The following is a 115343-nucleotide window of genomic DNA, read 5'->3' on the forward strand; positions in this document are numbered from 1 at the left end:
TCATCATGATCGAAGGCGGGAAGATCGTGTTCAAAGACACGATGGATACGTTCAACAACTACATCGAGCCAGACAGCCTGGTAGCTACGATGGAAAACCCGCCATCCGCCGAAGAACTGCGGTCGATAGCGGGCATTAAGGAAGTGCAGTTCCTGTCTGACAAAACCGTCAGGCTGCGGTTTGAGCCGGCGGCAGACATTGCGGAGCATATCGTGGAAACGAGCGTGCTGCGGAAGTGGCGCCTCCGGGAGATCACGCTGGAGAAAAGCTCGCTCGACGCCATTTTCGCCCAGTTATCCAACAAAACATTTAAATCCGCCGTACCATCATGAAAGTCATAACCAGAATAGCCCGCCAGGAGCTGAGCCTCCTGTTCCATTCGCCGGTGGCCTGGCTCATCCTCATCGTTTTTCCCATCCAGATCGGGGTCAATTTCATTTACTACCTGCAGATGATCGGAAGGGCGCAGCGGATGGGCAACCATTTCAACGACGTCACCTCCATGGTATTCGCCGGCCTGCAGGAAGGGTTTTATCCCGGTGTGAAAGGCACGCTCTACTTCTACATCCCCCTGCTCACGATGGGGCTTATCAGCCGGGAAATGCACAGCGGTTCTATCAAACTGCTGCTGTCGTCGCCCATTAAAGTAAAAGACATCGTACTCGGGAAATATATGGCGATGATGGGATACGGCGCCCTGTTGCTGCTCATCATCTGCGCCTACGCCGTTGCCGGTTCGTTTTTCATCACGAACATCGACTGGTCTTTGCTCGCGTCCGGCGCCATCGGCCTGTACCTGCTCATCTGCGCCTATTCCGCCATCGGTCTTTTCATGTCGTCCCTCACCACTTACCAGGTGGTGGCGGCCATCAGTACCCTGGCGGTGCTGGCGGGGCTCAACTTCGTAGGCGGCCTCTTCCAGGGCAACGATACCGTTAGGCATATCACGTATTTCATGTCGATCGCCGGAAGAACGGAAAAGTTCATTTTCGGGTTGATCAGCACGCAGGACATCGTGTATTTCTGCATCGTCATCGGGTTCTTCCTGGCCATTACGGGCATGCGGCTGCAAGACCAGCGGGAGGCAAGGCCCGCCATGGCACGCGCCGCGAGGTACCTCGGGCTGGTGTGCATCTGCTTCGTAACCGGCTATCTCAGCTCCCTGCCGGCTTTGACGGGGTATCTGGACATGACGGCCACCAAGAACCATACCCTCGGGCCGCAAAGCCGCGAACTGATCGCGAAGATGGAACATCCGCTGAAGATCACCACCTACGTCAACATCCTCGATCAGAATTATTACCTCGGCGCCCCGGAAAAGAAGAGCGAAGACGAACGCATCCTCACGCCTTACCGCCGGTTCATGCCCGACATGCAAATGGAGTACGTGTATTATTACGATTTCTCCAACAACGAAGGGCTGTATAAAAATTATCCCGGTGAAAGCGACGCCGCCATCGCCAAAAAAGTAGCCGATATCCAGGACCTGGATTATAAAAAAGTGATGAAGCCGGAAGATGTGAAGAAGGTGGTGGATTTGAATTCTGAAGAAAACCGCCTCGTACGGTCGTTGCAATACGGCGACAGGCAAACCTTCCTCCGTTTCTACAACGATCTCCGCATCTATCCCGGCGAGCAGGAGTTCACCGCCGCGCTGAAGCGCCTGGTGACGCCGGAAGAGATCCCCGTGGTCACGTTCCTCCGCGGCAGTGGCGAGCGCAGTATCACCAAAGCCGGCGACGGGGCGTTCCGCACCTTCGTGAACGAGCTCACGTTCCGCGGCGCGCTCGTGAACCAGGGCTTTAACGTGGATACGGTAGACCTTACGAAGCAAGACATCGCCGCCACGACATCCGTGCTGGTGGTCGCAGATCCCAAAAGCGCATTCGAACCTGTTGTGCAGCAGAAGCTGGACGCGTACCTGGCCAGCGGCCGGAACCTCCTCGTGATCGCGGAGCCCGGCTCCCAGGAAGTGTTGCAACCCCTGTTGCAGCAGCTCGACGTGCACCCCGGCGATTCCGCCGTACTGGAAGAAAGCCGTGATTACGCCCCCGATTTCGTGCTGGCGCGGTTTGCAGACAGCGCAGGCGCTGTAGCGCCGCAGCTGGGCGGGTTCCAGGCGAGCGGCGGCATCGTATCGATGGCGGGCACCTTGCCGCTGCGGTTCGGTTCCGCAACGGGCTTCCGCACTATTCCGCTGCTGAAAGCGAAAAACAACGAAGCGCTGGCCGTGGCCGCCGAAAGAATGGTGAACGGGAAAGCACAGCGCATCATCGTTACGGGCGACGCGGATTTCATGAGCTCCGGCGAACTGGGGCGCCGCAAGCCCCTGGTTTGGAACCAGCCGCTCGTAACGGAAATGTTCCGCTGGTTCACTTATGGCGATTTCCCCGTCAACACGGGCGCCATCCGTTCGACAGACGCGATCGATACCACAGATAAAGGTATCATCACCATGAGAATAATTTTCATTGGCCTCATCCCCGGATCGCTCCTCGTATTCGCGGCGTTTTTGCTGCTGTACAGGAAGCGGAGGTAGTATTGCAGTGGATATAAAAACACGCAGCTGCAGGCCACCTCGCTTGCAGCTGCTAATCGAAAAGGAAGCAAAGCCCGCTCAGTTTGAGCGGGCTTTTTGTATGGGGCTGTTGTGTTAAAAAGAAATGATTATTCGTCTTTCAGGCAATGCAAAGGATTGGCCCTGGCCGCTTTCGCCGTCTGAACACCGATCGTGAACCATGCCGCCAGCAGCGCAATAATGGCCGCAGCCATGAAGTACAGCGGTGTGAGCGCAATGCGGTAGGCGAACCCGTTGAGCCAGTTTTTCATGAGGAGATAGCTGATGGGGATAGACACTGCGATGGAAAGGAGGACCACTTTCGTGAAACCGGCCGACAACACATAGAAAATATTCCCGTTGCTGGCGCCCAGCACTTTGCGGATACCGATTTCCTTCACCCGGCGCTCCACGCTGAACGCCGCCAGCCCCAGAAGCCCCAGGCAGGAAATGACGATCGCCAGCACGGTAAAGTACCTCGACAGCGTAGCCACCAGTTTTTCCAGGGTGTACTGCTGTTGGTAAGCCGTATCCATATAGTTGAAATTAAGCGTGTAGCCGGGATTGAAACGACCGTAAAATTCGCTCATCCGGCTGATGGTAGCGGGCTGGTCGTGTTTCTTCATCCGCACCATCACCAGCGCCGTAGCCTGCGGCTGTAGTGAGAACAGGAATGGCTGGACTTGTTCGTGCATCGAGTTGTAATGGAAGTCTTTGGTGACGCCGATGATCGTTCTCGGGTTATTGTCGAGGTAGATCGTTTTGCCGACGGGGTCTGTAATGCCCATCATTTTGATGGCCGCCTGGTTGAGGATCACGCCGGTGGAATCCGTTCCGAAGTTTTTGCTGAACGTTCTGCCCTGGGCCATCTCGATGCCGAGGGTTTCCAGCGCATCGTAATTTACCGGCATTTTGTGGAAACGGATTCGGTCGTCGGCGTTCTTGCCGTCCCACTGCACGCCCGGCCCCGGCAGGAAGGCGGGCATGATGATATTCTGCTGCACGGTGCTGGCGTTCACCACGCCGGGAATGGTTTTCAGCTCGCTGAGGAACGCGTCTGTCCGCTCGGCCACTCTTCCTTCCATCTCGAAATAAATGACATTGTCCTTATCGAAACCGGGCTGTTTGTTTTGCACGAATTGCAATTGCTGATACAGTACCATTGCCCCGACGATGAAAATGATGGAGACGGTGAACTGGAACGCGACCAATCCTTTCCTTACCCACGATTCTCCCTGTCCGCCGCCGGATTTGGCGCGCAGGATCGATGCCACGCCGAACCGCGACAGATAAAATGCCGGGTAACTGCCCGCCACGATCCCCACAGCCATGGTGATCCCCAGTACCGCCAGTACCAGTTGCCAGCTGAAGTGAATGGCCACGGCCCTGCCGGCGATGCGGTCGAACTGCGGGAGGAACAGCGCCACGAGCAATAATGCGATAAAAAGCGCGGCGAAGCTCATTACCAGCGATTCGCCGATGAACTGGAAGATGAGTTTATGCCGGCCGGCGCCCATGGCCTTTTTGATGCCGATCTCCTTCATCCGCCGCGAAGCTTTTGCGGTGGAAAGGTTCATGAAATTGATGCAGGCGATCAGGAGGATGAATGCCGCGATAATGGAAAACAGCCGTACATATTCGATCCTCCCGCCCGACTGTACCCCGTTTTCGTAATTCCCGTACAGGTAGCCGTCTGCATACTTGCTGAGGAACAACCGGGAGGGGAAAGGGGTGTTTTTATCCTTTTGCGCGATGAAATTCTCGATTTTTTGCTGGAACTGCGGGAGGTCGGTGCCCGGCTTCAGGACAACGAACGTCTGGAACGGCCCCGAGCGGAAATCTGCCGTTGCCGGAACGAAATCCTTCCAGGCGTCCAGCGGGAGCACGAAGTCGAATTGCTGGGTCGAAGATTCCGGCTGATCGGCGTACACGCCCGATACGGTGCAGGTTTTCATGAAACTCAGCCATTTCCATTCCAGCGTTTTCCCGACGGCGTTATCGGCCGACCGGAAGAGCTGCTCCGCCAGGCGCTTCGACAGCACTACCGAATTCTTGTCTGCCAGCACACTGGCCGCGTTCCCCCGGATGAGCGGGAAGCTGAACATCCGGAAGTAATCCTTCCCCACGAAATTGCCGCTCGCGCCCATCACCTCGTTCGTCCAGCCGATATTGAATTTTTTGAACCATTCCGGCGGTGTCATGCTCACGGCGTATTCGACTTCAGGCATGTCGGATTGCAGGGCATCGCCCAATCCGCCGCCCGTTCCGGTAACGGTGTTGATGCGGCCGTCCTGTTCGCGGTTGACCATCACCTGGTATAGCCGGTTGCCGTTTTCGTGGAAGCCGTCTACCCGCAACTCCCCGGAAATCCAGAGGTAGATCAGCAGTGCCACGGCCAGCCCGGTGGAAAGCCCTACCAGGTTGATGATGAACGTGGTTTTGAAGCGCCTGAAATTGCGGAGGGTGATCTGGAGATAGTGCCTGAACATGGAATTAGGTTTATGGATATATGAACGATGGAATTTTCCGGTTAAGGGAAGATGCAGGCCGGATGGTTTTCCATAAATATTTTTTTCCGCAGGGCTTTTCCGTTATTTGCTGCCGGGTGATTTTTGCGGCGATGTGGTAGGCCCTTCCACTACCAGGTTCCCGTTTTTCAGGATGCGCATCCGGTCGATGAAGACAACGCGTTTATCGCCAGTGGCCGAGGTGCGGGCATGGTACACGCAGAGCATTTCCTTACCGTCCGGCGAATAAGTAATGCTGTTGTGACCCGTTCCGGTAACGATGCCGCCTTTCTCCACGTTCTTTTGCAGCACGGGGTTGTTGGCCGCTTTGATGAACGGGCCCAGGGGGCTTTTCGCCGTCGCGTACCCGACGGCGTAGTTCTTGCCGCCGAAATAATTCGCGGAATACATCATATAGTAAGTATTGCCTTTTTTGAAAGTTACGGAGCCTTCGGTCCACCGGCGGTTCACTTCCTTCGACGTCACCGATCTGCTTTCCCATTCCGCCTGCTTATCGTCCATCTTTACGGGCGGGCGCAACAGCAGTACGGGTTCGCCGATCACGCCGCTGAAATCCGGTTTCAGTTCCACGCCATACACCCAGCTTTCCTCGATTTCCTGGTACCATCCCTGTTTGCGGGCCCAGTCGGCCACTTCGCTGTCTACCGCGTGTTTGTAGCAGCAGCGGGAATAATACAGGTAGATTTTCCCGTTATCGTCGAAGAAGACATTGGCGTCGATGATGGGGTATCCGGGATCAAAAACGGGCCTTTGCATGACGTCGGTGAACGGACCGGTGGGTGAATCGGCTACGGCCACGCCTATGCGGAAATGTTCGAGCTCCTTGCCGGGGTTCTCTTTCCACTGGGCGCTGTAGAACATCCAGTATTTCCCTTTATAGGCGTAGACTTCGGGCGCCCAGTAAGCCCCGCCCCATGCGGCGGTGGAATCGCTCCAGCCGTTGGGGTTGCTGGCATGGAAAACCTGTCCCTCGTTTTCCCAATGCACCAGGTCGGCCGACGACCAGGCCGCGAACCCGTTCCTGGCGCCGCCGGTGCCGTACATGTAGTATTTGCCGCCCGGTACTTGTAACACGTACGGGTCGCCGAACTCAACGGGCAATGGGTTCTGAAAGGTGCGCGCAGATTGGGCGAGGAGCGGAGAGCCGGCGGTAATGAGCGCCAGGATGAGGTTTCCGGTAAGAAAGATGCTTTTCATGGTCATTATGCTTGATAAATAGCGTGGAATCCATACAAATATAACCGCCAGTCCCTGCATTTTATACCCCCGGTCCGCTGAACAAACCCCATGAACTTTTAAACAAAGCAAATTCGGCCCGCAGAACAAAGTGCCCCGGCGGCGGGCGTCCTACTTTTGTTTCAACAAACAAAAACGAAACGAGCATGAAACAGTACAACAACCAGGGCGCCCTGCAGCACCCGCTCCGCTCGGGCTTCAACGCCCAATCTACTACGGCAGACGTGATCGCCGGTGTTGACCTTTCCGGGAAAATTGCGATCGTAACAGGCGGGAATGCCGGTATCGGCGTAGAAACCACCAGAACATTGGCGGCCGCCGGCGCTACGGTGATCGTTCCGGCGCGCGATGTGCAAAAAGCCCGTAAAAACCTCGAAGGCATCCCGCAGGTGGAAATCGAGGCCATGGATATGATGGACCCCGCGTCTATTGATGCTTTCGCTGAAAAGTTCCTGGCTTCGGAAAGGCCGTTGCACCTGCTGATCAACAACGCGGGTATCATGTGGGTGCCGCTGCGCAGGGATGCGCGCGGGATCGAATCTCAGCTGGCCACCAATTACATCGGGCAGTTCCACCTCACGGCGAGGCTCTGGCCAGCGCTGAAGGTGGCGAACGGGGCGAGGGTGGTAAATGTATCGTCGCTGGGTCATCAGATGGGTGGCGTCGATTTCGACGATCCGAATTTCCTGCACCGGCCGTATGAAACCCTCCAGGCCTACGGGCAATCGAAAACCGCCAGCAATCTGTTCGCCCTGGAGCTCGACAACCGGGCCGCCCGCTTCCAGGTACGGGCGTATTCCGTGCATCCGGGCTCGATCGGCGGCACGGAACTGGGCCGGGAAGCGCCGCTGGAACTTTTCCAGCAGATGGGCTTCGTGGATGAACAGGGGAATATGCGCCCGGAAGTGCTGGCGTCCCTCAAAACCGTCCCGCAGGGCGCGGCTACCACCGTGTGGGCCGCTACGAGCCCGCTGCTCAGCGAAATCGGCGGGGTTTATTGCGAAGACGGTGATGTGGCGGAACTCCTGGGCCCCGACAGCGCCAGACTCCACCAAAGCGGCGTATCGCCCGCCTCGCTGGATGCGCACAGCGCCCAACGCCTCTGGTCGCTCACCGAAACCATGACCGGCATCGAATTCGACATCCGCTGACCCAACCCGTTCTTCATCCCCTGAAAAATACATTCCCATGCGTACCTCCATCCTCCCGAAAAGAAATCCCGTGCATCGCAGTCATGGAACGCAAGCCCGAAAAGGCCTCGTGTTCATCCCCGATATGAGCGGGTTTACAGCGCTCGTTCGCAGTACGGACCTCATTACCGGACAAATCATCACCTGCGAGCTGCTGGCCGTTATCCTGCAGCACAACACCCTCGGGATGGAGATCGCGGAGATCGAAGGCGATGCCGTCTTTTTCTACAAATGGGATGCGATACCCGCTATGGAAGCACTGTACGCACAGTTTGAAGCGATGAAAGCCGCGTTCGACGCCAAGCTCCGCGAACTGGAAGCACAGTTCGGGCTGCAGCTGGATCTGCACCTCAAAGCCATCGCACATTACGGGGATATGACGGAATTCTCGGTTGGGGCATATCATAAACTGTACGGAGAAGTGGTGGTGGAAGCGCACCGCCTGCTGAAGAACAATGTGCCGGCACGGTCGTACCTGCTGGTGACGGATGCGCTGCAACCCTTGCAGACCGGGAGCCTCACCGCAGCCGGGCGCTCTAGCCAACTGTGCGAGCTGTACGGCGGACTGCGGGGCCTTTGCTTCACGTACATCCTTTTTAACAGGCGGCAACAAAAACGCCACTCAATTTGATCCATTCACCATTCCCGAAGTTCCCATTGCGGCCGATTATGCTTATTTTTATACAAGCGGCTGCGGCGGAGCGTAAAATTCAGCACATGGAATACCAGGCAAAATATATTACCGAAGATATCAAACTGTCTTGCTATCAAGACAAATTCTTCAAGTCGGACATCCTGTTCGAGCACCACATGCTCATCTGGTTCATTTCCGGTGAAACGAAGATCGTGCAGTCGGAAGGGACGTACATCTTCCAGCAGGGCGATATTTTCCTCATCCCGCGCAACCAGCTGGCTACGATCATCAATTATCCGAAAAACGGGCTTCCGCATCAAACGGTGGTCATGCATCTCACCACGCCCTGGCTGCGGGATTTTTATGAAAGGCTCGGCGTGAAACCGAAGCCCGCGGCAGCGCAGAAGATCCGCCACTTCAGGGACCATCCGCTGCTGCAAAGCTGCCTGTCGTCACTGGTGCCGTATTTCGATATGCAGGAACTGCCGAAAGACATCGCCCATCTGAAAATCATGGAAGCCGTCACCATCCTGCGTTCCCTCGATCCGGAGATAGACGGCATGCTCGCCAGTTTTGAAGAACCGGGAAAAATCGACCTGACGGATTACATGGAGAAAAATTTCATGTTCAATATGCCGCTGGAAAAATTCGGTTACCTTACGGGCCGGAGCCTCACTACTTTCAAGCGCGACTTCAAAAAAGCGTTCGACACTACGCCGCAGAAATGGCTCACGCAAAAGCGGCTGGAGCTGGCGCATTACCAGTTCGTGGAGAAAAAGAAGAAACCCATCGATGTCTGCTATGAAGTGGGATTCGAGAACCTGTCGCATTTTTCCTTCGCGTTCAAAAAACATTTCGGCTATGCGCCTACTTCGCTGCTGGCGGCCCGGGGGTAGGGGATTTTCCTTACATCATGTCAAACATTCACTCATCAAGTTGGGATTGCGAAATTGCAGGCGTATGGATATTATTGGATAAATACCGAGATATGAGATCAATACTGACCATTGCCATTTTATTCCTGAGCGTCGCCACATTCGCGCAAAGCCCCGTGAAGTGGAGTTACGCTTCCAAAAAAGTGTCGGAAGGTACGTACGAAGTACGTATTTCGGCCAGCGTATCGAATCCCTGGCACATCTACAGCCAGGCCAGCCCGGAAGATGCGGCCACGCCCACGAAGATCGTTTTCAAAAAGAGCCCGCTGCTTACCCTGCAGGGAACGGCGAAGGAAAACGGGAAGATGATCAGCAAATTCGAGGAGTCTTTCGGAAAAACCGTGAAGTTTTATGAAGGCCAGGTGGAATTTGTGCAGATCGTGAAAGTGAAGGGAAAGGCGAAGACGAAAATTTCGGGCACCATTGAATACATGGTCTGCAACGATCATGAATGCCAGCCGGGAGAACCGGTCGATTTTTCGGTGGCGTTGAACTGATACAACGGCGGCTCACGGGCCGCCGTTTCTTTTTAAGGGCGCGCGGTTGGCAAACGGGGTTTCCTTATCTTTAATGGATCATGTACGAACAGATAGACCAATTCGTAGACCGTTGCATCGCCCTCACACCGGAGGAGCGGGCGTATTTCCATTCACTCCTGAAGTTCAGAAGGGTACGGAAGCGGACGTATTTGCTGCAGGAAGGGGAGGTGTGCGATTTTGAAGCGTATATCGTGAAAGGGTGCATCCGTACGTACTATCTCAGCGACGATGGAACGGAAACCATTCTGACTTTCGCGATTGAAGACTGGTGGGTGAGCGACCTGTACAGTTTTACCGATCAGCAGCCTTCCAACATGTTCATCGAAGCGTTGGAGGATTGTGAAGTGCTGGTCATCGACCGGAAAAGCAAACGCGAGCTGTTCGAGAAAGTCCCCAAGTTCGAGATCCTGTTCCGGCTGCTGGTGCAGCGGGCCCTGTTCGCCCTGCAGCGCCGTTTCCACAGTATGGTCTCGCAAACGGCGGAGCAACGCTATCTCGCTTTCCTGGAAAAATACCCCCAGGTGGCGCAACGCGTTCCGCAGAACCAGATCGCGCGGTACCTGGGGGTATCGCCTGAATTCCTCAGTAAAGTGAGAAGCAGCCTGCAAAAGCGGAAATAATGCCTTAGCTGAAGATCAGCGAATTGGCCAGTTTGATTTCGTCTCCGCTGATGGTATGCCCCATGTTGTCGTAAATCTTTTCCGTTACCGTAGCGCCCATCTCCCGCAAAATCGCCGTCGAGGCTTGCACTCTTTCCACCGGAACATGAAAGTCGGGGTTGGAGCTGCCGATGAATATGGGCGTTCCGCCAAAATTCCCGTTGTAATTACTTTTGTCGATCGTGTCGCCGATGAGGCCACCCGTGAAGGCAACCGCCCCGCCATACCGTGCGGCGTTCCGCGCCAGGAATTCGAGCGTGAGGCAAGCGCCCTGCGAGAACCCGAGGAAATACGTGTTTTCCTGCGCAATACCCCGCCGTTCCAGGTGGTCGGTGATGTGTTTCAATTGATCGATGGCGGCCGATAACCAGGGCTCGTTTTGCGCCGGCGGCGCCAGGAACGACTGCGGGTACCAGGTATTGTTCGTGGCCTGGGGCGCCAGCAGGGCAAAGTCTTTCACGGAAAGGTGCGCCGCCAGCGAAAGGATGTCTTCCGCAGATCCCCCTCTTCCATGTACCATGATCAATGCCTTCGTGGCTTCAGACAGCGGTTTCCCGGCCGTGACTATATTTTCGGTGTGCATAGCTTTTTATTTTATGACGGGCAGTTCCCTTTCGATGGCAGCCCGGTATTGTTCGTACTGTTTCGGGAGTTTCAGGTTGGTTCCGAGCTGATCGAGCGGCTCGTCTACCGTGAAACCCGGATTGTCTGTCGCGATCTCGAACAGCACGCCGCCCGGTTCCCGGAAATACAGCGAATAGAAATAATCCCGGTCGATCTGCGGCGTGATCTGCAATCCACCGGCCAGCACTTTTTCCCGATATTCCATCTGGTCGGCGTTATTGGCGACCCTGAACGCTACGTGGTGGTTCGTACCGGCTGCCTGTTTGCCCGGCGCTCCGTCCGGCAGTTCCAGCAGGTCGATGGTCCCTGCATTGGCCACGGCATCGGTCACGAACCGGTAGCGGTTGCCTTCCTGCGACTGCAGGCGGTATCCGAAGATATCTGTCAGGACTTTCGCCGTGGCGTCGATCTGTTTCAGCGATAAAGTGGTGCTGTGGAAGCCCTTCGTCGCCATATCCGCCTTTACTTCCGCCGTTTCCCAGGGAATGCGCGCATCTTCCGCGGCGGGGATCACCAGCTGGAGCTGAAGCCCGTCGGGATCGGTGAACGAAAGGCCCGTTTCACCGAAGCGCGGAGCGGTTTCGGAAAAGGCGACGTTGTGCCGGGAGAAACGTTCCTTCCAGGCGTCGAGGCTGCCGGAGGGCACGGCGTAAGCGATTTCGGTGGCCATGCCGGTGCCGCTTTTTCCCTGGCCGATGTTTTTCCAGGGGAAGAAGGTGAGTATGGTGCCGGGGGTGCCGTGCTCGTTGCCGTAATAAAAGTGATAGGTGCCGGGATCGTCGAAATTCACGGTCTTTTTCACCATTCTCAATCCCAGGACTTTCGTATAGAAATCGTAGTTCTTTTGGGCATCGGCCGCAATGGCGGTGATGTGATGAAGGCCCAGTATCTGTTTTTCCATGATGGCAGGATTAAAGGTTATTGTGATCGAGTGCTGCGCGGAGCTCGTTTTCGAGCAATCCGCTGCCGCCTCCGTAATGTCTGATGATTTTTGTGGCCGGGTGATGGGCAGCTACCGCTTCGCGGAAGATGGCTTCGTCGGATGCGGAAACGCCCACGCAGAGGAGCACCGCGTTGAACGATGCAGCGCCGAGCCGGGCGAGCCCTTCTTCCCGCGACAGCGCGATCGTGCCGTTCCATCCTTCGTGACTGTTCAGCAGTCGTTCCACTACCTGCATGATAGCGGTATCATATCCAACTGCCAGCAGGTGTAATTGTGCGTTATGGTCCATGATGTTGGGGGATTAATGTTGAAAATCCATGGGAACGTCCATGATGAGCAATTGCGCGTCGGGGCTCAGCGCGCGGATATCGATCCCGGCGGTTTCCCAGATACCGAGCCCGTCTCGCGCGGCGAGTTCCTTCCCGTCGATGGAGAACCGGCCTTTCACCACGAACGCGTACATGCCATTTCCGGGTTTGCGGACATCGTAGCGATGGCTTGCCCCGTTTCGGAACGAACCGAAGCTGAACCAGGTATCACTGCGCACCGAAGCGGCGGTATCCGGGCCGATGAACGCATGCATCCGGTTTTTTTCGCCCGCCAGGGGCAAGGTGCCCAGCGCATAGCGGGGTGGTGTGTTCAGGTCTTCGGGGTAAACCCATATCTGGAGGAATTCCGCCGTTTCTTCGGTACTGTTGTTGTATTCGCTGTGGAAAAGCCCGCTCCCGGCGTGCATCAGCTGGATGTCGCCCACGCCCGCTACGGCCGAGTTGCCGGCAGAATCGTCGTGTTTGAGGCTGCCTTTCAGCGGGATGCTGATAATCTCCATATTATCGTGCGGGTGGCTGCCGAAGCCCTTGCCGCCGGGCAGCACATCGTCGTTGAGGACCCGCAGCGCGCCGAAGCCCATTCGCTTCGGGTTGTAATAACTGCCGAAACTGAAGGTTTTCTGACTGTCGAGCCAGTCGTGGCGGTCGTGGCCGCGGGTATCTGCTTTGTGATGGATGTATTGTGACATTGCTTCCTTTTTACATCACAAAGTTCCGTCGCGCTGCGTCCCCGGCCTATGAACCAGTTTAAGAAAGCGGCTTAATCTAGATTAAGATTTTTTGGGGCGGGAAGGCATATTTTAGGGGAAAACCGGCTAATTTGACGGCTATTACCGGGAAACCGGTATTCCCCGCTTTGGGAAACCATCGTATCATCAATCCCCTAAAACGCACGTTCATGAAAATCTATCTGTTTCTGTTACCGGCGGCGATGTTGTTCAGTTGCCAGCAAAATAAACCGGCCCAGGTGCCGGAAACGGTAAAGGAGGAAGCCGGGCCCGCCGATCTCCCCGAAACCCGGAAAGGCATGATCAAGGTAACGATCCTGTATCCCAACGGGGAAGGCATGCATTTCGATATGGACTATTACAAAACGAAACATATGCCGATGCTGCAACGGTTGATGGGCGATTCCCTGAAAGCCGTCAAAATCGACAAAGGCCTCGGTGGCCGGCCCGGCGAGCCGATCCCTTACCTGGCGATCGGGTACCTGTATTTCGAGCGGCTGTCGGCCTACGAAAGCACGTTTGGCCCCAACGCGAAGGAGATCCTGGCCGATATCCCGAAATATACCAACATCAAGCCGGTGGTCCAGGTGAGTGAAGTGCTGCAATAAAAACGGAAAAGCCGGTGAGCGATTACCGGCTTTTTTATTGGCGCAACGGGCGGCTATTTCGCCCGGTACACCGATTTTCCTTCCTTGAACGTCTCCATCACGCGGATGCTTCGGATGGCGAGGGGATCCACTTTCAAGGGGTTTTTATCGAGGATGATGATGTCTGCTTTCTTCCCCGTTTCCAGCGTGCCTTTTTCGTTTTCCTCGCCCCATTGCCACGCGGCGTTGATGGTAATGGCTTTCAGCGCTTCGTACGGACTAACCCGCTGTTCCGGCCCCAGGATCACGCCGGAGCGGGTTTTGCGGTTAACGGCCGCGTAAACCGCCGTCAGCAGATCGGGCGGGGTTACCGGCGCGTCGTGGTGTATCGTGAAGCGGATGCCGTGTTTCAGGCCATCTTGCAGTGGACTGATCCTTTCCGCCCTTTCCTTGCCCAATACGCTGTTCAGGTGCCAGTCGCCCCAGAGGTAGCAATGCGTCGGGAACCAGCTGGGCATAACGCCGATTTCCTTGAACCGCGGCACCTGGTCTGCGCGGCAAACCTGGCTGTGGATGAGCACGCAACGCATGTCGGGTGTTAAAAGCCCTTCTTTTTTGAGGCTGTCCATCAGCGAAAGCCCTTCATCGATCGCCGCATCGCCATTGCAATGGATATGCGCCTGCATGCCGTGGGAAAAGATGTTTTTCAGGCCTTTGTAGGCCGCTTCGTGGGAGTAGATCGGGTGGCCTTTATACCCGGCCTGCTCGCCATCCGGTGGAACGAGGTAGGGCTGCGTGAGCCAGGCGGATTTGCCTTGCGGTGAACCGTCGAACGTCATTTTGATGGCGCCGATCTTCACGCGGCGATGATATTTGTTGTAATACGGTTTGAAATTCCCGAGGCTGTCGGCATTGGTATCGTAATCGGGCAGGATGATGTAATCGCCTTTCAGCAGCCCGCGATCGTTGGCGGCCATGAGCAGGCGGATGTTCTCGGGAACGGCGCGCCCGTCGCAGATCGTCGTTTCCCCGTTCGCAAACCATTCGTTCTCGGCGGCCTTCAGCAATGTAAATGTTTCCTCGGGCGAAGTAGGCGGCATCTTTCCCATGAGGAACATCAGTGCGTTGATGTTGGCGTTTTCCTCCATTTTTCCGGTCAGCCGTTTTGCCGATTTGTCTTTACCGATAACGCCGCCGGAAGGATCGGGCGTGTCGTAACTGATTTGCATATCCTTCAGCAATACCGAATTCGCCACGCCCATATGCCCGGACGCATGCATGATGTACAGGGGATGATCGGTGGTAACGGCATCCAGTTCCTGCGCGGTAGGGTGGCGGTGTTCCTGCATGACGGCATCGTCGTACCCGTTACCGATGACGGGCGTTCCCGGCGGGATTTTGTTGGCGGCGATGTAATCTTTCAACGCTTTTTGCAGTTCGGGGATAGACATCACGGTGCCGTATGGCTGTGGCATGAGGTTGGCGGCAACCGACAGCGTGGCGTACTGCGTCACGTGCCCATGTGCATCAATGAACGCCGGCATTAATACCTGTCCGTGCAGGTCGATCACGGAAGTGGAATCCCCTTTCGCCGCCAGCACTTCCGCTTTATTACCGGCCATGGATATCTTCCCGTCCTGAATGGCGATGGCTTCCACGTACGCTGCGCTGTCGCCCGCCATGGTGAGCATATCGCCGTTCACGAAAATGATGTCGGGCCCTTTGGTTTTCGTGCCACAGGCCGTTGCGAAGGCGAAAAGCAGCACTAATAGCAACTGTACCGGGAAGGGGAATTTTGTTTGCATGGTGCAGGACGGTTTACAGTTAAACAACAACGCCGGCGCCATTGTTTGGCGCCGGCGTATTTTGTGGCCATGCGATGATGGTTATCGGATAAGTATCACCGTTCCTGTAAACGTTTCGATGCGGTCATCGTCCAGCAGCACCTGGACGAAATAAACGTAGGTGGCCGCACTGGCCGGGCCCTTGATCCCGGTGCCGTCCCAGCCGAATTGGCGGTCGTTGGCCGGGATGTTATGTCTTTCGAAGAACGATCTGCCCCATCGGTCGTAAATGATGAAATCCTTTACGGTTTTGATGTTCAGGCTGCCGATCACGTAGAATACATCGTTCACGCCGTCTTTGTTCGGCGAGAACGCGGTCGGCATTTCGACGGTTTTGCGGATGAAGGTTTTGAGGTCGAAAACGGCGGTGGAAGTACAGAAAAACTCATTGGTGGCCGTAACGCGGTATTGCATGGAAGAACCGGTGCGGTTGACGATGGGCTGTTCGCATGTTGTGCAGGACAGTCCCAGTGCGGGCTCCCACTGCCAGTTACGTGCGGGGCCGCCGGTGAGCAAGGGTTGCAGGCGAAGCGGGCCGGCCGGCCGGGGCGATATAAGGGAGCCTGGTTCCGGGAATCTGACGATAAATGGCAGGGGGCTCTCCGCATGTTCATTATTGGTAAAATCCGATTCGACGAGCGGAGCTGCCGCGCTTTGTCCGGGATCGTTTACCCGCGCCACTACTTCGCCGGAAGCCGGTGTGGGAATGATGTACTGCACCATCACGCAATTGGCGGTTTGAGACGCCGGAACGAACGTGGTGGCCAATGCGCGGGCAGTCGGCCCATCATAAAATGTAACCGGGATGCCGCCGTACACCACATCGTAACCGTTTTGCATGCACACCTGGAACTTAACGTAGGTGCGGTTGTTGTCGTAACATTTGACGTCGCGGATTTGGACGGTGAGATCTGCCGGGAATTGCTGCGCCTTCGCGGTGGCGGATGTGGTGCAGCCAAACCGGTTCGTGAGCACCAGTTTCACGACAGACGTGTCCAGCACCCTGATATCCGGCGCCAGACAGGTTTTGCAGCTCAGTTCGGAAGTTCCCGACTCGATACTCCACCGGTAGCTTGCCGGTGTGAAATGTTCCGTGGTGAAATGTAAGGGATAGCTGTGTTTGCGGATAACGGTCGTGTCTCCGGGATAAACCGTAGCGATCGGTCCGTGGTGCTGCGCCGAATGAAGGTTATTGGCGGGCCCTGTTTCCGCAACGGAAGCGGCGGGGTTCACGATCGCGAAGAGCTTGCCCGTGGCCGTTCCCGGGATCACCCGGTCGAAAGTTTCGCAGGCGCCGCCGCTGAACTGCCCGGTCTGGAAAGCATTTCCCAGTCGATGGGCCCCCGGCTGCGCGGGGTCCCCGTCATAAAATACAACTTCCAGGCCCGGGGGGATATTCCCTTTCGCGTACTGGTTGCAGATCGTGAAATCCACATGCACCTGGCCGCTGGCAGCGCATTCCGAGCCATCGATCTTCACCGTGTAATCGTCCACGATAGGGAGGTTCAGGGTAACGGTGGCCGTATCGTAACATTTGTATTTGCTTTCCGCAATGAAGGTTTTAATGAGTTGCGTCCCTTTCCGGTAAGGTGCGGTAAATACCGGCCCGATGCAATCGCTGCAGCTGAGGTATTCAGGAAGGTCCCATTTTCCTGCGGCGATATCGCCGCCGCGGTCGGGCTCCGGGGAAAAAGTCACCTGCTCGCCGGGCTGCAAAGTGAATTCGTCGGTGACGATCTTGACCTTGAACCGGAAGTTTTTGGTAAAATTGAAATTGTTGCCGTAGTTGGATTCATCGATCCCGGTATTGGGGAACGTCAGCGGCACGATGCTGCCCGTATCGTTGAGCACCGCCACCACGGTGTCGAAATCCGAACGGCCCGCGGCGATGATCGTGGTTTCGAGATAGGAGGGGCATTTGCCTTTCAATGCGTACGGGATAAGGTAAGGGCTCCCCAGCAGCCGGGCCCCCGGCAGGCGAGGGTCGCGGTCGTAGAAGGAGACAGGCGTTTTCGCCGGGATTTCCTTGTAGCCGAAGTTGTAGAAATACAGGGACACGCGGATTTTATCCTTGTCGTAACAGTCCACCGAGCGGACATAAATGGCGCCATCGGCCGTGGGGTCGTCTACCGTAAAAGTGAACGCGTTCGTAGTGTCGGTACAGCTGCCGTCGGTAGCTTCCAGCCGTACGGTGTAGGTGCCGGGCACTTTGAAAATATACCGGAGGTCTTTGTCCGTGCTCACTGACTGTTCCATCATCCCCTTATCATTCCGCATCAGCCACCGGAAAGCCGTCGCGTTTTCGGAGCGGTTGGTGAAAAGGATGCTGTCCAATTCCACATTTTCCTTCGAGGCGATTTTCCTTTTATCCGGGTAAAACCGTGCCACCACGCCGCAGCTCACCTGCACTGTTTGATGGTGTGTCGCGAAACATCCCACGGTAGCGGTATAGGCGCGCAGCGCCACGTGGTAGTTTTGTTTTTTATCCGTGAGCAGGCTGAAATCCGTCGTGGTAGCTTCGAGCTGGCCGTTCACCCACCACTCGTACCGCGTTGCGCCGGTGGATGTATTGGTAAATTGAACGGTGTTCCCCATCACCGGAAAATCGATATCCCGCGTAAATCCTGCCTTCACCGCGTCTGCACAGGGCTCGCTGCACAAGGTGCTGCCGATCATCCCGGGAAGCGACGTGGCAATGAAGTTGCGCATCCGTTCTGCCTGTCCTTCCGTGAAAGAAGAAACACAGCCGCTGCCGCCGCCATAATCCATGAAGTTGTCCGGGAGGTCGGGCACGTCCGTCGTGAAGCCGGAAAGCGTATCGGTGTGACAGCTATTCTCCGGATCGCTGCAGGCGAAACCGCCGTTGATGGATTTGTCTGGCGGCGTATCGCACACCATATCGCCATCCGTTGCACAATCGTTATTCTTGCAGTCCATCGCCGCGAAAGTGTGCAGCAAACTGAGGTAATGCCCCATTTCGTGGGCCATTACGCCCACGCCAAGGCCCGCCACTACGATATCTCCGCCGGCGCTGGCATATCCGCCCATTTTCAGTCGACGCCATTTCCCGCATTCGAAGTTTTGCATGAATTCGGACTTGATGTCTTCCACCACCCAGATATTGATGTACCGGCTGCCGTCCCAGCGCCCCATGGCGGTAACGTCGCCGCCTTCCATGTCGGCGTCGAAATCGCCGAGGTAGGTTTTGGCGCGGAGGATGCCGGTGGTTTTGCCACCGTCGGGGTCGGTTTTGGCGAGGCAGAACTGAATGCGCGTGTTGGTCCTGGCCCCGGCGAAAGCGCCCGTTTGGCCGTAGGCGTCGTTCAGTTGCTGGAGCGCCGCGGCCACGTCTGCGTCCGTTATGGACGAGGGGTCGGCGTTGAGGATATGAAAAACGACGGGCAGCACATAATCGGTTGCGGCTTTGCTTTGCGCGCTGGCCGTAAATTGACGGATGCGTTGGTTCATGCCCGTTTCGCGGGAACGGAAAGCGGGATTGTCGCGCAGTTTGGCCAGCAGGATGTCTGATCCGCAGGTGAAGGCCGGTTGCGTCGATTGTGCGTGTAAGGTGGTGATGCCGAATAAATACAGGAAACCGGTGAACAGGGTCTTCCGGATCGAAAATTTGCTCATAGGACGTTGTGCTTCAAATAGTACGGTTAAATTGCTGACAATAAAGAGTCTCGATACTGTGTGCTCATGCCTTGTTCACTGATCTGTGTTTCGCCGGGGCAAGTTAGGGATTCTTTGCGGTTTTCGGACAGGGTTTTCGGGAGGATATCGGCCCGCCCGCGCAACATTCGATTGCAAATTCCGGTGGCGGCTCCGTCAAAAAAACATGTAAATTGGTCAAAATGCATCTGGCAGGGTTGGCGGCTGCGGGGGTACATTTGGAGGGACTGATAAACGCATGAAACTGAAAAATTCCCGGGATGATATTTGAAAGGTTAATACTTGGCACTGCCGGCATCGGCGGCATCTGGGGACCGGTGGAGCCGGCGGCGTCCGTTGAAACGGTGCTGCTGGCGATGGAACTGGGCATCGGGGCGATAGATACCGCTCCCGCCTACGCGCAGGCCGAACAGTTCGTCGGCGAAGCGCTCCGGCAATGGCGGCGCCCGCTGCCAGCCATCAGCTCCAAGGTAGGCCGGCTGCCCGGGACCACAGCGTACGACGGGCATTACGATTACAGCCGCGACGCCATGTTCCGCAGCGCGGCGGCTTCGCTGGAAAAACTGGGTATCCCGGAGCTGGACGTTCTCTTCCTCCACGATCCCGCACAAATCCCGCAAAACGATTTCGAAAGGGTGGTGGAAGTGATGGTGGAACTGAAAGACCGTGGTTACGCCCGTCATATCGGGATCGGCGGCAACCCGCCCCTGTACGCCTGGCCATGGCTGGTAGATGATACCTTCAGCGTGCTGATGGAATACAACCGCCTCAACGCCTGCCACACCCCCGCGCTGGAAACCTCCCTGCCCGCGGCCCTCGCTGCCGGCAAACGTTATTACGCCGCCAGTCCGCTGAACATGGGCGCCCTCGGCCGCCCGTTCGCCGAATTCTCCCGCAATCCGCCCGCATGGCTGCCCGAAAGCGACATCACCGCCGCCCGGAGCCTCCACCTGCTGGCCGAAAGCGAAGGGCTCGCACTGCGCACCATGGCACATCGCTTCCTGCTGTCTTTTCCACCGGAATTCAACATCGTCATCGGCCCGTCTAACCCGGAAGAACTACGGGCAACCCTCGGCGACTTCACCGCCGGGCCGTTATCAGCCCCGCTATTCCAGAAAATTCTACAATCGAGCAAGGAGAAATCACTGACATGAACACGATCAACGACCAGATTTTCAATATCACCCGCGTAAAAGTTACCGTGCTGGAGCCCGTGCCGGCCGTTACGCCCTTCCAGGACGCTACCATGGGCCCTTTCCTCACGTTCGGCCTCGCCGTGATCTCGCTGGAAGACGAGCACGGCATCGTGGGCGAAGCGCCGGTTTTCAGCAGCTACACCAATATCCTGGAGTCCTGCTTCCTGCCGATCCTGCTGCACGGGGGAGGCATTCCTTACGAAGAATTATATCATAAGCTATATTGGTCGATTCGGAACGAAGGGTTCCGCGGCGCCGCGGCTGCCATGCTGGGGCAAATCGATTTTGCCCTGCACGACCTCGCCGCAAGGCGCGCCGGCCGGCCGTTGCACCGCTATCTCGGCGCGGAAAAGAACGACGTGAAAATCTATGGCAGCGGCGGCGGCACCAACTATACCTATGCCCAGCTGGAAACGGAGGTCAGTTACTTCCTCGGGAAAGGCGTGGATTGCTATAAAATGAAGATCGGCAAGGATTTCGGCGGGCGGCCGCAGGAAGACGCTGAACGCGTCCGGTTCGTTCGCAGCCTCCTGGGGCCCGATGTGCAATTGGCCGTAGACGTAAACCAGGTCTGGCAGGCAGACCAGGCCCTCCGTTTCCTCGACGAAACCGCCGCCTGCAACATCGCGTGGATCGAGGAGCCGGTGCACTCCGCCGGCATGGAGCACATCCATCGTGTATGCGCAGGATCGCCGGTGAAAGTCGCTTTCGGTGAATCGGAACGCACCTCGCGGATGTTCCCCACGCTGCTGAAAGCCGGCGTCAAACACCTCCAACCCGTGCCCACCCAGATCGGCGGTGTGCGCGAATGGGCGGAAGTGCGGGACATGGCATTGCGCAACGGGGCCGATTTTTCCTCCGGCGGATATTCACTGTACACGGCAGGCCTCATGGCCACGGCACCCGATTCCTGCCGCGTGGAATACCTGTACCCGATCATGTCCGGACTGGAGAAATATTTCAGCGTCCGGCCGGAATGGCGCCCGGGTGGCTGGTCGCTCCCGGATATCGAAGGGTCGCCGGTGCGCATCGACTGGGATTACTGGTCACGCGCCGGGAAAATCACCCGGTCTGTTACCTGGGACGCGGCAGATATGGCCGCCTATCGACCGAATGTCATTTTGTAAATCATAAAATGGAAAATATTTGAAAATCACCCTGGCATCTTCCGATTATGCAGTGCTGCTGCTGTACGTAGTTGCATTGCTGGCCACCGGTTTTTATCTGAACAGCCGGAACAAGGCTGCCGGCAAGGATATTTTCCTCGGCGGCCGATCGCTGTCGTGGTGGCAGATCGGTTTTTCGCTGTTCAGCGCCAACGCAGGCCCGTCTATGCTCGTAGGCTTCGCAAGCATCGGTTTCACGCAGGGGATGGTGGGCAGCAACTTCGAATGGCTGGCATGGTTCTTCATCTTCCTCATGTCGATGTTCTTCCTGCCACATTACATTTCCACGAAAGTCTACACCATGCCGCAATTCCTGCTGGCGAGGTTCGGCAAGCCTTCGTACAATTTCCTCGTGGGGTACAGTCTCATTTCCATTTTGATCGTCTGGCTGGGATGCGCGCTGTATGCCGGTGGACTGATCATCTCACAGATATTCGACATTCCGCTCATGCAGGCCGTGGCCGTAGTGGCGCTCATTGCGGCGAGCTTTACGGCGGTGGGTGGCTTGAAGGCGGTGGTGCGGACGGGGATTTTCCAGTCGGCGATCATCATCCTGTCTTCCATCATCCTCGTTTACCTCGCGCTGCGCAAGGCCGGGGGCGTGCAGGCGCTCGTGGAAGCCGCGCCGGGAAGTTACTGGCAGCTGTTCCGGCCCGCGTCTGACCCGGAATATTCCTGGGTGGCGATGGTGCTGGGGTACCCGGTCGTCGGGATTTATTACTGGTGTACCGACCAGACGATCGTGCAGAAGGTGCTGGCAGGCAAGAGTATGAAGGAAGGCCAGTACGGCGCCATTTTCATTTCCGCGCTGAAAATCCTCATGCCGTTCATTTTTATTTTTCCGGGGATCATCTGTTACGTGTTGTATAAAGACATCGCGCAGCCAGACAATGCCTATATCACGCTCGTGAGCCAGGTGATGCCGCATGGGTTCCTGGGCCTGTGCATCGCCGCGCTCATCGCGGCTTTGATCGATACGGTATCATCGGGCCTCAACTCGTTCAGCACCGTGCTGACGCTGGACGTGCTGGCCCGATTCCGGGAGATGGACGAAACGGCGAAACGTGCTACAGGGCGGTGGACCACCCTGCTGGCGGCCGTGCTGGCGGTGGGCGTGGCCTGGTTTTTTCCCGTTCGGGGAAAGGGTTTTTCGAGTTGAGCCAAGGCATGGTATCGATCCTGGCGCCGCCGTTGTCGGTCGTTTTCGTGGGCGGCATCGCCTGGAAAAGGGTGAACCGCCAGGCCGCGGAAACCGTGTTGTATGGCGGCGGACTGATTTGCCTGGTGGTGGGTGTCTGCCATGTGCTGAGCTTCCCGTCGAAGGAATTCTGGCCGCATTTCATGTTGTTGTCTTTTTATCTTTTCGTGGCCATGGCGGTGGTGCTGGTGGCGGTTACGCTGCTGACGAAACCTCCGGCCGTACAGGCCCTGCCGTCGATTTCGGAATCGTGGCGCCGGGGAGGCCGTACCAGTATGGGCGTGTGGGTGTCGTGGGGATTGCTGGCCGCTGTGATGATCGCTATTTACCTGTATTTCGCCTGATCTAAAAATATTTTTATGCGTTGGATGATCGTATTGTTTTCCGTTATTGTTTTTGCTGCCTGCGGAACGAAGGAGCGCCTGGTGGAGAAGGTCTTCGTGGTCAATATCGTGCCCGGCGCGGATTCGCTGCGGCAATACCTCCAATACCATGAATCCGTTTGGCCGGAAGTGGAGCAGGGGTTTAGGAAAGCGGGATACCGCCAGATCCGCATGTTCCGCAGCCAGCATACACTGGTAATGGCGATCTCCGTGCCGGAAGGCGCCGATCTCGGTGAAATGGGGAAGAAAGCGGAAGCATCCGACCCGCGCTGTGCGGAATGGAACCGGCTGATGGCTGGCTACCAGCGCGGTGTGGAAGGTTCCCTGCCCGGGCAGACCTGGACGGAAGCATTGCCCTTCTATGATTTTGAAAACAAATGATCAACGGCCGGCGGAAGTGTCGTATTGCCGCATGAAATCCCGCGGAGAGAGGCCCTTCACTTCCTTGAAATGCTTGTTGAAATTGGATAGATTGTTATACCCGCTCATGTAACAGGCCTCCGTTACATTGTGCTTCTTTTCCAGCAGCAGCTTGGCCGCATGGCCAATGCGCACTTCCTTCACGAAATCGATCAGCGTACGGTTGGTCCGCGCCTTGAAATACCGGCAGAACGCCGCGGGCGACAACGGTAAAATATCGGCCACGGCCTTCAGTGAAATCTCTTCCCTGAAATGCTGGAAAATATAATCGAACACTTTATTGATCTTTTGCGCCTCGCCCGAGGATGCCACGGAATTGTAGAACGGCGAAGATAATACCCGCGCCTGGTCCGCATTGGCCAGCGTGTCCAGCAAACTGAGCATGAGCGCCACGCGCGCCATTCCGGTGGAAAACAGCATCTGCTGCATGATAAGCTTGGCCGTCTGGATGGTATAGCCCGAGAACGAAATCCCTTTCGCCGCGCGCGCAAACAACTCGTTGAGCTGCTTCGATTCGGGCTTCTCCAGGAACTGCTGCCCGAGGAAATCGGGAAAGAAATGGATCACGGTTGCCTGTGGCGGGATCATGGGGTCGAGCGTGGTGTAATACTGCCAGCAATGCGGCAGGTAACTCCCCAGCAACACCAGCTCCGTTCCCTCGAAATCTTCGATATGATCACCGATGAAACGCTTGCCGCTGCAGTTCTCCAGCAACGCGATCTCGAAGTTGACATGCGACTTCAGCGCGGTATATTTTTTTATTTCCAGTATCTCCGACCGTACGGTAAACGACTGGTCGGGCGGAAACGTGAAATTCTCATAAATGTATTGCATAAGTACCCTTCCTGGAATGAATCACTGTTGGTTTGTGGAATGTATCGTATTCAAATATACTGATTTGGACTGGTTTTGCAGTATAATAAATGTCTGACCGACAATTTAACCGTCCTGCAAAAAAAGCATAGTTAAAAGTCAAATTTAGGGTGGTGGGACGGGCGGCAGAATCGGAATTTTATACCATCGCCTGGATATAGGATCGCTTTTGCCACAAGAAAGGGCCGTCGGTAATTTTTCCACCTATACAATTCACTTTATGAATCAATCAAAATTTAAGCGCTGGATGCTGGGTTTGTTGTGCCTGGTCTTCTATTCCACGGGTATGTATGCGCAAGACAACATGCAAGTTAAAGGCGTAGTCACCGACTCTACGGGCGCGCCGCTGCCGGGGGCTACCATCAGCCAGACCGGCGGAGAAAAGAAAAACATGGCGGCCGACGAAGAAGGCCGGTTCACCATGAGCGTTCCCATGAACGCCAAACTCCGTATTTCCATGACGGGCTTCGAAAGTACGATCGTGACGGTTACCGGGCCAACACTCCGCGTAATTTTGAAAAGCACCGCCACTACCATGAAAGATTTCGTAGTGACGGGGTACGGCTCACAACGCAAAGACCTTGTGACCGGATCGGTAGCCACCATGAAGATGGACGAAGACCGCCGCAATTTCCCGACCACGTCGGTCGCTAACCTGCTGGCGGGCCAGTTCCCCGGCGTTTCCGTTTCCACGCCGTCTGGCATTCCCGGATCGGCCCCTTCGGTAAGGGTGCGCGTGGGCACTTCTTTCAATAACCAGTCCGCATTGTTCGTAATCGACGGTATTATCGCTACGGCAGACGATTTCAATAACCTCGCGGCCAACGACATCGACAACATTTCGGTGCTGAAAGATGCGGCGGCAGCTGCCGTGTATGGTGCCCGCGCGGCCGGTGGCGTTATCGTCATCACAACGCGCCGCGGCGCGTTGGGGCTGGCGCGCATCAACTATTCCTACAACACCGGTTTCTCCAAAGAGGGAAAAACGCCGAGCGTACCAACGCCATCGAGACCGGTGAAATCTACAACCGCCTCAATCCCGGTTCCAGCTCCATGTGGTCGCAGTCCGATTTCGACTATTTCAAAAAGATCAATAACGGTTGGGGATACGATCAGCTGAACGAAGTGTACAACGATCCCAACATTTCGTCGCACAACCTCAGCGTGAGCGGGGGCAGCGAAAAAATCAAATACTTTGTGTCCGGCGCATACGTGAAGGAAGACGCCATCATGAAGAACCTGACTTACGACCGCTACAATTTCCGCGCAAACCTCACGGCCGACATTACGCCCAGGCTGCAGGCATTTACCAGTGTGCAGCTGTACAACGGTCTTACCTACGGACCGCCGAATACCGCTGTGGCGGCCAATCCTAACGATCTCTACCGCAAACAGCTCCTGTGGCAGCCCGAGCAGCCGATCTGGACAGACGGCGGCAACCCGATCGATTATGGCTGGATCGCCAACGTGGGCGCGGAAACCCGTGGCGACGGCGGCTATATCAAACGTAACTGGCTCTCGCCCACGATCAACGTGCGTTTGCAGTACAAGCTGCCCGGCATCCCCGGATTGTCGGCCACCGGCCAGTTCTTCAAGTCGTATTTCAACACGCGTGGAAAGGCTTTCGAAACGCTGTACGATATGTGGGTGATGAAAACCACCGGCGTAAGGCAGATCAGCACCAACGATGCAGACCGCATTGCGCTGAAGAAGTCTTCGCAGATCGGGAAATCCTATCTGCAGGAAAACTATTCCTGGATGTCGTCGCACACGCTGAACTTCGCCCTGAACTACGACAGCACTTTCGGGCTTCATCATGTGAAAGCGATGTTGCTGTATGAAAAATCGGATTGGTCGGCCGGCGGTATCACCTCCTCGCGCGACAACTTTCCGGTGATCGTGAAAGACCAGTGGTGGGCTACGAGCGGCGACCGGCTGGATTCCTACAACGGCGGTAACACCGAACAGAACAATGGCCGCCGCTCCTGGGTGGGCCAATTAAGCTATGATTTCGATGAAAAATATATCGCGGCGTTCAGCTACCGGTACGACGGTTCCATGCAGTTCGCTCCGGAAAGGCGCTGGGGCTTCTTTCCCTCCGTTTCCGCCGGCTGGATCATTTCCAAAGAGAAGTTCTTCTCGGGCGTGAACGGCATCCAGTTCCTGAAACTGCGTGCGTCTACAGGCCTCACCGGGAACGATCTCGTGGGTGGATGGCAGTGGCAGCAGTCGTACGCAAGCGGCAACTCCGCATTTTTCGGGACGGATCCCAAAACCAATGTGGGCGTAACGTACGGCCCGATCGTGAACAAAGACCTGACCTGGGAGAAATCGCTGAGCCACAACCTCGCACTGGAAGCCAACTTCCTCGATCACTACACCGCCACGCTCGAATTCTATAAAGTAAAAACCTACGATATCCTCGGCAAGCGCCTCGCTTCGGTGCCGCCCACCTTCAGCCGCTCCCTGCCCGACGCCAACTATGGCGAAATGGAATCGAAAGGGGTGGAGCTGAGCCTCGGTATGAACCGTACCATAGGTGATTTCAAATATTACGTGAACGCCAACGCGGGATATGGCGTGGCCAAATACAATATCCGCGACGAAAACATTTCCTACCCCTGGCAGAAAACCGTTGGCAACAACGTAAACCGGGTGGTGACGCGCGTGGTGACGGGTATGCTGCGCACACAGGCGGACGTAGACGCGTTCGTGTCCAAGAACCCGGACTATAAGTATTACGGGATCGCTCCGCAGCCTGGACAATTGACCTACAAAGACATCAGCGGGCCCAACAATACGCCTGACGGTATGATCGACGACTGGGACTTTGAAGTGGTGAAAGCCAACAGTAACCCCGTTACCGTGGGCCTGAACCTGGGCGCGGAATGGAAAGGTTTCGGGCTGCAGGCTTCCTTCGGCGGCAACTTCCGCCAGTACCGGATGGTCAACAACCTGGTAGACGGCAACGTGGAATGGAACCGTATGTGGCGTGAATGGTACACCGATGGCTGGACGCCTGAGAACCCCAACGCCGGGCTGCCCCGCCGCTATTCCGCGAACGACGGCACCCGCAGGGTGACCAACGATGCGAGCACCTTCTGGAACAAGGAAGCCAGCTTCCTGCGGCTCCGCTTCCTGGCGGCTTCCTACAGCCTGCCTTCGTCGCTCACCAGCAAAGTGGGCATCAGCGGACTGAAGTTCTTCTTCAACGGCAGCAACCTGTTCGTCATCAGCAAATTCGGGAAGCAATACTACGATCCCGAAATGGCGGACGGTTTCACCTATCCCATCATGAAAGCGTTCAACTTCGGCGCCGTTCTTTCCCTGTAATCACCAAATTCCGCAATTATGAAATTCAGCAATAAACTACTCACGATCATGCTCGCAGGCGCGGCGGCGCTCGGCAGCCAGGCCTGCAAGAAAGGGCTCGATTACGAAAACAATAACAACCTGAACCCGGAAACCGTCTGGCAGGATTCGGCGATGATCAAGGCGTTCCTCAGCGATATCTACGGGCGCATGATGCCGGGGTGGCCCTTCAACGGCAACAGTTCGGACGAGGGGATGAGCAATGTGCGCAGCATGCCCGACTACAACCGGGGCATCATCTCCGTATCGTCTACCACTTCCGGGTTGAACTACGATCAGATCGACCGGATCAATTTCTTCCTCGATCACCTGGCCGAATTACAGGCCGGCGTGCTTTCTCCTGTCACCAACCAACGTCTGCAGGGCGAAGCGAAGTTCTGGCGCGCCTGGGCGTATTTCGGAATGGTGAACAACGTGGGCGGTGTGCCGCTCATCCTCAAAACGCAGGACGTAACGAATGTGGAAGCGCTGTTCGTGGCCCGCAACAAAACGTCGGAATGCATCGCGCAGATCGTAAAAGACCTGGACGACGCTATCGCGGCGCTCCCGGGCGTGTATCCCAACGCAGCGCAGGATTATGGCCGCATCACGAAGGTGGCGGCGATGGCGTTCAAAGGGAAGGTATTGATGCAATGGGCCAGCCCGCTCTTCAACCCCACCAACGATCAGGCGCGCTGGCAAGCCGCTTATACGGCCACCAAAGCGGCGATGGACGAAGCCGTGGCACAGGGGCACGCGCTGCACCCGAACTTCAGGAAGATCTGGTCGGAGGAAAGGAACAAGGAAGTGATCATGGTGAACCAGTTCCTCTATCCCAACCATCCCAACAATTTCAACAGCATCCGGCCCGAACCGCTGACCAAAGACGCGTCGAACACCAACCAGCCCATCCTTTCGCTGCTGCTGGCTTTCCCGAAACGCGACGGTTCGCCCATGCTGCTGGATAAGGCGCAGCTGGACAATGATGCCTACAACGCACAGTTCCTCACCGATTTCTACACCAACCGCGACGACCGGTTCTATAGCACCGTGTTCTGCGGCGGAACACCATATCCCACACCCGATGAAGTGGCGCCGATCTACGTGAAAGGCAACAGCTTCTGGAACGTCTGGAAATACGACGCCGGCCAGGCCAAATTCGTGAATATGCTCAACGTGATCCACCCCTCCATGCCCGGGAACCCCAGCATCACAGGGTTCTTCCAGCGGAAAGGACTGGACACCACGGTGACGGCGGGCCTCGGTGGACAGGCACAGACCGACTGGGTGGAGATCCGCTTCGCCGAAGTAATGATGAACTACGCCGAATGCGCCAACGAAACCGGCCGCACCGCGGAAGCCATCCAGGTGATGAAAGACATCCGCAAACGCGCCGGCATCACGCCAGGAGCGGGAGATACCTATGGCATCACGGCCACCACGAAGAACGACGTGCGCGAGGCGCTGATCGCCGAACGTTTCGCGGAATTCGCATACGAAAACAAGCGCTTCAACGACCTCCGCCGCTGGAAACGGTACGATATCCTCAATAACCAGGGCTTCCGCCATGGCTTGTACATCACCATCAAAGACGGGCAAATGGTATCGCCGGCGGATAACATCATGACGGCCTCCGTTCGCGCGAAATTCTCCGCCAAATTCATCGATAATCTCGATAACGACCCGAACTACAAATTCAATCTCGACCTGAACCACTGGTTCTACGCACTGCCCGAAAGCCAGTTGTCGCAATCGAAAGGCATGCTGAAGCAGAACAAGGAATGGGGCGGCGAGTTCGATCCCCTGCAATAACGGGAGTAAATGACGACCGATACAGCCGGCAAAAACTGGAAGCATATCACACGTCACATAGAGATCAATTGCTGGCTGGGCGCGGCGCTGACGGATGTTTCCGTCGGCGCCGGCGCTTTCGGTAAACACCTGAGATAAGAAGATCACGCCACGTTTACAGTAAACGCAAACAAGTTTGGTTGAATTGTACTGGTTAAGTCCAACGGGTGGATCAGTTGGTTGCTGACACTGAACACCTGAAGAAAAACGGTACTGCCGTTCCCGGCGGTATATTATTCACACATTAACAAAGAAACGATGATAAGCAAAGTGAAATGGCTAAGTGTGTGGTTGATGGCGGGCTGGACGGCAATCGCCTGTGCGCAGCAGGCAGCGCCGCCGGCCGCCGTTGGCCCGTTGAACAGCGGGCTGAATGTCAGCCTGCAACAATATGAAGGCACAAATGTGCAGCAATCCTTACCGTTCAAAAACGGGAACGTGCTGGTAGATGGCATCAACGTCTGGCAGCTCGATTGGAAAATGAAACCCGCGGCAGACGGCGCGATCGATGTGGCGCTCGGTTGCAGGCTGCTGAAGGGAAAAGCGACGGCCACCGCGCTGGTGGTGGACTTCGTTTTCGGGGACTGGCGGGAAGACAATTACGTGTTGGTGCCGGGGATCGTCTACAACGGCAACCGTTACCGCGCCATCGGCAACGGGTACAATCCGCAGTACCCGAAAGACATGTACTTCAATCCCGGTGCGCCTTTGACGATCTCCAACAACCCGCGCCTCGCGCTGCCGGGGGAAAGTAACTCGTTCCTGGAGCTGCAATCTACCAACACCGCGGCTCCCGGCATGAGCTTTTACGCGCCCGGAACGGGCCAGAGCTGGTTCGTGCTCATGGAGCAGCAGACCCGGTTCGGCAATAACGGCATATCGATATTCGAAAATCAGCATCGCGACACCTGCACTTTCCGGATCACGGCCCCCGCCATGCGCACGCGCGCCGCGGGGTTCGGGGATTTCCACGTCAGCGGCGACAAAGCGCCGGATTGGTCGGCCGGCGATGAAGTGGTGTTGCGTTTCAAGATATACGGAAAGAAATCGGAAGGGATTCCCGGTCATCTCCGGCATTTCATGGAAATCCGGAAATCGGTGACGGGGCCGAATGAACCGAGAAACCTCGTGCCCATGAGTAAACTGGCGCAATTGGGGACAGACATCTGCCGTGGCAATTTCACGGAAACGAAAGCCGGGAAGTACTATCTGCCGGAAAACAGCCGGCATTTCCAGTTGGGATGGGTGAGCGGGATGATCAATACTTTCCCCATGCTGGCGCTGAACGATCCGCTGGAAAGAAGCCGGGTAGCGGAAGAACTGGATTTTATCGTGTCGAAGATGCAGGGCAGGAGCGGATATTTTTATGGATTTATTTCGGAGGACGGGAAACTGGGGACGGAGAAAGCACATCCTGATTTTCCGGAGCTCCAGGCGATGGTGCGCAAAAACGGGGACGTATTGTTCTGGCTCATGAAACACCTCCTGCTGCTGAAAGCCCAGGGGCATGGGAGCATCATCAACCCGCAATGGGAAACGGCTGCGCAGCGGTTGGCCGCCGCTTTCGTGACAACCTGGAAAGCCCATGGCGAATTCGGGCAATACATTGTTCCGGAAACGGGCGCTGTGGCGGTCTTTAATTCGTCTGCCGGCGCCATCGTGCCGGCGGGCCTCGCGTTGGCCGCCGATTACTTCAACCGGCCGGATTGGCTGGCGGTGGCCGGTGATGCCGCAGCGTTTTATTACCGGCGTGATGTGGAACAGCGCGGCTTTACCAGCGGCGCCTGCGGCGATATTTCGCAGGACGCAGATTCCGAAACCGCTTTCGGGTTCATGGAATCGCTCATGGCGATGTACCGCTACACCGGAAAAGCGGTCTGGCTGGAGCGCGCCAAAGCGCAAGCCGCCCTTTGCGCCTCCTGGACGCTGGCCTACGATCCCGTTTTCCCGCCGGGCAGCGCCATCGCGAAGCTGGGCGGCCGCATGGCCGGGGGCGTTTGGGCCAGCAGCCAGAATAAACACGCGGCACCGGGCGTTTGTACTTCCTCCGCCGATCACCTTTTCAAACTATTCCGCGCCACCGGAGACCGTCACTACGCGGATCTCCTCCGCGACATCCAGCATGCCCATACCGAAGCCGTGAACATGCCGGGGCACATCACTACCAATTATCTCATCGGCAGCAGCATGGAGCGCATCCAGCCCAGCGATGCGGAAGGCGCCGGGGCTATCGGCAACTTCATCCATACCCGCAACTCCTGGACGGAAACCAACGGCATCCTCATGGCCATGGAAATTCCCGGGATATATGTGCGCCCCGGCGAAGGTTTGCTGTACGTGTTCGATCATGTGAAAGCGGAAAAGCTGGCGGAAGACAAATCCTCCGTCACCCTGCGCCTCACCAACACAACGCCTTACGACGCCGCGGTCTCTGTTTTTGCGGAGAACGCCCGCCAGGCGCGGACGGCCATGGGGTACACACAATTTATGCAATGGCCGAAAGTATCCGTACCTTCCGGTGGGGCCACGAAGGTGAAGGTCAACAGCAGCGGCGACATCCAAATGCTGGCTGATCGGTAATTACATCAAACGATACGCTATCCCCGAACCCTTATCAGCATGAAGAAAAAAATACTTTCCATCGCCTGCGCAATGCTTTGCATCTGCCAGGCCAACGCCCAAACGAAACCGCCCGCCTCCAAAGTCACGGATGTCTGGATCGTCGTGAAAAGTCATTTCGACCTGGGCTTTACCGACCTGGCGGAAAACGTATTTCACCGCTACCGCACGGAAATGATGGACAATGCGCTGAAAGTGATCGATCAAAACCGCGATCTGCCGGCTTCCCACCGGTTCGTGTGGACCGTTCCGGGATGGCCTTTGCAGGCGCAGATGCTCGGTCCGCAGCAGGATGCGGAGCGGAGGGCGAAAATAGAAAAGGCGGTGAAGGAAGGTTTTATCGCGGTGCATGCCCTGCCTTTCACGACGCATACGGAATCGCTGGACCTGGCAGACCTCGTGCGCGGGCTCACCTTCGCCGCCAACATCAACCGGAAATATAACCGCCCGATCCCCATCGCTGCAAAAATGACGGACGTGCCTTCGCACAGCTGGGTAATGCCCGTTTTGCTGCACCATGCCGGCGTGAAATTCCTCCACATCGGCGTTAACCCCGCCAGCCAGTATCCCCGCGTTCCGCAGCTGTTTTGGTGGGAAGGGCCAGACGGATCGCGCGTGTTGTGCGGGTACACCATCGATTACGGCAGCAGCCTGTTGCCGCCCAGGGATTGGCCTTGCAGGAATTATTTGTCCATGATCATGGCGGGCGACAACCACGGTCCGCCGGCCCCTTCGGAAGTCGATAAATGGCGGAAGGAATATGAGGAAAAGATGCCCGGCGTCCGCGTCCATTTCGGCACGCTCGACGATTTTGCCGCGGCCGTGCTGGCAGAGCAGCCGCAATTGCCCGTTGTGAAAGGCGATATGCCCGACACGTGGATCCATGGCTTCATGTCTATGCCGCAGGCGTCCAAAACCGCGCGGAACCTGCGCCCGCTCGAGCCCGCCCTCCAAAGTTTCGATACGCAGCTGCGCAACTGGGGCCTCCGGCCCGGCGATCTACGCGATTCCCTCAGCAAAGCCTACGAACAAAGTTTATTGTATAGCGAACACACCTGGGGCATGAACGCGGAATACGGTCCGCGGCGCCTGTACGGCAATGAATGGAAAAAGTGGCTGGATGAACTGGAAAAGGAACCCATGCCCGAAAACGGCGACTACGCGAAACTTCCGCGCGGCAGCAAACGCAAATGGATGCAGTCTTACGAAGACCACCGCAATTACGCCCGCAACGCCGCCCGCATCGTAGACCGTGAAATGGAAAGCCGCATGGCCTTGCTCGCCGCGTCCGTAAAATCGGATGGGAAAAGCGTGGTAGTGTATAACGGGCTTCCCTGGAAACGGTCGGGCATGGTGGCCGTAGACGGAAATGAAATCTGGGTGGAAGATGTTCCGGCCATGGGTTACAAAACCATTCCGTACAAACCCGCCGCTTCCCGCGCAATGAAAACCGGCAACCGGATCGAGACGCCGTATTTCCTCGCAACTTTCGATCTGGAAAAAGGCGGGATCAGGTCTTTGATCGATAAATCGACCGGGAAAGAAATGGTGGACCCAAATTCCGGATATGCCCTCGGACAGTTTTTGCACGAACGGTTCAGCAGCCACGAAGTGTACGATAGGTTCTTCAACAAATATTCCCGCATAAAAGATGGCTGGGGTCTGAACGATATCGGCAAGCCCGGCATGCCAGATTCCAGCCAGGTTCCGTACCAGGCCACTACGCCCGCCGGTTGGGTTTTGACCCATCAGCAGTCGGCCGTGGAAGACAGGGTGATGCTGACCGCCGGTGATAGCAAAGGCCTGGCGAAAGGGTATACCATCCAGTTTATTTTCCCGCGGAACAGCGCCTGGATCGATGTGGAATGGGAAGTGTCGGAGAAAACGCCCGACAAGCACCCGGAAGGCGGCTGGCTGTGCTTTCCGTTCCTTATCCGGCAGCCGGAATTTGTGGTGGGGAGATTGGGAGCGCCCATCCATCCTGCCACCGACATCATTCCCGGTACCAACCGTCATCTGCTGGCGGTGACCACGGGCGTGGAGATCCGTGGAGATGGCGTGGGAGCAGGCCTTTGCCCCATCGATGCGCCGCTGGTTTCGCTCGGTGAGCCTGGACTCTGGCGGTGGACGATGGACGCGGTGCCCGAAAAGCCATACGTTTTCGTGAACCTCTACAATAACATGTGGAATACGAATTTCCCGTTATGGCAGGATGGGAGCTGGAGCGAGCGGGTGCGCATCTGGCCCGTATCCGGCAACGAACAGCCGACTGCAAACCTGGCTGTTCAATCCTGGGAAGCCCGTTTGCCGCTCCTGGCCGCTGTTGCAGGCAATCAGCAAGGCGCGCTGCCGGCCACCAAAGAAGGATTATGGCTTTCCCGCAAAGGCACGCTGGTTACCGCGTTCGGGCCAGACGCCAATGGCCACAGCGGCACACTGCTCACCGTTTGGGAACAGGCGGGATTATCGGGGATGATAACGGTCCATTTGCCGGAAGGGAAAACGTGGAAGAAAGCCATCCCGGTAGATCTGCGGGGAGAAAAATTGTTGCGGGACGCGATCCCGGTAAAGGCACGGCAGTTTACTTTCAGCCTGAACAAATATGCGCCGGCCAGTTTTATTTTGCAGTAAACCAGTACAGAAGATACGCACCCTCCGAATTCCGGGGGTGTTTTATTAGCGGGCTATTACAGCGTATAGGCGAGCTCGTCTTTCACTTCCGCCATCACGAAACTGCTCTGCACCGTGAGCACATTGGGTAATTTGGCGAGTTTTTCGGTGATGAATTTGTGATACGCGTTCATATCGGCCACCACGATCTTCAGGTGGTAATCATAGGTGCCGGTCATATGATGGCAGGACATGACCTCCTCGAACCGGGAAACGGATTGCTGAAAAGCATGCAGCAATTCTTCGGCATGCTCTTTCAGTTGCACACTGGTGAATGCCATGAGGGAACGGTTGATGAGATGCCTGTCTACGATCGCCATATATTTTTTGATGTATCCGCTTTCTTCCAGTTTCTTCCTGCGCAGCAGCACGGGCGTTACGGATTTGCCGAGCTTGTCGGCCAGCTCTTTGTTGCTGAGCCGGGCGTCGTGTTGCAGGAGCGTAAGTAACCGCAGGTCGGTTTTGTCTAATTGCATGATGCAGGTAGTTGAAAATTGCTTTGGATGGGCCAAAAATAGTCAAAAAGACTGTTTCACCGTCCGCAGCGCCGCTATTTAGCTATTTTCTACTGCCGCGCCCGCTGCATCTTGTTTTCCCATCCGCCAACAGCCAGCTTTGCAGGAAAACGATCCAATGATAAAATCTCCCGAAACCGCGATGATGGGGCATGGCTACAAGCCCGAGCTCAGTGAAGGCGCCGTAAAGCCGCCGGTATTCCTCACCTCCACGTTCGTATTCCACACGGCCGAAGAAGGCAAGGATTTCTTTACCATGGCGCACGGCCATACACCCGCGCAGGAACGGGAAATGGGCCTTATCTACAGCCGGATCAACAATCCCAACATAGAAATCCTGGAAGAGCGCATCCGGCTGTGGGACGGCGGTGCAGACGCCGCGGCCTTTTCCAGCGGCATGAGCGCCATTTCCACCACCATGATGGCCTTCCTCAAACCCGGAGATTTCATCCTGTTCAGCAATCCCCTCTACGGCGGCAGCCATAAATTCATCCAGCATTTTCTCAAAGAACTGGGGATCGGCACGATCGGTTTCAGCGCGGGCGACAGCTTTGAAAGCATCGTTGGCCAGGTAGCAGCGGCCGGCGCCGCCGGGAAACTGAAAATGATATTCGTGGAAACGCCCGCCAATCCTACAGGTGAAGTGATTGACGTCAGGATGTGCAGCGAGCTGGCCAAACATTTTTCGACGGAAGATAAGCCGGTGCTGCTGGCGGTCGATAACACCTACATGGGGCCGTTATGGTCGCGCCCGCTGCAATTCGGGGCAGACATCGTGCTGTATTCCGCCACCAAGTACATCGGCGGCCACAGCGACGTGATCGCCGGGGCTGCGGTGGGCGGCAAATCCATCATCCAGTCCATCAAAGCGGCCAGAACGTTCTTCGGCACCATCATCGATCCCCACCCGGCCTGGATGCTCCTGCGCAGCCTGGAAACCCTCAAGCTCCGGATGGACGCCGCCGCGCAAAATGCCGCGCACATCGCCGCGTTCCTGCAAAATTACCCGGGCGTGGAAAAAGTCTATTATCCCGGATTGCGGACGGGGATGTCTGAAAGGCAGCAGCAGATTTATGCGGAACAATACACCAGCTTCGGCGCCATGGTCAGCTTCGACGTGGCGGGCGGGGAGCCGGCGGCATTCCGCTTCCTCAACGCATTGCGGCACATCAAGCTGGCCGTGAGCCTCGGCGGCACGGAAAGCCTCGCGCAGCACCCCTGGTCCATGACGCATTCGGGCGTGCCGGAATCGGAAAAACTGCAATACGGAATTACGGAGGGAATGGTGCGGCTGAGCGTCGGGATCGAGCACCACGAAGATTTAATCCGCGACATGGAACAGGCGCTGCATGCAGCGCGACTGTAAACTTACTTCCGGAGGATCTTTTCCATGGCTTTGCCTTTCGCCAGTTCGTCGATCAGTTTGTCGAGATACCGGGCCTGACGCATCGTTTTGTCTTCGATGTCTTCCACCCGGTATCCGCAAATCATGCCTTTGATCAGGGAAGCGTTGGGATGGATGCGGGCCTGGCCGTAGAAATCTTCGAAATTGGTTTTGTTGTCGAGATGTTGCTGGAACGTTTTTTCATCATATCCCGTCAGCCAGAAAATGATTTCGTCCACCTCGGCCTTCGTCCGCCCTTTCTTCTCCGCTTTCGTGATGTAATGCGGATAGACGCTGGCGAACGACATTTTTTTGACTCTTTCGGTGTTGTCTTTCATTTTGATACGCTTTTAAACGGTGAAGCCGCCGTCAATTTACAAAATATCTCAAAAACCGATCGCCCTTCCCGTTCCGCCGGAAGGGCGTTTTTATGTCCGTTAGCCAGCCGTACATTTTAACTTGCAGATATTATCGCATATAAATCGATGATAATTTATGGGATGCGGTCAAAAGAATTTTCCCGGCTTGCGAAAATGGAGTAATTTATAAGGAGATCTCCTGCAATCCTGCGTTCGCCGTAAAATTGCAGCAGGCCCCAGCATAACTTCCCGTCAACCGGTTCAACCTTGAAAGATCGACCATCTTTTAAATCATGAATGCATGTTAGCAAAACTGTACCGCTTCCACGACGGCCGGGTTTTTCTGTCGGAAGGCGACCCCGAAATGGACCCGGCATCCTGCAACCTTGTACTGTGTTTCGCCGATAAGCAACACCTGGAGACCGATTATCTGCACAACGCGCTGCGCGGTTATTTCCCTGCGGCGGAAATCGTGCTGTGTTCCACTTCCGGGGAAATCAGCGGCCCGGCGGTGACGGATGGCGGCGTATCCATCGTTGCGCTCCGGTTCGATCATACAGCCTTGCAGGCGCAATGCGTCAACATTTCAGCGTATGCAGACAGCTTCGGCGCCGGCCGCGGCCTGGCGGATCGCTGCCTGCGCGATGGCGTTCCACCGAAATACCTGCTCGTGGTGAGCGATGGCAGCTTCGTAAACGGGACAGACCTGCTCAACGGCATCCATGCCGCGCCGGGATGGGAGCAGGTGCTGGTGACCGGGGGGCTAGCGGGCGACGGGCTCCGCTTTTCCTCCACGCTCGTTGGCCTTAACGCCCCGGCGCAGCAGGGCAACATCGTCGGCATCGGGTTTTTCGGCGATAAATTGGCCGTAGGTCACGGCTCCAAAGGCGGATGGGACACCTTCGGGCTGGAAAAGGTGGTGACGCGGTCGGACCATAACGTGCTGTACGAGCTCGACGGCGTCAATGCACTGTCGGTATATAAACGTTACCTCGGCCCCGATGCTTCCGGGCTGCCGGGTGCCGCGCTGCTTTTTCCGCTGGCGGTAGTGCTACCCGATACGGGAGAGGCCGTGGTGCGGACGATTTTGTCGGTGGATGAGGAAGCCGGTACCATGACCTTCGCGGGCGATATTCCCGTAGATTCCCGCGCCCGCTTCATGCGCGCCAATTTCGACCGGCTCATCAACGCTTCGCATGGCGCTGCGCTGAATGCCACCTTGCCAAACGGCGCCTCCGGGCCGCAATACGCCCTTCTCATCTCCTGCGTAGGCCGGAAAGTGATCCTGCGCGATCGTATCGAAGAGGAGGTAGACGCGGTGATCGATCAGTTCGGCGGGCAATGCGTCATGTCGGGCTTTTATTCTTATGGCGAGCTGTCGCCCAACGTGCCGGGCGGCAAATGCCAGTTGCACAATCAAACGATGACCATAACCACCTTCTATGAAATGGAGTAAACTGCTGGAAAGACAATTGTCCAAATACGCGCCGCCCCAAATCATCGACGATCCCGGCTGCGAACGTTTCCTGCATGCGGTCAACGATTCCTACCTGGCGTACGAGCGCGATCTGGAACTGTCTGAAAGGGCGTTCCGCATCAGCGAGGAAGAATATCAATCCCTCAACGGCAGGCTCTCCCGCGAGCTCGGCAACAAACAATTGTCGATCGTGCAGCTCCAGGACGCCGTGGTGCAACTTACCGGTTCTGAACTGGCCGCCGGTAAAGACGAGCTCCTCGATATCCTGGACGTGCTGAAAACGGAAATGATCAAACGGCGGAAAGTGGAAGCCGAACTGGCGGATACCGCTAACCGGCTCGCCCTGCTGATCGCCAACCTGCAGGCTGGCGTGCTGGTGGAAGACGAGCATCGTACCGCTGTGCTGGCCAATGCCAGCTTCTGCAGGATGTTCAATATTGCCGGAACACCGCTTGAAATGGTAGGCAGGGATTGTGAAAAAGCGACGGAGGAAAGCAGTTCGCTGTTTAAAGACCCCGCGGCACTGGTGGCCCGTATCCACCAGCTCATCCGGCAACAGGTGCCGGTCGTGAACGATGAATTGGAACTGGCAGACGGCCGGGTGTACGAACGCGATTACATCCCCTTGTTCATGGACGGCGTGTACCGCGGGCACCTGTGGCAGTGCCGCGACGTGACGATGCGGGTGGAAGCGGCGAATGCCGTGAAAAAAAACGAGGAAAAATACCGCAACATCATCGATAATATGAACCTGGGCCTGGTGGAAGTAGATACGCTCGGCATCATCCGTTTCACCAACCAGTGTTTTTGCGAAATGTCGGGCTACCAGGCAGACGAGCTGATGGGCCAGGACCCGTCCCTGCTTTTTTACGACGAAGCACAGGCACGGCTGCTGACCGAAAAAGGCCTTTTGCGCGAAAGCGGGGTTTCGGACGTATATGAGCTCGAGGTGAGGAATAAGCGCGGCGAGCCAAAGTGGTGGCTGATCAGCGGCGCCCCGAACTACGACGATGCAGGCAGGTTCACCGGTTCCATCGGCATTCATCTCGACATCACGGAACACAAGCAACTGGAATACGAATTAAGCCAGGCGCGCATCGCGGCGGAAGAGTCGTCACGGGTAAAGGAAGCTTTCCTGGCCAATATGAGCCACGAAATGCGGACGCCCATGAACGCCATCATCAACATGTGCCGGCAGCTGGCCCGCACGCAGCTCGATAACCGCCAGCGCATCCTGCTCGATACCATCGATACCGCGTCCGAACACCTGCTGGTCGTCATCAACGATATCCTCGATATCTCGAAGATAGAAGCCGGGAAACTGGAGCTGGAAACCATTCCCTTCCGGATTTACGATATGCTGAAAAACGTGCTGCTCGTTGTGCAGCCGAAGGCCGACGAAAAAGGCCTGTTGCTGAAACTCGAAGTGTCTTCACAGATGCATCCCGTGCTTACCGGCGATCCGCACCGCATCAGCCAGGTGCTGCTGAACCTCCTCAGCAACAGCATCAAATTCACCGATCGCGGTACCGTCACCCTGCAGGTAACGCCCAGCGGGATGAAAGACGGCCGGCAGACCATCGTTTTTTCCGTCCGGGACACCGGCGCGGGAATGGACGCGGAATTCCTGAAAAAAGTATTCGACAAATTCTCCCAGCAATACCGCGATACCGCGCGCAAATCCGGCGGCACCGGGCTGGGAATGGCCATCTGCAAACAGTTGGTAGAATTGATGGACGGCCAGATCAGCATCTTCAGCGAAATGGGCGTGGGCACGGAAGTTACCTTCTGGCTGTCCCTCGAAACTTCGACGGATGCGGCCGTGTATACGATTGATACCGAAATGCCCGACAAAGATGCGCTCAAAGGCAGCCGCATTCTCATGGCCGAAGACAATATCATGAACCGGCTGGTGGTGCGTACCATCCTGGAAGCCTACCAGGTGGAGCTGACGGAGGTGGAAAACGGTTACGAAGCCGTGCGGCAGCTGAAGGTGGCGGGGTACGATGTGGTGTTGATGGACGTGCAGATGCCCGTCATGAACGGTTATGAAGCCACTGCGCTCATCCGCAGGGAGTTGAAGCTGGATGTGCCCATCATCGCCCTCACCGCCAATGCCATCAAAGGGGAGAGCGACCGCTGCATCGAAGCGGGCATGACCGGTTTCGTGTCCAAACCTTTTGAAGAAAACGCCCTGATCCGGGAAATCGCCATCAGCCTGCAAAAAAATCAATTACGCCGTCCTGCTTCCCAAAGCAGCGATCCCCAGACAGCCGCGCCCGAAACGCTGTACGATCTCGCGAAGCTGCGGAAGATCAACGATAACACGGGTTTTATCACCCAGATGGTCAGGATGTTCCGCCAGCAGGCCGTAGTATCGGCAACGGAGATCCGGCAGGCTGTTGACGCCGGCAACTGGCCCGCGGTGCGCGCGGCCATCCACAAGGTCCGCCCGTCTGTAGACGCCATGGGGATCGCGGTGCTGGAAGCGGACCTGCTCGATCTGGAGCAGCATGCGGCGGATAACGATGCCTCGCGGCGGAAGTTGCAGCATGCGCTGGAAGTGCTGCTGCAGGCCGCGGAACAATTGCGCGGCCAGGAAGGATCGTTTGCAGATTAAGAAAGGTTAACGTACTAATATCCACCCTACGGAAATGCGAATGCCCTTCCATATTGCAGGAAGGGCATTTGCGTCAAATTCAGGCATTGGGAAGGGGATGCTACATCTTCCCAAAAACTTCCGCGAGTTTTTTATCCATTGCATCGTCATCTTCTCCGCCACCGCCGTACCGGCCAACGATCATGCCGTCGGGCCCGATGAGGATTTTGGTAGGCAGGGAATGAATGCCGTAGTAATCGCTGATATCTTCTGGATTAGGTTCGTTCTTCTCCCGCTTTTTCATATCCAGCCCGCGGAGCACATGTTTCCAGATACCGATCCCGTCTTGTTCCACGGCTTTTTTCCAGGCTTCGGGCTTACCGTCGTCGTCAGAAATGCCGATGATTTCGAAGCCTTTGTCTTTGTATTGCGCGTACAGCTTCTTCAGGTGTGGGTTGCCTTTGCGGCAGGGGCCGCACCAGCTGGCCCAGAAGTCGATGAGCACGTATTTCCCTTTGTAGTCGCTGAGGCTTAGGGTTTGCCCGTTGATATCCTGCTTCGTGAACACATGGGCCACGCTGCCGGGGGAGCCGCCGCGCAGGCCGTCCAGTTCTTTCTTGATTTCTTTCCCGAAACCGGTCTGCTGCAATGCCGGCGGCATTTTTTTCCAGGCGGTTTCAGCTTCGCGCAGCTGCATATTACCGATCCGGAAACGCAGCAGGTACACGCTCACGAAAGATGCGGGATGCTCGTCGATGAACTTTTTATCGATCGCGTCGATCTGTTCATAATACGGGTCCATCTTTTCTTTCACTTCGTCGAGCTGATGGATCATCCCTGCGAGCGTGGCGCTGTCTTTTTTCGCCCTGCGCGCTTCGATGTAGGCGTTGTTGAGTTTGTTGTACTCGTCAGACAGGGGCATGAGCTGGTCGTTCACCGATTTGCGGCGGGCTTCCAGCACGGCCATGTCGTTCTGCGGGCGGGAGCCTGTCAGTTTCACGTTGCGCAGTGCTCCTTTTTTCGCCGTCAGGCTCATTTTGGCCGGTTCGATGAAAAGGGTGGCGTAGTCGGCGTCGTAAGACATGAATTTTGGGTTCTCGAGCGAGAAGTGCCCTACGGTCGGGCCATCGAGTTGGCCGGTAAACGTGAACCGTCCGTTCTGGATGGCGGCGCTGTCGGTTTTGTGGTCGCCCTTGTTATTGGAATAATTCAGGTATGCGAATCCTTTGGAGAGCCCTTCCACCGTGCCATTGAGGGTGAAAGACTGTGCCTGTGCGCCGGTGATCACGAGGCTCGCTGCGATCAGCATCGGTATTTGTTTCATGATGCGGGTAGTTAGGTGGATGGATGCGAAATCAATTCAACAATTCTGCCAGTTTTTTATGCAAAGCCGCACCGCGGAGGTCTTTGGCCACAATGATCCCTTCGGGGCTCACCAGGAAGGTGGACGGGATCGCCTGGATGCCGTATTCCTGCGCCACGGAGTTTTTGAAACCTTTGAGGTCCGACAGCTGGATCCAGGGCATACCGTCGTCAGCGATGGCCTTTTTCCATTTCTCGCCGTCATCGTCCAGCGAAACGCCTACCACGGTGAAGTTTTTGTCTTTATAAGCGTTGAAAGCCTTGAGCACGTTGGGATTTTCCGCACGGCAAGGCCCGCACCAGCTGGCCCAGAAGTCGAGCAGCACGTATTTGCCTTTGAAATCGGAAAGCTTCACGGGTTTGCCGCTCACGTCGGGCTGCGTGAAATCGATCATCGGTTCGCCGATGGCGCTTTTTTTTAGGATGGCGATGCGCTCGGCGAGGCGGGTGCCGGTACCGGTTTTCTGCGCGGCGGGGTCGAGCAGCTGGTAAAGGCTGTCGAGCGTTTTGTATTCGCCTATCACAGCCATATCCTGCAGGAGGGATACGCTCACGGGGCTTTTCGGATGTTGTGCGATGTAGCTTTTCGTGATGGCGCGGCGCTGCGTCCGCAGATCGGTGGCTTTTACCTCGAGGATGGCCATGGCCGAATCGTTGTCCTTGATCTCGTTATAGTTGGCGTACAGCGCCTCTTCCTGGTCGGTGATCGGCTTCAGGGATTTGCGGTAGGCCATGTACTCATCATGACTGGCGGAGCCGGTAACATGGACGTCGGCCAGGGAATCGGCGTGGCCGGAAATTTTGATGTCAGCCCGTTCCAGAAACAGTTCCACATACCGCGTCGGGAACATGAGGTATACTTTTTCCGGTTCGGTCACATCGCCAGACCAGCTGAATTTGCCGTCTACCACGCGCATGGTGTCTGTCCGCGCCGAATCGGCCACGGGTACGGAAATATAGACCACGGAATCCTTGAGGCCGGTGATCTCGGCCGTGATGGTTGCCTTGGGTTTGTCTGCGGTGCCGCAGGCGTAAAACGCGGCGGCGAGTAAGCAGGGGAGGGTGCGTTTCATATGTGTGCGATTGGTTTAACTTGACTTAATTTTTAGGCAATTCCAGCACAACTTTCGGGTCGGTGGGCTGAATGGTGAGGGCGGTCCCGTTGAAATCCGCGGCGATCCTTGTCATGGGGAGGCCGTTGCGGAAATAATCGAAGCTGTTATGGCCTTCGAAAGCCAGCTCGATCCTTCTTTCCTTCAGCACGGCGGCCATGAGGTTTTGCGCGGTCAGGTTGTCGATATCCGCAGCGGGCAGTCCTGCGCGGGTATGGATGATTTTCAGGTCTGCCTTCGCCTGGGCGGTGTTGCCGAGCTTGGCGTTGGCTTCCGCGCGGTTCAGGTACAGTTCGGCCAGCCGGCAGTAGACATACGGGGCGCGGGTGAGCCAGGCTTCGGGCAAAACAAGGTACTTCGTTGTTTCCACAAAGTTGGAATTGGGGTTGAGGAGGATGAAATTGCTCCGCAGGTCTCCCGGCAGCAGGAGGCTCTTGAATTCCGAAGAGGGCAGGAAAGTGGCGCCCACGCCGTAGATCGGGTCGAAGTGGTACATTTCGCCCATCGAGCTGCCGCGGGTGGAATTGTCGTAGGCGAAGATGAATTCCTTATTGGTAGCGCCCTTCACGCGATCGTTCTCACCGAATTCATCGCCGGCGAACATCTTCACATAGGCGTCTCCCTGCAGCAGGGCGTATTTGGCACCGGTATGGCTGATCACGCTGTCGGCGTACTTGATGGCCAGCGTATTGGCGGCCGCGTCCGGACTGGCGATGCTGCCGCCTTTGTAGAGGTACACGCGGGACAGGAGCGCCCATGCGGCGGCGGTGCTGGCAAATCCGTTGTTCTTCGTCACCGGTGCTTTCATGAGCTGCGCGGCCATGGTGAGGTCGGCCACGATGAGGTCGTACGTCTGCTGCACGGTGCTGCGCGCGGGAATGTCCTTGATGTCGCTGCTGGTTTTCAGGATGAGGCCGGGGCTTTGCGCGGCTTGCTGGTAATACGGTTTGCCGTACACGCGCACCAGGTTGAAGTAAATGAGGGCGCGGATGAAATGGTTTTCACCTTTCGCATAGAGGAACCGGTTTTTCTCCGCTTCGGTGAGCGAAGAGAATGTGGATTGCTCCATGTCGGCGATCCCTTCCAGCGTGGTGTTGACGCTCACGATGATCTGGTAGGCGTTGCGGTAGAAATCTGCGCTGTTGCCCTGGGTGGGGCTGGCGCTGTTCCGGTAGAAAAAGGCGTCGGTTTGTTTGGAAGGGAGGCCCCAGGTCTGCAGGGTTACGTTGTTGCCACGGCTTTCCGCGAAATCCTGCATGGGCACGTCGTAATCGTTGAACCCGCTGCCCTGCATGAGCACGTAGTTGCCGATGGTCGTTTCTTCGATCCCTACCAGCGAAGCCAGTTCGCCTTCCTTGTCGATCTTCGTCAATGGCCGAACGCTGTCGATCTGCTTGTTGCAGGCCGTAGCCAGCAGTCCGGTAATTATGAGGGTGGTAATGTGTTTCATGTTCAATTGTTGTTGCCCGAAAAATTAAAATCCAAGTTGCAATCCGAAAACGTACCTGCGCGGAATACCGATCGCAGAACCCACTGACCCGCCGAAATCCTGTGCCTGTCCAACAGAAGGCCCTTCCGGATCGGATGAAATGAGTTGCTTCGAATAGAGCGTGTACAGGTTATCGCCACTCACGTAGAAATTGGCCTGTGCCAGGCGCAGCTTTCTCAGCAGCGATTGCGGCAGTTCGTATCCCAGGCGAACGCTGCGGAGGCGCGCGTGGCTGCCGTCGTGCATGTATTTGCTGGAACCGAAATAGCTCGTGTTGGCGTGGGTGTACAGTTCAGGCTCGGTGGCATCCGTTTGCCCGGGGTGCGTCCACTGGCGCTGGGAGCTGCGAAGCGCGATCTGGTTGTAGCTGGTGAGATTGGAGCCCTGCATCTGCTCGGCCAGGTCGTCGTTGATGACATACCCGTAAGCGAAGGTGATGAGCACGTCCAGCGAAAACTGCTGGTACGAGAAGCTGTTGGTGAGGCCACCGAAAGCTTTGGGCTGGAAGTTGCCGATATGCTGGAACTGGCGCGGGTCGGCGGATGCGCCCACTTCGTCCATGGAATTTACGTAAGTGATGCCGGTCACGTTCCCTTTGTCGTCGAAAACCCGTTTCTCGAACCGGGGCTTGCCGGTTTCGGGGTCTACGCCTGCGTAGGGAACGGCTTTGAGGGAGTTGATATCGTCGCCGGGGAAGAGGTAGAACGCGTTGGCGTTGTAGAAGCCCTGCCGCAGCGAATCGTTGGCCACGCTGATGATCTTGTTCTTATTGAAGCTGATGTTGAAGGAAGTGTTCCAGCGGAACTTCCCGCCGGTGATGTTGTCGGAATTGATGAGGATTTCCAGGCCGCGGTTCTGCACGGTAGCCACGTTTTTCCATTGGGTGGGGAAGCCGGCTACGGATTCGAGGGTCACTTTCTGGAGGAGGTCTTCCGATCTGCGGCTGTAAAAATCCACACTGGCGGTAACCCGGTTGAACAGGCCGAGGTCAACGCCGGCGCTGAAGGTTTTCGTGATCTCCCATTTCAGGTCGGGGTTAGCGAGCACGGCCACAATAGCGCCGCCCTGGCCCTGGTAGGTGTAGGTGGGGTCGTAAAGGGTACGGGTGAGGAAGTTATCGCCCAGCTGGGAACCGCTGGTACCGTAGTTGGTGCGCAGCTTGAGGTTGCTGAGCCAGGGCATCCCGGCCGCAAATTGTTCCTTGCTTACCACCCATGCGCCGCCGACGGAGTAGAACGTACCGTAGCGTTTGTCTGTACCGAAGCTGCTGGAAGCGTCTGTGCGCAGGGAAGCGCTCAGGCTGAAGCGCTCGTCGTACGTATAGCCCGCTTCGCCGAAGGCGGAGAACACGGCGCGGTCTTCCTTGCCGCCTTCGATGTTGCCGTTTTTGGTAGTGGGGATGCCGTAGATGGAATAATCATATCGCCCGCCCACCAGCCGGCCCAGCGAGATTACGGGATATCCGGCGCGGACATTGTTCACATTCACGAGCATGTTCTCCATTTTGGTGCGGCCGTATTCCGTTGCGGCGAGGGCGCGCAGGCTGTGCAACCCGAACGATTTCCGGAAATTCAGCTGGTTCGATGTGAGGAAGGAGAAAAGCTGGTTGGTGGTAGTGCCCAGGAACCCTTTTGAAGAGGTGCTGGTGCCGGAACCGGCATAGCTGCGCGCGTCGATGTAACGCTCGTCTTTGGTATAGTTCAGGTTGGCGGAATTGGTGCTGGAAATGCTCAGCCAGTCGGTAATCTTGTAATCCGCCCGCAAAGAGCCCACGAGCCGTTGCGCTTTGGGATGCACGTAGTTATACTCGTTCTCGAAGATGGGGTTCTCGGCCGTGCGCATCCTGCCGTCCATTTTGTATTGCAGGCTGGGTTTCAGCGTTCCGTTGGCATTGTAAGGGTTCACCCAGGGGATCATGCCATAGAGGAAAGTGCCGGAGTTCATGTTTTCCCGTTCGCCGCTGTCGAAAATACCGTTGACGGAAATATTGGTGGTAAGGCGGGAGGAGAGGCGGTTTTCGAGGTTGATGCGGAAGTTGCCGCGCTTCAGGCCGTTTTGCACACCGGTCGACTGTTCGTCATAATACGATCCGCCGATGTAATACCTGGCGGCTTCGGTGCCTCCGCGGGCCGAGAGGTTCACTTCCTTGGTGTTGCTGTTGAGAAATGCGTAGCGTTCCCAGTTGTACCCGTTCTGCACGTCGGAAAGGGCGGGCAGGCGATTGTCGAGATAAGCCTGCAGGGTAGGGTACTGCGGCGCGAGGGTGCCGTTGTTCACCCGGTAATCTTCGGTATAGTAGCGTTTCTGAAGGTCGTACAGTTCCTGGCTGGAGAGGAAGCGGATATCGCCGCGGTTGGGTTTGTTGATCCCGTATTTCACTTCGGCGCGGAGCTGCGGTTTGCCGGTCTGGCCTTTTTTCGTGTTGACCACGATCACGCCGGCCGCTGCGCGGGAGCCATAGATGGCGGTGGCGGCGGCGTCTTTCAGAATGGTAATGTTATCGATGTCTTGTGCGTTCACGAGCTCCTTGAGGTTCTGGTTCGGCATGATCACGCCGTCGAGCACCAAAAGGGGGCCGTAATTCTGGGTGGGCATCACGAATTCATTGACACGGTCTACACCTACGCCCACGATGCTGCTCTGGCCGCGCACGAAGATCTGTCCGCCGGCGCTGGTGGGGTCACCGGCACCCTGTTCGGAAATGTACAGCCCGGTAGCGCGCCCTTTCAGGAGGGAAACGGGGTCGGAGGTGGTGATGCCTTTGCGCAATTGGTCGCCGCTGATCTTTTGCACGGCACCGGTAAGCTCGCCGGTTTTCTTGGCGGAGTAACCGGTGATGATGAGCTCGTCCAGTTTGGAGGAGGCAGCAGACAGTAAAATGGTGACCGCCCGGCCCACGGTGGCTTTCACTTTGCGGGGCTCGTACCCCACGAAGGTAATTTCAAGCGTCACGTCCGCGTTATCGGTGTCCAGTTCGAATTCGCCTTCGCCATTGGTGACAGTGGCTTTGGACGAACCGGCGATCTGCACGGTGGCGCCGGGCATGGGCGTGTTGGTGGCCGCATCGCGTACGGTGCCGCGGACTTTCTGCGGCGGTTGCGGTTGCACGGTGCCGGGGGAAGATTTGCGCAGCACGATCGTTTTGCTGACGATGGTCCAGGCCAGCTGCCGCCCTTTCAGGCAGGCGTTGAGCGCTTCTTCCAGGGAAGCGTTCTTCACGGCGATAGACACAATGGCGCCGGCGGGCAGGGTACCTTCTTCGTACCATACCTGGTAACCGCTTTGCCTTTCGATCTCATCGAGCACCCGCTCGATCGGCGCATTTTCCCGCAGGATGGAGATCTTTTGCGCGGTGGCGGCGGCACTGACGTGCATGGCGCCTAACAGGACGAAAATGATGGAGAGCTTCACGGTGAATAAACTTTTTGTGAACGGGCTCCGCCCGGATTTGGTTGATAGCGGGCATAGTCTGCCCAGCTCCTTTCGGCTAAAGGACGTCGTGAACATAATAATGGTTGATTAAAGTTTTAAAAATGTTCCTTGTAATTGGTGTACGACTGTGGCTTTCCTGTCTGAGTCTATGTTTTTTAAGTTTACAATGAATGGTTTGGCGTGAATGATTGGTTGAACGCTTCGTGCCGGGAAGCCGTCCGCTCGATGTTTATATCGGTTTTGCGCTTATGGCAATACGATGATCTTTTTCCCTTCCTGCCTGAAATGCAGGTTGCTGGCCAGCAGTACGGACAAGGTCTCGGAGAGGCTGTATTCCCGGGAAACCTTCCCGGTAAACCGCCGGGGGGAAACAGGCCCTTCGTACACGATGTCTACGTCGTACCACCGCCCGATCTCCCGGAGGATGACCGACAGGTCGGCGTTCCGGAAAACGAAAAGCCCGTCTTTCCAGGCCACGTTCTGCGCGGCGTCTGCATCCTGCAGTACGGAGATGTCGGCTCCTTCGCCGACGGTTGCTACTTCACCGGGGCGCATGACCTTGCTTTTCCCGTTACCGGCCACTACGCGGACGCTGCCTTCCAGCAGGGCGGTCTGGATGCCAGGCTCGCCGGGGTAGGCTTTCACGTTGAAGTGCGTCCCCAGCACCTCGATCCTCGGCCCTGGGGTTTGCACCACAAAGGGTTGCGCGGCGTTGGCGGCCACTTCGAAATATCCTTCCCCGTTCAGTTCCACGAGCCGCTGTTCCCCCGCAAATGCCGAAGGGAACTGCAGTTCGCTGGCGGCGTTCAGCCAAACCTTCGTACCGTCGGGCAATATCAACCGGTACTGTTCCCCTTTCGGGACGTTCAGTTTATTGATCACCGGCGCTTCGCCCGGCTTTTCGGGGCCATAAACCAGCAGCGATTCCTCTTTGCTGACGGTAGAGCCACCCTGTTGCGCGAGGTACCCGTCTGCGCTGGAATCCAGCTCCACCACCTGGCCGTTGCCCAGTGTGAGCGTCACGCCTTTGCTGTTGCCCGGTGGTGTGGCGGGCGTCAGTTTTGCAGCTGGCTGGCCGGCCGGTTTGCCTTGCTGGCGCAGGAGGTAAGCCCCCGTGGCCAGGAGTAGCAGTGCGGCGGCCGCGGCGGCGGGCAGCCATTTCCGGCGCAGGGGCCGGAGAGGGGCGGCCGGGCGCATCTGTTCCTGCATGCGCGCAAGCATGCGGGCCCGCGTATCTTCCAACGATGTTTGTTGTTCCGTGGTCACGATTTCCGTATCGCCCGCGTTTACCTGGTCGTACCAGTCGTGCAACGCCGCAGCCTCCTCGGGGGTGGCGGTGCCGTCCAGGTATTTTGCGGCCAGGACCTTAACCTGTGCTGTATCCATTACGTGTAGTTAATCCAGAGCGAGGGGCCCTTTTATATATAGAGCATCGCCAAATACTTTTGTACGCAAAAAAGGAGAAAATAATTTTCCGGGGTTATTTCAGGAGGAAAATGAGCAGCGCCATGGCGAGGGATTCCCGCCGCTTCCGCATGAGCTGCATCGCATGGGTAACATAACCTTCGGCCGTCCGCAGAGACACCCCCAGTTCGCTGGCCACCTCGTCCAGCGGCCGGTCCAGCAACTTATGCTGCAAGAACACGATGCGGTGCTTGGCCGGCAGATCGTCGGCGAATTTGTTCAGGATGTCTATCAATTGCCGGTTGTCGATATCGAATGCCGGCGCCATATCGGGCGCCACGGCCTGCAGCGTGCCCGTCCGCTCGCTGGCGCGCTGTTCGTTGGCAAAATGCCGGTAAACGGCATAGCGGACCATGGCCGAGAGGTAAAAGGGCAGCGATTGGATGGAAAGCGAAGCGCGCTTGTGCCAGAGGGTCAGGAACACCTGTTGCACGATCTCTTCCGCGTCCTGCGCGGATTGCAGCCTTTTGTGCGCCATGAAGTACAGCCGCTCCCAATACTGGTTGTAGATTTCCGTAAACGCAGTTTCATCCCCGTCTTTCAGTAAGTCCAATAAAGCTATATCGTTGATTTCGCTCATATCTAAGGCAGCAGCTCGTATAAATTTACAAAAACGGCGCAAAAGACCATGTATGTTCGCCATTTTTTTAATCGGGCCGTAATTTGCGCGCCTATATAAATGATGTAGTGGCGGTTGACATATCGGGGACAATAATAAATGCAGGAGCCGCTGCGCGGGAGGCTTTTGTCATATCAATGAAATAGTGTTATTATGACAATCGTTTCCATTTCAGGATTTCCGAAAAAAATAAAAAAATCAAAAAAATCTAATAACTTGATCCACCATCGTACTGATATTGTCGTCCCTCAAATAAATCGCTGTCATTGGAAAATACACAGTTGTCTGAAATATCCAAACGGATCGAAAATGACGATGAAAATGCATTCCGGGAGATCTACGATCTGTTCTATTTCGACCTGGTAGCCTTTTCCCGGCAGATCGTTCTGGACGATGCCGCTGCGGAAGACGCCGTGGAGAATGTGTTCATCCGGCTATGGCAGAACCGCAAAACACTGGGCAATATCAACAACCTTTCCGCTTACCTTTACACCGCCGCCAAATACGCTTCCATCAATTACCTCAAAGCGAGGAAAAATGTGAGCGACGTATCCATCGAAGATCTCGACGATCAGAGCCTGTATTCCTTCTCCACGCCCGAAACTTCCATGATCGGGAAGGAAGAAGTCCTCACCATCGAAAAGGCCATCAACCAGCTGCCGCCCAAATCCAAGCTCGTTTTTTATCTTGTGAAGGAAAAAGGGCTCAATTGCCGGGAAGTGGCCAAAATCCTCAACTCCTCCGTTCGTACGGTAGAAACCCAACTCTACCATTCCCTCAAGAAAATCGCCGCCATCCTGGAAGAAAGCCAGGTGATCCTCCCCAGGCGAAGCAGCCGGTAGGCGCATCCAAAAAATATTTTTTGCCGGCCAATACGTAATTCCACCTTTTCCGTTGTCTTATAGTAGAAGAATTTATCGACAAGTCCATGCATAGAAGCCGTTTAATTGAATTGCTCGCAAAAAAGAAAGCAGGGGGCATTTCGCTCAAAGAACAATTTGAGTTGTCTAAATGGCTGCAGGAGAATGAAGACGACCGGAACCTGGCCAGCCAGGTAGACACGTTGTTCGGTATGGAATACGGGCCGCAGCGGACGGACGATGACCGGAAGAAGCGTGATAAAAGCTGGGACCGCATCATGAGATCCGTCCATTCGGAAGGGGGCGAAGCGCCCGCCCAGCCAAAGCAGCCGCGGATATTCACGTGGCGCCGCATCATCCCGCTGTCTGTAGCCTCCGTCGTCCTGCTTTGCGTGGCCGGCACCGGTACCTGGTACTGGATGTCTGCCAGGAAAGAAGCCCAGGCGCAGCAGAACATCGTTGGCACCGAAAAGGGATCGCGCTCCAAGCTGACGCTGCCCGATGGGTCGAGGGTGTGGCTGAATGGCGACAGCCGGATCACTTACGGCGCAAGCTTCGGGAAAAACGACCGCGAACTGACACTGATCGGGGAAGCGTATTTCGACGTGGCGAAAGATCCCGGTCGCCCGATGATCATCAAGACGGCCACCGTTACGATCAAGGTGCTGGGGACCGCCTTCAACGTCCGTGCGTATCCAGACGAGATCACGACGGCCACCACACTGGTACAGGGGAAAGTCCAGGTATCGGTCAATCACAAAAAAGAACTGAGCTATTTGCTGTCGCCGGATGAAAAACTCATCGTGAAAAACGATACCGGCCTGCCAGAAGAAATAAAAACAATACACGCTGAAGCGGGAAAACTCCCGGAAGAAATAACCAAGATCAGGATAGTTAAAACAGATTCTATTCCCCCGGAAGCACAATGGACCAGGAACAAGCTGGTATTCGCCAATCAACCGCTTAATGAAGTAGCAGATATTCTATCGCGGTGGTATGGGGTGAATGTGGTTGTGCAGGGAGATGAAGACATGAAAGCCCGGCAGTACACGGGGATATTTGAAAACCAAAGTCTCCAAAGCGTTATGGAATCATTACAGGTAGCCGGCGGTTTTAGTTACAAAATGAAAAACGATACAATTTTTATAGCGCCTTAAACCAAATTCGAATCGCATATGATAAGTTAACATCCCTGGTTTTTCCACGAAAACCGGCCGGGCCCCCACGTGCCCTGCTGTAAACACTGGTCAAAATCCGGCCGCAAAGGAGCGGCTGATTTACAATTGAATTATTTTAGCTATGATTAACACGTACTGCTATAGCCGCGGCTATATGTATAAGCATCTTATTGCCATGAAAATTATCATGTTTCTTGCGCTCTTCACCGGGTCGTCGTTGCTGGCCAACGACCTGGCAGGGCAGGACAAGATCACGCTGAACTTCAGTCGTGCCCCCATCGAAAGCGTCTTGCGGACGATCCAGGCGCAAAGCAAGTATTCCTTCGTGTACCAGTCTGAAGTGATCCCGCAGGGCATCCAGATCAACATCAGCACCAAAAACGCCACCATCGATACGGTGATGAACAAGTTGCTCCGGAACACGCCGCTGTCTTACAAAAAGATGGAAAACAACGTGATCGTCATCCTGAACAAAACCGCCCCGGAGGTGCGGGCCGCATCTTCGCAGCCGCCGGTCACGGTACGGGGATCGGTGAAAGACAAGGCGGGCGGTATGATGCCGCATGTGTCGGTCTACGTCAAAGGCACCCAGCACGGTACCATGACCAACGAAAAAGGCGAGTTCACGCTCGAGGCTAATATGTACGATAGCCTCGTTTTTTCTTTCGTGGGTTATAAGCCGCAGACGGTTTTCATCGCCGACAGCCGGCCGATCATCATCGTCCTGGAAGCGCAGGAAGGGAGCCTCAACGAAGTAGCCGTGGTGGGCTACTCCCGGCAGAAAAAATCCAGCATGGTAGCGTCTGTGACCACCATCAAGCCGGGCGAATTGCGCATCCCGAGCAGTAACCTCACCAACGCCCTCGCGGGCCGCCTGGCGGGCGTTGTGGCTTACCAGCGAAGCGGGGAGCCAGGGCAGGACAATACCTCGTTTTTTATTCGCGGGATCACCTCGTTCGGTGCCTCCGCGAAAAAGGACCCGCTCATCCTCATCGACGGGATCGAGCTGAACACGAGCGACCTGGCGCGGCTGAACCCCGACGATATCGCCAGCTTCAGCATCATGAAAGACGCCCTCGCCACGGCGCTCTACGGTGCCCGCGGTGCCAACGGCGTTATCCTCGTTACCACCAAGGAAGGGAAGGAAGGGAAGATGAATGTGGACGTGCGCGTCGAGAATTCGTTTTCCATGCCTACGGAAACGATCAAGACGGCGGATCCGGTTAAGTATATGAGGATGCAGAACGAGGCGATCAAAACCCGCTTCCCCGAAGCCAATACTTATTATCTCGACGAGCAGATAACCTTCACCGAAAGAGGTGAACACAAAGACATTTTTCCCGCCACCAACTGGCGCGAAGCGATGTTCAAGGATATGACCATTAACAACCGCCTGAACCTCAGCTTTACCGGCGGGGGCAGCGTGGCCAGGTATTATGTGGCAGGTGCCGTTACGAGAGACCGGGGGAATATACGTGTAGACCGCAGGAACAATTTCAACTCGAACATCGATCTATACAAATATTCCATTCGTTCGAACGTCAATATCAACCTCACGAAAACAACGGAATTGTCGACCCGCTTCGTGGCGAACTTCGACGATTATACCGGCCCGATAGACGGAGGTTCTTCCATGTACCGCAAAGTGATGCAGGCCAACCCTGTCCGCTTCAAGCCTTACTATGAGCCGGATTCCGTATTCAACTATGCCAAGCACATCCTGTTCGGGAACTTCGAAACGGGCGATTACCTGAACCCCTACGCCGAGGTGCTCCGTGGCTACAAGGATTACAGTGCGAGCAATATGCTGACTACTATAGAAATGAAACAAAACCTCGACAAATTAGTGAAAGGCCTCATGCTGCGGGGACTTGTAAACTTCGACCGCCGGTCGTATTACCAGATCACCCGCGCTTACAATCCCTTTTACTATAAGATCACCGGGTACGACCTGAAAAACGACGCTTACAAGCTGGCACGCCTTAATCCCACAACGGGTACCGAAACGCTTAGTTACGGCGAAGGTAGCGGCCGCGACGTTTCCAACAGCGTTTACTTTGAAGGTGCGGCCCAGTATAACAGCAACTTCGGCAAGCACAGTGTGAGCGGCCTGGGTGTATTTACCGCACGCCAATTCAAGGAAGGTGCGGCCCCCAGCCTCCAGCTTTCGCTGCCCACCCGCAACGTAAGCTTGTCTGGCAGGTTTTCCTATAACTACGATTCCCGCTACCTCGCCGAATTCGCTTTCGGTTACAATGCATCGGAGCGTTTCGCGAGAAACAACCGTTGGGGCTTCTTCCCCTCGTTCGGTGCGGGTTGGGTGATATCCAACGAAGCGTTTTTCCAGCCGCTTACTTCCTTCTTCCGCCAGTTGAAGCTCCGCGGCTCCTACGGCATCGCCGGGAACGAAGCGATCGGGAGCAGGGACGAGCGCTTCTTCTATCTCTCGGATGTGGACCTGAATGCGAACTATAATGTGAACTGGGGTTTGAATATGGACAAAAACCCGGGCGGCATCAACGTTCGCCGGTACGCAAACGACCAGATCGGCTGGGAGCGTTCCTATAAATCTAACCTGGTGCTCGAATTTAACCTGGTCAACGGACTTTCATCCATTATTGAAGTATATAAGGAAAGACGGAAAGACATTCTTCAGCAGCGGATCATCCCGGCTACCACCGGTATCATCCCGTCTGTAAAAGCTAACCTCGGGGAAGCGGAAGGAAAGGGTATCGATATCGAGCTGAATTACGACAAGAGCTTCGGGAAAGACTGGCAGGTAACCGGCCGTGGTACTTTCACTTACAGCACCAGCAAAGTCATCAAATGGGAAGAGCCCGACTACAGCAAAAGCCCCTGGCTCTCGCGCGTGGGCAGGAGCCTCGGTCAAAACTACGGTTTCATCGCTGAAAGGCTGTTTGTTGACGACGCTGAAGTGAAAAACTCTCCCAGGCAGGAGTATGGCGAGTATTCCGGCGGAGATATCAAGTTCCGCGATGTCAACGGCGACGGAAAGATCAACGACCTCGACAGGGTACCCATCGGCCATCCTGTTACACCGGAAATCGTGTATGGCTTCGGGTTGTCCGTTTCCTATAAAAGATTCGATGTCAACTTCTTCTTCCAGGGCCTTGGCCGCGAATCCTTCTGGCTCAACATGCAGAACGTGACGCCTTTCGTGGACGGAGATGGCAACGATGGCCGGATCGGACAGAATGCCGTGCTGCAGGCGATCGCAGACGATTACTGGTCCGAATCCAAACGCAATGCCTACGCTTTTTGGCCCCGCCTGGCCAACTATGTGTCTACCAACAACGCACAGTCCAGCACCTGGTTCATGCAAAACGGCTCGTTCCTCCGGTTGAAGTCCGCCGACATCGGGTATACTTTCCCCCGGGAATGGCTGAAAAGATATAAAGTGGAAAACCTGCGGATCTATGCCAGCGGCACCAACCTGGCGGTGTGGAGCGCGTTCAAGCTGTGGGACCCCGAAATGGCGGGTTCCGGGTTCGACTACCCCCTCCAGAAAGTGTATAATGTAGGTATTAACATTGGCCTGTAAAAGATTTTTTATGAAGAAAGTAATTATTAAAATAGCTGCCTTTTGCAGCATGTTGGCGGGAACGGTTTCCTGTAACAAGTACCTCGACGTGGTGCCGGACAATATTGCCACGATCGAACACGCATTTTCGGACCGGTACCAGGCGATGAAATTCCTGGCCACCTGTTACTGGGGCATCCCCAAATCAGCCGGCTGGAACGAAAATCCCGCGATGCTTGGCGCCATGGAGCTGATCTTTAACCGCGACAAGCGTACCGATGGCGGCATGCGGTTCGCGCTCGGAGAAAACAGCGCTTCGCTGGCCATCACCAATTACTGGAGCGGTACCAGCAACATGGTGCGCTCGCTGTATGCAGGACAGCGCGACTGCAATACCTTCCTGGAGAATATCGACGGCGTGCGCGATATCAATAAATATGAGAAAGATCGGATGAAGGCCGAAGTGAAGCTCATAAAGGCATATCTCAATTTTTACCTGATCCAGTACTATGGCCCCATTACGCCGCTACGGAAGAATACTTCCCTGACGGAATCGACGGAAGGGATCCGCGTTTATCGTGAGAAGATCGACGACTGTTTCGCTTATGTGCTGCAGCTGATCAATGAAGTGATCGCATCGGATGCACTACCGCTCAGTATCGAGAGCAAAGGCACCGAGCTGGGACGCTTTACCCGTCCGGTGGCTTACTTCCTCAAGGCCAAGGTGCTGACGTACTGGGCAAGCCCGCTCTTCAACGGCAATACCGATTACAGCGGGTTTGTAAACCACGAAGGCGCTCCGTTCTTCAACCAGAAGTTCGAACCTTCACGATGGGATAGCGCCGCCAACGCCTGCAGGAAGGCGATCGAAATTTGTGCAGCCGCTGGCCACAGGTTGTATAAGATTTCCGACTATGAAGCCGTGAATTCCAAATTCCTTTCAGACACCACAATGTTGATCAATACGCTGCGCAGTTCGGTGACGCAGCGCTGGAACCCCGAGATCATCTGGGCCAACTCTTCCTATCCGGCCAACTGGAACTACCAGATCACCGCCCTTGCGCGCGTGGAAGGCGGTACCTCCACGCCGTCTGGCAATACAGGCATCCTGAGCGTACCGCTGTCTACCGTGGAACAGTTTTATTCCGACAAGGGAGTGCCTATCAACGAAGACGTTACGTTCCCTTATTCCACCCGCTACAACATCCGTGTGGGAGATGCAGCCCATAACCTGTTTATCGCCCAAAACGAAAAATCGGCGTCGATGAACTTCGATCGGGAAATGCGTTTCTATTCTTCTCTTGGCTTTGACCGTGGCCGCTGGTACGGAAATACCCATCTCGTTACCACGGAAGAAAACACACCGTTCCCCAAAAACCGCTTCGGAGAATTTTCATCGGTGTTCAACCCCGGGGAGTACAACGCTACAGGGTATTGGCCAAAAAAGCTCGTGTCTATGAACACTACCTGGCGCGATGAAAATAGTGTTACGGAGGAAAGCTACCCTTATCCCGAAATGCGCTTCGCCGACCTGCTGCTCCTGTGCGCGGAGGCGCTCAACGAATCGAAATCGGCGCCTGATGCGGAAGTGTATCGTTATATCGACTCCGTTCGGTCGCGCGCCGGCCTGAAAGGAGTGGTGCAAAGCTGGGCGCAATACTCCAACCAGCCTAACAAACCCTTGTCCAAAGCCGGGATGCGCCAAATCATCCAGCAGGAAAGAAGGATCGAGCTGGCGGGAGAAGGTGTATACATGTGGGACAGCAACCGTTGGAAAACATCCGTCCGCGACCGGAATCGCCCCATCCAGGGATGGAACGTAAACGGGAGGGAGGCGGAAGAATATTATTCGGTAACCACCGTTTACTTCCAGCGATTTTCCTTCAGGGATTATTTTTCACCCATTCCCCAGTCTGAAATGATTAACAATCCCCTGCTCATCCAGAACCCCGGATGGTAAGGTTAAAATACTATGGTTATGAAGAAACTGATTTTACTGAATATCGTTTTTTTTGGCGCCTTGCAGGCCTGTACCAAAAAAGAGAACAAACCCATTTCGCCGTCTTCCGGTAAACCCGGCATCGTTTCGGAAGTGGCGGTGACCAATCTGCCCGGCGGCGCCAAAATCACCTACCGGATCCCCAACGAAGCGGAAGTACTCTCTGTGAAAGCCGTGTATACGCTTACGAACGGCAAACAGGTCGAAGCGGCGGCCTCCATGTACGGAAACGAGCTCCAGGTGATGGGCTTCAACGATGAAAAAGAACATGAAGTGACCCTGTACACCATCAGCCGTGCGCAGGAAATTTCCGATCCGGTCAAATGTACCATCAAACCGCTTAAATCGCCCATCAAAATCGCTACAGAAACGGTAGGCATCCAGAGCGACTTCGGCGGCGCGCGATTCACCTGGCTCAACGATCTGAAAACGCCGCTGGCTTTCGAGCTCTATACGCCGGACTCCCTTGGCCGCATGGCACTGGCACGCGTAATTACTTCTTCGCTCGCCAAAGACATGCAGGCTTTGCGCGGATATCCGCCGGTAGCACGCGAATTCGCCATGGTGATTAAGGATAACTACGGTAACCGCTCAGACACTATCTTTCCCGCAGGCAGGAAGCTTGTGCCCCTGTTCGAGGAACGACTGCCCAAAGGCAAAATGAAGATCATGAAGCTGGCCAACGACCAGAACTTCACCAACTGGGAAGGTTCCGACCAGAAGATCATCGACGACGATGTGACCTCTTTCGGCCACTCGCCCTCTTCGTCGCTGCCCGCGCCGTTTACTATCGACCTTGGTGTATTGGCCAAAGTGAGCCGCATCGTGCTGTTCCAGCGTAATTTCGGCGACAGCTACTATAACTGGGGCAACCCCAAAGATTTCGACGTCTACGTAAAAGTGACGACGCCTTCGCAAAGCGGCGACTGGAGCGAGTGGAAGAAGATCATGGAAACGGCGATCATAAAGCCCTCCGGCAACGGCAGCAACGTTACCGACGAAGATCTCAACGCCGCCATCAACGGGCACGAATTCACGTTCGACCTCGGCCAGGAACCCGTACGCTACATCCGCATAGTGGTAAAATCCACCTGGGGTAGCACAACGTTCACCCACCCCGCGGAAGTGGACGTATACGGAGAGCGTAAATAATCATCAACTTTAACCGACAAGCACATGAAATATATACTGCATGTTTTCTCGTATTTGTGCATCCTGGCTTCGCTCGCTTCCTGCGAAAAGTTCACGGACGTACACAAGGAATTCATAAAAGATGGCGAGATCATTTACGCCGTAAGGCCGGATTCCGTGGCATTCATCGCCGGAAAGGAAAGGCTGATGATGCGGCTGTGGATGATAAACGGCCAGAATATCAAGAATATCATCGTTTTGTGGAACGGCCGGCAGGATTCCCTGGTGTTGGCCGCGAAGCTGAAAACGGGCCGCGACAGCATCGACGTGATGATAAACGGGCTGGTAGAAAAAAACTACTCTTTCGACATATACGCCGTAGATAATTTCGGCCATCGTTCCCTTACCTACACTACGTTTGGTGCCACTTACGGTGCTCAGTACACAGCGTTGCTGCAGAACCGCCGTATCAAGAAAATGGCGCTTTACGAGACGGCAGCGGCCATCGACTGGTTTGCCCCGGCAGAAAACATGATCTTCAATGAATTGAAATTCAAGAACCGCCGCGGAACAGATACCGTGGTGCGTTTCCCGGCAGACGATTTTACGGTTAACATCGACGCGGCGGGCAGCACCCCGTTCCAGTACCGCTCACTGTACATCCCCGAAGCAGAAGCGATCGATACTTTCGCCACCGCCTGGGCATCCGATGTGCTGCCGGAGTATTTCACCTTCGACCGGTCCAACTGGGAAGTGCTCGCCGTATCTGATGAAACCGCATCTGACGGCGGCGGAAAGGCGACGCTGATAGACGGCGACCACGGTACCTACTGGCATTCCCAATGGGGGCCGGACATCGCTTTGCCCCACTGGGCGATCATCGACATGAAATCGGTGAAGAACATTTCCTATTTCACCATTTATCGCCGTAACAATAATACCAACACGAAATCCGTGGAGCTGTACGTCGGTAACAGCAGCGATCCCAACGGTACGTGGACGCTGGCGGCCTCGGGCACGTTCGCGTCCGGCAACCAGATGACGATCAACAATACCACGGGAGCCACGGGGCGCTACCTGAAAATGCTGCTCCCCGACAGTAACAACCCGCCCTTCACCAGCGTGGCGGAAATCTACATGTATGGAAAGTAATTGAAACGGACAACCGGCTTCAGAAAAGGCAGCGCTTCGGTGCTGCCTTTTTCGTTTTCGGGGGCAGGACGGAACGGGATGCAAGGGGTGGAAAATTTCGTATTTTGATAGGCATCTTCAACACACGAATTCAATTCCATGGAAAAACAACTCAGGAGCCGGCAGTGGTTCGGGAAGAAAGGGAAAGACGGGTTTATCTACCGCGCCTGGATGCGTAACCAGGGCATCCCGGACGATCAGTTCCGCGGAAAGCCCGTTATCGGCATCTGCAATACCTGGTCGGAGCTGACGCCCTGTAACGCGCATTTCCGCGAACTGGCGGAGTCGGTAAAGCGCGGCATCATCGAAGCGGGCGGTTTTCCGCTGGAATTCCCGGTCATGTCGCTCGGCGAAACGCTCATGAAACCCACCGCCATGCTGTACCGCAACCTCGCCAGCATGGAAGTGGAAGAGGCCATCCGCGCCAATCCGCTGGACGGGGTGGTGCTGATGTGCGGCTGCGACAAAACGACGCCTTCCCTCGTCATGGGCGCCTGCAGCGTGGATGTGCCGGCCATCGTCATTTCCGGCGGCGCCATGCTCACGGGCAAGTTCAGGGGGCGGGATATCGGGACCAGCGACCTGTGGCGGTTTTCGGAAGATGTAAGGTCGGGCGTGATGAGCGAGGAGGAACTGAACGAGGCGGAAGCCGGGATGTGCCGCAGCCGGGGGCATTGCGCCGTGATGGGCACCGCCTCCTCGATGGCCTGCATGGTGGAGGCTTTGGGGCTCTCGCTGCCAGGGAACGCCGCTATTCCCGCCGCAGACGCCAACCGCAAGGTGCTCGCACAGCTCACGGGCAGGCGGATCGTGGAAATGGTACATGAAGACCTGAAACCTTCCGATATCCTCACCCGCGAAGCGTTCGAGAACGCCATCGCCGTAAACGCCGCCATCGGAGGTTCTACCAACTTCGTCATTCACCTGCTGGCCATCGCGGGGAGGGTAGGCGTGCCGCTGGAACTGGAGGATTTCGACCGCTTTTCGCGCCAGGTCCCGCTCATCGCCAATCTCCAGCCGTCCGGCCGGTATTTCATGGAAGACCTCTATTACGCCGGTGGCTTGCCGGCCGTGATGAAGCAGATAGCAGAAAAATTGCACGGCGGATGTACAACCGCCAACGGAAAATCCATCGCGGAAAACATCCGTACGGCCAAAAGTTGGGACACGAACGTCATCGCCATGGCGGATGCGCCCGTGAACCCGCAATCAGGGATCGTGGTGCTGCGGGGTAACCTTTGCGAGAACGGCGCCATCATCAAGCCGTCTGCCGCTACGCCGGCGCTGATGCAACACCGCGGAAAAGCGGTCGTATTCCGCGATATCGAAGATTACAAGCAGCGGATCAACGACCCCGCGCTGGATGTGGACGCAAACAGTGTGCTGGTATTGCAGCACGCCGGTCCGAAAGGCTACCCGGGCATGCCGGAAGTCGGCAACCTGGGGCTGCCCGCAAAATTGCTGCAGCAGGGGGTGACGGATATGGTCCGTATTTCGGACGGGCGCATGAGCGGAACGGGGTTCGGCACGGTAGTGCTCCACGTTTCCCCCGAAGCAGCCGAAAACGGCACTTTCTCGCTCGTCGAATCCGGCGACTGGATTTCGCTGGACGTGGAAAACAGGCGCCTGGAGTTGGAAGTGGATGATATCGAATTAGCGGAAAGGCGGAAGAGGAAAGCCGCCTTCCAGAGCCCCTACACCCGCGGCTACGTCCGGCTTTTCGTGGAACATGTGGAGCAGGCGGACAAAGGCGCGGATTTCGATTTTCTCAAAGGAAGCTCCGGCAGCCAGGTAACGCGGGATTCCCATTAAACGATCATCCAACGGAAAAAGCTATACGAACATGGACTTCAAGCATAAAACAGCCATCGTCACCGGCGCAGGCAGCGGGATCGGTTTTGAAATGTGCCGGCAACTGGCGCATCACGGCGCTACGGTATTCCTCAATGATGTCGATGCCGCGCTTTGCCGCGAAGCCGCCGGGAAGATCAGCGCGGAATACGGACATTGCTTTCCCGTTCCGGGAGATTCGGGCCACGAGGGATTTGTCAACGAGCTGGTAAAAGCCGCCGTGGAGCAAACCGGCCGGCTGGATATCGCCATCGCCAATGCGGGGATCACCCTGTTCGGGGAATTCCTTTCCTATCCTGCGGAATCGCTGTTCCGGGTGTTGCAGCTCAATATCGGGGGCACTTTCTTTCTCGCCCAGGCTGCCGCCCGGCAAATGATCGGCCAGGGGAGCGGAGGCGCTTTGCTGTTCACTTCTTCCGTGACCGGCCACCAGGCCCATAAAAACCTCGCGGCCTATTCCATGACCAAAGCCGCACTGGAAATGCTGGCGAAGAACCTCGTGGCCGAAGTCTCCGGTTTCGGCATCCGCGTCAACACCGTGGCCCCCGGCGCCACGCTCACGGAACGGACCACCACAGAACCGGATTATGAAGCGGTATGGTCGCGCATTACGCCCATGGGCCGGCCCGCCAGCGTGCAGGACATCGCCCATGCCGCGCTGTTCCTCGTTTCCGACCAGGCACGCCATATCACCGGCCAGAGCCTCGTGGTGGATGGCGGGTGGACGGCCACCAGTCCTTCCCCATATTGACGCTATAAAATTTCCAGGAGATCGGATTTGGACATTTGCTGCAGCATCGTACCGTCGGTTTTCACCAAATCCAGCGCCAGTTGGCTTTTCCGCTGTTGCAATATCCTGATCTTTTCCTCGATCGTCCCGGAACAGATGAGCCGCACCGCTACCACGTTCCGGTGTTGCCCGATGCGGTGACTGCGGTCGATGGCCTGGTTTTCCGCGGCAGGGTTCCACCACGGGTCTACCAGGTATACGTAATCGGCGCCGGTGAGGTTCAGGCCCACGCCGCCGGCTTTCAAACTGATGAGGAACACGCGGACGGCATCGTTGGTCTGGAAGTTGGTCACTTTGGCGCCGCGGTCTTTCGTTTGCCCCGTTAAGTATTCGAATGGGATTTTCCGGTTCTCCAGCTCCGTCCTGATAAGGTCCAGCATGCTGGTGAACTGGGAAAAGACGAGGATTTTATGCTCGCGGGATTTGTTTTCGATCTGCTCTGACAGCACTTCTATCTTGACGGAATTTTCGCCGGAATGGCCTTCTTTCAGCAAAACAGGTGAATTGCATATCTGCCGCAGCTTGGTGAGGCCGGTGAGCACGTGCATGCTGTTGCGGTGGATTTCGTCGTCAGATTTATTGGCGATGTAATCGCGCAGTTCCTGTTCGTACGCATCGTAAATCTTCCGCTGTTCGGCGTTCATTTCACAATAGATGGTCATCTCCGTTTTCTCCGGCAGTTCCCGCGCCACCTGCTTCTTCGTCCTGCGCAGGATGAAGGGTTTCACTTTCTGCTGCAATTCCATCGCCCGCTTCGAGAATCCGAAACGGTCGATGGGGATGGAATAGATTTCCCGGAAATATTGCTTGCTGCCCAGCAGGCCCGGGCATGCGAACGACAGCTGGCCGTACAGGTCTACCGTATTATTTTCCACCGGCGTGCCCGTCAGCACGATCCTGTTGCGGGATTGCAGGAGCCGCGCGGCTTTGTACCTTTCCGAATTCGGGTTTTTGATGGCCTGCGATTCGTCGAGGAAGACATAACCGAACCGGAACGTTTTCAGGAAACCGATATCGGAAATGAGCGTCCCGTAGCTGGTGAGCACCACATCGAAATCGCCTGCGCTGTCCGCCGACTTCAGGCGGTTGGCGCCGTAATGCAGCTGCACGGAAAGGGAAGGCGCGAAACGCTGCAATTCCTCCTGCCAGTTGAACAGCAGGGAAGTCGGTGCCACCACGAGGTGGGTGGCATGCCCGTTTTTTTCTTGCTGGGACAGGATAAAGGCGATGATCTGCACGGTTTTTCCCAATCCCATATCGTCCGCCAAACATCCGCCGAAATTAAATCCATCGAGATAATTCAGCCAGTTCAGCCCCTCGCGCTGATACGCCCGCAGTTCTGCCTGCAAGCCCGCGGGAACAGGCGTTTCGGGGATTTCTTTCGCCGGCAGGAATGCTTGCCCCAGTTGCGCGATCTCGATCTGCGATTCCTGGCTCAGCACTTCCCTGTCGAACATCGCCGAAATTTCGGAAAAATTGATCTTCGGGAATTTCAGCATGTCGGCGTCTATCTCGCCTGCCTGGAAGTATTTTTCGAGTCGGTGTATCCATTCATCGGGCAGCAGGCCGCTGGTGCCATCGCCCAGCTCCACGAACCTGCTTTTGTTGCGGATGGCTTTGTGCAACTGCTTGAGCGAAGCGGATTTATTGCCGAAACTGACTTTGAGGTGCGCGTTGAACCAGTCGATCCCGCTGTTCACCTCGATCTGAACACGGGCTTTGTGCGGGTTCCTTTTGTTACCGGGCAGTTCGTTGAAACCCAGGATGGTAATGCCTTCCTTCCGCCAGGTCTCGAACGCGTCGAGGAACCAGTCTTCGTCGAGGAATTTATTTTTATGGAGATAGAAGTATTCGTACTCGCGGACCTGGTCGTTGAAATCCGGGTGCTGGTGCATGACGAGGGTGGTCAGCGCCACTTCGGCCTCGTTATCGCGCCGGATCTTGAATTCATTGCCGTTCCGGTCGGTATCCGTGAGCTGCTTGCGCGAATACACCGGCACTTCCACACCGCCGTATTTCATGACGGGCGTGATGTAGATGTAATTGTCGCGCTGCTGGAGGTACACCAGTCGCTCCGTCGTGTACATCCTTTCCGCGAGTTGCGCGGGAGTCGCCTGTTGAATGTAGCTGTAGTCGATCTGAACGAGGTGTTCCAGCGATTGCAGCACGGACTGCAGGAAAGCTTCGTATTTCGATGCGTGGACGAGCAGGATCTCGTTGTTCTTTTTGAAGAAACGGATCACGCGGAGCATGTCCGGGTTATCGACGAGGTAATAGGTTTGGCGGTAAAAAATGAAGTATTGATGGCGCAGCACGAGCTTGTCGAACGGGATGGCCGTATCGTTCATGAGCAACTTTCCCGTGATCTCGTAAAACGGGGATTTTTTGAAGACGGACAGGGAAATTTCCGCCTGGAGGATTTGCAGGTGAACGGGTGAGAGCGACCGTGCAGACATGGATTCGGACACGGAGCGGTCGTGATGGTAGACGTCCAGCTGCATGGGATTTTCGAAAATGAGCCGCAGGGCGTTGTTATCTGTGGGTTGCCCGAATTCGATTTCCTTTTGGGAGAAAGTGGAAATGGCGGTGAGGAATTTGATGACCGCGGGGTCCTGGCTTTCCCAGATGCGCTGCAGCGGGTCGATTTTATCGATCGGGTTTTTGAGTTTCCCGGTCTGGGTGACGTCGGCCTGCATGAGCTGAAAAGCGGGCTGGTTGTATAAGCGGTGCTTGTCGATCAGGAGGATGGTGCGTTTCTCCGTATCGTCGGTTTGCGGCGGTTTGGGTGGGGAGCTGCGCAGGGGGAGGAGCTCGTCGCGGAAGAGCTTGTCGTTGATGGGGAGGAGCGCTTTGACGAGGGGCTCGATGAGGATATCGTCGCCCTTGACGCTGATCCTGAAATATTCGTCCAGGTCGGGCTCTTCTTCCAGTCCGTATTCCTTCGCCGTTTTGAGGAGTGTTTTGTGGCGGAGGGGTTTGTCGAAGAAGACGCGGAGCTGTTTTCTTTCGATGATGGCGTAGAGCACTTCCGCCTGGTGCTCGCAAAGACTGGTGTCTGTACCGCCGCAGGCGCAGGAGGAAACGATGGAATTCCCGGTCTGGCAAACGGAAACGGCGGGGAAATGGACGGCCGCTTTTCGTTTGGTGAACACGCCTTCATTCAGTTCCAGCGAAACGGGGAAGATGTCTCCCAGCTCCCGGGACTCCAGGAAGCTTCCGTTCCGGGCATATTGCAACAGGCCGTACCCGGAAAGCGTCGCGATTCCCGAAGCCGGAATCCTGCATTCTTTCGAAAAATCCATATCCGCAAATATAGGCAAGCCCCGGGGATGCTGATCAAAACAAGGCCATCGCCCCCAAAGGAAAATATTTGAATATTTTGTATTATTACGGGAATGAAGGACGAATCGAACATCTCCGCCTCCCTGGCCAACGACGCGCTGCGTAACCGGGATGTAACGGTCTTCCAGGAATTATATACGACCTACAGCGAGCCCCTTTACCTGCTGGCATTCCGGTGGGTGAAAGACAGCAGCCTGGCCAAGGATATCGTCCATAATCTTTTCGCCCATTTGTGGGACAGGGGAGGCGACATCGTTATTACCGGGCAGGTCCGCAGTTACCTGTACCGCGCCGTCACCAACCTGTGCATCAACGAGCTGAAGCGGCGCAAGCGCCACATCGGCGAGGAAATCCTCCAGTTCCAGGCGGATGGCCATTCTTTCTTCGAAATATCCGATTATATCCTGTTCCAGCAAGAGTTGATGCAGCACCTCGGCGCCCTGGCGCCCCGTTGCCGCGAAATCCTCCTCCTCAGCCGCGTCCACGGCCTGGAGCCTTCCGAGATCGCGGAAAAGCTGGGCATTTCCGTCAATACCGTTTACTTTCAGCTCTCCGTAGCCCTGAAATCCCTCCGCGGCCGGATCGGCCCGAAAAAAATTCCTGAAGGCATCAAAGTATCCCCTTTCTGAATTGTCTTAATACTATAAGCATATGGAAAACGACCTGTCCCAATTCATAATCGACTACCTGGCCGATAGCGGCAACCCGGAAAAGCAGCGGCGGATGAACGACTGGCTGAATGCCGGGGAGGAGAACCGTCGCCGGTTCGACGAGGTGCGCCGGGCCTGGGAGGCTGCCGGGCAACTGCCCGAGCCTTTCGATATGCAGGCCGGTTGGAGCAGGATGCGCGACCATATGGCGAATGCGCCCCAATCCGCAACGGTGCGCACGATACCCGCGCGGCGCACCTGGTGGCGTGCCGCCGCCGTGATACTGCCCGTGGTAATATTGGCCGGGTATTGGTGGATGAAGGGGACAGACGGGGGATGGACTTCCTATACCGCGCAGCACGCCGTGAAAGACAGTCTCCGCCTGCCCGACGGTTCCGATGTTTTCCTGCGCCCCGGCGCCACGGTACAATATAAGATAGACAACAACGAAAGATCGGTGCGGCTCACGGCCGGCGAGGCTTTCTTCCGCATCAGCCCCGATGCGCACCGGCAATTCAGCGTGCAGTTGGAGAAAGGGCTTGTAAAGGTGTTGGGGACTTCATTCAACATCAATACCACCAAAGGTTTCAGTGATGTAGCCGTATGGGATGGTAAAGTGAGCGTGGAAGGCAACGGGAAGAAAGTGGTGCTCACCGCCGGGAATATGGCGGTGGTGGATGCGAAAACAGGGGATGTGGAGCAGCCGGAAGGCAATTACGCATACCGCTGCGGATGGGGCAACAGCGACCTGTCGTTCAGCGACCAGTCGCTCCAGGTAGTGCTGGAAACGCTGGGCTCCTATTATCGCGTTTCGCTGGATGTGAAAGACGCGCAACTGCTCGGCAGCAGGATCACCGTTCGCTTTAACAACATGCCATTGAACGAGGCGCTGACCGTTCTCTCCGAAATGCTCGACCTCCGTGTTAACCGCCGTTCAGACAAAGACTATGAATTGATACGCAAATAAATCCGTAACAGCGAAACTTAAAACCAGAATCAAAAGAAAGCAAAGCTTACCGTAGTTCCCATTTTATCACCGGTGCCTGCCGGTTTGGAGATGTATTGCCCGCCTTTGGGGGATTAGCCGGCTGATCCTGAAGGGAGCGTTATGTCTGCCAACATCGCCGGCGGCAGATCACATCTTAAAATGAAAAGATGAAAAGAATCCCTTGTATTACACTGATCATAGCCATGGTCTGCGCGTCGTTCGCCGCCATCGCGCAACGCCAGCCCGATGCCCTGTCGAAAAAGCTCACGGTGGCCATCGAAGACAAGCCTGCCGAAGCGATCCTTACCTTGCTTGAAAAGCAGGCTGGCGTATCTTTCGCATATCCCACCGGCGTGCTGGCCAATCGCCCCAAATATTCCATCAGCCGGAAAGACGCTACGCTGCAGCATTTGCTGGAAGTCATCTTTCCCCCGGCCCAATATTCCATCAAAGCCATCGGCAACCAGATCATCATCAAACAGGCGGCCGCCGGCCCGGCCGCACCAGCCGATACCAACGCCCCGCAGCGTGTGATCGATATGAATACCGTGGTGGTTACCGCACTGGGGATCGGGCGGCAGCAACGCTCGCTCGGCTACGCGTTCACCGACGTGAAAGGGAGCGACCTCACCCGCGCCCGCGAAACCAATCCCATCCAGGCGCTCACCGGCCGCGTGGCGGGGCTCGACGTCAACGCTACCAACAGCGGCGTGGGCGGCTCCGTGAAAGTGACCCTCCGCGGCGTGAAAGTGATCGGCGGCAACAACCAGCCCTTGTATGTGATAGATGGCATCCCGGCGGATAATTCCTCGCCCGGACAGGCAGACCGGTACGGCGGGTACGACCTCGGCGACGGTTCCTCCATCATCAACCCCGACGAAGTGGCCAGCATATCCGTCCTGAAAGGCGGCGCCGCCACGGCGCTCTACGGCAGCCGCGCCGCCAACGGTGTGATCCTCATCACCACTAAAAAAGGCAGCCGGCAAGGGCTGGAAGTGGAAGTTACCTCCAATTCCGTGCTCGAGAAACTGAACGCCAGCTACGAATTCCAGGATACCTACGGCAATGGCCGCGACGGCATGCTCCCGCGCGATGTGGCCACCGCCCGCGGCTACTCCCAGGCGAGCTGGGGCCCGAAAATGACCGCCGACAGCCTCACCTGGCTCTGGAACGGCAAACAGGTGCCCTACAGCAAAGCCCGCAATCCCATCCCGAACTTCTTCCGCACCGGCCTTACGCTCACCAACTCGGTTTCCGTGTCTACCGGCAGCGATAAAGCCCAGCTCCGGTTTACCTATACCAACGTCAACAATAAGGACATCGTTCCCGAAAGCGGCCTGAACCGGCATAACTTTTCCCTGCGCGGTACTTCGCAGCTGACGTCCAAACTTACCATGGACGCCAAGATCACCTACCTCAACGAAAAGGTAAACAACCGTCCGGCCCTGTCAGACAATCCGAACAACATCGGGTACGTGCTGAGCGGGATCGCGCCCAATATCGACATCAACTGGCTCAAGGAATATAAAGACCCCGTTACCGGGAACTATATCAACTGGAACAACCAGCAATACCAGGTAAACCCTTACTGGGCCATTTACGAACAGCCGAACGACAGCCGCCAGGACCGCCTCAACGGTTTTGTGCAGTTTAAATATCAATTACTCCCCGAACTGTCTGTCCAGGCCAGGACGGGAACGGATTACTCGCGCTTCGGGTTCCGGGAGTTCATGGAAGTGTCGACCCCGTTCAACCAAAGCGGGATGATCAACCTGAAAGACCGCGTTTTCCGCGAAACCAATACCGAAGTGATGCTGAACTATGGCAAACAGGTGAAACGTTTCTGGATCGGCGGCAACCTCGGCGCCAACCGCATGGATTACCGCGAAAACCTCCTCAATACGACCGGCCGGGATATGAGCGTGCGCGGTGTGCGGAGCATCAATAACTTCAAAACGAAACTGAGCAATGAGCAGATTCTACGCAAACGCATTAATTCCGTGTATGGCGCCGTGAACCTGGCTTACGAGAATTTCCTTTATCTGGATTTGACGGGCAGGAACGACTGGTCGTCGACGCTCGCCATGGGCCGGAATTCCTTCTTCTATCCCTCGGCGTCGCTCAGTTTCGTGTTTACGGAGCTGTTGCCGAAAAGCGGGGCATTGACTTTCGGGAAACTGCGCTTCTCCGCTGCGCAAACAGGAACGGACGCTGTTGAGCCTTATCAGCTGAAGCTGACCTACGGCAGCAATCCCGATGTGCCGATCGTGGGTGGATATGCGATCGGCGGGGTGGCGGTGGACAAGGTGCCGTTCAGCGACCTGAAGCCCAGTATCAGCAAGTCGTACGAAGCCGGCGCCAATCTCGTCTTCTTCAACAACCGCCTGAACCTGGATGTTACCTGGTACCAGTCCAACACCCGGAACCAGATACTCAACGCGCCGATCTCCTCATCCAGCGGGTATACCAGCGCCGTGATCAACTCCGGGAACGTGCGCAACCGCGGCATCGAGGTGACGTTGCTCGGCAAACCCGTCACCACCAAGCACTTCAACTGGGATGTGAATGTGAACTTCGCGCGGAACCGGAACAAGATCCTCGAACTGAGCCCGCTCGTGTCCGGATATTATACCCTGGCGCAGGCGCGTTGGGCCAATGCCTCGATCGTGGCGGAAGAAGGGGAGGAATTCGGGATCATCGTGGGGAGGAAGTTCCTGCGCAGCCCGCAGGGCAAGATCGTGCTCGACGCCAACAACCTGCCGCTGTACGACCCTACGGATACGCAGATCGGCAGCGGACAGTACGAATGGATCGGCGGTGTCAACAACCGGTTCACCTATAAAAACATTTCCCTCGGCATTTTGCTGGATATCAAGCAGGGCGGGCACATCTATTCCATGACCAACCTCCTCGCGCATGCCAACGGCCGGCACAAAGCCACGCTGGAAGGCCGCGAAGGCTGGGCGGAATCTGAAAGGGCGCGCCTGGCGGCAGGGCAAACGCCCGGCAACTGGAAACCGACCGGCGGCCGTTCGGTAAGCGGCGTTCGCCAGACGGGGACCGATGCAGACGGGAAGCCCATTTACGAAGACGTTTCCGCATTCGTGAGCCCCCAGGCATGGTGGCAACGCGTGACCGACAATATTCCCGAACAGTTCATCTACGACGCCTCTTTCGTGAAGATCCGCCAGCTGAATATCGATTACACCTTCCCGAAATCGTTCCTGGGGAACGGGATTTTCAGGGAACTGGCGATATCGCTCATCGGGCGGAACCTGTTCACCATCAGCAAGCACGTACCCAACGTAGACCCCGAATCCAGCTACAACAACAGCAACGGCCAGGGTTTTGAGTACGGATCGCTCCCCACGCGCAGAACCTACGGCGTCAACCTTTATGCAAAATTCTAAAACGGTCAACATGAAAATCGTTCCATATATACTGATCAGTTGCCTGGCCCTCGTGGGCGCCGGCAGTTGCACGAAAGATTTCGATTCCATCAATACAGACCCGACGCGCGGCGCGGAGATCGCCCCGGGGCAGCAGTTGACCGCCGCGGCCTATTACCTGAGCGGCGGCAGGGAAACGGGCTATCCCATCATGTATTATTTCCTGCCGCGGTCGCAGTACGTGAGCGGCGCGTGGGGCATGCGCTTCGGCGGGAAATACATCCGCAACGATTTTTACGGCGAGCGGATGTGGGAGATCTTCTACGGGAGAAGCCTCAAACAGCTCATCGATATGATCGAACGCTCAAAGAACGATCCTGACCTGGTGAACTATATCGCCGCCGGCCGCATCCTGAAAGCGTACATCTTTTCGCTGTTGACGGACGCCTACGGCGATGTGCCCTATTCCCAGGCCGGCATCGCTTATTACGGCAAGATCTATACGCCGAAGTACGACCTTCAGCAGGAAATCTACAAAGACCTGTTCAAGGAACTGACCGAGGCAACGGCCCAGTTCGACGCCGGTAAACAGGCGCTCCTGAACGATATCGTCTTCAACGGCAACGTAGACCGCTGGAAGAAACTGGCCAATTCGCTCCGGTTGCGGCTCGGCATGCGCCTGTCCAAAATCGACGCCAACATGGCCGCGCGGGAAGTGAAAGCGGCGGTGGATGCGGGCGTGATGGCGAGCGCCGACGATAATTTCAAGATCATCCACGAAAACTTCGGTTTCCCCGACCTCCGCGGCAACGGCCTCTCACAGGCTTTCCATGAAGAATCCTCCTTCCTGTATACGATCGGTACCAACACCTTCGTGCAATACCTGAAGTATCACAGCGATCCCCGGCTGTCGCGCTTCTTCATCAACCGCGACCCTGCCGGAGAAGATATCACCGCTTTAACGGGTTATATGTCCGTGCAGTCCGGCCTTTACTGGTGGGATAACTGGGGAGATTTTACCGCGCCCGGTGGCCGCGTCATCCCCCATGCCAACAAATTCTGTGTCATCAACCGGCCTTTCGTCCAATTACAAGCCTCCTTCCTGCACATGGGGTATGCCGAAGTACAGTTCCTGCTGGCGGAAGCGGCCGCCCGTGGCTGGGCTGGCACCAACCCGCAACAGTTCTACCATAACGGCATCCGCGCCGCCATGAAGCAGCTGGAAATGTACCCCGGAATGGACCCCGTTCCGCAACCGCAGGTAGACGCTTTCGTGACAGCGCATCCGCTCACGGGGCTGCCGGCAGACACGGTGCTCAAGCACATTAATATGCAGAAATGGGTGGCGCTCTTCCCCAACGGCTACGAATCGTTCGCCAACCAGCGCCGCACGGGGTATCCGGTATTGGAAGAGATCGAAGATGTGGGTACCGAATCGGAAACGAATAAAGTCCCTTTCCTACGGTTGTTCTATCCCGGAACGGAAGCGTTCAACAACACGGCCAACTACCAGGAAGCCCTGCAACGGATGGGTGGAAAAAACGACTGGCTCAAGCCGGTTTGGTGGGATAAGAGATGATTCCCTGATAATATCGCAGCGATGCACAGGCAGGAAGCCGGAGATCGGCTGGGGGCGGGGATTTTCGAGAGCGAAGCAACCGTCCCCGAATCCTGTCGGAACACAAAAGGCCTCCCGGTACCGGGAGGCCTTTTGTATGTGCAATGAATTTACCTGTTGACCGGGACCGATATCACAGCGTACCCGCCGGGGCGACTGAACACTACCTGCCTGTTTTCCCCATCCTGGTTTTTTAGTGTGAATTTGTATTGTTTTCCCGGTTCCATGATGGGCAGCCGCAGCATTTCGCCCGCGTCCGATGCGCTGGAAACCCGCGCCGTATATCCTTTTAACGTGTACGCCGGCATGCCGCCCGGAATGGTAACGGTGACGGATATATTTTCCCGGTCGGGGGAAGATTGCATGCTGGTCACGATGATCGGGCTGAAGAGGTTTTTCAGCATGTGATAGGAGGGTTTCAGCTCACCATCGAGCGAGATCATGCCGTGCACCCTTTGGCGGCGCTTGCCCGTTCCTTCTTCACCGATGAACGTCCGGTAATCGTTCAGGGAAAAGTAAATGGCGCCGGCTACGAAAGGCCGTGTTTCGTAAAGGGCAGTATGACTGATCATGTGCGCGATCCGGCGGGGATCGCCGCCGCTGAACGCCGGCTCGCAAAGCCCGTATTCCGAAACAACGATGGGTTTTTCCGGGTGGTATTTGTGGATGCTGTCCAGCATCGCCGGGGCATCCGTCATTTTGCCGCCGAACCAGGTCTCGAAATATTCGTTCCACATAATGACGTCCCCAAAAACGGTGGCGTCCAGTTTGGGATTGTACTGGATGGTATTGCTGACGTAATTGACGAGGCGGCTGCTGTCCATCGCCTTGATGTATCCGTACATGTGTTTTACATAGTCGTGCGTAGGCTGGTATTGGCCGGAATGCTCGTTGCCCACGCCCCAGGCGATGACGGAAGGGTGGTTGAAATGGTGGAGCACCATTTCATCGGCCTGCATCATGGCAACGGATTTGATGGAATCGAGCACGGTAGCGCCACCCCAAAGCGGTATTTCTTCCTGGACGAGCAGGCCGTTTCGGTCGCACCAGTCCAGCAACGTCTCATCCTGCTGCCAATGGAACCGGGTGAAAACGGCGTTCAGTTTTTTGAGGTGTTCCAGGTTGCCGTAGAGGATAGCCGCGGGTTCGGCCATGCCGTAGTCCGGATGGGAGCCAGGCATCCATTCCACGGCAGACAATCTTACCGGTTCGCCGTTCAAAAAGATTTTTCCATTGCGGGCCTCGATGCTGCGGAAGCCGACGGGGACGGTTTTGGTGGCGATAACAGTGTTTTTGTCCATCACCTCTACGCGTACCTGGTAGAGGTTCGGGTGATCGAAATGCCAGCGCTGGACTTCGGGGATTTGTACCGTTGTTGTCAGTTTGCCGTTTTGCGGCGTTCCGTTTTGCGTTTGCGTAAATACGGTCTGTTGTGCCGCATCGGTCACGGATACGCGGGTGCGCAGTGGTTTTTGGGATTTTCTGTCGAGCAGGACGGTCTGGACCCGCAGTTGGCCGGCTTTCGTTCCGGGAACGGGTCTTGCATCGGCCAAAATATAATCGATGCCCGATGGGTTGGAAATATGGAGGGATACGCTTCGCGTGATACCGCCGTCGTTGGCCCAGTCGAACGATTTGCCGTAAGGGAGCGCGGAGGTGGAGAATTGATTGTTCACGGAAACGGTCAGCAGGTTTTTCCCTTTCCGGGCCGCTTTCGACGCGTCTGCATAAAAAGCAGTGTAGCCGGAACCGTAGTGTTTTGCGATTTGCTGGCCGTTGAGATAGATAACGGCGTCGCGGTACACGGCGTTGAATTTCAGGCGAACGGTCTTGCCTTTCGTTTCCTGCGGGATGTCGATTTCCCGTTGGTACCAGGCGGTGCCGTAGTATTCTTCGGTGCCGGGGTCAACATTCCAGGTGTGCGGCACTTTTACCGTTCTTGATATTTGGGCCGGGAGTGTTGTGGCAAACCAGCGCGCAGGGGCCCCTGCATCCAGCGAGTCGATACAAAACAACCAATCCCCGTCCAGGGAAACCGTTACCTCTTCCGGTGATGCAACGCGTTGGGCGAAGGTCTTGCATTGAAACAGCAGTAACGCGGCCGTGAGAAATGTGAATGTCCATCTCATGATGTGGAAAGTTTACAATCGATTGGGTGAAAAGTGGAATCCGTACATGCATCCTGCATGCGGGAACAAGATACATACGATTCGGAAAGACTGCCTGCGGATCATAAGATTGTCCATTCTATCAGTTAGTTAGTCCATTGGCCGGGCTATGGATTACGCCTAGTTTTGTAGCGTTACCGTTGGTTTTGACGTGCGCGTCATCGTTACGGTAACATCCGCGAACAGTACTCGAAGTTTTGTATGATATAAGCAGTGAGCAATAAGTCAGAAGTGTGGCGAGGCGATCGGATAGCAGTGAAATGAATAGCGCCCGTTTCTTTCCCGTATTGTTGTAAACCCGGTATGATAAGCAACACAGGAAGCCATTATTAAAACCTGAACATACCGCGAAACCATTAGCCTGGCGAACGAAAGCTGCACTGCGCTGCAATGCGCATGTATGGAACGAAAGGTAATTATTATGAATCCGGCGCCGGATGAAGCATGATTGGCGCCACATTCCATGGTCTTACAGTTATGAAAAACGACGATTAGCACCAGACATCAGCATTTTTGACGAAACAGCATTTCCGTCTTACCATTTGATACATGCGGCCATGCATGTCTATTTCCGGGCGATCCCTGATCGGCCATCGGCATCCTGTTGGGAAACAGGTTCAGGTATACTAAACTAAAACACGCATCTAATGAAATTGGGTAAACAACACCACGTTCTTCCTTTGGTCAGTGGATTATTCATCCTGCTATTCCAGTTCATCCATTTCCCGGGCTTTTCGCAGGCTACGCGGAAGGTGACGGGAACGGTGGTGAATGAACAGGGCCAACCCTTACCGGGTGCTACCATTTCCATCAAGGGCCGTCCGGCCAACGCGATTACGGACGATAACGGCAAGTTCTCCATTTCCGTTTCTGGGGAAAATGTGGTGCTCGTGGCCACGCACATGGCTTCGTCGCCCATGGAGATCGCGGTCGGCGATCAGACCGATATCCGGTTCGTGCTCCAGCCGCTCGACAAAAAACTGGACGAAGTGATCGTGGTGGGATATGGCACGCAGAAGCGTACCTCGCTCACGGCGGCCGTTTCCAGCATCAAGGGCTCCGAAGTGGCGAGCCTGCCGGTGGCCAACCTCAGCAACGCGCTGGGCGGCCGCGTGCCGGGCGTGATCTTCAAGCAGGGAAGCGGCGAGCCCGGCTACGATGGTTCTTCCATCCTCATCCGCGGCTTCAGCACCACCGGCAACACCGCGCCCCTGGTGATCGTAGACGGCGTCCCGCGCAGCTTCCAGCAGCTGGACCCCAACAGCGTGGCCAGCTTCACCATCCTGAAAGACGCCGCGGCCGTAGCGCCCTACGGCGTAGCGGGCGCCAACGGCGTGATCCTCGTGACCACGAAAAAAGGTTCCGCCGGCAAACCGCAACTGTCTTACAACGGCTATTACGGCTGGCAAAACCCGACCGTGCTGCCGAAAATGGTGACCTCCTTCGAATACGCCACCATGCGCAATGCGGCCGCCGCCAACGCAGGCACGGCGCCGGTGTACGACGATAACGCGCTCCAGAAATACAAAGACGGCTCCGACCCCGACCTGTTCCCCGTGAACGATCCGCTGCGCACGCTCATCAACCGGAACGCGCCCATGATGGGGCACAACCTGTCCGTTTCCGGCGGCTCGGAGAAAGTGAAATACTTCGGGGCGCTGGGGTACCTGTCGCAGGACGGCATGTGGGGCCCCACCAATTTCAAACGCTATAATCTTACATCGAACGTAGAAGCCCAGGTAACGAACACCACGAAGTTCAGCATATCGCTGAGCGGCAGGGTGGAAGACAGGCGCTATCCCGCCCGTTCCGCCGGCAGCATATTCGACCAGCTGTACCGCACGCCCCCCGTGGCGCCGGTGCTCTTCAGCAACGGGCTCTGGGGCTCGTACATCGGTCGCTCGGCATACGGTAACATCTACAAAAGCGGCTATTCCAACGATCTCCGCCAGATTCTCCTGAGCCAGGTGAGCGTGGAACAAAAGCTGCCCCTCAAAGGCCTTACCGCCAAAGCCGTGTTCAGTTATGACTACAACGATCCCAACGGCGGCACGGTGAAAACCTGGGCTACGCCCATCCCGTATTATGCGATCACGGATGCGTCTACCCGTCCATATACCATCACGCAGATCGGGTCTGACGGGCCGCAGAAACCTACGTACAACGTTTCTTTCGGGCAAAGCCAGGCATTCACCTACCAGGGCTTCCTGACATATGCCAACAGCTTCGGCAAGAGCGATGTGGGCGCCACGCTGGTACTGGAGTCCCGCAACACCAAATCGACCAGTTTCGGGGCGGGACGGGTAAACTATAACGTAGGGATTCCGGAGCTGAACAACGGCAGTTCCAATGCCAACGACCTGTCGAACAGCGGCTCTTCGGGAGAGTTGAAGCAGCGGGGGATGATCTTCCGCCTTACCTATGCGTACGCCGGCAAATACATGTTCGAAGCTTCCGGGCGGTACGACGGGCATTACGTGTTCGCGCCCGGGCAGCGGTACCAGCTCTTCCCGGCGTTCTCTGCGGGTTGGAGGGTTTCAGAAGAGAAGTTCATGGAAAACGTTGCCTGGCTGGATAATCTGAAGATCCGTGGCTCCTACGGCGAAAGCGGCGCCCTGCCTTACATCGGGGGTGTGTTGGCGCCGTTCCAGTACCTGAGCGCGTTTTCGCTGTTGAGCAACAATGCCGTTTTCGGTGGCGCCAGCTCGCAGGGGCTCCAGGAAACAGCGCCTGGCAACGCGGCCATCACCTGGGAAAAAGCCAAGAAAACGAACATCGGGTTTGAGATCTCCGTGCTGAAAGGCCTGTTCACCATGGAAGCCGATTACTTCATCGAGAAGCGCAACGATATCCTCATCGCCAACCAGAACAAGGTGCCGGCGGAATACGGGATAGGGCTGCCGCAGTCGAACTCCGCGGCGGTTAGCAACCGAGGTTTCGATTTCAGCATCGGATCAACCTACGACATCACGCGGGATTTGCGGGTGAGCCTCGTGGCCAACGCTACTTACGCGAAGAATAAATACGTGGAGATTTTCGAACTGCCCGCTACTTTCAACAATCCCAACCGGAAGCAGACCGGCCGGCCCATCGGCACGCAGTTCGGCTATCACGCCATCCGCCTCTTCCAGCAAAGCGACGATAAGAACGGCAACGGCATCATCGATGGCGGGGAGTACGATGTGGCGCAATTCGGCACCCTCCGCCCGGGAGATATCATGTACGAAGACGTGAACGGCGACAAGAAGATCGACGCCAACGACCAGAAAGTCATCGGCAACCCGTCTACGCCCCAGCTGATCTACGGTTTCTCGCCCACCATCTCCTACAAAGGCATCGACCTGAACCTGCTCTTCCAGGGCGCCGGCGCCGGGAGTTTCCTGCTGAACGGCCAGGCCGCGTACCCTTTTTTCAACAGCGGCTCTGCATTGGCCACCACGCTCGACTACTGGACGCCCACCAACACCGGGGCGCTCTATCCCCGCGTACTGCCGCAACCCAGCCAGAATTCCACGCAGGTGTCTGACTGGTGGATGCGGAAAGTGAACTACCTCCGCATGAAATCCGTGGAACTGGGATATTCCCTGCCGAAAGACCTCGTCGCAAAAGCGCGCCTGCAGTCCGTCCGCGCATATGTGTCCGGGCAGAATCTCATTACCTGGGCAAAAGACATGAAGGATTTCGACCCGGAAGCGAGCGCCAGCAACGGGAACTATTATCCGCAGCAGAAAGTGATCACCGTGGGCTTAAACGTTAATTTCTAAAATTTTGACCGAGATGATGAAAAAGCATATATCGATAATCGGATGCTGTTTGTTGATGGGGGCAGCTTCGCTGACATCCTGTTCAGACAAACAACTGGATGTGGAACCGCGCGACAGGCTTACAGACGCCAATGTCTGGACCGATCCCGGCGCTTCCGACCTTTTCCTGAACGATATCTACCGCAGCCTGCCCGACGGCAACAACTGGTACGATCCGGTAGAGAACTGGTCAGACAATGCGATCTGCGGATTTGCCTGGCCCACCTCCCGGACGCTCGTCCAGCAAGCACTCTATTCTCCCGCAAACGCAGGCCTGTCGGGCGAAGTGAGCAATATGTACAACTGGTCTACCAACTACACCTATATTCGCAAATGCAACGTGTTCATCAAGAACGTGACCGCATCTTCCTCTCTTTCCGCCGATTATAAAAAAGGAAGGCTGGCCCAGGCCCGCTTTCTGCGCGCCTATTTTTACCACAACCTCTGGATGGCCTTCGGCGGCGTACCCGTGATCACCGATGTGCTCGACGTGGAAACACAGGGCAACGACGTGTTCCGGGCACGCAACACTTCCGCAGAAACACTGAAATTCATTACCGACGAATGCGCCGCCATCTACGCCGACCTGCCGCCCGTGCCAAATTCCGGCAAGATCGGGAAAGGTGCCGCCATGGCGCTGAAAGGCTGGTGTGAGCTGTTTGCCGGGAATTGGGCCGCCGCTGCCGCGAGCAATAAAAAAATCATGGACGAGCTGGATTACGACCTCGATCCCGACTACGCGGCGCTGTTCCTCAGCAAAGGCAACGCCAGCAAAGAATCCATTCTCTACCGCGAATACGCGCCCCCGGGATCGGGCAAAGGCGGCAGCCTCGACGGGCTCATCGGCCCCACGTTCACCAAAGGCGGCGCAGAAACCTCCTGGGGCGGCATGAACCCCACGCAAGACCTCGTGGAAGACTATGCCATGGCCAACGGGAAAGTCATCACCGACCCCACGTCCGGCTACAACCCGCAAAAGCCGTACGAAAACCGGGAAAAACGTTTTTACCAGTCTATCGTATATGACGGCTCCTGGTTCTACAACGATACGATTTTCACCCGCCGCGGGATCGGAAGCCCCAACGAGATAGACCTCACCGACCGCGACGATGCCGGCCAAACCGGGTATTATCCCCGCAAGCGCATGGCCACCGATATTACGCTGGGCGCCGCCAGCTGGGACGGCTTCACCAGCTACCAGAACTACATCATTTTCCGGTATGCGGAAGTGCTGCTGAACTATGCCGAAGCGCAGAACGAAGCCGTAGGCCCCGATGCAACGGTATACGCCGCGGTAGACGCTGTACGTGGCCGCTCCGATCTCACCGGCCTGCCGGCGGGCATGGGCAAAGACCAGATGCGCACGGCCATCCGCCGGGAAAGAAGGGTGGAATTGGCGTTTGAAGACAAGCGTTACTGGGACCTCATCCGCTGGAAAATCGCCGAAGTGAACCTGAACCGCCCCCTGCGCGGGATTTCCATTACCGTGGCGCCCAACGGATCGCTGCAATACGCGCCGGTAGACGCGCGCGGCGGCGACCGGAAATTTTTCGCCAACAAAAACTATTTATTCCCCATACCGCAAAGCGTGATCGAACAGAATCCGAAATTGCAGGGCAAACAAAACCCTGGCTACTGATTTTAATACAATCTTGATTGATAAACACTCTCTGATTTTCCAGTCGGGGAGTTTTTATTTGTCAAGCCCCTCATCCATTGTTTGTAACGCCGATTCCTTGTACTTTGAACGAACAACTTAATTTATGAAACTGAGAACGAACGATTGGATATTGGGATCGATGCTGTTTGCCGGCATGGCCGCCACGCTGCCTTCGCAGGCGCAGGAACGGATGTCGCTCGCCGGGAGGTGGGCCGTGCAGCTGGATGCGGACAGCGCATATTTCAACCGGAATACACCGCCGCGCACTTTTCAGCATACCATGCAATTGCCCGGGACCACCGACCAGGCGCGTATCGGACAAAAAACGACGGGCTCCGATTACGGTATCCTGACCCGTGCCTACAAACATGTTGGTCCCGCCTGGTATCGCCGGCAGATCACCGTACCGGCGGGCTGGGCCGGGAAGGAGGTGAGCCTGTTCCTGGAGCGGGTGTTGTGGGAAAGCAGGGTTTTTATCGACGGAAAGGAAATCTCCCGCCTGTCGCCCCTCTACGTTCCGCACCGCCATACCCTCGGCAAACTGGCGCCCGGCACCCATACGATCGATATCTGCGTGAACAACGATCTCATTCATAACATCGGCGATAAAGGGCACGGCTATACGGAATACACCCAAAGCATCTGGAACGGCATCGTGGGCCGGCTGGAATTGCAGGCCACACCGGCTTTTTCCATCGAAAGGGCGAAGTTTTACCCGGATGCGGAAAAAATGGAGATGCGGGTGGAAGTAATGGTGAAAAGCGATGTTGCCACGGATGTGGAAGCATCGGTTGTCGTGAACGATCCGAAAACGGGTAAAGTGGTGAAGAACACCGTCCGCAAGTTGCGTATTCCAGCCGGCGATACCCTGGTGGCGTTTGCTCCCGTGGGCTGGGACCATGTCCGGCTGTGGGACGAATTCAGTCCAAATCTATACGATGTAAAGGTGGAATTGAAGCAGGGGGAAAATACCGTTCAGTGGAACGATAAGATCGGGTTCCGGAAAGTGTCTGCTTCGCGGAATAAAATCCTCGTGAACGGAAAGGCGACGTTCGTCCGCGGGAACCTCGACTGTGTACATTTCCCCCTCACCGGCTATCCTTCCTGCGACGTGAAAGAATGGGAGCGGATATTCCAAAAGTACCAGGAATTCGGGCTGAACACCGTCCGTTTCCACTCCTGGACGCCGCCGCGCGCGGCTTTCGAAGCGGCAGACAAAATGGGGATTTACATCCAGACGGAAATCATCTGGCTGGATTGGTGGATGGCCGGCGAACAGAAAACCCGGCCGGAGATGAACACGAAAAACTATCCCCAGGGGCTGGGCAAGAACCCCAGTGCCGACGCTTTCGTGCAGGCGGAAATGAAACGCGTGATCGACGAATACGGCAATCATCCGTCGTTCCTCTTTTTCTGCATCGGCAACGAACTGGGCAATTCCGATTTCGACGTGATGCAAAAGTGGATCGAAAAGGCCAAGGCCGACGATCCGCGCAGGCTGTATTCCGTGTCTACGGCGCGGAAGATCATGCCGGTGGATGATTACATGGTGACGCACAACATCCCGGAGGTGGGCGGCACTTACGGATACAGCATGAACAAAACCGACGCGGGGCTGGAAGCCAATTACAGCCGGGCGAACATTCCCGTTATCGCGCATGAAGTAGGGCAGGCGCCCGTTCATCCGCTGTGGAGCGAGATCGGGAAATACACCGGCGTGCTGAAAGCCCGCAACCTCGAAGGTTTCCGGGATATGGCGCTGAAAAACGGTGTGGCTTCGCAGGATAAGGATTTTCACAGCTCCACGGGCAAGCTGCAGCAACTGTTGTATAAAAACCTCATCGAGAATATCCAGCTGGCGCCCTCCAGCGCCGGGTTCCAGCTGCTGAGCCTGCAGGATTACCAGGGCCAGGGCGAAGCGCTCATCGGGTGGCTGGATTGTTTCTGGGACGATAAAGGCACCACTTCCGCGAAAGATTTTCGCGGGTACAGCAATGCCGTAGTGCCGCTGGTCCGCACGCCTACGTTCACCTACACCCACGCCGATACGCTGCGCATGGGCATGGAAGTGGCGAACTTTTTCAAATCCGACCTGAATGGACCGCTGCTTTGGGAAATCACCGATGCCGCCGGAAAGAAGCTGCATAGCGGAAAGGCCCGCCAGTCGGTATTTCCGCAGGGCGCGCTCACGAAAGCGGATAGCCTCAACCTGCCGTTGGGGGATTTCCCCGGCCAGGCAGGCCAATATACTTTCCGGTTGTATTTCGCGGACAATAAGTATAGCAACAGCTGGCAGTTCTTCGTGTTCCCGCCGGCGGAAAAACATACGGTCAATACCGACGGCATTTATGTAAGCGATGCCTGGAACCATTCGGTAGACAGTGTGCTGGCGAAAGGAGGGAAGGTGTTGTTGCTGGCAGACAAGCTCGGCAACAAGCGGACCTCGGCGCCGGTGAGCTTTGCGCCGCTTTTCTGGAGCGCCAGTTTCTTCCCGGGCCAGAGCAATGAAACGCTCGGCTCGCGCATCGATACCAGCAGCGAAGCGTTCCGCCATTTCCCGACGAGCGATTTCACGAACTGGCAATGGTTTAGAATTACGCCCGGTGCGAAGTATTTCAAGCTGACCGGCATGCCGGCGGCATATACACCCATCGCGCAGCCTGTTTCCGATTTCCATTTCAACGAAAAACTGGGCAGCATTTTCGAAACGCGCATCGGCGCCGGGAAGTTGCTGGTTTGCGGATACAACCTTCGTCAACCTGCGAACGCATACGCCCATCAATTGTACTACAGCCTCGTGCAATACATGAACAGCGCGGCTTTCAGTCCGAAATCGGCACTGCCGGAAGCGCGGTTGAAGGAAATCCTGGCCCAAACCGAGGTGGCGGCCCCCACTTCGCCGCTGCCCAACGAGTTCAACGGCGCGGCATTGTTCATCAGCGCGGGCCGGAACGCTTCCGCTTCCAAAGACTGGGCTGCGGAAGACGATGCCGTGATCGCCAGCAAAGGTTATAAATACAGCGCCACCGGCCTGCGGACCATCCGCCGCGACAGCGTCAGCGCCTGGGCCGGGAGGAATTTTTCCATCGAGCTCCAACCGCCCGCCGGCGTTAAGGGATATGTATATCTGCATCTCCTGAACGCCCGCAGCGGCAAGGCCTCCGGTCTCATCACGATCGAAGGCAGGGAGCTGAAAACCGGCGACATCCCGGCAACAGGGAAATGGATCAAAATTTTCATGATGCGGGAAGATACCAACGATGGCAAGGTAGCCATCCAGTTCGCCGCCGACAATAACAGCGGGCTGGTCGTGGACCAGCTTGTGGTGATGGAAGAAGACTAAGCATGCTACTCTCTGTTATATAAAAAGGGTTTGGTGAATGTATTTTCATCAAACCTTTTTTTGTGGCTGGTTTTGTTTTTTGTTTAGTAATAGTAAAATGCATGCCGGTGCGGACGGATAGCGCCGTTACCGTAGCATGCAAGGTGTTGAAATTCTTAAGTTCCCTGTGAGTTGGCGGCTTAATGTGTTGATGGACATCCTTGCGCAGAAGTCCGTAAGATAGTCCATCCCGCTGCACGATTGTCTATTGTTTAGGCTTGCTAAATGGGTAATTTCACACTACAGTTTTTTCAACCAAATACAAATACGTTATGACGATCCGCTACTCGCCGTTCAGGGGTGGGAGGGCCTCCCTATTCCCGCATCCGACGGTCCGTTGGCAGCATCTACTGTTATGCTGCGTTTTAGTATGTATGTCCTGGATACCTGGCTATACACAACAATCTACCAGTAAAAAAATCACCGTCACGGGAACGGTTCAAGACAGTACGGGCATGCTGCTTCCCGGTATCAGCATCGGGGTGATGGGCAGCCAGGGCGTGGGCACTTCCACCGACATGAACGGCAAATTCGTGCTCGATGTTCCGGCCGACGGTGCGCTGCAGGTATCTGCCATTGGGTATGTTCCCCAAACCATCCAGGTGAAAGGCCGCGCGGTGATCGACATCGTGCTGGAGATCGCCACCAGTAAGCTGCAAGACGTGGTGGTTACGGCTTTCGGGCGGAAGCAGCGCCGCGAGGCCACCGTAGGCTCCGTCACTTCCATCAACCCCCAACAGCTGAAAATCCCTTCCAGTAACCTCACCACCGCATTAGCCGGGCAACTGGCGGGCATCGTGGCGTACCAGCGCAGCGGGCAGCCGGGCGCGGATAACGCCAATTTCTTCATCCGCGGGGTTACGACTTTCGGGTATAAGAACGACCCGCTCATCCTGGTCGACAACGTGGAGCTGACGGCCACCGACCTGGCGCGTTTGCAGGTAGACGATATCGCCAGTTTTTCCATCCTCAAGGATGCCAGCGCCACCGCGTTGTATGGCGCACGCGGCGCCAATGGCGTGATCCTCGTCACCACCAAGGAAGGCAAGGAAGGAAAGGCCATGATCAACTTCAGGCTGGAGAACAAAATCTCCCAACCCACGAAGGAAATCAGTCTCGCCGATCCCTTCACCTACATGCGCCTCTACAACGAAGCCAATTACAATTCCGGTATCCTGGAACCGCGCTACAATGAAAAGGAAATCCGCATGCGGCAGGATCCCAACCGCAATCCGTATGTGTACCCGGTGGTGGACTGGATGAAGGAAATCACCCGCCGCAGCACCTTCAACCAATCCGGGAACTTCAGCGTGAGCGGAGGCGGAAAGGTAGCACGGTACTACATTTCCGGCGCCGCCAATCGCGACAACGGGACGTTGAAAGTGGACAAGATGAACAGTTTTAACAGTAATGCAAAGTTGAACAACTACCAGCTCCGCTCCAACGTGAATGTGAACATCACCAAAACTACGGAAGCCGTGGTGCGCCTGTCCGGTAACTTCGACGAATACACGGGGCCCATCGCGCCGGCGGGCTCCATTGCAACGGACATGTATTACCAGGTGCTCCATACGAGCCCGGTGGATTTTCCGGCGTATTACGCGCCGGATTCCGCCAACCAGACTACGCGCCACATTCTTTTCGGCGGTACGCCGGAGTATGGGTACACGAACCCGTACGCCAGCATCATGAAAGGGTATCAGAATTTCTCGCAGTCGCGCATGTCTGCCCAGTTCGAGGTCACGCAGAAACTGCCGTTCGTGACAGAGGGGCTTACGTTCCGGGGGCTCATTTCCACCAACCGGTTTTCATTTTTCGATGTGGTGCGGCAGTATAAGCCGTTTTACTATTATGTGGACCCGGTGACGGGGTACGACAAGCTCACGGACAAATATACCCTCACCTGGCTGAACCCCGATCCCGGCGCGGCTACGGAATATATCGATTACGTGGCTACGCCCGGCAACCGGAAGATTTCCTCTTTCCTGTACATGCAGGGCGTGCTGGATTACGACCGCCAGTTCGGGGCGAGCAACGTGAGCGGATCGCTGGTGGCCACGCGGCAGCAGACGCTCAATGCGCAGGCTACCGATCTTCAGTCGTCTTTGCCATTCCGCAACATCGGGCTGGCGGGGCGTGCTACGTATGCCTACAAGAGCCGGTATTTCGCGGAGTTCAACTTCGGGTACAACGGCTCGGAGCGTTTCGCGGAGAAGAACCGGTTCGGGTTCTTCCCGACGTTCGGTGTGTCGTGGGTACCGTCTAACGAAGAATTCTGGCGGAACGGCGGCATTTCCGATTTCGTGCAGCGGATGAAGATCCGTGCCAGTTACGGGTTGGTGGGGAACGATGCCATTGCCGGCACGCGGTTCTACTATCTTTCCAACCTGAACCTCAACGGTGGTAATTCGTCGGTTTTCGGGATCAACAATAATTATGTCCGCAACGGCGTCCGCATCCTCAGTTACGAAAACAACGACGTAACCTGGGAAGTGGCCCGTACCACCAATATCGCCGTGGAGCTGGAAATGTTCCGCGGGTTCAATATCACGGCGGAAATCTACCGGCAGCAGCGGGACAGGATCCTCCAGGCCCGCAGCGCCATCCCCACCAGCATGGGCCTGGAAGCCACGGTGAGCGCCAATCTCGGCAAAGCCGAAGCGCGCGGGCTCGACCTGCAGGCCGATTACAAACGGAATTTCGCCGGGGAGAAAGGATGGGTACAGGCCCGGGGGAATTTCACCTTCGCGCAGAATGAATACGTAGCGTACGAAGAACCGATGTGGGACGAGCCCTGGCGCCGCGCTGTGGGCAAAAAGCTCAACCAGGCGAAAGGGTTTATCGCGGAAAGATTGTTCGTGGACGATAAGGAAGTTGCCGCTTCGCCGGTGCAGAACTTCAACGGCGTGCCTACCCGCGGCGGCGATATCAAGTACCGTGACCTCAACGGCGACGGCGTCATCACCGAGCGCGACGAAACCTATATCGGTTACCCCACCACGCCCGAGATCGTGTACGGCTTCGGCTTGTCGGCCGGCTACAAGGCCTTCGATATTTCCGTGTTTTTCCAGGGGGTAGACCGGGTGTCTTTCTTCATCGATCCCAACGCCACCGCGCCTTTCGTGGGCAATACGCAGCTGCTGAAGGCGTATGCGGACGATCACTGGTCGGAAGAAAACCAGGACCTCATGGCCACCTGGCCCCGCCTCACGGCGAACGCCAATCCCAACAACACGTTCCGGCCCAGCACCTGGTTCATGCGGAACGGCGCGTTTTTACGGTTGAAGTCGGTGGAACTGGGGTACACCCTGCCCAAGCGCATCGCGAAGAAAGCGTATATGGAGAACTGCCGGATTTACGCCAGCGGACTGAACCTCCTGACCTGGAGCGCCTTCAAGATGTGGGACCCCGAGCTGGCGGGTTCGGGCATGAACTATCCCGTGCAGCGGGTTTTCAACCTGGCCCTCAACGTTAATTTTTAACTCCCAACACCGCAATGCATGAAAAGATTCGTGATACTGACCTTGCTGGCCGCAACGGCGGCGGGTTTCAATGCCTGTAAAGATTACCTGAACGTGGTGCCCGACAATGCCGCCACGATCGATTACGCCTTCCGCAACCGGCTGGAAGCGGAAAATTACCTCTTCACCTGTTACAATACCCTGCAACAACTGGGCAATGTGGTACAGCACCCTGCCTTCACTACTTCGGGAGAAATCGCCCTGCCGCTGAACACCCCGCGCCGGGAATTCCTCAACGATATCGGGTTTACCATCATCACGGGCGGACAAAACATCACCGAACCGATCCTCAACTATTGGGACGGCGCCAACAGCGGCCGGTCGATGTTCACCGCCATCCGCCAGTGCAACATCATGCTGGATAACATCCACAAACCGATCGATCTGTCGGGCCCCGAGCGCAGCCGGTGGACGGGCGAGGTGAAGTTCCTGAAAGCGTATTACCATTACTGGCTCCTCCGGATGTACGGGCCCATCCCCCTCATCCGCAAAAACGCCGAGATCGACGCCACCACCGAAGAAGTGCGCGTGCGCCGCGAGCATGTAGACACCGCGTTCAATTACATCGTTTCGCTGCTGGAGGAAGCCATTCCCGATCTGCCGGAAAAGATCGCGGTGGAAGGGAGCGAGATGGGCCGCATCACCAAAAACATCGCACGGGCGGTGAAGGCGGAAGTGCGGGTCACGCAGGCGAGCCCGCTGTACAACGGCAACCCCGACTATGCCCGGGTGAAGAATAAGGACGGCCAACTCCTGTTTTCCACCACAGCCGATCCGAAGAAGTGGGAAACCGCCGCCACGGCCTGCCGCGAGGCCATCACCGCCGCAGAGGCAGCCAATTACCGGCTGTACAGCTTCGTGCCGCCGGGGAACCTCGGCACGGTGAGCGATCAGACGAAGCGCGTGCTCGCCATCCAGGGCGCCGTTACCTTCAAATGGAACGAAGAAATGATCTGGGCGCTCAACCTGCCGTTCTCCTACCAGCAATACGCCGCGGCCCGCCTCCCGGCCACCGCGCAGGACAACTATCAGCTCATCTCCCGGTTGCCCTCCAACATCAACACCGCAGAACTTTTCTATACCAATAACGGTGTGCCCATCGATGAAGACCGGAACTGGGATTATGCCCGTCGCTTCAACCCCACGAACGGCAACGCCGACAATAAATTCTACGTCCGCGAAGGATATACCACCGCCGGTCTGAACCTCTACCGCGAGCCCCGCTACTACGCCAACCTCGGCTTCGACGGCGGTATCTGGTTCGGGAATGGTGTGCTGACCGATGCGAGCGCTTTGCACGTGGAAGCCAAGCTCGGCCAAACGGCCGGTGTGATGGACGGTTTCCGGTACAACGCCACGGGTTACTGGCCCAAGAAACTCGTGCATTACAAATCCGTGTACGACAAAGGGGTGAGCATCACGGAAGATTATCCCTGGCCGATGTTCCGCCTGGCGGCATTGTACCTGCTGTATGCCGAGGCGCTGAATGAATCGGCCGGCCCGTCGGACGAAGCGTACGATTACATCAACCGCGTGCGGGTGCGCGCCGGACTGAAAACCGTGCAGGAATCCTGGGCGCAATATTCCCGTTTCCCCAATAAATACACCACGCAGGCGGGGCTTCGCGCCATCATCCAGCAGGAACGGCGGATCGAATTGTGTTTCGAAGGCCAGGCAGGATGGGACCTCCGCCGCTGGAAAACCCTCGCCAACGTCATGTCCAAACCCATCCGCGGCTGGGACATCAACAAGGAAACGGCAACAGGGTATTACCGCCCGCAATCCATCATCACGCCCGTATTCCAGACGAAGGATTACTTCTGGCCCCTGCGCGACAGGAGCCTGTCCGTCAACCCCAATCTCGTTCAAAACGCTTACTGGTGATCTTCAACAAAACAGCCACATCATGAAACATTTCAGATACATTTCCGGCATGCTGCTACTGGCAGGAACGATCCTGGCCGGCTGCAACAAATCGGACAACTACAAGGGTTTCCCTTCCGAAGACGATACAAAACCCGGCGCGGTGAGCAACGTGCGCGTGGTACCGTTCAACGGCGGCGCGGAGATCAGTTACGATCTGCCCAAAAGCCCCAACCTGCTCTACGTGCTCGCGGAATACCGGATCAACGACCAGCAGACCCGCCAGGCCAAAGCGTCCTATTATGACAACAAGCTCATTGTAGAAGGTTTTAAGGACGCAAAACCGTATGACGTAACGCTCACGGTGGTGACGCGCAGCGAGGCTAAATCCGACCCCGTGAAAGTGACCGTTACGCCGAAAACGCCCATCTACAAGCTTGTTCGTCAGGAAGTAAAGGTGCAGCCCGATTTTGGGGGGATTTACGTGTCGGCCCTGAACCCGGAGAAGAAAAGCCTCGGCGTCATCATCCTCGCCAAAGATCAGTACAATGATTGGGAGGTGATCGAACAACTGTTCACGACGCAAGACAGTATCCGCATCAAAGTGCGCGGATATCCTTCCGTGGAGCGGGAGTTCAGGGTTTTCGTGACGGATAAGTGGAACAATCTTTCCGATACGCTGTCGGTCACGCTGACGCCGATCTTCGAAAAGGCGCTCGACAAAACCAAATTCAAACAATACCAGCTCCCGACCGATCAGCGCGACGATTACGGATGGATCATGCCTTACCTCTGGGACGACCGGATCGCGGAGCCGTACGGGTTCCACACGCCCGACGGGTCTAACATGCCGCAGCATTTCACGTTCGATATGGGCGTGGAAGCGAAGCTGAGCCGGTTCAAGATCTGGCCGCGGACGGGCTCGTTCGTATGGAGCCACGGTAACCCGAAACGCTTCCGGGTGTGGGGCTCCAGGGCGCCTAACCCCGATGGTAGTATGGACGGAACCTGGGAGCTGTTGGGCGAATACGACTGCAAAAAACCTTCCGGATCGCCGCTCGGCACCAATACCCAGGACGATATCAACGCCGCCGTGGCCGGGTTCGATTACGATTTCCCGAGCGCCGCCGGGAAAGTGCGGTACATCCGCTTCGAAACGCTGGAAACGATGTCGGAAGACTTTATGCACCTCATGGAAATGACGATCTGGGGCGCGGAATAACCACTTCAAAATCATCAAGATGAAATCATTACGAACGAACATAACCGCCGCACTGATGATCGCCGTCGTTTTCGCCGGCGGATGTAAAAAGGAAGCGGACGCATTCAAATCCATGCTCGACGGGAAGGAAGTGATCTATCCCGGCCGTATGCAGCAGGCGGCCATCGAGACCGGGAACAAGCGCGTGGAGCTTTCGTGGTTCCCCAGTACCGACCCGTCTATCCGCAAGCACCGCATTTTCTGGAATAACGGGCAGGATTCGCTGGACACGGAATCCAAGACCACGGATCCCTCACAACGCCAGCGGATCGTTATCAACGGGGTGAACGAAGGCACACAGACCTTCGCCATCTATTCGTTCGACGATCTCGGCAACCGCTCTACGCGAATGGAACTGGCCAACATCCGCGTGTATGGCGACGTCTACCGTTCGGAACTGTCGAACCGCGCCAGCAGCGGCACTTCGCTCAACGCCGGAAAGCTCGTCACCCATTGGTTCACGCCCGACACCGTCAACATGAAAACCGACGTGATGTACACCAGTACCACGGGCGCAGCGAAAACGCTGGAACTGGGGCCGGATGCGGAAACGCTCGAGCTGCCCGACTGGAAACCTGGCACCATGGTGTATTACCGCTCGTTTTACCGCCCCTATTCCGCATCCATCGATACTTTTGGCGTTACTTACCGCGATTCGCTGGAGTACATCTATCCGTATGAAGGCAATTACACGGCCGTTGGCACCCGGTACAATTACAGTGCCGACGGAACGCTGGCGGGCTCGGTGGCGATCAATCTTGCCAAACAGTTGGGAAAAACGAATACGCGCCTGGCATATGAATCCGACGATATTGCCAATCTCGCCAACTACGCCAACAGTAAAATGACGCTGACCATCCACCCGGAAAACAATACCATCGATGTATCCGGTTATATTAGCGGTACGAACCCGATCACGAACCACCCCACGGCCGGGAAGAGCTATTTCGATCCGGCAACGGGGCAACTCGTATTGCGGTATAAGTATACCAATGCCGATGGTTCATTCCGCCTGATGGAAGAAGTCTGGACGAAGTAAACAGCCTTAACAGTGAACAATAGATGAACGTAAGCCTGAAGTTCGCATAACATGCGGGCTTCAGGCTTTATGGAAACCGACGATTAACCCATTCAGTTACAACAACGTGTCCGATTCACCCACGCCATACCGACCAGATATGAAGAAGCACGACGGATTTCAGGGACAAAAAGCAGTGATCATTCCGCGGCACATCTACCAGCGTGCCTGCCGGGACCAGCCCGCCATTTCCGGGCTTTTTATCACCGATATCGGGTATTATCCCAATGCCCATTACCATTTCCGCGAACGGGCCGCCGGCGCGGAGCAACACATCCTCATTTATTGCAAGGAAGGCCGCGGAAAAGTGCAGTTGGCCGATGCCGCGTATACCGTGGAGCCGGGCGAATGTTTCCTCATCCCCAGGGGCGTTCCACATGCCTACGCCGCCAACGAAGTGCAACCCTGGACGATTTACTGGCTCCATTTCGCCGGAAGCGCCGCCGATGCCCTCGTGGAAGGACTGCGGCAGGGCAACGCCCTCATCAAGAAATTCATCCACTTTTCCAATGAGCGCGAGGCGTTTTTCAACCAGCTGTACGACCGCCTGGAGCGGGGCTTCAGCACCGATAACCTCCTGTTCGCCAACCTGCACCTGCCGGGCTTCCTGGCGGATTGTCTTTTCGAAGAAGTGCCGGCCGCCTACAGCGAAGAGTTTTCCGCGAACATGATCAACACCGCGATCGACCATATGCAGAAACGATTGGCCGGAAAGTGCCGCCTGGCCGATCTGGCGGCTGTCCTCAACGTGTCCGTGTCCCATCTCTGTTATCTATTCAAACAGAAAACCGGTTTTTCGCCTATCGAGTATTTCAATCACCTGAAGATCCAGCAGGCCTGTCAATACCTGCTGTTCACGGATTTGCGGGTGAATGAAGTAGGGGTGCGGCTGGGGATGGAAGATGCGTACTACTTTTCGCGGTTCTTTAAGCGGCAGATCGGGATGTCGCCGCAGGCGTACCGGAGCCGGCGGAAGAAGGAAGCGGGATAGGGTGGATGCGGCGGGCAGGGTGATAAGGATCAGCTTTGCTGCGATTACGGTCATTTTCCATGCAGGGGAATTCAGTGAACTTGTTAATGTCGGAAATAACATTGTTCACTTGAAATCACCACATGCAACCAGTCCGCAATACAGATAATCTGGCCAGGAGCCTGGTGCTCGTACTGGCTGGCGGGTCATTGCTTTATTTCGGAAAGCCGCTTTTCGTACCGCTGTTTATGGGTTTATTGGTAGCGATGATCATGTACCCGGTTTGTACAACCCTGGAGCGGTGGGGCGCTTCCAGGACGGTGGGGGTTACGGTTTGCCTCGTTATCGTCATCGCGCTGTTTGCAGCGCTGTTGGCGCTGCTTGTCTGGCAACTCCGATCGTTCCTGGGTGATTGGCCTATGCTGGCGGCTAAGCTGGAAGGATCGCTGACGGATGTAAAACAATGGCTGGCGTTGAACTTCCGGATCACGCTCGAGGTGCAGGATAACTGGCTGCACGACCAGGCGGGCCAGGTCATGGGGTTCATTGGCCCTGTGCTGAGGGGCACGGTCAATGTAACGGCGAATACGCTTTTTATGTTGTTTATGACGCCTGTTTTTGCCGCGCTGTTTTTGTTCCACCGACGGGTTTTTGTATTGTTCCTGGAGAAGATGGCGGGCGACCGTTACGCGCATAAACTGGAAACGATCCTGCGGCAGGTGATCCGGACATATTTTCAGTATGTCAAAGGCATGATTCTCGTGTACCTGGTCGTAGGTGTCCTCAATACCATCGGGCTATACCTTCTCGATGTGCCGCATGCCTTTCTCTTCGGGATGCTTACGGCCATTATGACCATCATTCCCTATTTCGGGATCATTGTGAGCGCATTGCTGCCAATTTCAGCGGCGTGGACCGTCCATGGGTCCATTTGGTACCCAGTCGGGGTTATCGGGGTTTTCAGTTTTGTGCAATACCTGGAAGCCAACATCATCTTCCCGAAAATAGTAGCCGCGCAATTGAACGTGAGCACCTGGGCTACGCTGGTAGCTATTCTTGCCGGCGGGATCGTTTGGGGAGTTGCCGGTATGGTCCTGTTCATCCCATTCGTGGCTATGGCCAAAATAGCGGCAGACCACCTGGATGAATGGGCGCATTGGCGGTTGTTGTTGGCCCGTGCAGCATCCGGAAAGGGGAGTGGATGATATCGATCAGGCAACCGCCGTATTTGCGTCATTCTTTGTCGGGACAATCCTGGGTAATTTTCAATCATGGAAATTTCATCTCATCACTTATAAATCTGAAGTATCATGAAAACGCTTTCTTTACAACCCGACACGATGTTCCCGGCCCTGTGGGACGACTTCTTTTCCGGATGGCTCGATATGAACGGGAAGAAGAATAAACCGTTTCTGACCGTTCCGGCGGTGAACATCAGTGAAGGCAAAGATGCATTCAAAATCGCCATGGCAGCGCCTGGCATGAAGAAGGAAGATTTCAGGATCGATGTATCGGAAGGGTTGCTGACCGTCAGTTCCCAAACGGGATCGAAGCATGAGGAGGAAAAGGATAACTACCGGAAACAGGAGTACAATTACAGCAGCTTCACGCGCGCTTTCGAAATCCCGGATTCGGTGATCGCCAGTAAAATCGAAGCGAAATATACCGATGGCGTCCTCGAGATCACATTACCGAAAAAGGAAGAAACAAAAACATCTCCCACCGTGAACGTAACGGTGAAGTAAGGCAATTTGCTGCAACTGCTGCCCCGCCGGTCAGGCGGGGCTTTTTTTGTCTTTATGTGGTTGATGGTGCTGCACTTTTGCGCAGAGTGTACTGGCCTCTTTCAATACCCTATCCGCTTTTCCGGGTGGAACGGCCACTTCGTTCAGGGCATCGGGCCGCCCGAGCAGATCACTGCAAAGCACGACCCCCAGGTGCAGCAACCTGGATTTTTCGTAATGACTGAGGGTGGTGAGGCAGGTCACCGGGTAAAGTTGCTGCTGGTCGATGACGTCGCGAAGGCCTTTGCCGGAAGGGTGGTCCCAGGACAGTAACTGCAATCCCACACAGTTGCTGTACTGGAGCGCGTCCGACGAAAAGCGGGAATTGGTAATGAGCCAACCCGACAGTTTGCCTGGGCTGGATTTTTCGAATGAGCGGGCGATGTCCTGGAACCGAGCATGTACGTAAAGTGCCACCTTCACATCGCATTTGATGCCTGCCTGGTGGTACTTGCATTCGATGAAGTTTTTTTCTCCGGCCGTAGTGGCCATTACGTCAACTTCATGCCTGACGCAGTGGCCGGTGATGAACTGGTTGGTTTGTACGGTATAGCCCCTGCGGCGGAAGAGCTCCCCGATAAATTGTTCGAACGGGAAACCCGACGGCCCCAGTTCCAGGATGGCCCTTTTCAGATGGTAGCGCGCTGCGGCGGGGCGCATCCTGTCTTTCAGCATGCCGAAGGCCAGGTCATAGATCTCCCGCGTGGGAATGCCGGGGTAGAGCCTGGGCCGCAGGGAAGCGATGATCCCGTCTGCCGTATCCTCCGAAGCGCCGGAGCGGGTGAGCGACCGGCGCAGTTTTTTTCCGAGAATGCCGCCAGTCCCCCGTCCGATTTCCGGACGTACTGTATCGCTTGTTTTTCTTCCATATGCAGCGTTTTTACCAAAGTACGAAGTTGGCGGGTCACAGACGCTGACGGCCGTACGCATCGCCATTGATCGTGATCAGCCGGGCTGGCCCGGCGATGTATGAACGTCATCAAGACACTGTATTTACATCATTTACCCGGCTCCGGTACTATGTTAACTTTAGGGTATAAACCACCTACCATGGCGCTCCTTGCAACGATACGGTGCATCGTCCTCGCGGGAATATTGGGTTCCTGTACGGAACGTACGGAAATGATACGGCAATTGGGCCGGGAACATATGGATACGGTCCCTGCGGGCATCCGCATCGCGCCGGATTCTCTGCCTCCGGATACTGCCGCCTGGCGTCAGGCCCTCCGGCATCTGGCGCACGGGGCCCCACTTACCTGGTGGGCTGCCGCCGAAGACGGGCCGCCGCTGCCGGGGGCTTTGTTGCCATATAAAAGGATCGTAGCATATTACGGCAACCTGTACGCCCCCGCCATGGGAATACTGGGCGCCCTTCCGGAAGACGCGCTCATGGAAAAATTAGCCGGCGAAATGCGGCTATGGGAAGCTGCCGATACGATGATCTCCACGGTATCTGCCCTGCATTACATTGCCGTAACCGCCCAGCGAACACCGGGAAGGGACGGCATGTACCGCCTCCGGATGCCGCACACGGAAATCGACAGGGTCATCGATATGGCGCGCCGGCACCAGGCGATCGTTTTCCTCGATATTCAAACCGGGCACAGCGACGCGCTCACGGAAACCAAAGCACTTGCCGGATATCTGGCCATGCCCGACGTGCACCTGGGCCTCGACCCGGAATACAATATGATCGGCGGACAAATCCCGTGCTCCACCATCGGCACCATGGACGCGGCTACGATCAATGCCGTTTCCGGTTACCTGGCGGAATTGGTACGGGAAAACGGTTTGCCACCTAAAATCCTCGTCGTTCACCGCTTCACCCAGGCGATGGTCACCAATGCCCAGTCGATCACCCGCCGGCCGGAAGTGCAGTTCGTGATGAATATGGACGGCTTCGGCTCACCTGCCAGGAAAAAGGATACCTACGGGGCATATATCGGAAAAAAGCCGCCGCAGTTTACGGGGTTCAAGTTATTCTACAAGATAGACCCCGCTACCGGCGGGCGCCTTATGCTGCCTGCCGAGGTGTTGCTGCTGCAACCTTCCCCGGTTTATATCCAATATCAATAACTAAAAATCAGTCATATGAGAAAGGCCGAATTGGGCTTTGACGGCTCCTGAAACGATGACCACGATCATCGCCGCCACGTCCGCCATCATTCTTCCACCAGGCCGGAAGGCCTAACTTTCATTAAAATACTCACCATGAAAAAGATCCTTGCAACCGTAGACGCACTGCATTTCTCGGAACATGAGCTGAGAAGTTACAAATATATCGCTGACAAAGCCCGCGGCGCGCTTACCATTCTTTTCCTCGAAAACATCGCCGGTGAAGCCGTGCAATATGCGGCGCTGGAATCCGGTACGCTCGATTACCAGGCCATTTTCGCGGAAAGCATGAAGGAAAGGCGGGAAAAATCCATCGAGAACAAAAAACGCCTGCAGGAATATTACCGGGATAACGGGATGGACGTGACCGTACGCGAACTCCCCGGCGTGCCCATGGTGGAAGCGGTTGCGGAAAGCCGCTTCGCCGACCTCCTGCTCGTTCGGAACGATACTTCGTTTTCCATGCTCACCGATTCCAATCCCACGCAATTCGTGAAGGATATGCTCGTGCAGGCGCAATGCCCGGTGATGGTGATCCCGGAAACGGTCCATTATTTCCGGGAGCTCATATTCTCCTATAACGGCACATTCTCTTCATCGTTCGCCATCCGCCAGTTCACACAACTGTTCGATACCCTGAGCGAAGTGCCCGTCAAAGTCATTTACATCGCAGAAAACGATGAGCGGAAAATCCCTTCCGGCAAACTCATCAAAGAATACCTCAACCATCATTACGAAGATGTCACGTACCAGTCGCTCGAAGGCAAACCCGCCGCAGAACTCCTTGCCGCCACCCTGCACAGCACCCATGGCGTCGTTACCCTGGGCGCATACGGCCGGAGCGCCACTTCCCGGTTCTTCCGCCACAGCGATGCCGAAGCGATCCTGCGGACGGCCAACATTCCCGTATTCATTACTCATCCCTAAAATCCACATTGTATGAAAGGGCTAGTCGTTTATAAGGGGCGGTATGGAGCAACGATGCAATACGGCATCTGGCTCGGTGCGGCATTGAATTATCCTGTCGTTAAATCGGATTTCGTGCGGCCGGAGCAGATCACCCAGGCGGATTGTATCCTGATCGGCACCAGCGTTTACATCGGACAGTTGCAGGTGAAAAAGTGGTTGCAGGCGAATGCCCCCTTCTTGGAAGGCAAGAAGCTCATCTTTTTCATCGTTGCCGGCGGTGTGCCCGACAACCTGGCCGAAGTAAAAACCTATGTCGAAAAATGTGTGCCGGCCTCGTTGCAGCCGGGTGCGCAATGCTTCTATCTGCCGGGCCGGTTGAATTTCGGCCTGTTGTCGCTGAAAGACAAAATATTGCTGCGGATGGGCGCCTGGCTCGCGGCCAGGAAAGGGAAGAAAATAACGGTTACGGATTATAACCACGTGGCCAGGGAGCATATCGCTCCGGTGATCGAAGCCGCCCTGCTGATGGCTACAACATCACTCACCTCGCAAAACGCCGCCATATGAAAATGCTCATCACGGAAGAATTCCTTGTCCGCTACATCCAGGACGAATTTCATATCTGTTACCCGCACCTGAAGCTGGAATTCTTCAGGCAGCCGCACGGCCTCCACGAAGGCAGCCACCGGGTGGATAAAGTGCATCCGGATACACATATCGATGAAATCCGGGACTTCCATAGTGCCGCGTGGATCGATTTCGGCGGTTATATCACTGCCGCAGACCTGGAAGACCAGTTTACGCATTTGCTGGGCCTGAGCGCACAGGTTTTCCGGAAATCTGGAAATGTCTGGCTCGAAACCACGGAAACTGACGACCTGACGCTGGGCGAGCTTGAAGAAAGAAGCAGCTATGAGGCTACCCGGGCAGGCATTCCTGATAACGATCTAAACGAACAAACATGAAGATGATAATGATTGTTATTGCCGTTGCCGTGTTGTTGCCGGCATGTTATTCCACGCAGCTTACCCGGATACAACAGCCGGCGGCGGCATCGCCCGTGGCCTGCAAAAAAATACTTGTGCTGGGCATGATGCCCGACAGCGTATTGCGGCAGCGGATGGAATCGCATGTTGCGGGAGATCTGACAGATGCAGGCTTTACAGCGGTAACGTCGTTCCAGGGGTTCGATGCGTTCGAGTTCCTGCAGTCGGAAGACAAAGTGCCGACACAACAATTCGCTGATCGGGGGATCGATGCCGTGCTGACCATTTCCCTGATCAATAAAACGACGGAAGGCGTCTTCCTTCCGGTTAGCCTCTATCACCTGCTGACCGACCAATACGCATCGGAATACTACTGGATGCTGGCGCCCGAGCTGCAAAGGGAAGAAACCCGGTACGCCTGGGAAAGTGGTCTGTACGACGTGGCGGATGGCCTGCGCAAGTTTGCCGTGCAGTCCGTTTCGTTCGCGCCTTCCTCGCAGGAGCGCATGGCGCATGAATACGGCAAGGTGCTGACGCGGGAACTGGTCCGCCGAAAAGCGATCTCCCGGCCCAGGTGAGCCGGGAGTTTTTATTTAGTGGTGACTGATGAACAATGCCTTCGATACGAATTTCGCGAGCGGTTCGGCATGGCTGGCAGACACGAACGCAGACCAGCCGCTTCTTCCATAAGCACCCATCACGATCAGCAGTTTATCCTTTTCCAGCACATATTCCAGCAACGCGATCCTGCTGTCGTCTCCCGCATTCACGAATTTTACTTCGCGGAAATTTCCCCGCAGCCAATCGCCCATCAGTTGTAATTCTTTTTTGCTGACCCAGGTTTCGCCATGGGCAGTGAGCACCGTCAGCCTTCTGTCGGTCAGCCGGGGGAAAAGGGCGCAAAACTGTTTGATGGCGAATACGGAAGAAGGGCTGCCATCATAAGCGAACACGATTTCTTCGAGCCCGTCGAACCTTTCGGGGACGAGGATGACGGGGCATTCCGACTGTGAAAGGATATTGCGCGCCATCGACGGCGAATGACCGGCATTGGATACCGACAATCCCAGCGCGGGATCTATCAGCAGCAGGTCCGCATACCGGCATTCCGTCACCACCGTATCGGCGATGTGATCGCTGATCAGCAGGGCCTGGGCGTTGAAACCGACTTCGTCGCAGGTATTCCTGAACACCGAAAGGTTCCTTTGAATACATTCATCCCTGAGTATTTCCATGGGCGTGTCCCGGTTGCAATCCCCGCCGCTGCAGATCATTTCTTCGCGCAGCGCCTTTTCCGAAGCGGAATCGTGCGCGGCCAGTTCCACAAACAGTCCGGTCAGCGGCGCATGCAGCAACTGGCAAACGAAACCAGCGAAATCCAGCGGATGGCGGTCGATCTTGTAGGCATCCGCCAGGTAGAGTACCTTTTTCATGGTGGAAAGTTTCGGGAAAGTTACCGGCATCCGCATCGCCAGACAATGATGCCCGTCACGGGAAATGATGATGGAAAGCTGCTCCTTGCCGCACGATATCACGGGCGGCAAGGTTCACTCGCCCAAAACGATGAATTTCCGGAATATTTTTTTCCGCTTTGCCTGGAATTTGAGGAGAGCTGTTTGCTGGAGGTGGGCAATCGCTTCGGTAATGTCGTCCGTCACCAGGAACAGCTCCAGGTCGGCAGGTGCGATCATGTGTTCTTCCAGCATCCGGTCGAGCATGGTTTTGACCGGCTCCCAATAATGGCTGCCGAAGAGTACCACCGGGAAATCTAGGATTTTTTTGGTCTGTATCAGCGTCAATGCTTCGAAAAGCTCGTCCAGCGTGCCGATCCCGCCGGGCATGATGACGTATCCGTAAGAGTATTTGAACATGAGCACCTTCCTGACGAAGAAGTACCGGGAAGTGAAATATTTGTTCAGGTAGGGGTTTGGTTTTTGTTCCATCGGCAGCTGGATATTGCATCCCAGGGCAACGCCGCCGCCTTCTCGCGCTCCGCGGCTGGCGGCTTCCATGATGCCCGGCCCGCCGCCGGTCATGACGGCAAATCCGAGCCCGGCGATGCCGGCGCCCATTTTTACCGCAGCGTCGTAGTGCGGGGTGCCGGGCCCTACGCGGGCGGAGCCGAATACGGCGATGCAGGGCGGGGAAAAGTGGAAAATGCGGAACCCGCGGACGAACTCCCACAGAATATCCAGCAGGAAGAACAGCTCGCGGATGCGCGACCGCGGCCCTTCCAGCCAGTACCGCTCTTTTTTGATATCCGCCTCCCGCTTCGCCGGATCAGGCTGGCCGTTGTGTTGTGCATTCATGATAACGGTTTCCGGAAAATTAGTTGATCAACGATCTTTGGCCAATATCGGCCATCATGGAAGTGATTGACGGATATCAATGGTTCAGTTCACCATTCTTTCCAGTTTACGGATATCCTTGATGTAGATCGCGCCGTTTTGGATGTCGATACTGCCTTCGTCCCGGAAATCGCCCAGGGTGCGGATCAGCGATTCTTTGGCCACCCCGGCGATGGCGGCGATATTGTCCCGCCCGATGTCGAGCCCGGGATTGGTAACACCCTGGCTGCTGCACCTGCGGAAAAGGTACAGGAGCGCATCTGCCACGCGCTTGCGCAGTGAATTGTAGGCCATGCCCAGCAAATGCTGCTGGTTTTCGGACAGGTTGGTGGTGAGGAGCTGAATGAATTTGCGGACAACGTCCATATTGCTATAGGCCAGCGATTCGAAATCGCTGCGCGGGATGAGCGCCAGTTCAGTGGGCTCGATGGCTTCCGCCTCATCGTCGTACACCTTGTTTTCCAGGAGGGATTTGTAGCCGAGGAATTCTCCGGGCCCGTAAACACGTGTAATGATCTCTTTGCCTTCTTCGTTATGGAGGCTCGTTTTGACGCGGCCTTTGTTGATATAATACAAATAGGCCGGATGGTTGCCGGCCGAATAGATCAGTTGTTTCTTTTTGTAGGTGTTGCAATTCCGGCCTTCCCGCAATTCATCGAGCAGGGAAGCGCCGTTGGCCACGTTCAGCAATGATCGCAGGCCGGTCATGTCTGGCGTGAACGAGGAACGGAGCTTTTTGCTTTTGCTTAGCCGGACTTCCACCGCGTGCAGCAATTCCAGCGAATCGAACGGCTTCACGAGGTAATCGTCTGCGCCCAGTTCCATGCCCTTACGTATCTCCGATTTGCCGGACAGGGCACTGAGGAAAATGAAAGGCGTGCTCCAGATTTCCTCGCGTTTTTGCAGCATATGCAAAACGCCGTAACCGTCCAGCAACGGCATGCAGATGTCGCAGATAATAAGATCGGGTTTCTTTTCGGTTGCAACCCTGACACCTTCCAGGCCGTCTTTTGCATTCAGCACATCGTAGTTGTCCAATTCGAGGATCTCCGTAATATTGGCCAATACGTCGGGGCTGTCTTCGATGACAAGAATTGTAGGCATGGGGCAAAACTTTTGTCAGAATAACATACGATCAACAATATAAATCTACCGAATTAACAATTAAACTGACAAAGAGTTCTGCCCATCATGTATTGGAACTACCCATGCGATGTTAAGGCAGATCGTTTCCTGTTGATTTTGAACAGGATGACCAGGCATGCGGCGGACAAAATGACCGGAGCCGGAAAAGCGGCCCCGGCGCCGAAGGGGGCGATGGCCCAGAAAAAGACCAGCGCGCAAAACAACGCTGCCATCCGGAGGCTCCCGGATCCGAACAATCCCAGCCCGATCAGTATCTGCGCCAGAGAGATAGATATGACTATCACTTGCATATGTACCCGGAATGATTCATGGATCGTTCTCACATACCATTCGTACACCGCCACCGCTTCCAGGTCCAGGTACGTTTCCGGCCATGCAATAAGCACGACGATATTGATGAATGCAGTAAGGAAAAATACGAGCCCGATCGCTTTGGCGGCCTGATCTGGCCGCCGGAAGGCAAATATGAGGATCAGCAGGCATATCCCGTTGATCACGAAAAACGCGGGTGATAATATATTTGTCATAACGAAGGATTTATTGAAAAGCTACCTCAAATCCCCGTCCCGGCCGATGATCCGGCAACGGCGGGGTGTATGATTTCTGTCAGTCCGGCCGCGGCCTGCCGTCATTGATAAGGCAGCCTGAAAAAACTAGCTTTAATTTCTAAACTTATTGTTATGGCACACGCAATTTCTCATGCACCCGCTTACCCGAGACCAGTTGGAAGAACGAACGTACTTTCCTCGCAGGAGCTTTCCTGGGGCATTGTTTTGCTGTTGGCATGGCTGGGATGGCCCATAGCACGGGATTTTCTCGCCTGGGTGCTGCTGAAGGCCTACGACCTTTACATTACCTACGTTCATTGATGGCCCGTAAAACATCGTCTTATGAAAACGGAAAATTATACCGTCAGCATTCAGTTCGACGGCAAGCAATGGGACGTGCCCGTCCGGGTACTTTCCGGCGGCCTGGGCAGGAAAATAACAGTGGTGCTGGAAGGAATGGAGATTTGCTACGAGCGGGATGAGCACGACGGGCTCCGGGCCGTCAATCACCTGGAAGATTTCAACCCGGAGCTGCTGTACCAGATAGGTAAGAGCTTACAGGAACAATGTATCTGATCAATACCCGAAGATATGTACCCGATCATAACCGTGACGCTAAATCCGGCCGTGGATGTCAGCACCTCCGTACAATCGCTGCAGCCGGAAAAGAAACTTCGCTGCGCCGCGCCCCGTACGGAGCCCGGAGGCGGCGGTATTAACGTGGCCCGAGTGCTGCACAGGTTCGGTGAAAAAGTGTTGCCGGTGTACTTTGCCGGCGGTTGCAACGGCGGCCTGCTAACGGCGCAGCTCACGTCTGCAGGAATGGCGGTGGCGCCGGTCGGGATGCTGGCCGAAACACGCGAGAACCTGCATGTGTCCGACATTTCCAACGGCCGTCAGTATCGCTTCGTTATGCCCGGGCCTTCCGTTCGCATGCGGAGAACATCGCCATGTTGAACAAACTGGCGGAAGTGATGCCCGGGGCGCAATACGTTGTGGTCAGCGGTAGCCTGCCGAAAGGTATGGGGCCCGACTTTATGGAAAAACTCGTAGCCCTGGCCGATATTCACGATTGCCTCGTGATCGCGGACCTCAGCGGCGACGGGCTACGGCAGGCTATGTTGGCCGGCGTTTACCTGGTAAAGCCCAACCTCGGGGAGCTGGCGGCGTTGGCCGACCGAAAAGAGCTGAACGAGCGCGGGGCCGTCGAAGCGGCCAAAAGGATCATTGCGGCGGGAGGGGCTGCCGTGGTCGTTATTTCGATGGGAGCGGCGGGGGCGATTTTGGTAACCGGCGACCTCGAAGAACGGATCCCGGCCCCGGTCGTCAAGCCGGAAAGTACGGTGGGAGCGGGAGATAGCATGGTGGCGGGGATCGTTTACGGGTTGATGAACGGGTCGGATATTTCGGCCGCCGCCAGGTACGGCGTTGCCTGTGGAACGGCGGCAACATTGGCGAAGGGGACAGGGCTCTGCCAGAAAACCGATGCCGACAGGCTGTTCCGGCAGATCGTTCCTGGAAACGGACAGTCGTAGATCGCTATCGATAGCGGAGCGATATCTTGCCGTCAGCATATCGCGGGTCGTAATGGCAGCAGGCCGAGCTGAAAAACGGTAAAGGCCGGGTTGCAAATTTTCCATCGATGTTGGATAATATTGACGATGCCACATTGGGGTATTTGGCTGAGTTTTGGAATCCGGAGCTGCATATTCTCCGGTAACGATCCGTCAAACCAAACATCCCGGCTCACCTCATGACGATAGAAAAACATGGCATCCTCGCCGCTATGGCACTTTTTGTACTGGCATGCTGCCTCCCTGCAACGGCGCAGGATATTCAGCTACAAACCGCCCATTCCAGCCTGCGCATCAATGCCAAAGGCTACATCACCAGCATCCAGGATAAAAAAACAAAAAAGGAATACCATCCCAAAGGCACCATTTCACCCATCCTCGCGCTCCAGAAAGACAAAAAACCGATCCTGCCCGACGGTGCAAAATGGCTGAAAACCGCCGGGGAATTGCAATTGCATTATCCCAACGGTTCGGTAGCCCGGCTGAAAGCGGAACAAAAAGGCGACTACTTCCGGTTCCGGTTGCTGTCGCTCGCGCCGCGCAATGGCGTAGACAACGTGGTTTGGGGGCCTTACAATACCACCATTTCCAAATACATCGGCGAGATCATTTCCGTGGTGCGCAACGACGATTTCGCCATCGGCATGCTGGGCCTCGATGACAATACGACGAGCGGTCCTGCCGTAGACGGCGGCATGTCGCAGGGTTTTTACATCATCCATTCGCCCGATCCCGTGAAATACCCGCTGCCCGACAGTCTTTACGAAGGCCAGCGGTTCCGCATCGGGGGAGACGGGATGAACGATGTGGCGTTCTATTCCCATCCGGAAGAATATTTCCGGTACATGAACGGCAACGGCGTGAAGCTGGAGCCTTCGTTCGGCGCGGCCATCACCATGCATTCCCGCGACCGCCGCAAACCGGCCACCATTTTCTACCCGCTTTTCAACGACTTTCCCGGCATCAAATCGCCCAGGCATATGGAATTGACGCCGGTAGATGTGGATTTCATCGGCTCGTCCATCGCGCTGTACGCCTGTCCGGATACGCTGGGGTTGAAAGTGATAGAAAAGATCGTGAAAAACGAAGGGCTGCCTTACATCACCCGGAACGGCAAATGGGTGAAAGACCCGGAGAATTTCGAGATCGACATGGCCTGGTCGGGCCGGCACGACAGTCTCGTGAGCTACGCTAACCAGCTCGGACTGAAAGCCGTGCAAGACGAAGGTATGGGCGAATATTATACCAACCCGGCCGACCGCTGGGCCGGCAAGCGGGTGAGCCTCAATGGCGAAAAGCGGCCCATCACCGCGCTCACCGCTGAAACGAACAAGCACGGCATCGCATACGGATTGCATACGCTTTGTACTTTCATCCAGCCCCATAGCAGCGACGTGCAACCCGTTCCCAACAGCGGGTTATGCACCGTGCTGAAAACGGAGATCGCCAGCGCTGTTTCGGCCACAGATACCCTCATCACGGTGGCCGATACTTCTTATCTGAACGAAAGCGGCGGCTGGGACGATAACCGTACCAACGTGCTCCGCATCGGCAGCGAGCTGATCAAATACCGCGGCGTAACCACCCAAAAGCCTTATACGCTCACGGGCGTGGTGCGCGGGGCGTACAAGACGGTAGCGGCGGCGCACCTTGCAGGGGATACCTTATCCAAATTACAGGTCAATTGCTATTCGGGCTTTATCCCCGATGTGCAGCTCGGCGACGAATACGCCCTTTTCTACGCCCGGCTCCTTCACGAAGGCGGAATGAACTATATCGATTTCGACGGTTTCGAGAGCTTTACCTACCAGGGCCATGGGCAATATCCGTTCAAACGTTTCCTGCGGGTCATGTTCGGCGAGTTGCAGCGCCTGGGCGTTCCGTACCTGCGGGTGATGGGCTCCTGCGTGTTCGAAGGGAACTGGCATTACATGAGCGTCTGCAACGTGGGCGGCGGCAACCATATGTTCGACCCCGTAAGGAATAAATGGGGGATAGAAGGGAAGGATATCCGCTATTCCTTCAACAGCAATTATTTCCCCTGCACTTTCGGTATCCAGAACATCCAGCAAGACTGGACCGTGCAAACGATCGAGAACCTGCAGGCGAAATCCATCGCCTGGGATGCTACCTACATGCTGGGGCTCAGTGAAAAAAGCGTGGAGCAGCGGCAGGATAAGCAGCAACTGTTCCGGGCGTTCCGGATTTGGCAGGATGCGCGCAGTGCCGGGGTGTTCGACAGGCAACTGAAGGAAGAGATGAAGGAGGAAAGCCATCGCTATCACCTCGAGCAGCTGGATGCAGACACCTGGACGTTGTACCGGGTGCAGGCGAACGGTGCGCACGGGCAGCCGCGGAAGTTACATCGGCAGCGGGCTGCCTGATGCCGGACAAGATCTTCGACCCCTCACTGTGAATAGATATACGATCGAAACTGTCCTCAACAGTAAATGATGACACTTTGTTAAGTATGTTAAGTAGTAAACCCGCCTTTCCAGGTGGGTTTTACTTTGAATCGGCGTTATGATTTACTTCCGGGCCCGGACAGGATGTTTTTTGCGAAAATTGGTCCTCGATCCGCTAAATATGGTAAACTTGAAGAAAGGAACGCGCAGTATGTTTGAGTAGATGGCAGCGTCAACCTGTGCCTCACGAAATCAATTACATTCAACCCATGATACCACTGAAAATGAAATCCAGATATATCCCGCTATTTGTAAGCTGCAGCCTGTTGCTGATTTCGCTGCACCAGGAAACGTTCGCAGGTTCGCCGGAAGATTCCTTGTTTTTTGAACGGAAGAAAGGGATGCTCACGGCCACGTGGCGCCAGCCTTTCAGCTATAGCAGCATCAAAAGCAACCATGCGCCGCTGGGCCCGTATTTGGGGAATGGCGACGTGGGCGTGGTGGCTTTTACGTCAGATAACAGCCAGACGTTGAAGATATCCAAGGTGGATTTTGTGACGGATGGCTGGACGGATTGGGCCGGCAGCGGACCGGCAGCCCTGCCGGTCGGGGGCGTAACCATCAAGGTGAATTCGCCTGTCCGTTCGGGGTTTGTGACCGTAAACCGGCCCGACTCCATGGGGTTTAATTACCAGATGGACCAATTGAACAGCGAGCTGCGGATGTCGACCGCTACGGCGCGGCCGGTAAAAATGAAAAGCTGGATGAGCATGGCGGAAAATGTGATCATCACAGCATTGACGACCACATCCAAAACGCCGGTAGCCATTTCCGTCGATACCTATGCTGATGATCCATCGGTGGATTACGCCACTGCTGCGGACGTGAACGGTCAAATTGCGCAGGTGTCCCGGCAAACGAAAACAACCAACGTGCGTTGGATTTCCCACGCCGGGATCTCGACCCGCATCATCGGCGCGAACGCTGTGCTGCAACGTTTGTCAGGCGCCATGGTGCGATCGGATTTTCAACTGACGGCCGCTGATACGGTGTATATCGCAGTATATGTTTCCGGAGGCGGGAAAACCAACGATCCGCAGTTGTCTGTCGCCAGCAAAAGGTTGTCTACCCTTGACGCAGCGGACGTTCTGCGCTTGAAAACCGCGAAAACCGCCTGGTGGAAAGACATGTGGACGCGCTCCTACGTAGAAACGAACGATTCGCTGCTCGACCGTCACTACCTGTCGTCCATTTATTTACTGGCCTCCGCTTACAACGAGCATTCTCCCGTGAGCGGCGGCATGTACGGCGTGTGGAACATGGACGACAGGATGATGTACCACGGCGATATGCATTTCAACTACAACAGCCAGGCCGGTTTTTACAGCGCCTTTTCCGCCAACCGGCCTGAAATCGCCCTGCCTTTCTATAAAACGGTCGAACTGTTGATCCCCGAAGGAAAGCGGCGTGCGAAAGAGGAGATGGGGGTCATGCATCCTTCCTGGAAAGGGAAATCCTGCCGGGGATTGCTTTTCCCGGTAGGCGCGCTGGGAATTGGCGTTTTCTACAATTATTATTGGCAGCAAACGATGAACGCCCCGTTCAATATTCCCCTGTTCAGCTGGAATTACGAATATACCGGCGACCTGGATTTTCTGCGGGACAAAGCCTATCCCTACATCCGTCTTTGTGGTGATTTTTACGAGGATTATATGCAGAAGGAGGCTTTCGGCGGAACGTACCGGTATACGATCACCACCGGCGGGCACGAGGGCTCGTGGGATTTGAACCCGCCTTCGGATCTGGCGTTCGTGGAGCAAACCTTCCGCCTGCTCTTGAAGTACAGCAAACTGCTGGGCGTCGACAAACAGCGCCGTGATAAGTGGAACGACATCCTCACGCACCTGCCGGCGTACAAAGTGATCACGCCCACCAAAACTCCCAACCAGGGCCTGCCGGTGTTCGCCAAGAATGAAGACGGGTGGGATTTGCCCAATCACGCGATCCAGATGCATTCCCTCTATCCCTGCGAAGTGCTGCATCTGGGCTCAGACAGCGCCCGCCTGCAAATCGCCAGGAATACCATGTATTACTACGAAGTGTCGCAGAAAGGGTTTTCCGAATCCATGAACGCCCTGGGCCTGAGCGCGTACGTCATGTGGGCGCGTGCGGGACTTGATCCGGAAATCCTCATCCATAGCATGAAAGAGCTGATCAAAACGGCCCGCCCCAATTTTATTATCGCCGATGGTCACCATTGTGCCGAGAAAACTACGGTGATTGAAACCGTCAATTCGATGATGTTGCAAACGGTGGATGATGTTTTGCATCTTTTCCCCTGCTGGCCGAAGTCACCGGCTTCGTTTACGAGGCTCCGGGCCAAGGGGGCTTTCCTCGTTTCAGCTGACTACGACGGATCGGCCGTGTCTGCGCTGCAGATTTTCAGTGAAAAGGGAGGCGTGTGTCAATTGAAGTCGCCATGGAACGATGCGGGAATAACCGTAACGGTGGATGGGAAACCGGTTTCCGTGAAACGGGAAAACGGTGTGTATGCAATTGTGACGAAGAAAGGGGCAACATATGAGATAAGCCGGAAATGATGGATGGGTTTAAGTCTGCATGGGGTACTTCAGAAAAATTCAGTCAGCTTTAAGGGGCTGCATTCCTTCAGATTACCCGCGCAAGCGATAATATAACCAGGATGGGAAAGGTACGGGTAACCGTGCCTTTCCTGCTTTACAGCGCCGTAGGCTTTCGCGGCATTCATGGCGGAGGAAGACCGTATACCGGAATAAAAAAAGGGCAAACCGGGAACTTTCCCGGTTTGCCCATGTATTGCGGAGGTAGCATCAATTATAACCCTGCTTCTGCTTCAGTTGCGGGTTTTTGTCGATCTCGCCCTGAGGGAAGGGCAGTACGTTGTTCTTTTCACCATAACTCAATTGTGCGCCGGCGGGATTTTTCACCAACGCCAGCCGCTCGGCCATCTGGTTCCATCTTTTCAGATCGAAATAGCGAAGCCCTTCGCAGGCCAGCTCGATGCGGCGTTCGTGCCGGATGTATTGCCGGAGCGCGTCTTTGCTGGCGTATTTCAGGCGGTCTACCGGCGGCATGTTCACCTCCGCGCGCCCGCGCACCTGGTCAATGGCGTTATATACAGACGCATCCGGGCCGGAGGCCTCGTTTTTCGCTTCGGCGTACATCAGCAGCACGTCCGCGAAGCGGATATGGATGATGTTCTGGTCGGTGGAAATGGAAGCACCGCCGCGGGTAAAAGGCAAATGGCCCATATCGAGATACTTCTGCATGAGGTAAGGCGTCAGCACCGGGTCGGAATGCTGGAATTCCGTTCCATCCGGGTTGATGTATTTTTCTCCGGGCAGCTTGAGCGTAATATCCATCCGCGGGTCCCGGTTGGCATAAGGCGTAGCCGGATTGTACAGGGGCGATTCGGTGATGGATTTACCGTCGGTACATTCGTAGTCATCGCCCAGGTTGGCGTATACCCCGATCGATCCATACCAGCCCACTTCCGTTTCCAGTCCCTCGCCGCCGGCGTGCACATTGTTGGGCGCCAGGTACCGGGTCGAGAAAAGGATCTCGGGATTGTTCTGCTGGGTGGAGGTAATGAACAATCCGCTGTAACTGGGCGACAAACTGAATTTCCCGCCGGTGATGAGCTGCTGTGCCAGGGCTGCCGCTTCGCTCCATTTTTCCTGCAGCAGGAACGCTTTCACTTTCAGGCCCATCGCGCTTCCTTTCACGGCATGGCCGTCGTATTTCGTATCGGGCAGGGTAGCGATGGCGAAGTCGAGGTCTTCGTGGATGAAAGCCAGTACTTCGCTTTTCGGCGCCGCCGGTATTTTAGCCGCGTCTACGGTGGCGGGGGCTTTTTTGTAGAGCACCACATCCCCGAAAGCCTGCACCAGTTCCATGTAAAAATGCGCGCGGAGGAATTGCACTTCCGCCTTGTAGATCTTTTTCGTAGCATCGCCGATCGGCGCCTTGTCTACATTCTTCAGGAAAAAGTTGCAGGCCGCAATGCCCTGGTACGGCGGATCGTAGAAAGTGCCGGGTACGTTGGTGGGGTTCACCACGCCGGTGGTCATGTTGTTGAACCCGAAGTATCCGAAACGGTCGTACGCGTTATCCGAATACCCGTCCAGGTACACTTTGTTGTAGCTCGAAAACCCGGTTTGCAGGCGGGAATACACGCCCGCGAGCGCCAGGTTCACATCGGTTTCGTTTTTCCAGAACGTTTCCCCGGAAATAGCGTTCAGCGGGTTTTTGGTCAGGAAATCCTTTTTACAGGAAGTGGCCAGCGTGCCCGAAAGACCCAGCAGCAGCGCGGCATATATGGAAAGTCGATTTCTCATGATGTTGTGTTTTTCAGGTACTAGAATTTCACGTTCAGGCCAAGTGTGTAGGTTTTCAGTTGCGGGAACTGCGAGAAGTTGCCGCCGCCCGCACGTTCGGGGTCCGCCCCTTCATATTTGGTGGAAGTCAGCAGGTTATCGCCCGAAATATATACCGTCAGCCCTTTGGAGCTGATCCTGTCGAGCAGCCGTTGGGGCAGGCTGTACGAGAGGTACACGTTTTTCAGCCGCAGGTACGACGCGTCCTGCATGAAGAAGGTGGAATTATATCCCGTTACGCCGGGGTAATTGGCCCGGTCGAGGTAAATGGCGGGGAGCGTTTGGCTGGGGTTCTGCGGCGTCCAGGCGTTCAGCCATTTTTTGGGTGGCGGTGCGCCCTGGCCGAAGGGTTCGATGCCCCAGCCGCGTACCAGCAATTTGCGGCCCTGCACGCCCTGGAAGAACACCGTCAGGTTAAATCCTTTCCAGTTGGCGAACATGTTGAGGGAATAGGTGAATTCAGGATAAGGGCTCATGCGTATGCGGTCTTCAGGCCCTACGGTACCATTCCCGTCCTGGTCTTTGATCTTCAGATCGCCCGGGCGCAGCACGCCGGAGTTGGGTTGCTTCGCCCATTTGTCGATCTCTTCCTGGCTTTGGAAAACACCTGCCCAGTCGTACAGGTAATACGAATTATACGGAACGCCTACTTCCAGGGTGCCCGGCGTTTGCACCACTACTTTCTTCACCTGGTTCTTGTACGCGGAATACAGGGCGCTCACGCCGTAAGACACTTCCCCGATGCGGTTGTTGTGCCGCAATTCGAGTTCCCAGCCTTTGTTTTCCATAGCCCCGGCGTTGAAAGTAGGTGCGGCGAGGCCCACGCTGCCGGGAACGTCTGTCCGTTGGGCGAGGATGCCGCTCGTATATTTATTGTACCAGCCGGCCGAACCGCCGATCAATCCGTTCAGGAAGTCGAATTCCAGGCCGATGTCGGTGATGCGGGTAGATTCCCATTTCAGGGTTTTGTCGACCAGCCTTGTGAGCACCGCGCCCTGGTTCAGCGTGGCGCCGAACGGGTACTGGCTGGCTGTGAGGATGTCCTGGTACGGATAATTGGCGATCTCCTGGTTCCCGAGGTTGCCGATGCCGCCGCGGACTTTCAGGTTGCTGATCCAGGGCATTTTCTCCTTGATGAAGTTTTCTTCAGAAACGCGCCAGCCTGCCGAAACACCGCCAAACAAGCCCCAGCGCGTATCGGGCGCCACGCGCGAGGTACCGTCGTACCGGATATTGCCCGTCAGGAAATATTTGCTTTTATAATCATAATTGATCCTGCCGAAAAGCGATTGCAGCGCCCATTCGGTGGTGTTGCCGGTAGCGGTTTGTCCGGTGGCGGAACCGGCGCCCAACTCGTTGAGGTCGTTGCTCGGGAATCCGCGGCGGGTACCGGTTAGGTTGGGGCTTTGGTTGCTCTGCTGCTCGTAACCGCCCAGCGCCTGGATGTTATGGTCATTGGCGATGGTGGTAGTGTAGGTCAGCGTGTTATAGAAAGTTTGCGTGATGCTTTGGGAGAACGTCTGGTTCAGCCCTTCGAACGTGGGCGTTCCATTGTCCGACAACTGGTAAACGCCATTCGCATCCGGTTGATAGTAATAAGAAGGCGTGGGGAACTGCCGGTTGCGGTAATCTTCGTTGAAGTACGAAAACGCCCCCTTGGCCTCGTATACCAATCCTTTCGCGATGTCTACCGTGGCAAAGGCCTGCGCATTCACGTTGTAGCGTTTCGTGTTTTGCCCGCCGCTGGCCAGCACCGCCGGATAGCTCCGCTGGCCCGCCGATTCTCCCTGGTAGGCGTTAGACGCGATCCGGCCGCTGCCGTCGGGCAGGTAAGGACCGAAAGTGGGAGCGGAGTGGTAGAGGATGAGTACCAGCCCGTCGTTCGTTTGCCAGGGCTCGGTGATGAGCTGATGGGAGATGTTCACGTTGGCGCCCACTTTCACGCGTTTATGCACCTGTGTGGTGAAATCCAGCAGGGCGTTGTAGCGTTTGTAGTCGTTTTTGTCCAGCACGCCGTCCTGCTTCAGGTAATTGAGCGAAAAGTTGTACGTCGTTTTTTCGCTCCCGCCCGAAAATCCTAAGCGATGGTTCTGTGTGGTGGCGGGGTTGAAGGCGTAATCCATCCAGTTGAAATCGGGATATTTCGTTTTATCCGTCGCGTTTTTATACGCGTCGATCTTGTCCTGGGAATAGAAAGCCGGTTGCCCCACGCGGATGCTCGCCTGGTTGCGGAGCTCCATATATTGTGCGGAGTTATACACAAGGTCGGGCAGCCGCGTAGCGGTGCTCCGGCCGATGTTGAAGCTGTATTCCAGTACCGACTGACCTTTCCTGCCTTTTTTCGTAGTAACGAGGATGACGCCATTGGCTGCCCTGGCCCCATAGATCGCGGCCGAAGACGCGTCCTTCAGCACCGTTACATCGGCGATGTCTTCCGGTGCCAGGTTGGAAATGCTGCCGATCACACCGTCTACCAGCACCAGCGGGGCAGACGATGACCCGAACGATCCAACGCCGCGGATGAGGATGCTGGCGTTGTCGCGGCCCGGCTGGCCGGTGCTTTGCACGATATCGAGCCCTGCCACGCGCCCCTGTAGCAGGTTCTGGACGTTGGGCGCGGGGCGTTTGTTCAGTTCCTGGCCGGAAACGGTGGCCAGCGAACCGGTCTGGCTCACTTTCTTCTGCATGCCATATCCCACTACCACCAGGTCGTCGAGCTTATTGGGCGATTTTTCCAGCACGATGGTCAGCGTTTTCGCTTCGCCGACCTTGATCGTCTGCGTCACGAACCCTACGTAGGAAACGATGAGCGTTTGCCCGGGTTCCGCGTCCAGCGAAAATTCCCCGGTTTCGCCCGTGGCCACGCCTTTATGCGTTTCCTTCACAGACACGGAAGCCCCCACGAGCAGGTTCCCTTCCGCATCTTTAATGATACCGGTTATTTTAACGAACTGCTGCAGCACTTCCGGCAGCCAGTCCTTTTTTCAGCAATGGGCTTCACTACAATGCGCCCCTGCTGTATGGTATAGAAAAACGGTTTCTCTTTGAGGCAGATGTCGAGCACTTCCTCCACGGGAATGTTAGTCACGTCTATGCTTACACGACCGGCTTTCTCGAGGAACGATTCATCGAGGAAAACATCGAGCCCGGTTTGTTGCTGGATCTTCCGGAAAACTTCTTTTAAAGTGGCATTTTTCACGCGCAGCGTCACGTTTTGTCCCGAAACGCTGGCTGCAGCTGCCTGCAGGCAAACGGTGAGGAGGAGAATGGTTGATAATTTCATTACCCTGAAGATTTTGGTAATACGGTACCACCCGACCGGGCGGCCGGTAAGTACACTTAGAGTTAATTTCATAACTTTGGAATGTTTGGTGAACTAATAAATGGTGCTTACAGGTGTTGTTTATTGTCAACTAAACATCGCCGCTTCGTCTAGACCACGAAGCGGTTCCTTTTTGGTTGATCGTCCATGTTTCTTATTTAGCTGTTACAGTCAGGCGTTTTCCTTCTATTTTGAATCCGATATCATTGTCTTTCAATATTTCCAGTACTTGTTGCAGGGTGTTGTTCCGGCGGACGATGCCGAAAAATTGCCGGTCTGCGGCGGGTTTCCCTTCATACACGACCTCGATATCGTACCACCGCGCAAACTGGCGGAGCACCGTTTCCAGGCTGGCGTTCTCGAAGTGGAAAAGCCCGTCTTTCCACGCGGCGATCTCGTCGATGTTCACCGTTTCCGCTGCCGCCAGTTGCCCGTTTTCCAGCAGCTTCGTTTGCTGCCCGGGCGAGAGCATCACCGGCCCGGCGGATTTATCCGGCGTCGATACCTTCACCCGCCCGGTCACCAGCGTGGCTGTGGGCCGCGGCTCGTCCGGGTAACTGTTCAGGTTGAAGGCGGTACCCAGCGCCAGCACTTCCATTCCGTTCATTTCCGCGATAAAAGGCTGCTGCGGATTTTGCGCCACTTCCACGAACACTTCCCCCGTCACCATAATGCGACGCTCCTTTCCGCGGAACGCGGCCGGCAGCTGGACAGACGATGCGGAATTCAGCCAGACCGTTGAGCCGTCGGCCAGTTTAAATGAGAACGTTTCTCCCTTGTTCGTGGAAATGGTATTGAGGCCTTCGGCGCCGGGCTCGTACACCAGGCTGCCGTCTTCGGCCATCTGAACGGCGCCGGAATGGGGTTGGGTGGATGAAAGGCTGTCCAGCACTACGACTTGTCCGTTCGCGAGGGTGAGCTTGGCTTTGTAGGTGCCCGGTTGGGCGTCTTGTATGTTGTGTTGTATAATGGTCGTTTTGACGGAGGTTTCCCGCTGGGAGATGATCAGCCAG

The 115343-nt window shown here is 56.0% G+C and carries 83 protein-coding genes (2 of these 83 only partly in view); 55 read left to right on the forward strand and 28 right to left on the reverse strand.

The annotated features are described in order from the left end of the window. Together WJU22_RS13850 and WJU22_RS13855 are read left to right on the forward strand one after the other, a co-directional pair. A protein-coding gene (locus tag WJU22_RS13850) for an ABC transporter ATP-binding protein (protein WP_341838776.1) crosses the window boundary here: on the forward strand, positions 1-332 show its final stretch. 613 nt of this gene lie to the left of the window's left edge; only the last 332 of its 945 coding nucleotides appear in the window; the start codon falls outside the window, past its left edge; it ends in the stop codon at positions 330-332. Next, the gene (locus WJU22_RS13855) at positions 329-2539 is read left to right on the forward strand and encodes a Gldg family protein (protein ID WP_341838777.1); all 2211 of its coding nucleotides are present in this window, start codon (positions 329-331) and stop codon (positions 2537-2539) included. The genes WJU22_RS13850 and WJU22_RS13855 overlap by 4 nt, the downstream gene beginning before the upstream one ends. A gap of 128 nt (positions 2540-2667) precedes the next feature. On the opposite strand, the gene WJU22_RS13860 is transcribed toward WJU22_RS13855, so the two are convergent. Both WJU22_RS13860 and WJU22_RS13865 read right to left on the reverse strand, forming a co-directional pair. Then, on the reverse strand, positions 2668-5046 hold the full coding sequence (locus tag WJU22_RS13860; RefSeq protein ID WP_341838778.1) for an ABC transporter permease: 2379 nt from the start codon (positions 5044-5046) through the stop codon (positions 2668-2670). Between the two features lie 102 nt (positions 5047-5148). Then, the gene (locus tag WJU22_RS13865) at positions 5149-6282 is read right to left on the reverse strand and encodes a glycoside hydrolase family 43 protein (protein ID WP_341838779.1); all 1134 of its coding nucleotides are present in this window, start codon (positions 6280-6282) and stop codon (positions 5149-5151) included. Between the two features lie 185 nt (positions 6283-6467). Between WJU22_RS13865 and WJU22_RS13870 the strand changes: the two genes are divergently transcribed. From WJU22_RS13870 to WJU22_RS13890, 5 genes are all read left to right on the forward strand, one after another. Further along, positions 6468-7472 carry an SDR family NAD(P)-dependent oxidoreductase gene (locus WJU22_RS13870; RefSeq protein WP_341838780.1) on the forward strand — a complete coding sequence of 335 codons (1005 nt, stop codon included), beginning with the start codon at positions 6468-6470 and terminating at the stop codon, positions 7470-7472. 37 nt (positions 7473-7509) lie between these two features. Next, entirely contained in the window at positions 7510-8142 is a 633-nt protein-coding gene (locus WJU22_RS13875) for a DUF2652 domain-containing protein (RefSeq protein WP_341838781.1), read from the forward strand. Positions 8143-8228: 86 nt separating this feature from the next. Continuing rightward, a complete protein-coding gene (locus tag WJU22_RS13880; protein WP_341838782.1) occupies positions 8229-9041 on the forward strand; it encodes a helix-turn-helix domain-containing protein in 813 nt (270 codons plus the stop codon). A gap of 92 nt (positions 9042-9133) precedes the next feature. Next, positions 9134-9577 (forward strand): protein-disulfide reductase DsbD domain-containing protein, encoded by a 444-nt coding sequence (locus WJU22_RS13885; protein ID WP_341838783.1) that lies wholly within the window; start codon positions 9134-9136, stop codon positions 9575-9577. An 80-nt stretch (positions 9578-9657) separates the two neighbouring features. After that, positions 9658-10239 carry a Crp/Fnr family transcriptional regulator gene (locus WJU22_RS13890; protein ID WP_341838784.1) on the forward strand — a complete coding sequence of 194 codons (582 nt, stop codon included), beginning with the start codon at positions 9658-9660 and terminating at the stop codon, positions 10237-10239. 4 nt (positions 10240-10243) lie between these two features. Here WJU22_RS13890 and WJU22_RS13895 read toward each other — a convergent pair whose 3' ends face one another. The 4 genes from WJU22_RS13895 to WJU22_RS13910 are packed head-to-tail and all read right to left on the reverse strand — an operon-like array spanning position 10244 to position 12863. Continuing rightward, complete coding sequence (locus WJU22_RS13895) at positions 10244-10861, reverse strand: alpha/beta hydrolase (RefSeq protein ID WP_341838785.1); 618 nt, start codon at positions 10859-10861, stop codon at positions 10244-10246. Between the two features lie 6 nt (positions 10862-10867). Beyond that, positions 10868-11803, reverse strand: a complete 936-nt coding sequence (locus WJU22_RS13900) for a ring-cleaving dioxygenase (RefSeq protein ID WP_341838786.1) — start codon at positions 11801-11803, stop codon at positions 10868-10870. A 10-nt stretch (positions 11804-11813) separates the two neighbouring features. Next, positions 11814-12134 (reverse strand): hypothetical protein, encoded by a 321-nt coding sequence (locus tag WJU22_RS13905; protein ID WP_341838787.1) that lies wholly within the window; start codon positions 12132-12134, stop codon positions 11814-11816. Between the two features lie 12 nt (positions 12135-12146). Continuing rightward, on the reverse strand, positions 12147-12863 hold the full coding sequence (locus WJU22_RS13910; RefSeq protein WP_341838788.1) for a pirin family protein: 717 nt from the start codon (positions 12861-12863) through the stop codon (positions 12147-12149). A 209-nt stretch (positions 12864-13072) separates the two neighbouring features. On the opposite strand from WJU22_RS13910, the gene WJU22_RS13915 reads away from it, so the two are divergent. Continuing rightward, positions 13073-13510, forward strand: coding sequence for an EthD family reductase (locus WJU22_RS13915; RefSeq protein WP_341838789.1), 438 nt, complete (start codon positions 13073-13075; stop codon positions 13508-13510). Between the two features lie 53 nt (positions 13511-13563). On the opposite strand, the gene WJU22_RS13920 is transcribed toward WJU22_RS13915, so the two are convergent. After that, positions 13564-15294: an amidohydrolase gene (locus WJU22_RS13920; protein ID WP_341838790.1), complete on the reverse strand. Its 1731-nt coding sequence runs from the start codon at positions 15292-15294 to the stop codon at positions 13564-13566. An 81-nt stretch (positions 15295-15375) separates the two neighbouring features. After that, entirely contained in the window at positions 15376-18966 is a 3591-nt protein-coding gene (locus WJU22_RS13925) for a M43 family zinc metalloprotease (RefSeq protein WP_341838791.1), read from the reverse strand. Between the two features lie 299 nt (positions 18967-19265). On the opposite strand from WJU22_RS13925, the gene WJU22_RS13930 reads away from it, so the two are divergent. Genes WJU22_RS13930 through WJU22_RS13950 form a run of 5 tightly spaced genes read left to right on the forward strand, consistent with a single transcriptional unit; the run spans position 19266 to position 23329 of the window. Next, positions 19266-20159, forward strand: coding sequence for an aldo/keto reductase (locus tag WJU22_RS13930; protein ID WP_341838792.1), 894 nt, complete (start codon positions 19266-19268; stop codon positions 20157-20159). After that, positions 20156-21328: an enolase C-terminal domain-like protein gene (locus tag WJU22_RS13935; protein ID WP_341838793.1), complete on the forward strand. Its 1173-nt coding sequence runs from the start codon at positions 20156-20158 to the stop codon at positions 21326-21328. Before WJU22_RS13930 ends, WJU22_RS13935 begins: the two co-directional genes overlap by 4 nt. A 19-nt stretch (positions 21329-21347) precedes the next feature. After that, positions 21348-22526, forward strand: coding sequence for an SLC5 family protein (locus WJU22_RS13940; protein ID WP_341838794.1), 1179 nt, complete (start codon positions 21348-21350; stop codon positions 22524-22526). A gap of 8 nt (positions 22527-22534) precedes the next feature. Further along, entirely contained in the window at positions 22535-22909 is a 375-nt protein-coding gene (locus WJU22_RS13945) for a hypothetical protein (RefSeq protein ID WP_341838795.1), read from the forward strand. Positions 22910-22924: 15 nt separating this feature from the next. Then, complete coding sequence (locus WJU22_RS13950) at positions 22925-23329, forward strand: L-rhamnose mutarotase (protein WP_341838796.1); 405 nt, start codon at positions 22925-22927, stop codon at positions 23327-23329. Here WJU22_RS13950 and WJU22_RS13955 read toward each other — a convergent pair whose 3' ends face one another. Continuing rightward, a complete protein-coding gene (locus tag WJU22_RS13955) occupies positions 23330-24202 on the reverse strand; it encodes an AraC family transcriptional regulator (protein ID WP_341838797.1) in 873 nt (290 codons plus the stop codon). It abuts the gene before it with no gap. A 259-nt stretch (positions 24203-24461) separates the two neighbouring features. Between WJU22_RS13955 and WJU22_RS13960 the strand changes: the two genes are divergently transcribed. The 6 genes from WJU22_RS13960 to WJU22_RS13985 all read left to right on the forward strand — a co-directional run bounded on the left by WJU22_RS13960 (position 24462) and on the right by WJU22_RS13985 (position 34693). Further along, positions 24462-25361: a TonB-dependent receptor plug domain-containing protein gene (locus WJU22_RS13960; RefSeq protein ID WP_341838798.1), complete on the forward strand. Its 900-nt coding sequence runs from the start codon at positions 24462-24464 to the stop codon at positions 25359-25361. Then, positions 25262-27574, forward strand: a complete 2313-nt coding sequence (locus tag WJU22_RS13965; protein ID WP_341843778.1) for a SusC/RagA family TonB-linked outer membrane protein — start codon at positions 25262-25264, stop codon at positions 27572-27574. Before WJU22_RS13960 ends, WJU22_RS13965 begins: the two co-directional genes overlap by 100 nt. Before the next feature lie 18 nt (positions 27575-27592). Then, positions 27593-29404, forward strand: coding sequence for a RagB/SusD family nutrient uptake outer membrane protein (locus tag WJU22_RS13970; protein WP_341838799.1), 1812 nt, complete (start codon positions 27593-27595; stop codon positions 29402-29404). Between the two features lie 9 nt (positions 29405-29413). Next, entirely contained in the window at positions 29414-29542 is a 129-nt protein-coding gene (locus WJU22_RS13975; RefSeq protein ID WP_341838800.1) for a hypothetical protein, read from the forward strand. Positions 29543-29701: 159 nt separating this feature from the next. Continuing rightward, positions 29702-32023 (forward strand): hypothetical protein, encoded by a 2322-nt coding sequence (locus tag WJU22_RS13980; protein WP_341838801.1) that lies wholly within the window; start codon positions 29702-29704, stop codon positions 32021-32023. A 39-nt stretch (positions 32024-32062) separates the two neighbouring features. Then, positions 32063-34693, forward strand: coding sequence for a hypothetical protein (locus WJU22_RS13985; protein ID WP_341838802.1), 2631 nt, complete (start codon positions 32063-32065; stop codon positions 34691-34693). Between the two features lie 56 nt (positions 34694-34749). On the opposite strand, the gene WJU22_RS13990 is transcribed toward WJU22_RS13985, so the two are convergent. Then, positions 34750-35208: an Lrp/AsnC family transcriptional regulator gene (locus WJU22_RS13990; protein WP_341838803.1), complete on the reverse strand. Its 459-nt coding sequence runs from the start codon at positions 35206-35208 to the stop codon at positions 34750-34752. A 157-nt stretch (positions 35209-35365) separates the two neighbouring features. On the opposite strand from WJU22_RS13990, the gene WJU22_RS13995 reads away from it, so the two are divergent. Continuing rightward, the gene (locus tag WJU22_RS13995; RefSeq protein ID WP_341838804.1) at positions 35366-36613 is read left to right on the forward strand and encodes a cystathionine gamma-synthase family protein; all 1248 of its coding nucleotides are present in this window, start codon (positions 35366-35368) and stop codon (positions 36611-36613) included. Between the two features lie 2 nt (positions 36614-36615). Here the strand turns inward: WJU22_RS13995 and WJU22_RS14000 are convergent, their stop codons facing one another. Next, a complete protein-coding gene (locus WJU22_RS14000; RefSeq protein ID WP_341838805.1) occupies positions 36616-36969 on the reverse strand; it encodes a DUF2200 domain-containing protein in 354 nt (117 codons plus the stop codon). A 322-nt stretch (positions 36970-37291) separates the two neighbouring features. On the opposite strand from WJU22_RS14000, the gene WJU22_RS14005 reads away from it, so the two are divergent. Then, on the forward strand, positions 37292-38446 hold the full coding sequence (locus WJU22_RS14005) for an FIST signal transduction protein (protein ID WP_341838806.1): 1155 nt from the start codon (positions 37292-37294) through the stop codon (positions 38444-38446). Next, the gene (locus WJU22_RS14010) at positions 38433-41087 is read left to right on the forward strand and encodes an ATP-binding protein (protein WP_341838807.1); all 2655 of its coding nucleotides are present in this window, start codon (positions 38433-38435) and stop codon (positions 41085-41087) included. The genes WJU22_RS14005 and WJU22_RS14010 overlap by 14 nt, the downstream gene beginning before the upstream one ends. Before the next feature lie 100 nt (positions 41088-41187). On the opposite strand, the gene WJU22_RS14015 is transcribed toward WJU22_RS14010, so the two are convergent. From WJU22_RS14015 to WJU22_RS14040, 6 genes are all read right to left on the reverse strand, one after another. After that, complete coding sequence (locus WJU22_RS14015) at positions 41188-42390, reverse strand: TlpA disulfide reductase family protein (RefSeq protein WP_341838808.1); 1203 nt, start codon at positions 42388-42390, stop codon at positions 41188-41190. Between the two features lie 31 nt (positions 42391-42421). Next, on the reverse strand, positions 42422-43501 hold the full coding sequence (locus WJU22_RS14020) for a TlpA disulfide reductase family protein (protein WP_341838809.1): 1080 nt from the start codon (positions 43499-43501) through the stop codon (positions 42422-42424). 25 nt (positions 43502-43526) lie between these two features. Further along, the gene (locus WJU22_RS14025) at positions 43527-44990 is read right to left on the reverse strand and encodes a RagB/SusD family nutrient uptake outer membrane protein (protein ID WP_341838810.1); all 1464 of its coding nucleotides are present in this window, start codon (positions 44988-44990) and stop codon (positions 43527-43529) included. A gap of 24 nt (positions 44991-45014) precedes the next feature. After that, positions 45015-48440 (reverse strand): SusC/RagA family TonB-linked outer membrane protein, encoded by a 3426-nt coding sequence (locus tag WJU22_RS14030; protein ID WP_341838811.1) that lies wholly within the window; start codon positions 48438-48440, stop codon positions 45015-45017. Positions 48441-48707: 267 nt separating this feature from the next. Next, complete coding sequence (locus tag WJU22_RS14035; protein ID WP_341838812.1) at positions 48708-49847, reverse strand: FecR family protein; 1140 nt, start codon at positions 49845-49847, stop codon at positions 48708-48710. A gap of 94 nt (positions 49848-49941) precedes the next feature. Continuing rightward, the gene (locus WJU22_RS14040) at positions 49942-50478 is read right to left on the reverse strand and encodes an RNA polymerase sigma factor (protein WP_341838813.1); all 537 of its coding nucleotides are present in this window, start codon (positions 50476-50478) and stop codon (positions 49942-49944) included. Between the two features lie 332 nt (positions 50479-50810). On the opposite strand from WJU22_RS14040, the gene WJU22_RS14045 reads away from it, so the two are divergent. The 8 genes from WJU22_RS14045 to WJU22_RS14080 all read left to right on the forward strand — a co-directional run bounded on the left by WJU22_RS14045 (position 50811) and on the right by WJU22_RS14080 (position 63046). Further along, positions 50811-51386 carry an RNA polymerase sigma factor gene (locus WJU22_RS14045; RefSeq protein ID WP_341838814.1) on the forward strand — a complete coding sequence of 192 codons (576 nt, stop codon included), beginning with the start codon at positions 50811-50813 and terminating at the stop codon, positions 51384-51386. A gap of 86 nt (positions 51387-51472) precedes the next feature. After that, the gene (locus tag WJU22_RS14050; RefSeq protein WP_341838815.1) at positions 51473-52561 is read left to right on the forward strand and encodes a FecR family protein; all 1089 of its coding nucleotides are present in this window, start codon (positions 51473-51475) and stop codon (positions 52559-52561) included. Between the two features lie 196 nt (positions 52562-52757). After that, complete coding sequence (locus WJU22_RS14055) at positions 52758-56144, forward strand: SusC/RagA family TonB-linked outer membrane protein (protein WP_341838816.1); 3387 nt, start codon at positions 52758-52760, stop codon at positions 56142-56144. A gap of 10 nt (positions 56145-56154) precedes the next feature. Beyond that, a complete protein-coding gene (locus WJU22_RS14060; RefSeq protein ID WP_341838817.1) occupies positions 56155-58083 on the forward strand; it encodes a RagB/SusD family nutrient uptake outer membrane protein in 1929 nt (642 codons plus the stop codon). 18 nt (positions 58084-58101) lie between these two features. After that, entirely contained in the window at positions 58102-59274 is a 1173-nt protein-coding gene (locus WJU22_RS14065) for a DUF4959 domain-containing protein (protein WP_341838818.1), read from the forward strand. A 24-nt stretch (positions 59275-59298) separates the two neighbouring features. Further along, positions 59299-60405, forward strand: a complete 1107-nt coding sequence (locus WJU22_RS14070; RefSeq protein ID WP_341838819.1) for a DUF4998 domain-containing protein — start codon at positions 59299-59301, stop codon at positions 60403-60405. A 138-nt stretch (positions 60406-60543) separates the two neighbouring features. Then, positions 60544-62256, forward strand: coding sequence for an IlvD/Edd family dehydratase (locus tag WJU22_RS14075; protein WP_341838820.1), 1713 nt, complete (start codon positions 60544-60546; stop codon positions 62254-62256). 31 nt (positions 62257-62287) lie between these two features. Further along, entirely contained in the window at positions 62288-63046 is a 759-nt protein-coding gene (locus tag WJU22_RS14080) for an SDR family oxidoreductase (protein WP_341838821.1), read from the forward strand. Positions 63047-63048: 2 nt separating this feature from the next. Here the strand turns inward: WJU22_RS14080 and WJU22_RS14085 are convergent, their stop codons facing one another. Then, a complete protein-coding gene (locus tag WJU22_RS14085; protein ID WP_341838822.1) occupies positions 63049-66387 on the reverse strand; it encodes an SNF2-related protein in 3339 nt (1112 codons plus the stop codon). Positions 66388-66480: 93 nt separating this feature from the next. Between WJU22_RS14085 and WJU22_RS14090 the strand changes: the two genes are divergently transcribed. The 4 genes from WJU22_RS14090 (at position 66481) to WJU22_RS14105 (ending at position 73033) form a co-directional block, all read left to right on the forward strand. Continuing rightward, positions 66481-67056 carry an RNA polymerase sigma factor gene (locus WJU22_RS14090; RefSeq protein WP_341838823.1) on the forward strand — a complete coding sequence of 192 codons (576 nt, stop codon included), beginning with the start codon at positions 66481-66483 and terminating at the stop codon, positions 67054-67056. A 22-nt stretch (positions 67057-67078) separates the two neighbouring features. Then, complete coding sequence (locus WJU22_RS14095) at positions 67079-68044, forward strand: FecR family protein (protein WP_341838824.1); 966 nt, start codon at positions 67079-67081, stop codon at positions 68042-68044. A 188-nt stretch (positions 68045-68232) separates the two neighbouring features. Next, complete coding sequence (locus tag WJU22_RS14100; RefSeq protein WP_341838825.1) at positions 68233-71475, forward strand: SusC/RagA family TonB-linked outer membrane protein; 3243 nt, start codon at positions 68233-68235, stop codon at positions 71473-71475. 10 nt (positions 71476-71485) lie between these two features. Then, on the forward strand, positions 71486-73033 hold the full coding sequence (locus tag WJU22_RS14105) for a SusD/RagB family nutrient-binding outer membrane lipoprotein (RefSeq protein ID WP_341838826.1): 1548 nt from the start codon (positions 71486-71488) through the stop codon (positions 73031-73033). Between the two features lie 149 nt (positions 73034-73182). Here the strand turns inward: WJU22_RS14105 and WJU22_RS14110 are convergent, their stop codons facing one another. After that, on the reverse strand, positions 73183-75201 hold the full coding sequence (locus WJU22_RS14110; RefSeq protein ID WP_341838827.1) for a glycoside hydrolase family 2 protein: 2019 nt from the start codon (positions 75199-75201) through the stop codon (positions 73183-73185). 686 nt (positions 75202-75887) lie between these two features. Here WJU22_RS14110 and WJU22_RS14115 point away from each other — a divergent pair. The 10 genes from WJU22_RS14115 (at position 75888) to WJU22_RS14160 (ending at position 94523) form a co-directional block, all read left to right on the forward strand. Continuing rightward, the gene (locus WJU22_RS14115) at positions 75888-79004 is read left to right on the forward strand and encodes a TonB-dependent receptor (RefSeq protein WP_341838828.1); all 3117 of its coding nucleotides are present in this window, start codon (positions 75888-75890) and stop codon (positions 79002-79004) included. A 55-nt stretch (positions 79005-79059) separates the two neighbouring features. Beyond that, positions 79060-80682, forward strand: a complete 1623-nt coding sequence (locus WJU22_RS14120) for a RagB/SusD family nutrient uptake outer membrane protein (protein ID WP_341843779.1) — start codon at positions 79060-79062, stop codon at positions 80680-80682. 124 nt (positions 80683-80806) lie between these two features. Continuing rightward, the gene (locus WJU22_RS14125) at positions 80807-84046 is read left to right on the forward strand and encodes a glycoside hydrolase family 2 TIM barrel-domain containing protein (protein ID WP_341838829.1); all 3240 of its coding nucleotides are present in this window, start codon (positions 80807-80809) and stop codon (positions 84044-84046) included. A gap of 413 nt (positions 84047-84459) precedes the next feature. After that, positions 84460-87567 carry a TonB-dependent receptor gene (locus WJU22_RS14130; RefSeq protein ID WP_341838830.1) on the forward strand — a complete coding sequence of 1036 codons (3108 nt, stop codon included), beginning with the start codon at positions 84460-84462 and terminating at the stop codon, positions 87565-87567. Positions 87568-87585: 18 nt separating this feature from the next. Further along, complete coding sequence (locus WJU22_RS14135; RefSeq protein ID WP_341838831.1) at positions 87586-89490, forward strand: RagB/SusD family nutrient uptake outer membrane protein; 1905 nt, start codon at positions 87586-87588, stop codon at positions 89488-89490. Between the two features lie 22 nt (positions 89491-89512). Then, positions 89513-90691, forward strand: coding sequence for a DUF5000 domain-containing lipoprotein (locus WJU22_RS14140; RefSeq protein WP_341838832.1), 1179 nt, complete (start codon positions 89513-89515; stop codon positions 90689-90691). 19 nt (positions 90692-90710) lie between these two features. Continuing rightward, on the forward strand, positions 90711-91769 hold the full coding sequence (locus WJU22_RS14145; protein ID WP_341838833.1) for a DUF4998 domain-containing protein: 1059 nt from the start codon (positions 90711-90713) through the stop codon (positions 91767-91769). A 139-nt stretch (positions 91770-91908) separates the two neighbouring features. Further along, a complete protein-coding gene (locus tag WJU22_RS14150) occupies positions 91909-92799 on the forward strand; it encodes an AraC family transcriptional regulator (protein WP_341838834.1) in 891 nt (296 codons plus the stop codon). Positions 92800-92921: 122 nt separating this feature from the next. After that, positions 92922-93983 carry an AI-2E family transporter gene (locus WJU22_RS14155; RefSeq protein ID WP_341838835.1) on the forward strand — a complete coding sequence of 354 codons (1062 nt, stop codon included), beginning with the start codon at positions 92922-92924 and terminating at the stop codon, positions 93981-93983. Between the two features lie 105 nt (positions 93984-94088). After that, on the forward strand, positions 94089-94523 hold the full coding sequence (locus tag WJU22_RS14160) for an Hsp20/alpha crystallin family protein (RefSeq protein ID WP_341838836.1): 435 nt from the start codon (positions 94089-94091) through the stop codon (positions 94521-94523). Between the two features lie 30 nt (positions 94524-94553). Here WJU22_RS14160 and WJU22_RS14165 read toward each other — a convergent pair whose 3' ends face one another. Further along, positions 94554-95498, reverse strand: coding sequence for a restriction endonuclease (locus WJU22_RS14165; RefSeq protein ID WP_341838837.1), 945 nt, complete (start codon positions 95496-95498; stop codon positions 94554-94556). Between the two features lie 114 nt (positions 95499-95612). Here WJU22_RS14165 and WJU22_RS14170 point away from each other — a divergent pair, with 114 nt between their 5' ends. The 5 genes from WJU22_RS14170 to WJU22_RS14190 all read left to right on the forward strand — a co-directional run bounded on the left by WJU22_RS14170 (position 95613) and on the right by WJU22_RS14190 (position 99150). After that, positions 95613-96638, forward strand: a complete 1026-nt coding sequence (locus WJU22_RS14170) for a hypothetical protein (protein WP_341838838.1) — start codon at positions 95613-95615, stop codon at positions 96636-96638. Positions 96639-96773: 135 nt separating this feature from the next. After that, positions 96774-97604, forward strand: coding sequence for a universal stress protein (locus tag WJU22_RS14175; protein ID WP_341838839.1), 831 nt, complete (start codon positions 96774-96776; stop codon positions 97602-97604). Positions 97605-97616: 12 nt separating this feature from the next. Beyond that, positions 97617-98153 carry a flavodoxin domain-containing protein gene (locus WJU22_RS14180; protein ID WP_341838840.1) on the forward strand — a complete coding sequence of 179 codons (537 nt, stop codon included), beginning with the start codon at positions 97617-97619 and terminating at the stop codon, positions 98151-98153. Continuing rightward, positions 98150-98551 carry a hypothetical protein gene (locus tag WJU22_RS14185; RefSeq protein WP_341838841.1) on the forward strand — a complete coding sequence of 134 codons (402 nt, stop codon included), beginning with the start codon at positions 98150-98152 and terminating at the stop codon, positions 98549-98551. Before WJU22_RS14180 ends, WJU22_RS14185 begins: the two co-directional genes overlap by 4 nt. After that, positions 98548-99150, forward strand: coding sequence for a hypothetical protein (locus tag WJU22_RS14190; protein ID WP_341838842.1), 603 nt, complete (start codon positions 98548-98550; stop codon positions 99148-99150). The genes WJU22_RS14185 and WJU22_RS14190 overlap by 4 nt, the downstream gene beginning before the upstream one ends. 15 nt (positions 99151-99165) lie before the next feature. On the opposite strand, the gene WJU22_RS14195 is transcribed toward WJU22_RS14190, so the two are convergent. The 4 genes from WJU22_RS14195 to WJU22_RS14210 form a co-directional block, all read right to left on the reverse strand. Continuing rightward, positions 99166-100005 carry a universal stress protein gene (locus WJU22_RS14195; protein WP_341838843.1) on the reverse strand — a complete coding sequence of 280 codons (840 nt, stop codon included), beginning with the start codon at positions 100003-100005 and terminating at the stop codon, positions 99166-99168. 114 nt (positions 100006-100119) lie between these two features. Continuing rightward, complete coding sequence (locus WJU22_RS14200) at positions 100120-100881, reverse strand: TIGR00730 family Rossman fold protein (RefSeq protein WP_341838844.1); 762 nt, start codon at positions 100879-100881, stop codon at positions 100120-100122. 84 nt (positions 100882-100965) lie between these two features. Then, a complete protein-coding gene (locus WJU22_RS14205; RefSeq protein WP_341838845.1) occupies positions 100966-102024 on the reverse strand; it encodes a response regulator in 1059 nt (352 codons plus the stop codon). A gap of 98 nt (positions 102025-102122) precedes the next feature. Continuing rightward, positions 102123-102593: a hypothetical protein gene (locus WJU22_RS14210; RefSeq protein ID WP_341838846.1), complete on the reverse strand. Its 471-nt coding sequence runs from the start codon at positions 102591-102593 to the stop codon at positions 102123-102125. 153 nt (positions 102594-102746) lie between these two features. Here WJU22_RS14210 and WJU22_RS14215 point away from each other — a divergent pair, with 153 nt between their 5' ends. From WJU22_RS14215 to WJU22_RS14240, 6 genes are all read left to right on the forward strand, one after another. After that, a complete protein-coding gene (locus tag WJU22_RS14215; protein ID WP_341838847.1) occupies positions 102747-102935 on the forward strand; it encodes a hypothetical protein in 189 nt (62 codons plus the stop codon). 21 nt (positions 102936-102956) lie between these two features. Continuing rightward, positions 102957-103190 carry a hypothetical protein gene (locus WJU22_RS14220; protein ID WP_341838848.1) on the forward strand — a complete coding sequence of 78 codons (234 nt, stop codon included), beginning with the start codon at positions 102957-102959 and terminating at the stop codon, positions 103188-103190. 15 nt (positions 103191-103205) lie between these two features. Beyond that, the gene (locus WJU22_RS14225; protein WP_341838849.1) at positions 103206-103571 is read left to right on the forward strand and encodes a PfkB family carbohydrate kinase; all 366 of its coding nucleotides are present in this window, start codon (positions 103206-103208) and stop codon (positions 103569-103571) included. After that, entirely contained in the window at positions 103565-104149 is a 585-nt protein-coding gene (locus WJU22_RS14230; RefSeq protein ID WP_341838850.1) for a 1-phosphofructokinase family hexose kinase, read from the forward strand. The genes WJU22_RS14225 and WJU22_RS14230 overlap by 7 nt, the downstream gene beginning before the upstream one ends. A gap of 218 nt (positions 104150-104367) precedes the next feature. After that, a complete protein-coding gene (locus tag WJU22_RS14235) occupies positions 104368-106572 on the forward strand; it encodes a hypothetical protein (protein WP_341838851.1) in 2205 nt (734 codons plus the stop codon). Positions 106573-106877: 305 nt separating this feature from the next. Beyond that, a complete protein-coding gene (locus WJU22_RS14240; protein WP_341838852.1) occupies positions 106878-109193 on the forward strand; it encodes a glycosyl hydrolase family 95 catalytic domain-containing protein in 2316 nt (771 codons plus the stop codon). Between the two features lie 249 nt (positions 109194-109442). Here WJU22_RS14240 and WJU22_RS14245 read toward each other — a convergent pair whose 3' ends face one another. The 4 genes from WJU22_RS14245 to WJU22_RS14260 form a co-directional block, all read right to left on the reverse strand. Further along, positions 109443-110969 carry a RagB/SusD family nutrient uptake outer membrane protein gene (locus tag WJU22_RS14245; protein WP_341838853.1) on the reverse strand — a complete coding sequence of 509 codons (1527 nt, stop codon included), beginning with the start codon at positions 110967-110969 and terminating at the stop codon, positions 109443-109445. 20 nt (positions 110970-110989) lie between these two features. Next, positions 110990-113971 carry a TonB-dependent receptor gene (locus WJU22_RS14250; RefSeq protein ID WP_341838854.1) on the reverse strand — a complete coding sequence of 994 codons (2982 nt, stop codon included), beginning with the start codon at positions 113969-113971 and terminating at the stop codon, positions 110990-110992. After that, entirely contained in the window at positions 113947-114291 is a 345-nt protein-coding gene (locus WJU22_RS14255) for a hypothetical protein (RefSeq protein WP_341838855.1), read from the reverse strand. The genes WJU22_RS14250 and WJU22_RS14255 overlap by 25 nt, the downstream gene beginning before the upstream one ends. A gap of 193 nt (positions 114292-114484) precedes the next feature. Then, positions 114485-115343 carry the 3' portion of a FecR domain-containing protein gene (locus tag WJU22_RS14260; RefSeq protein ID WP_341838856.1) on the reverse strand. The gene runs 305 nt beyond the window's last position, so 859 of the gene's 1164 nt are visible here — the last part of the coding sequence; its start codon lies off the right edge, out of view; the stop codon is at positions 114485-114487.

It is taken from the genome of Chitinophaga caseinilytica (genome assembly GCF_038396765.1).
Lineage (GTDB): Bacteria > Bacteroidota > Bacteroidia > Chitinophagales > Chitinophagaceae > Chitinophaga > Chitinophaga caseinilytica.

Excerpts from the sequence above, each read along its gene's own strand:
- WJU22_RS13855 (WP_341838777.1), top strand. The coding sequence starts at position 329 with ATGAAAGTCATAACCAGAATAGCCCGCCAGGAGCTGAGCCTCCTGTTC.
- WJU22_RS13860 (WP_341838778.1), bottom strand. The coding sequence starts at position 5,046 with ATGTTCAGGCACTATCTCCAGATCACCCTCCGCAATTTCAGGCGCTTC.
- WJU22_RS13865 (WP_341838779.1), bottom strand. The coding sequence starts at position 6,282 with ATGAAAAGCATCTTTCTTACCGGAAACCTCATCCTGGCGCTCATTACC.
- WJU22_RS13870 (WP_341838780.1), top strand. The coding sequence starts at position 6,468 with ATGAAACAGTACAACAACCAGGGCGCCCTGCAGCACCCGCTCCGCTCG.
- WJU22_RS13875 (WP_341838781.1), top strand. The coding sequence starts at position 7,510 with ATGCGTACCTCCATCCTCCCGAAAAGAAATCCCGTGCATCGCAGTCAT.
- WJU22_RS13880 (WP_341838782.1), top strand. The coding sequence starts at position 8,229 with ATGGAATACCAGGCAAAATATATTACCGAAGATATCAAACTGTCTTGC.
- WJU22_RS13885 (WP_341838783.1), top strand. The coding sequence starts at position 9,134 with ATGAGATCAATACTGACCATTGCCATTTTATTCCTGAGCGTCGCCACA.
- WJU22_RS13890 (WP_341838784.1), top strand. The coding sequence starts at position 9,658 with ATGTACGAACAGATAGACCAATTCGTAGACCGTTGCATCGCCCTCACA.
- WJU22_RS13895 (WP_341838785.1), bottom strand. The coding sequence starts at position 10,861 with ATGCACACCGAAAATATAGTCACGGCCGGGAAACCGCTGTCTGAAGCC.
- WJU22_RS13900 (WP_341838786.1), bottom strand. The coding sequence starts at position 11,803 with ATGGAAAAACAGATACTGGGCCTTCATCACATCACCGCCATTGCGGCC.
- WJU22_RS13905 (WP_341838787.1), bottom strand. The coding sequence starts at position 12,134 with ATGGACCATAACGCACAATTACACCTGCTGGCAGTTGGATATGATACC.
- WJU22_RS13910 (WP_341838788.1), bottom strand. The coding sequence starts at position 12,863 with ATGTCACAATACATCCATCACAAAGCAGATACCCGCGGCCACGACCGC.
- WJU22_RS13915 (WP_341838789.1), top strand. The coding sequence starts at position 13,073 with ATGAAAATCTATCTGTTTCTGTTACCGGCGGCGATGTTGTTCAGTTGC.
- WJU22_RS13920 (WP_341838790.1), bottom strand. The coding sequence starts at position 15,294 with ATGCAAACAAAATTCCCCTTCCCGGTACAGTTGCTATTAGTGCTGCTT.
- WJU22_RS13925 (WP_341838791.1), bottom strand. The coding sequence starts at position 18,966 with ATGAGCAAATTTTCGATCCGGAAGACCCTGTTCACCGGTTTCCTGTAT.
- WJU22_RS13930 (WP_341838792.1), top strand. The coding sequence starts at position 19,266 with ATGATATTTGAAAGGTTAATACTTGGCACTGCCGGCATCGGCGGCATC.
- WJU22_RS13935 (WP_341838793.1), top strand. The coding sequence starts at position 20,156 with ATGAACACGATCAACGACCAGATTTTCAATATCACCCGCGTAAAAGTT.
- WJU22_RS13945 (WP_341838795.1), top strand. The coding sequence starts at position 22,535 with ATGGTATCGATCCTGGCGCCGCCGTTGTCGGTCGTTTTCGTGGGCGGC.
- WJU22_RS13950 (WP_341838796.1), top strand. The coding sequence starts at position 22,925 with ATGCGTTGGATGATCGTATTGTTTTCCGTTATTGTTTTTGCTGCCTGC.
- WJU22_RS13955 (WP_341838797.1), bottom strand. The coding sequence starts at position 24,202 with ATGCAATACATTTATGAGAATTTCACGTTTCCGCCCGACCAGTCGTTT.
- WJU22_RS13960 (WP_341838798.1), top strand. The coding sequence starts at position 24,462 with ATGAATCAATCAAAATTTAAGCGCTGGATGCTGGGTTTGTTGTGCCTG.
- WJU22_RS13970 (WP_341838799.1), top strand. The coding sequence starts at position 27,593 with ATGAAATTCAGCAATAAACTACTCACGATCATGCTCGCAGGCGCGGCG.
- WJU22_RS13975 (WP_341838800.1), top strand. The coding sequence starts at position 29,414 with ATGACGACCGATACAGCCGGCAAAAACTGGAAGCATATCACACGTCAC.
- WJU22_RS13980 (WP_341838801.1), top strand. The coding sequence starts at position 29,702 with ATGATAAGCAAAGTGAAATGGCTAAGTGTGTGGTTGATGGCGGGCTGG.
- WJU22_RS13985 (WP_341838802.1), top strand. The coding sequence starts at position 32,063 with ATGAAGAAAAAAATACTTTCCATCGCCTGCGCAATGCTTTGCATCTGC.
- WJU22_RS13990 (WP_341838803.1), bottom strand. The coding sequence starts at position 35,208 with ATGCAATTAGACAAAACCGACCTGCGGTTACTTACGCTCCTGCAACAC.
- WJU22_RS13995 (WP_341838804.1), top strand. The coding sequence starts at position 35,366 with ATGATAAAATCTCCCGAAACCGCGATGATGGGGCATGGCTACAAGCCC.
- WJU22_RS14000 (WP_341838805.1), bottom strand. The coding sequence starts at position 36,969 with ATGAAAGACAACACCGAAAGAGTCAAAAAAATGTCGTTCGCCAGCGTC.
- WJU22_RS14005 (WP_341838806.1), top strand. The coding sequence starts at position 37,292 with ATGTTAGCAAAACTGTACCGCTTCCACGACGGCCGGGTTTTTCTGTCG.
- WJU22_RS14010 (WP_341838807.1), top strand. The coding sequence starts at position 38,433 with ATGAAATGGAGTAAACTGCTGGAAAGACAATTGTCCAAATACGCGCCG.
- WJU22_RS14015 (WP_341838808.1), bottom strand. The coding sequence starts at position 42,390 with ATGAAACAAATACCGATGCTGATCGCAGCGAGCCTCGTGATCACCGGC.
- WJU22_RS14020 (WP_341838809.1), bottom strand. The coding sequence starts at position 43,501 with ATGAAACGCACCCTCCCCTGCTTACTCGCCGCCGCGTTTTACGCCTGC.
- WJU22_RS14025 (WP_341838810.1), bottom strand. The coding sequence starts at position 44,990 with ATGAAACACATTACCACCCTCATAATTACCGGACTGCTGGCTACGGCC.
- WJU22_RS14035 (WP_341838812.1), bottom strand. The coding sequence starts at position 49,847 with ATGGATACAGCACAGGTTAAGGTCCTGGCCGCAAAATACCTGGACGGC.
- WJU22_RS14050 (WP_341838815.1), top strand. The coding sequence starts at position 51,473 with ATGCATAGAAGCCGTTTAATTGAATTGCTCGCAAAAAAGAAAGCAGGG.
- WJU22_RS14055 (WP_341838816.1), top strand. The coding sequence starts at position 52,758 with ATGAAAATTATCATGTTTCTTGCGCTCTTCACCGGGTCGTCGTTGCTG.
- WJU22_RS14060 (WP_341838817.1), top strand. The coding sequence starts at position 56,155 with ATGAAGAAAGTAATTATTAAAATAGCTGCCTTTTGCAGCATGTTGGCG.
- WJU22_RS14065 (WP_341838818.1), top strand. The coding sequence starts at position 58,102 with ATGAAGAAACTGATTTTACTGAATATCGTTTTTTTTGGCGCCTTGCAG.
- WJU22_RS14070 (WP_341838819.1), top strand. The coding sequence starts at position 59,299 with ATGAAATATATACTGCATGTTTTCTCGTATTTGTGCATCCTGGCTTCG.
- WJU22_RS14075 (WP_341838820.1), top strand. The coding sequence starts at position 60,544 with ATGGAAAAACAACTCAGGAGCCGGCAGTGGTTCGGGAAGAAAGGGAAA.
- WJU22_RS14080 (WP_341838821.1), top strand. The coding sequence starts at position 62,288 with ATGGACTTCAAGCATAAAACAGCCATCGTCACCGGCGCAGGCAGCGGG.
- WJU22_RS14085 (WP_341838822.1), bottom strand. The coding sequence starts at position 66,387 with ATGGATTTTTCGAAAGAATGCAGGATTCCGGCTTCGGGAATCGCGACG.
- WJU22_RS14090 (WP_341838823.1), top strand. The coding sequence starts at position 66,481 with ATGAAGGACGAATCGAACATCTCCGCCTCCCTGGCCAACGACGCGCTG.
- WJU22_RS14095 (WP_341838824.1), top strand. The coding sequence starts at position 67,079 with ATGGAAAACGACCTGTCCCAATTCATAATCGACTACCTGGCCGATAGC.
- WJU22_RS14100 (WP_341838825.1), top strand. The coding sequence starts at position 68,233 with ATGAAAAGAATCCCTTGTATTACACTGATCATAGCCATGGTCTGCGCG.
- WJU22_RS14105 (WP_341838826.1), top strand. The coding sequence starts at position 71,486 with ATGAAAATCGTTCCATATATACTGATCAGTTGCCTGGCCCTCGTGGGC.
- WJU22_RS14110 (WP_341838827.1), bottom strand. The coding sequence starts at position 75,201 with ATGAGATGGACATTCACATTTCTCACGGCCGCGTTACTGCTGTTTCAA.
- WJU22_RS14115 (WP_341838828.1), top strand. The coding sequence starts at position 75,888 with ATGAAATTGGGTAAACAACACCACGTTCTTCCTTTGGTCAGTGGATTA.
- WJU22_RS14120 (WP_341843779.1), top strand. The coding sequence starts at position 79,060 with ATGGGGGCAGCTTCGCTGACATCCTGTTCAGACAAACAACTGGATGTG.
- WJU22_RS14125 (WP_341838829.1), top strand. The coding sequence starts at position 80,807 with ATGAAACTGAGAACGAACGATTGGATATTGGGATCGATGCTGTTTGCC.
- WJU22_RS14130 (WP_341838830.1), top strand. The coding sequence starts at position 84,460 with ATGTCCTGGATACCTGGCTATACACAACAATCTACCAGTAAAAAAATC.
- WJU22_RS14135 (WP_341838831.1), top strand. The coding sequence starts at position 87,586 with ATGAAAAGATTCGTGATACTGACCTTGCTGGCCGCAACGGCGGCGGGT.
- WJU22_RS14140 (WP_341838832.1), top strand. The coding sequence starts at position 89,513 with ATGAAACATTTCAGATACATTTCCGGCATGCTGCTACTGGCAGGAACG.
- WJU22_RS14145 (WP_341838833.1), top strand. The coding sequence starts at position 90,711 with ATGAAATCATTACGAACGAACATAACCGCCGCACTGATGATCGCCGTC.
- WJU22_RS14150 (WP_341838834.1), top strand. The coding sequence starts at position 91,909 with ATGAAGAAGCACGACGGATTTCAGGGACAAAAAGCAGTGATCATTCCG.
- WJU22_RS14155 (WP_341838835.1), top strand. The coding sequence starts at position 92,922 with ATGCAACCAGTCCGCAATACAGATAATCTGGCCAGGAGCCTGGTGCTC.
- WJU22_RS14160 (WP_341838836.1), top strand. The coding sequence starts at position 94,089 with ATGAAAACGCTTTCTTTACAACCCGACACGATGTTCCCGGCCCTGTGG.
- WJU22_RS14165 (WP_341838837.1), bottom strand. The coding sequence starts at position 95,498 with ATGGCGATGCGTACGGCCGTCAGCGTCTGTGACCCGCCAACTTCGTAC.
- WJU22_RS14170 (WP_341838838.1), top strand. The coding sequence starts at position 95,613 with ATGGCGCTCCTTGCAACGATACGGTGCATCGTCCTCGCGGGAATATTG.
- WJU22_RS14175 (WP_341838839.1), top strand. The coding sequence starts at position 96,774 with ATGAAAAAGATCCTTGCAACCGTAGACGCACTGCATTTCTCGGAACAT.
- WJU22_RS14180 (WP_341838840.1), top strand. The coding sequence starts at position 97,617 with ATGAAAGGGCTAGTCGTTTATAAGGGGCGGTATGGAGCAACGATGCAA.
- WJU22_RS14185 (WP_341838841.1), top strand. The coding sequence starts at position 98,150 with ATGAAAATGCTCATCACGGAAGAATTCCTTGTCCGCTACATCCAGGAC.
- WJU22_RS14190 (WP_341838842.1), top strand. The coding sequence starts at position 98,548 with ATGAAGATGATAATGATTGTTATTGCCGTTGCCGTGTTGTTGCCGGCA.
- WJU22_RS14195 (WP_341838843.1), bottom strand. The coding sequence starts at position 100,005 with ATGAAAAAGGTACTCTACCTGGCGGATGCCTACAAGATCGACCGCCAT.
- WJU22_RS14200 (WP_341838844.1), bottom strand. The coding sequence starts at position 100,881 with ATGAATGCACAACACAACGGCCAGCCTGATCCGGCGAAGCGGGAGGCG.
- WJU22_RS14205 (WP_341838845.1), bottom strand. The coding sequence starts at position 102,024 with ATGCCTACAATTCTTGTCATCGAAGACAGCCCCGACGTATTGGCCAAT.
- WJU22_RS14210 (WP_341838846.1), bottom strand. The coding sequence starts at position 102,593 with ATGACAAATATATTATCACCCGCGTTTTTCGTGATCAACGGGATATGC.
- WJU22_RS14215 (WP_341838847.1), top strand. The coding sequence starts at position 102,747 with ATGGCACACGCAATTTCTCATGCACCCGCTTACCCGAGACCAGTTGGA.
- WJU22_RS14220 (WP_341838848.1), top strand. The coding sequence starts at position 102,957 with ATGAAAACGGAAAATTATACCGTCAGCATTCAGTTCGACGGCAAGCAA.
- WJU22_RS14225 (WP_341838849.1), top strand. The coding sequence starts at position 103,206 with ATGTACCCGATCATAACCGTGACGCTAAATCCGGCCGTGGATGTCAGC.
- WJU22_RS14230 (WP_341838850.1), top strand. The coding sequence starts at position 103,565 with ATGTTGAACAAACTGGCGGAAGTGATGCCCGGGGCGCAATACGTTGTG.
- WJU22_RS14235 (WP_341838851.1), top strand. The coding sequence starts at position 104,368 with ATGACGATAGAAAAACATGGCATCCTCGCCGCTATGGCACTTTTTGTA.
- WJU22_RS14240 (WP_341838852.1), top strand. The coding sequence starts at position 106,878 with ATGAAATCCAGATATATCCCGCTATTTGTAAGCTGCAGCCTGTTGCTG.
- WJU22_RS14245 (WP_341838853.1), bottom strand. The coding sequence starts at position 110,969 with ATGAGAAATCGACTTTCCATATATGCCGCGCTGCTGCTGGGTCTTTCG.
- WJU22_RS14255 (WP_341838855.1), bottom strand. The coding sequence starts at position 114,291 with ATGAAATTATCAACCATTCTCCTCCTCACCGTTTGCCTGCAGGCAGCT.